Genomic DNA, 115,109 nt, shown 5'->3' on the forward strand with positions numbered 1-115,109 from the left:
GGCCCGCAGACGACGGTGAATACGTAGCCCGGCTAAGCGCAGCGCGAGCCGGGAAGAGGCCGAGCTGATACATCAGCCCCGGCACACTCCCCGGGTCGCGGCGTAAACGCCTTACCCGGGCTACGGGAGTTGCGGCATCGGGTAGCCCGGACAGGCGCAATGCGCCGCCTCCGGGAGAATGCGTTATCCGTTAGCAGCCACCTTGCGCAGATCGAACACGCGGCAGGCCTTACCCTCGGAGCGCGGAATGCTGCCGCAGTTAACAATGCTGATATCGGTCGAAATCCCCACCATCGACTTGATCCGGTGGCGCAGCTGGTGGCAAATCTGACAGCGCTGCTCGTGGTTCAGCGCCAGACCGCTCTCTTTTAGCTCCACGCGCACCGAAAGTGAATCAAGATGGCCCCGGCGGTTGACTTCCAGCTGATAGTGCGGCGCCAGATGTTCGAACTTGAGGATCTCCTCTTCCAGCTGCGACGGGAAGACGTTCACGCCGCGGATAATCAGCATATCGTCGCTGCGCCCGCTGATGCGATCCATCCGGCGCATGGTGCGGGCGGTGCCCGGCAGCAGTCGCGTCAGGTCGCGGGTGCGGTAGCGGATCACCGGCAGCGCTTCTTTGGTCAGGGTGGTGAACAGCAGCTCGCCGTGTTCGCCGTCCGCCAGCGGCGTACCGGTGTCCGGATTCACCACTTCAGGGTAGAAGTGATCCTCCCAGATCGTCGGACCGTCGGCGGTTTCCAGACACTCCATCGCCACCCCCGGCCCCATCACCTCCGACAGGCCATAGATATCCAGCGCCGAAATCCCCAGACGACGTTCGATTTCCGCCCGCATCGCATGGGTCCACGGCTCCGCGCCGAACACGCCCACCCGCAGGGAGCAGCCGCTGGCGTCGCCGCCCATCTGGCGCTCCAGCTCTTCAATCAGGTTCAGACAGTAGGACGGCGTCACCATAATCATATCCGGCTTAAAATCGCGGATCAGCTGCGCCTGTTTTTCAGTCTGCCCGCCGGACATCGGTATCACCGTCGCGCCTAAACGCTCCGCGCCGTAGTGGGCGCCTAGCCCGCCGGTAAACAGACCATAGCCGTAGGCAACATGAATCTTGTCTTTTGCCGTCCCGCCCGCCGCGCGCAGGGAGCGGGCGACAATATTGGCCCAGTTGTCAATATCGTTTTGCGTATAGCCCACCACCGTCGGTTTGCCGGTGGTGCCCGAAGACGCGTGGATACGCACCACCTGCTCCATCGGCACCGCAAAGGTATCAAAGGGGTAGTTGTCGCGCAGATCCTGCTTGGTGGTGCAGGGAAACTTGCTCAGATCGCTCAGTTCGTGAAAATCGTCAGGATGAATGCCCGCCGCGTCAAATTTACGGCGATACATCGGCACGTTCTCATACGCATGCTTAAGGGTCCACTTCAGACGCTGGGTTTGCAGGGCCTGTAGCTCGTCGCGCGATGCGGTTTCAATCGGGTCTAATTGAGTTATCGTTGTCATTTTGTAGGGTACTCGCAGGTAGATTCGCTCACACTCGCTCAAGGATCATGGCAATGCCCTGACCCACGCCAATACACATCGTACACAGCGCATAGCGCCCGCCGCGGCGCTGCAGCTCCAGGCTGGCGCTTAATGCCAGCCGGGCGCCGCTCATTCCCAACGGATGGCCTAAGGCGATGGCGCCGCCGTTGGGGTTAACATGCGGGGCATCATCCTCCAGCCCCAGCTGTCTGAGCACGCCCAGCGCCTGGGCGGCGAAGGCTTCATTCAGCTCAATCAGATCCATATCGTTTATACTCAGCCCGGCGCGCTCCAGCGCTTTACGTACCGCCGGTACCGGTCCAAGCCCCATCAGCTTCGGCTCGACGCCCGCCGTCGCCATCGCCACAATACGCGCCCGCGGCGTCAGCCCCTGGACGATGGCCTGCTGCGAGCTGGCGATAATCAGCGCCGCGGCGCCGTCGTTGACGCCGGAGGCATTACCCGCGGTCACTACGCCACCCTGACGGAACGGCGTTTTTAGCCGCGAAAGCTGTTCAATGGTGGTGTCCGCCCGCGGATGCTCGTCGTCGCGCACGACGTTTACCGCTCCTTTCCTGTCGACAACGTTTACCGGTACGATCTCCTGCGCCAGAATGCCGTCGCGCTGGGCCTGAGCCGTCCGCTGCTGGCTGCGGAAAGCGAAAGCGTCCTGATCGGCGCGGCTGATATTTAACAATTCAGCTACATTCTCCGCCGTTTCCGGCATGCTGTCAGTGCCAAATCGCTGCTGCATGAGCGGGTTCACAAAACGCCAGCCGATGGTGGTATCAAACAGCTCGGCCTGGCGCTGCCAGGGGGCGCTGGCTTTGGCCATCACAAACGGTGCGCGCGACATGGACTCGACGCCGCCGGCGATCATCAGATCCGCCTCTCCGGCTTTGATGGCGCGTGCGGCGAAGCCGATAGCGTCGAGACCGGAGCCGCACAGACGGTTAATGGTGGTGCCGGGTACGGTGTGCGGATAGCCCGCCAGCAGCGTCGCCATATGGGCCACGTTGCGGTTGTCTTCGCCGGCCTGGTTGGCGCAGCCGAGAATCACATCATCAATCGATGCCGGATCGAACTTCGGGTTACGGCTCAGCAGTTCGCGCAGCGGGATGGCGGCGAGGTCGTCGGCGCGCACGCTGGCCAGCGCCCCGCCGTAGCGGCCAATCGGCGTGCGGATCCCGTCACAAATAAAGGCGTCGCGCATCAGACTTCTCCTGTGATTGTGCCGCCGATGCGGTGCGATTTACCGCGGAACAGAGCGACAACTTTTTGCTGTTGGTTAACAATTTCTATGTCATAGACCCCGGTCAGCTTGCCCTGATGCTTAACTCTCGCCGTCGCGGTCAGCAGCTCGCCGACAAAGGCCGGACGCAGAAAATCGATGCTCGCCGCCGACGCGACCGCCGCCAGCCCCTGGCTGTTGCAGGCGTAGGCGAATGCGGTATCGGCGAGCGAAAACAGCTGTCCGCCGTGGCAGGTATGGTGGCCGTTGAGCATGTTCGGGGTGATCGCCATGGTCATCTGCGCGTAGCCCTGGTCCATCTCGATAATTTCAATTCCCAGCGCTTTCGCACAGTTATCGTTCTCGTACATCGCGCGGGCGTTGTGCCAGGCTTCATTGCTCATGATGTCTCTCCATCAGCGCCTTCTGGCGCAGCAGGGAACAGGGGCGATAGCGCTCTTCGCCGTAGTGCTGCTGCAGGTTTTCCAGCAGCCGCAGCACCCGGCCCCAGCCAAGTGATTCACCCCACGCCAGCGGGCCGCGCGGGTAGTTGACGCCCAGACGCATGGCGGTATCGATATCCTCCGCGCTGGCGACGCCCTTCTGCAGCGCGTCCAGCGCTTCGTTAACCAGCATCGCCACCGTCCGCCACACCAGCAGGCCGGGATAGTCGGCGATCTGCAGCACCTTTTTGCCCTGCTGCTGAAAATAGAAAGTCGCTTTATCGATCGCCGCCTGAGAGGTGGTTTCCGCGCTGGCCAGCACCACCGTATCGCCTGCGCTATGGTCGTAGACCACCACCGGGCGGCCGTGCTGAAGGCTTAACGCCAGGGCGGTTTCACCGGTCGTTTCCAGCAGCAGCACCTCGTCCAGATCGGTGACAACGTCACGTTTTATGCGCTTTGCTGCGCGTTCTGCCGATACGGCGGCCAGGGCCAGCTCAGGCTGCGCTTCGCCAGGCCAGCAGTAGACCCCCTGCCCGCTCTTTTTACCCAGCCGTCCGGCCAGCGCCAGCTCCTGCTGCAGCAGCGACGGCAGATAGCGGCGGTCCTGCCAGAAGGCGTTAAATACCGAACAGGTCACCGCAAAGTTGACGTCCTGGCCAATCAGGTCGGTCAGCGCCAGCGGCCCCATGGGAAAACCGCCGCCGTCGCGCAAGGCGGCGTCAATCACCTCCGGCGCGGCGACCTGCTCCTCCAGCGCTCGCCACGCTTCGGCATAAAAAGGCCGCGCCACGCGGTTGACGATAAAGCCGGGCGTTGAGCGGCAGCGAACCGGCTGCTTTCCCCAGTCGCTGACCCGCTGGCAGAGCTGTGCGACGACTTCCGCCGAGGTGGCCAGGCCGCTGACCACTTCCACCAGCTTCATTACCGGGGCCGGGTTAAAGAAGTGCAGCCCGGCGACCCGGTCCGGGTGTTTTATTCCCGCGGCGATGGCGGTGATCGATATCGACGACGTGTTGCTGACCAGCAGCGCTGACGGGGAGCAGATTTCGGCCAGCTGTTTGAACAGCGCTTTTTTCACGTCCAGGCGCTCGGAGGCGGCTTCAATAACCAACTCCGCACGGGCTAAAGCGCTCAGATCCTCAGCCGGTGCCAGACGCGACAGCAGCGCCCCGGCCTTTTCCGCCGCCAGCTTGCCGCGGCTGACGCGGGAGGCCAGCCGCTGGCGAATCCCGTCGATGGCGCGAACCACCGCCTCAGGGGCGATGTCGTAAATCAGTACCGGATGCCCGGCGGCGGCGGCCACTTCGGCAATGCCGGCGCCCATGGTGCCGCTGCCTATCACCGCGACGGTAGGTAACGTTGTGCTCATCGGCTATTTCCCGCTGAAGTGAGGTGGACGCTTCGCCAGAAAAGCGCTGACGCCTTCGCGATAGTCGGCGCTGCGTCCGGCCAGGCGCTGGTAGTCGCGCTCCAGGTCAAGCTGCTGGTCCAGGGTCTGGGTTTCCGCCAGCCGCAGCGCGTTTTTAATCAGCCCGAGGCCATAGGTCGGCTGGGCGGCCAGGTGCCGGGCCAGCGCCAGGCTGGTGTCTTTCAGCTCGGCGTCATCCACCACCTGCCAGATCATCCCCCACTGCGCCGCCTGCTCCGCGCTCAGGCTATCGCCCAGCAGCGCCAGCCCCATCGCGCGCGCGCGCCCCGCCACGCGCGGCAGAAACCAGCTGCCGCCGCAGTCCGGCACCAGACCAAGCTTGCTGAACGCCATAACGAACTTCGCTGAACGCGCCGCCAGCACGATATCGCAGCCCATCGCCAGCGTAGCCCCCGCGCCCGCCGCGACGCCGTTCACCGCGCAAATCACCGGTTTCGGCAGCGCCGCCAGACGGCGCACCAGGGGGTTGTAGAAACGCTCAACCGAGAGCCCGAGATCCGGAGCCGGCCCGCTGGGGTCGACGTTACGGTCATTTAAATCCTGCCCGGCGCAAAAACCGCGCCCCGCGCCGGTCACCAGCAGGCAGCGTATGCTGTCGTCGCGTTCGGCCTGTTTCAGGCACGCCGCCAGCTGCTGGTGCATCAGGTCGTTAAAACTGTTCAGACGGTCCGGGCGATTAAGGGTAATCGTCATCACGCCCTGTTCCACTTCGCTGAGAATGAAAGCTTCCACGATTAGCGTCCTTTAAATTCCGCAGTACGTTTATGTAAAAAGGCGTCGATGCCTTCGCGGCGATCTTCGGTCGCGCTCAGCAAAGTAAACAGCTGGCGCTCCTGCTGAAGCCCGGCCTGCAGGCTCACCTCCTGCGACAGCCGCAAAGCCTGCTTAGCCGCGCGCAGCGCCAGCGGCGAGTGGCGAGCCACGGTTGCCGCCAGGCCGAGCGCGTATTCATCGGTGAGCGCTGGCGGATAAACCTCGCATACCAGCCCCGCCCGCTGCGCCTGATGGGCATCAATGCTTTCGCCGCTCAAGACCATCCGGCTGGCCAGCGCCTTACCGACGGAGCGGATCAGGCGCTGGGTCCCGCCCGCGCCCGGCATCATGCCGAGGGTGATTTCCGGCAGGCCGAAGCGGGCGTTATCGCCGGCGACAATCAGATCGCAGAGCAGCGCCAGCTCGCATCCGGCGCCGAGGGCATAGCCGTTAACCGAAGCGATCAGCGGTTTACTGAAGGCGTCGATACGCGCCCACAGCCGCGGGCGAATATCATCGAGCGTGGCGGGCAGATCTTTTTCCGCCATTTCGTTCAGGTCAGCCCCTGCGGCAAAGAAGCGTTCGTTACCGCTGATGACGCAGACGCCGACCGACGGGTCCAGCGCCGCCGCGTCGAGCACGTCGGCGATCTGCGTCAGCAGCGCGTTATTCAAAGCGTTGCGCGCCTGCGGGCGATTTAGCGTCAGCTGCAGTACGCGCGCGTGACGAGCAATGAACAGTTCGCTCATGCCATCCCCCGCGCGTCAAAGTCGACAACCACATCGTCGCTGGTGGGCAGCGCCTGACAGCTCAGCACGTAGCCCGCCGCCAGTTCGTCGGCTTCAAGGCTGTAGTTAGCGGCCATCGCCACCTCGCCGCGCAGCACTTTGCATTTACAGGTGGCGCAGACGCCCCCCTTGCAGGCAAACGGCAGGTCCGCCCCCTGGCGCAGCGCGGCGTCAAGAATGCTGTCATCCTCCGCGCTCAGGGCAATGATTCGGTCGCGGCCGTCCTGACGAATCGTGACCGCGCGGCCCTCCGCCTGGACGCCGGTAGCCCGCCTGGCGCGGCTGTCCGGGGTATTAAAACGTTCCAGATGAATCGCGTCCTCCGGTACGCCCAGCTCGCGCAGGGCGATCTCCGCTTCATCCATCATCGCCGCCGGGCCGCAGATAAAGGCGTGCTCGAAGCGGCTGAAGTCCAGCAGATGGGCGGCCAGTTCGCGCAGCTTGTCGCCGTTGATGCGCCCCTGCAGCAGATCGCTGTCCATCGACTCCTGGCTGAACAGGTGTACCACCTGCAGACGCTGCGGATAGCGGTCTTTCAGGTCGGCCAGCGCCTGACGGAACATCATGCTGTGGCTGCTGCGGTTGCCGTAAACCAGCGTGAAGCGGCTGTCGACTTCGGTGGCGAGGGTGGCGTCGATAATCGCCATCATCGGCGTAATGCCGGAGCCGGCGGCAATCGCCAGGTAGTCAGCGCAACGCCCGGCCTGCGGCTGGTAGCCGAAATGTCCCTGCGGCACCATCACGTCCAGCGCCATGCCTTGCTGAATGTCGCTCTGGGCATAGCGCGAGAAGCGCCCGCCGTCGATGGCCTTCACCGCCACGCTGATTTCACCCGGCGAGCGGCTGCGGCAAATGGAGTAGCAGCGCCTGAGCTCTTCCCCGCCAAGGCGCGCTTTCAGGGTCAGATGCTGGCCCGGACGGAAGGCGTATGCATTACGCAGCGCGTCGGGAATGGCAAAGGTGATGGTGACCGCATCGCGGGTTTCCGGCTCCACTTTCGCCACGGTAAGCGAATGAAATGTCGTCATCGCAACCTCAAATACATTTAAAGTAATCAAAGGGTTCCCGGCAGCTGTCGCAGCGATACAGCGCTTTGCAGGCCGTGGAACCGAATTCGCTAATCAGCGAGGTGTGGCGGCTGCCGCAGCGCGGGCAGACCACGTCCTCCGGCATGTGGGCATGGCAGGCATGGCCCTGCGGCGGACTGATGCCGTACTGGCGCAGGCGTTCACGCGCGTCCGGCCCCATCCAGTCGGTGGTCCACGGCGGGTCAAGCTGCAGCACGATATGCACCGGCGCGTAGCCGTTTTCCGTCATTGCCGCGCGGATTTCTCCCAGTAGATGTTCGGTGGCCGGGCAGCCCGAATAGGTTGGCGTGAAGCCAATCACCCAGCCATCGCCGCGGCGCTCCACGCTGCGCACCAGGCCGAGGTCGGTAATGGTCAGCACCGGCACTTCCGGATCGGCAATGGCGCCTAACAGATCCCAGACGGCGTGGACCTCCGGGGGCGCGATATCAACCAGACGTTGCATAATCCCCTCCTGCTACCACTGCTGGCCGGGATAGGCGCGCTGTAAATACTGCATCTCCGCCAGCAGCGGCCCGAGATGTTCGCTGTGCAGCCCCTGCTTACCGCCGCTGCGGAAAGCCGCTTCTTGCGGGATCTGCAAACCGGCGTCGATCAGCGCCGTGTGCACCGCGTTCTGCCATTCGGCCTGCAGTTCGCGGGGGTCGACGGCGATGCCCTGCGCACTCAGCTCAATTTCCAGCTCATCGGCCTGGAACAGCTCGCCGGTAAAGCGCCACAGGTTATCCACCGCGCTCTGCATTCTCTGGGCGGAAAGCGCCGTGCCGTTGCCCAGACGCTCCAGCCAGCCGCGGCTAAAGCGCTGGTGGTAGCGCACCTCTTTCAGCGCCCTGGCGGCGATGGCGGCAAGCTGCGCATCGCGACTGCCGACCAGGCGGCCGAACAGCGCCACATGCCAGACATCGATGAAAAACTGGCGAGCGAGGGTGTCGGCGAAGTTGCCGTTTGGCTGCTCCGCCAGCAGTAAATTGCAAAACTGGCGCTCGTCGCGGCCAAAGGCCAGGGTATCTTCATCGCCGCTGCCGGTCAGTTCGGCGGCGTAGCTGAGGAAATGGCGCGCCTGCCCCAGCAGGTCGAGGCCGATATTGGCCAGCGCCAGATCGATCTCCAGCTCCGGCGCGTGGCCGCACCACTCGCCCAGACGCTGGGCCAGCACCAGGCCGTTATCGCCGAGGCGCAGAGCATAAGCGGCAATGGGGTTATCGTTTTTCATCGTCGCCTCACATATGTTCCATGCCGTCGGGCACGGTGTAGAAGGTGGGATGACGATAGACTTTGCTCTCCGCCGGGTCGAAAAATGCGCCGCGCTCTTCGGGCTGCGAGGCGACGATTTCGCTGGCCTTCACCACCCAAATCGAACAGCCCTCACTGCGGCGGGTATAGGCATCGCGGGCGTTTTCCAGCGCCATCTGGTCATCGGCGGCGTGCAGGCTGCCGACGTGGCGGTGCGACAGTCCCTGTTTGCTGCGAACGAACACTTCATATAACGGCCAGTAGTTTTTGCTCATTTTCATTCTCCTTACGCGGCGTCGCGAGCCTGCTGTTTTTGCGCATGCGCCAGCGCGGCTTCCCGCACCCACGCGCCCTCTTCCCATGCCTTGCGTTTAGCGCCCAGGCGTTCGTGGTTGCAGATCCCGCGTCCGGCAATCACTTCGTTAAATTCGTGCCAGTCGATGGCGCCAAAGCGGTAGTGGCCGCTGGTTTCATCCAGCCGCAAATCCGGGTCGGGTACGGTCATGCCGAGGATTTCCACCTGCGGAATGGTGTTATCGACAAAGCGCTGGCGCAGTTCGTCGTTCGAGTGGAGCTTGATTTTCCACGCCATGCTGCGGGCGCTGTTTGGCGAGTTATCGTCGCCCGGGCCAAACATCATCAGCGCCGGCCACCAGAAACGGTTGATGGCGTCCTGCAGCATCTGCCGCTGCGCGTCGCTGCCCTGCGCCAGCGCCATGCAGGCTTCAAACCCCTGGCGCTGGTGAAAGCTCTCCTCTTTGCAGATCTTGACCATTGCCCGGGCGTAGGGTCCGTAGGAGGTGCGACACAGCGCCACCTGATTGACGATGGCCGCGCCGTCCACCAGCCAGCCAATCACGCCGATATCCGCCCAGCTCAGGGTCGGGTAGTTAAAAATGGAGGAGTACTTCATCTTGCCGTCGAGCATCTTCTGATACAGGTCTTCGCGGGCGCAGCCGAGGGTTTCCGCCGCGCTGTAGAGGTACAGGCCATGCCCGGCTTCATCCTGCACTTTCGCCAGCAGAATCGCTTTGCGCCTAAGGGTCGGCGCGCGAGTGATCCAGTTGCCTTCCGGCAACATGCCGACGATTTCCGAGTGCGCGTGCTGACCAATCTGGCGGATCAGCGTTTTGCGGTAGGCTTCCGGCATCCAGTCCTGCGGTTCGATGGCCGTCTCCTGCGCGATGCGCTGGTCAAAGCGTTGTTCTTCTGTCACGTCATCACCTTTATGATTCCAATAAATTCGATTAAAAATAATTTTCGAATCACTTTGTTTTATAAAAGTTACATTCAGGTTAAATAAAACCACAAATTTTGTTTGTTCTTTTTGTGATAGCGACCGCAAAAGCTTTTGTAAAAACCCTTATTAACAGGGTATTAAGTGAATAACGCAGAACATCACCGATCACAATGTTAATAAATTATTAAATGTGAGCTTGATTTTTATGATTCACCAAAGAACTATTTATAGATATTTCACGTAACACATCTGGAGATAAACCATGCAGCAGTTAGCCAGCTACTTGTCCGGCGCGTGGCAGACCGGCCGGGGCCACGCGCGTACCATCCATCACGCCATCAGCGGCGAAGCGCTATGGGAAGTCACCAGCGCGGGTCTGGATATGGCGCAGGCGCGACGCTTCGCGATTGAGCGCGGCGGCAAAGCGCTGGGGGCGATGAGCTTTATTGAGCGCAGCGCGATGCTGAAGGCGCTCGCCAGATATTTGCTGGAGCAGAAGGCAGAGCTGTACGCGATCTCCGCCGAAACCGGCGCCACCCGCACCGATAGCTGGGTAGATATCGAAGGGGGCATTGGCACCCTTTTCACCTACGCCGGTCTCGGCAGCCGCGAGCTGCCGGACGATATCCTGTGGCCGGAAGATGAGCCGATCCCGCTGTCAAAACAGGGAGGCTTCGCCGCCCGCCACGTGCTCACGTCAAAATCCGGCGTGGCGGTGCATATCAACGCCTTTAACTTCCCCTGCTGGGGCATGCTGGAAAAGCTGGCGCCCACCTGGCTTGCCGGTATGCCCGCCATCATCAAACCGGCTACCGCCACCGCGCAGCTGACGCAGGCGATGGTCAAAATGATTGTTGATAGTGGGCTGGTGCCGGAGGGGGCAATCAGCCTGATCTGCGGCGGCGCGGGCGATCTGCTCGACCATCTCGATAGCCAGGACGTTGTCACCTTTACCGGCTCGGCCCGTACCGGACAGCAGCTGCGGGTGCATCCCAACCTGGTCGCGAAGTCCATTCCCTTCACCATGGAAGCGGATTCGCTGAACTGCTGCGTACTCGGTGACGACGTCACGCCGGCGCAGCCGGAGTTCGCGCTATTTATTCGCGAAGTGGTACGAGAGATGACGGCGAAGGCCGGGCAAAAGTGCACCGCCATCCGGCGTATTATTGTGCCGCAGGAGCAGGTGAAAGCGGTGAGCGACGCGCTGATTGCGCGCCTGCAAAAAGTGGTGGTCGGCGACCCGGCGCAGGAAGGCGTGAAGATGGGCGCGCTGGTGAACCACGAACAGCGTCAGGACGTGCAGGATAACGTCAACCGTCTGGTGGGCGCTGGATGTGACGTGCTGCTGGGCGGCCAGGCCGATTTCAGCGCCGCCGGCGCCTTCTTCCCGCCAACGCTGCTGTACTGCCCGCAGCCGGACGAGACCCCGGCGGTACACGCTATTGAAGCGTTTGGTCCCGTCGCCACCCTGATGCCGTATCAGAACGTTGAGCACGCCATGACCCTGGCGCGGGCCGGCGAAGGTAGCCTGGCCGGAACCCTGGTGACCGCCAGCGGCGAACTGGCGCGGGCGTTTATTCTCGGCGCCGCCCGCGCCCACGGGCGTATTCAGATACTGAACGAAGAGTCTTCCGCAGAGTCCACCGGCCACGGCTCCCCGCTGCCGCAGCTGGTACACGGCGGCCCGGGGCGCGCCGGCGGCGGCGAAGAGCTGGGCGGCCTGCGGGCGGTGAAGCACTATATGCAGCGCACCGCGGTTCAGGGCAGCCCGACGATGCTCGCCGCCATTGGCCAGCAGTGGGTGCGCGGCGCGCAGGTGGTGGAAGACCGCATTCACCCGTTCCGTAAATATTTCGAGGAGATCCAGCCGGGCGACAGCCTGCTGACGCCGCGCCGCACCCTGACCGAGGCGGATATCGTCAACTTCGCCTGCCTGAGCGGCGATCACTTTTACGCTCATATGGATAAGATTGCCGCCGCGGAGTCGATTTTCGGCGAGCGCGTGGTGCACGGCTATTTCCTGATTTCCGCCGCTGCCGGGCTATTTGTTGACGCCGGGGTCGGCCCGGTGATCGCCAACTACGGAATGGAAAATCTGCGCTTTATCGAGCCGGTGAAGCCGGGCGATACCATCCAGGTACGCCTGACCTGCAAACGCAAAACGGTGAAACGCCAGCGCAGCGCGGAGGAGAAAGCGACCGGCGTCGTCGAGTGGGCGGTAGAGATTTTTAACCAGCATCAGCAGGCGGTCGCGCTCTACTCCATCCTGACCCTGGTGGCCCGCCAGCAGGGGGATTTTGCGGAGTAAATATTAGAAATTCGCCCATCTTTATCGCCCTCTTCATGCCTCTGCGGAGGCATTTTTTGTAACTGGCAAAACTGACAAACAACCTGGCAAAAGCAGGCAAACGCCTCAGCGCTGACCGCTGTTAGGTTAACGATACACAAGCCGACATTCGCAGCGGCACTGCACAACACAACAATAAGGTGAGGTCTCAATGGCGATTCTTTCTCCCCGCAAAACGGCTCTGGCGTTGGCTGTCGCTCTGTTTTGCGCCTGGCAAAGCCCGGCGTTCGCCCACGGCGGCGAAGCCCATATGGTCCCGATGGACAAAACCCTGCAGGATTTTGGCGCGGACGTTCAGTGGGATGACTACGCGCAAATGTTTACCCTGATTAAAGACGGCGCTTACGTAAAGGTAAAACCGGGGGCGAAAACGGCCATCGTCAATGGTAAAACCCTGGAGCTGCAGGTGCCGGTAGTGATGAAAGACGGCAAAGCGTGGGTTTCTGACACTTTTATCAACGACGTGTTTCAGTCCGGTCTTGACCAGACCTTCCAGGTGGAAAAACGCCCGCATCCGCTGAACTCGCTGTCAGCGGCGGAAATCAGCGCAGCGGTCGCTATCGTTAAAGCCGCGGCGGATTTCAAACCCAATACCCGATTCACCGAGATCTCCCTGCGCGAGCCGGATAAAAAAGCGGTGTGGGATTTTGCCCTCAACGGTACGCCGGTCAACGCCCCGCGCGCTGCCGACGTGATCATGCTCGACGGCAAACACGTTATTGAGGCGGTGGTGGATTTACAGAATAAAAAAGTGCTTTCATGGACGCCGATTAAAGACGCCCACGGCATGGTGCTGCTGGATGATTTCGCCAGCGTGCAGAACATCATCAACGCCAGCAGCGAATTTGCCGAAGTGTTAAAAAAGCACGGCATCGACGACCCGAGCAAGGTGATTACCACCCCGCTGACCGTCGGCTACTTCGACGGCAAAGATAGCCTCAAGCAGGACGCGCGGCTGCTGAAAGTGGTCAGCTATCTTGACGTTGGCGACGGTAACTACTGGGCGCACCCGATTGAAAACCTGGTAGCGGTGGTCGACCTTGAGCAGAAGAAGATCATCAAAATCGAAGAGGGGCCGACGATCCCGGTGCCGATGGCGGCCCGCCCCTATGACGGGCGCGACCGCGTTGCGCCAAAGATTAAACCGCTGGATATCATTGAGCCAGATGGGCAAAAACTACACCATTACCGGTGATATGATCCACTGGCAAAACTGGGATTTCCACCTGCGCATGAACTCCCGCGTTGGGCCGATTCTCTCCACCGTGACATATAACGATAACGGCAAGAAACGTCAGGTGATGTATGAAGGTTCGCTGGGCGGGATGATCGTGCCCTACGGCGACCCGGACGTGGGCTGGTATTTTAAAGCCTATCTGGACTCCGGCGACTACGGCATGGGCACCCTGACCTCGCCTATCGTGCGCGGCAAGGACGCGCCGTCCAACGCGGTCCTGCTGGATGAAACCATCGCCGACTATACCGGCACGCCCACGACCATCCCGCGCGCAATCGCCATCTTCGAACGCTACGCCGGGCCGGAGTATAAGCATCAGGAGATGGGCAAGCCGAACGTCAGTACCGAGCGCCGCGAGCTGGTGGTGCGCTGGATCAGCACCGTCGGCAACTACGACTATATTTTTGACTGGGTATTCCACGAAAACGGCACCATCGGCATTGATGCCGGGGCAACCGGCATCGAAGCGGTGAAAGGCGTGCAGGCGAAGACCATGCACGATCCGAGCGCCAAAGAGGACACCCGCTACGGCACGCTGATTGACCATAATATTGTCGGCACCACCCACCAGCATATTTACAACTTCCGCCTCGATCTTGACGTTGACGGCGAGAACAACACGCTGGTAGCCATGGACCCGGAAGTGAAGCCTAATACCGCCGGTGGCCCGCGTACCAGCACCATGCAGATCAATCAGTACACGATTGATAGCGAGCAGAAAGCGGCGCAGAAATTTGACCCGGGCACCATCCGTCTGCTGAGCAATACCACGAAAGAAAACCGGATGGGTAACCCGGTGTCGTATCAGATTATCCCCTACGCGGGCGGCACGCATCCGGTCGCCACCGGGGCAAAATTCGCGCCTGATGAGTGGATTTACCATCGTCTGAGCTTTATGGATAAGCAGCTGTGGGTCACCCGCTATCATCCCACCGAGCGCTTCCCGGAAGGCAAGTACCCTAACCGTTCGATTCACGACACCGGCCTCGGCCAGTACGCGAAAGATGACGAGTCGCTGGACAACCATGATGACGTGGTGTGGATCACCACCGGCACCACCCACGTGGCCCGCGCCGAGGAGTGGCCGATTATGCCGACCGAGTGGGCGCACGCGCTGCTGAAACCGTGGAATTTCTTTGACGAGACGCCGACGCTGGGCGAGAAGAAACAATAAGCACGTCACGGCCTCAGCGATGGGGCCGTTTTTATTTATCCGCGGGCAATGCACATGCAGCGGGCAGCAGGACCGGTATAGCCTGTTTTTCAACTTCTTTTGCCATATATGTTAGATGTCGGCGATTAACTTATATGGCATAAAAGCAGGCAACGAATATCAATGAGAATGGCTTTATGTCGCTTTACGATCTCAGAACCGAAGCGCAGGCATTGCCGGCGTCCTGGCGCTCCCGGATCTTAGGCCGCGTTGGGACAACGAATCTCAAAGTCCTGCGCATGGATGCCCACTCAGTCGCTGAGGAGGTGCATGAATATGACGAGGGATTACTGGTTATAGACGGACGTCTGGAACTGAGCGTGCAGGAGAAAAAAATCTCCGTCGCGCCCGGCCAGCTTTATATAGCCAAAGCGGGAATTCCTCATACGGTAGAAACAGGCAGCTTTGGCACCCTGGTGATTATAGATTTACCAGACAGCGGTTTCAGCGGCGCATCCCCTGCTGATTAAGTGAAATGTGCGGTAGACAGCGTTGTGCCAAAAGCGGATTTTTTTAGACAGCCATTCAATCTTTCAACGAGCTCAATTCTTCAGCGAGCCATTGTCTTAGAATGCTTATTTTAAATGAGTCCTGATTATCTGAACGGTAGACTAAATCGTACCCCCGCTCAGCCTTAAGCTTGAACTGTGGAAACGGAACAACAAGCCTTCCAGCAGCGACATCATCTGCAATCAGAACGCTGCGTCCCAGAGCAACGCCTTCGCCACGTATAGCCGCCTCAGTCGCCATGCTGCCAAGAGTCCATAAGGGCCCCTGCTGGCAGCTAAAATTTTTTTCTCCGGCCATCTCAAACCATGCCTTCCAGTTCGCCTGCATTCTGTACTCATGCAGAAGAACGCAATTTAAAAGTCCCTTAATCTCTGTCAGACCATTATGTTTCTCAAGAAAATCTGGGCTACAGACAGGAGTGACTGTTTCATCGAACATACGTTCAGACGAAACATCTCGATAATTGCCAAGGCCGTAACGAATGGCAGCATCTACCTGGCCATCATTAAGATCCACATTAACGTCAGTAACATCCAGCTCAATTTCAAATTCAGGATATCTCTGCCTGAACCGACTTAAACGCGGTGCTAACCACTTACTGGCAAATGAAACCGTTGTACTTATACGTAAACTTTTTATCAGGTTTCTTCCTCGCAGACGCTCGGACTCCCGCATTAAATCGCTCAAAAGACGGGTAACCAGTTGGTGAAATTCAGCCCCTTGCTCCGTCAGAATTATCTGCCGCGTCAGCCTGAAAAATAGCTTTAACCCCAGATGCTCTTCGAGCTTCCGGATTTGCCGGCTTATCGCGCCATGCGTAACGTGCAACTCCGCTGCCGCCAGCGTCATGCTTGAGAGGCGGGCTGTGGCTTCAAAAGCGCGCAGAGTTTGCAATGGGGGAAGGCGATCGAACATCATACGCGTGATAATAATTCACGCGTGTTGTGAGAACAAATGATTTGTCAGGCCAGAGTCCAAAAATCAAAATTAACAAAAAGAACATTATTATTTTCATAGCGATACCCGGAGGAATAATGGAAAGTTTGTTTGTTTACGGGACACTCGGACCTGGCCGGCCTAATGCTCATATTCTTGAAAATATCGGGGGAACATGGCAGGAAGGCCACGTTGGGGGTTCTTTATTAGAGAAAGGCTGGGGTGCAGAGATGGGTTATCCGGGAATTGTACTGGATGACTCAGGTCATCGTGTACCGGGTTTTCTTTTCAAGTCAGAGAATTTATATAATCACTGGCACCTACTCGATGAGTTCGAAGGTTCTGAGTATGAACGGGTTCCTGTAGAGGTAACCACATCGACCGGTCAGACAGTGCAATCATGTCTCTATATGCTCAAAGCATAAACTGTTAGCGGCTGGTCCTGGTTCAGGTCGAGATTTTTAACTGTGTCTGTTAACAAATAAAGGTGACTGTCAGCCGGTTACAGGTAATCTGACGATGTCAGCAAGCCAGTTCAGATATGGCTGATTGAACGACCAATGATGCTAAAACGCTCTGCAGGTTCTAATACAGAGAATAAATCATCCTTAATGCATCATGCACAAATCTTTAGCCCTAACTATGTCCGCTTCTCGCTCATAGCGGACCTTTGCACTTGTCCGTTTCGTGCCGTAGGCGGACGTTGCAGTATCTTCCACTTTCGGCTCGAATCAGTCTGAGGTAACGTAGCAGAAATTTTTTTCCGGACTCAACCACGATGCCTTCCATCGAAACGTTTATGACTTTCCTTCTCGCGCTGACGCTTCTGGAAATTTCTCCGGGGCCAGACATGATGCTGACCATCGCCAGAGGAGTCGGTCAGGGAAGACGTATTGCACTGCTTACGGTTCTGGGCAATGTCTTCGTCGCAGGTTTTGTGCAAGTTTCTTTTCTTGTTCTTGGGCTGGTGACCGTTGTGCATGCCTGGCCAGTTGCGCTGGATCTGCTAAGGTGGGCTGGTGCGGCTTATCTGATGTGGCTGGGCATAAAAATGATAGCGACTTCAGGCACAGATACTCGGCTGCGAAAAACCGCAATAATTTCTGACTGGAATGCGGTTAAGGAAGGTGCCCTGAACAGCCTGACGAACCCAAAATCCCTGCTGTTCATGTTTGCTTTTCTTCCTCAGTTTATCGATCCCGCCGCGGGTCCTGTCTGGCTGCAATTGCTTGTTCTGGGGAGTATCCAAAAGCTGGCAGGAATTGTTTCCCTGGGGTCAGTCGCAATGGCATCAGGGACATTTGGAAACTGGCTACGTAAACACCCAGGCTTTATCAAATGGCAGGAACGATTTACAGGCGTTGTCATGATAGGCCTTGGTATCCGCATGTTGTTTAGCGGGTCTGGTGTAGTCTCGAAATCTGCCCGGTAAGTTTTACCGAAACAGTAAACCCAGTGTCCGCCTCTCGCTCATAGCAGACCTCGCGACGCTTCAGATGGTCCGCTTTGTGCCGGGAGCGGACTGTGCAAGCCGAAGACGATATTGAGTGTCTTTGCCGGAAATGCCGCCTTTCACCGCTAAGCGTTATAAACGCTCAAAACCCTAAAATGTGATAAGTGAAGCCACTATTCTTCATCTACGAACTTATCTGCTTCAGGAGAATAATGCTGACAAACGCATGCCAGCTTATGCCCGTCAGGATCGCGCAGATAGGCAACATAAAAGTCGGGGCCGTATGCGGTTCGTGTCCCTGGCTCGCCTTCATTCTCCCCTCCCGCAAGGAGGCCTGCTGCATGAAACCGCCTGACAAGGTCAGCGCTGTCTGCATGGAATGCGAACATTGTCCCGTTTCCCGCCGTTGCGGGATGCCGGTCAAAAGGAGGACAAATACAGAAGTTGAATACCTCATGTGGGTTATTTTCATCCCCCCACATTGCCCAGCTTTCTGTCCAGGCTGGCAGTCGTGAGTAGCCAAGAACTTTAAAAATAGCCTCATAAAAGTCCACGGAGCGCTGAAAGTCATTTGTACCTATAGTGATATAAGCCAGCATCTTAGTGCATCCTCTTCGCCCTTTTTTGAACAGACATGATATCTCTCTGAGTCGCGATGAACTATTTCCCCGGATGCGCCTGTTGCCGCTTTGAAACCTGAGCACCGACGGTTACGGCATAGCATGCCCTGTTAATCTCTTCGACTATAAGAAAAATAGCCGGAAAGACATTATCCCTGGGGTTGACACTGGCTTGCCAGCCAGCGACCGACTTCAGGCCATATTTTTTCCGCACATCGGGTACGGAAAAAGCCCATGTGGCCGATGGCCGGGACACCACCATCCGCGTGCCGGATCTCGCGGCGTTCAATTTTTGCGTTTTCCACCGGCGCCATCAGGCGCGTAATCGCTGCAGAATTAGCCCAGGGATCGTCATCAAAACCGAGTACCAGAAGGGGTAACGTGACTTCGCTTGCCCGTCGGCGCGCATCCCAGGCGCGATCGTCATAAAAATAGTCGGGCATGGCACTCCAGCGCCCCCATTGCAGCATGACGGGCGCGGGTAAATCTTCCCCCAGCCCAAGGCGTCTGGCAGGCATATAGCCAAAGGTACGACACAGAACCGGCGCCAGAATACGTAATAAAAACCAGACTCTGAGCTTTTCCTGCGTTTGTTTAATTGTGCGGGTGACGCCAGCGTGCGAAGCAACAAGAACCGCCGCATGCAGCGACCGGGTGGCCGTCGAAAGCAGAATAGCGTGCCCGCCAACGCTGTGCCCTACCGCCATCAGCAGAAGACTGGGGAAACGCAGCTTTGCCCAGGCGGTGACGCAGCCTACATCCTGCTCGATCCAGTCAGACATTGAGACATGACAGTGTTGCAGCGTGCCTGACCTGGAATGACCTATCCCCCGATAGTCGTAGGTCAGAACATTGAATCCCATTGCGTAAAGATACTCAGCGAAGTCCTTGTAAAACGCCTGTGATACCGCGGTGGCAGGATGGAGGATCACCAGCGCTTTAGCATCGCTTCTCTCCCATACTGTGGCAGCCAGAACATCCCCCTGCTTTACAGGGATTGTTATCAGGTTCATAAAAGATATCCGCCCATGTGGTCATACCAGTTAAATAATCTTAACTGTAGCCGCCACGGGCAAATCTGGCGATGTTTTTATTCCTCTATTAACGTCCTCTTCTCGCGCTGCACAGGCTCAGCGGTCTTTTCCCCCAACCACCAGCGCCAGAAGCGGTTGGTACTGATAAGCCACTCAATCTCTTGCTTTTTTTCGACCTGTCGATCATGCTCATCTCGTGCAGATTAAGCGCTGCGGTTCGAATACGGGACAGGCAGATGCCCCTCGCGCGCTCATGACGCCCCTTTATTTAATAGCAGGAGATCACCATGCTTGAACTTCGCCCTAATTGTGAATGCTGTGATAACGATCTGCCGCCAGAATCAACAAGCGCGTACATCTGTTCATTCGAATGCACCTTTTGCGTTGACTGCGTGACTCAGCGGCTGCAAGGCCGGTGCCCGAACTGTGGGGGAGAGCTGGTGCGCCGCCCAATACGCCCCGAATCAGCCCTCCTTCGGCATCCCGCCTCCAGCCTGCGCCGATATAAACAATAAGCCGGTTTGTCACTTATCGCTGACGATCCGGTTCGCCGCGTGCCCGCTCATCCTCGTTTACGTAGCGCGTTAAGTAGCGCCTGTGTTGCGCCGGAAGACGTTCCGGATGACGAACAGACCAGCCGAAACTCACGGTGTATGGCAGGCGTCACTGGCACCACGCACAGATTGCGCAACGCCTCTGGCAGGGCTGATTCAGGCACAATGGCGACGCCCATCCCTTCCGCGACCAGCTTACAGGCGCTAATCCAGTCGCGTACCGTCACGCGTATATCAACAAGTTGCAGACCCGCCTTTTCCATCAGGCTTTTGCCATTAACGGCGCATCCGCCTGTCGCCAGAATAAAGGGCTGGTCTGCCAGCGCCTTTAGCGTTATGCCACACGTCCTGGCATGATGTGCCAGCCGATGAGTGGCTGGCAGTACCGCTACCCATGCATCCTGCCCTAATACAACGTCAGCACGGCCGGGTTCGGGATTCATGATTACCCCCAGCTCAACGGTATCTGCGGCCAGCCACTCCTCGACCTCCTCGTCCGAGCCTTCCAGGATGACGACGTCAATACCCGGATGCAGGCGCTTAAAGTCCCGCAGCAGTCCAGGCAACAAGGTGGACGTCACTGATGGAAAGCTGGCCAGGCGAATGCGCCCGCGATTTAAACCCCGGCTCTCATCGGCCAGTTCGCGGATGGCATTTAGCTGCGAAAGCATGTTTCTTGCGTGTTCAACAACCTGCCCGCCCAGCGCGGTCACGCCGATATATCGTCGCTCACGTATAAATACCGAAAATCCCAGTGAAGACTCTAGCTGGGCGATTGCCTGGCTGGCGCCGGACTGAGTCATTCCTATCTCCTCTGCGGCGCGCGAGATGTTGCCGGCATCCGCCACCGCCACCAGTAAGCGCCAATGTAAAAGGTTCATCATGATTATCAGTAGCTCAGCTAATAGTTGGTTTCTTTATCATTAATTTTACAGCGCATTACGCGTCAAATACAGTGGATTCAGGACGTCCCCCGACGGCTTTTCACCTTTAACGGAGACAAAATGAAACTCTATTACGCCCCGGATACCTGTTCGTTATCGCCGCACATTGTGCTGCGCGAACTGCAACTTGAGTTTGAACTGGTTAGAGTCAACAACAGAAGCAAGATCACCGCTGATGGTCGCGACTTCCGCGCCATTAACCCTAAAGGTTATGTCGCGGCCCTTGAGCTCGATGATGGTCAGATACTCGCTGAGGGCCCGGCCATCGTGCAGTACCTCGCCGATCTAAAACCAGAACACGGCCTGGCGCCGCGTGCGGACAGCTGGGCTCGGGTGCGTCTGCAGGAATGGCTTAACTTTATCACCAGTGAAATACATGCTGGCTCGGCACCGTTGTTCAACCCCGCGCTGCCCGAAGAGGTCAGAGCGATTTTTCGTGAGAAGCTGTTCCGACAGTTCGATTTCCTTCAGGCGACTCTCAACGAAAAAACCTATCTGACTGGCCCATCCTTCAGCGTGGCTGATGCCTACCTCTTCACTGTGCTGGGCTGGTGTAAATTCTTCTCAATCTCACTGGAGCGCTGGCCTGCGCTATTGGCGTACAGGGAAACGATCAATGCCCGTCCTGCGGTACAGGCCGCATTACTGGCCGAGGCGTCGCTTTAAGGTTGGTAATCGCTGATTGCGGGACACCGCTTTTGAGTATCTGCAAAATGGAAAGTCCGCTCCTCGTCCATGGCGGATTGCGCGTCCGATGGCCGTCTGCTGCGTGCCAGGAGCGGACATTGTCTTACCAGAAGACAGCATGCAGGAAAGCGCTTCACCTATGGGGTAAAATGCCTGAATGCATACCTGTTTACCACTTTGATTGTAAGGATTTCAAAGAAAGCTTTATGGATACGTTCAAGTTAAAACCCTGGCTAAGTCGCTGGAACCTCATTCCTGATGGCACTCCATTTATAACTCATACATCACAGTTGTATCCGGTCAAAACAGCAGCACATGGTATTAAAGCCATGCTAAAAGTTACGGATGACCTTGATGAACAAGCCGGTAATGCACTAATGGCATGGTGGGAAGGGAATGGTGCGGCACAGGTGATTGCACATGAAAATGAAGCAATTCTTCTCTCAAGAGCCACAGGTTCCTCCTCTTTATCAGCAATGTCCCGTGGAGATAAGGATGACGTAGCCTGTCATATTTTGTGTATGACTGCGAACCAACTTCATTCATGCGCAAAAAGACCGTTTCCCCAGCTTACGCCTTTACATGAATGGTTTAATCCTCTAAAACCAGCAGCCTTGAAATATGGCGGTATCCTGACACGTTGCGCAGAAATTTCAGAGGAATTGCTTTCTTCTCCTCGAGATGTGGTCGTATTGCATGGCGATTTACATCACGGAAATGTGCTTGATTTTGAAACATCTGGCTGGCTTGCCATTGACCCCAAAGGGCTAATAGGTGAACGGGGATTCGACTTTGCTAATATTTTTACTAATCCGGATCTTGGTAATCCAGTACCTCCTGTTGCGGCTGTACCGGAGACATTTAAACAGCGTCTAAGCATCGTCACCAGAATGGCTGACCTGGACAGAGAACGCCTGCTCAAATGGATAATTGCATGGTGTGGTCTTTCAACCGCCTGGTCCCTCTCAAGTAACGATACTGTTTCAACAACAATAAAAGTTGCCGAGTTGGCGATGACTGAACTGGAACGGTGAGTGGGAAGTCGACAATGGGGGTAATGGTTTCCTGTACGTCCGCTCCTCGCTCATAGCGGACCTTTAGCCCAGTTAGCCTGTCCGCCTCGTGCCAGATGCAACCCTGGAGCGTCTCTATATTGTTATACGAGGCATCTCGGTACGATCAATGCAGCCCAGGCCCTGTAATGTCGCATGGACAGCTTCATCAAGAGGGGTGTGAGGCTCGGCACCTAAAAAATTCACCAGTTTCGTATTGTCCAGGCGAACCGGCTGGCGCCACAGGTACCGCATCTCCAGAAGTTCGCGTAAGGTTGCGTTGAAAGGTGCTGCCAGGTACATCAACCACCACGGAAATGATTGTATTTTGGCCATGCCGCCATAGCGTGCCGCTGTGCGTTGAATCGCGCTGACCATTTCGCTGCCGTCGGCATCCCAGTGACCTTGCATATGAAAACGTGCAAAGGGCTCAAGCTCCTCGCGTCGAGCCAGCAGCGCAGCTATCGTTTCCGCGACATCAGGTAAGTAAGCCCACTGGTGACCGGTTGCAAACGAAGCTGGATTGGCAATGACGCCAGGCAGCTTGCCGGGCTTAATCAGACCTTGAGAAAACCAGTTATTACCGGCGCGCGGACCAAAAAAATCCCCCGCGCGGACGATCAATACCCGTCCGCCACGCTGGGAATAGGCCTCCAGTTCTTTCTCCATTTGTACCCTGATCGCTCCCTTCCTGGTGACCGGCGTCTGCTGAGCGTCTTCCCGTAATAGCGGAAAAGCGTCAGATCCATAGTTGTAAACGGTCCCGGGAAGCACGATCAAGGCGCCGGTTCGTTCTGCTGCGCCAATCGTGTTGCGCAGCATAGGCAGCACCAGATGCTTCCAGTTTCTGTAGCCGGGCGGATTGACGGCGTGAACGATCGCGCTACAGTCTGCTGCCGCAGCGGCGACCTGCTCCGGGTCGAGAGCGTCGCCCCCTACCCACTGGATGTCACCACGTCGTTCACTGCCATGAAGTCCTCGTTTTAGTGCACGAACGTCCCATTTTTTCTGAATGAGCCGGCGCGCCGTTTCACCACCGATTCCGCCGGTTGCGCCAAGTATCAGGACCTTGCCTCGGGTTTCCATATTGTCTGCCTCTTTGCTGATTTGACCTTGACAGCGTACGTACAGGCAGAGCTAAATGGAATTGCATATCTTTATAGGGCAGCTATACAAATTTGTATGAATACATCTATCCCATGGGAGTGGTACCGAACATTTCTGGCTGTGCTCAGGGAAGGCTCGCTTTCCGGCGCATCACGCAGGCTTTCGATTACGCAGCCTACGGCGGGACGGCATATCGCTGCGCTCGAGTCCGCTCTGGGCCAGGTGTTGTTCACGCGGTCGCAGACGGGCTTGCTGGCGACTGAAACGGCGCTGGCGCTGAGGGTGCATGCCGAAGCGATGGAGAGCACCGCGAATACGCTAGCGCGCACAGCCTCCAACTTTAGTCATAACAGCGCGTCCATTCATGGCGTCGTCCGCGTCTCCGCGAGTGACTTTATCGGCGTTGAAGTTCTGCCGCCGCTTATTGCCAGGCTCAGGGAGTCTCACCCACAAATAACGATTGAATTAGTTCTGTCGAACCGGGTTCAGGATTTACTGCATAGGGAAGCCGATATTGCTGTACGCATGACGACGCCAGTACAGGAACAGCTTATTGCGCGTCGCGTTGGCCGCATTGAACTCGGTCTCCACGCATCGACGTCCTATCTTGCACGACATGGCACGCCTGAAAATAGCGATGATCTGCTGAAACATGCGCTGGTTGGCTTTGATCAGGATACGCCTTTCATCCGTAAGGCCCTGGAAAAATTCCCTCAGCTAAGCCGGAATGCATTTTCCATGCGCACCGACAGCGATGTGGCTCAGCTGAATCTTATTCGCGCCGGTGCCGGCATTGGCATATGCCAGGTGCAGTTGGCCAATGGCTCTGTTCCACTGCGGAGATTACTGCCGAATTTCTTTTCTTTCTATCTTGATACCTGGATCGTCATGCACGAAGACCTGCGTAATAGTCTGTGCTGCAAATTGGTTTTCGATGTTCTGACAAAGGGATTAGAGGAATATATCGGCCAGAGACAGGCACAGTGAATCGCCATGGAGAAATGGTCCCTTTTAAGGTGCCTGTATACTCCGCGCGTTTTCTCTGGGAGGAATCCCGCTCCTCGGTCCTGCCGGCTGCTCCGTTTCGATGCAGAAATCGCGATGACCATGGTTCTGCATGAGCGCAACACACGATCCTGCGCATTATCATTATCTGTCTTTACTCTCACAGCCTTAACGCTATAGCTAAATGGGCATTGGTGGAGTTTGGTAGACAGCGTTGTGCCTGGAGCGGAAAGCGGGTCCAATTAATACAATCAGCGCAATGCTTTTGAGAAACACACGGCTTCTGTCCTACCGACATAGGGGCCGTAATTTTCAATACGAATATATCCATTTTTCTCGTAGAAATTTACTGCCCGATGGTTGATGTGTCGGGTTTCCAGTCTGAGTTCGCTATATCCCATATCTTTTGCAGATGTTTCCAGAAAAGTGAGTAAAGCTCCCCCAACTCCAGGCACGCTTCGGTCTGAAAACATTCTTTTAAGCTCGGCTATATTTTGCGTTATCGGCCGAATAGCGCCGCATCCTATTGCTTCGCCATGAGTATTCTTTGCCAATACCCATAAGGCTTTGTCATCATTCATTGCTTCAACGGTGAAATTGCTTTTGCCACTATCCCCCGTAATAGCGGCAAGTTCAGCTGATAGCATTTCGATTAAGCGATGGGACTCTGAAGAAAATGGATCGGATTTCTCTACAGTTATCATGGTCGTATTCTATAAATGAGAGTAACCAGCATAAAGTATCCTGCCTCAGAAAGCATGAACCGAAACTGATGCTGGAAGAGTATCCTTTCCCAAACTATCCCGGGGATGTTATGTCTGCTATTAGCTCATAGCGGAGATTCAACTCAGTTAGTTCGTCCGCTCCGTGCCAGGAGCGGACATTCCCATATTGAAAAGAAAACCGCTGAGCTGTATTCTGGCCGTTATAAAAATGAAAAAGGATTCTCAATAATGAACATATATGCAACTAAAACTGAAACTTTTAAGAGGTTCGTAGCTGGAGTCTTAAGTAGCTATAGTGCAACAATTTCTAACGAATCAAAACTTAATTTGCAAAATGGAACAACCTCCTCGGAAGAGGCCTTAATGTGGCTAATAAATAAAGCTTTTCAAAAAGAGTTTGAAGACGCTAACAAAGTTTTTAAGCATAATTACCCCGGCATAGATTATGTTGATGAGCACAATAAAATTGTGATGCAAGTAACGGCAACCGCAAGTAGCAAAAAATTCGGAGATAGCATAGACAAAACACCTGACTGGCTCAGAAAAAGCGGATATAAAGATTTTTACTTTTTCATCAACTCCACTAACAAACGAATAAAATATTCTCATCAATACTTTAACGTGAAAGTTTTTGATATTAATGACTTAATATCCTCTCTATGTACTTTAGAAACAGGAGAACGGCATAAAGTCGTTGCTTATCTTAAAGAGAATTTTTCCAATTGGATTCCTTTAAACTCTTCGGGATTATTCATACCACAAGTGACCAGTTTCAAAAGAAACCAATCTCTTTTTAATAAGTTCATTGAAATAAATAAATTAGGTCTAAATTGGAACTTAACTGACTCCCATAAAGAATGGTTGCGTGAGCAGTGTGAAAATGATTTGTATCATCTTCAAAAAAAATTATCAGAACTATCAATGTTGCAGCGTAATTTTATTTGTATGGTTTATCAGTATGGTTTTGTAAATGGCAGGAATAGGGAGGATGACGTTTCGCAAGAAATTCGATTTAACCTTGCGCAATATGCAACGCATTTTACTGAAGAAGAAGCCGAGCGATTTGATGATATATATTATGGGTTAAATAAGTGGGGAATTTGTGAGATCATAGAAGTTTTCGATACAGAACGCTACGTTCAAGATAGTGAGATTTTTCCGCATTACAAAGAATTAATCCTGAAATGGTCTAACTGGGATGTGAATTATAATTTATTTAGAGCTATTGGTAATTTTTACATGTCGAGATATGATGAAAAAGAATTGTACCGGGCAATTAGAAATAATGATTTTTTCCTGATTTACTAATACACCTCAGCAAACGTCTGCTGTTCGCTCACAGCGGACCTCCAGCTCAGTTATCTGGTCCGCTTCGTGCCAAGAGCGGACCTTACGAAATGGGGTTATTTCAATCAAAACGTAACGTCACAACCAGCCAACGCTCTCTCTCCACTTATAATTAGTAACTTTATCATTTTCGCTTATTTTTTTAGAGATAGAGCGAGGCTCTCTTCCTAGATACTCAGATATTTCTGTCGGGGACAAATCAAAATCGACAAGCATGACTCTAAGTTTTTCCATTTCCTTTAAAGTCCAAGGCTTGCCAAAATTTTCATAAAGAGAGACCTTATGCTCCCTGAGAGTTCGTTTTCTCTGAGTTTCACTTTCCCTCTGAAAAATCTCGCTTTTAAACTGTGAACGGAACTCTTTACAGAAATTGTCATCTGTTTTTTTATTATACAGATTGCTAAAGATAAGTTGGGATGCCGGGTCTAAATCAGGCGTATCAATAATAAAAACCTTAATCTTTTCCATATATGGATATTCAATCTTACCCAATATGCTTAGTTGTTTTAAATTAAAAAAACCTCTCAAATCAAAAGATTTAATGAGTTTTGATTGGATTACACTTTCAATCCTGCTTGCATTTGAATAACAGTAGCTTGCCATTGGAAGGGCCCATACTACCAGTTGAGGAATATATTTTTCTAATGCAATACTCTGCCAGTCAGTATCAAAGCTTTGGCTTTTTGCTAGCATGTTTTTCGGCAAATCAGAATATAACGTTGTAGATGCCCATATCTTATAATCCTTCGCTAAGGCTTGATAATATTTTGTATGGTTATGAATTTTATACGCTGACATGAAGCGATACACGTCGTCATCGTGACCCGCGTCGTAAATTGTTCGGTTTCCTCTCAGGTAACCGTCGTAATGTTCGTTTATCCTTCTACCTACATTACAACTTACCCCAACGTAAACCACACGATTGAAAAGTCCTTTATGGACAATAAGATAAACTCCGCTACAGCCAGATTTCCTAGCCTCTGATATTGAACCTAAAAATCTCCATTCCATAATTAAAATCCATTATTATTGCCACTTTTTTTGTTTATCATTATTTTCTCGAAACTTCAACAAGTTAATCCAAGAGCTAAGGGCAAAGACTTATATAAGTATACTTATCATCGTTAGCGATTATAAAGTGTAGTGGCGCAATGTACTTGAGGTGCATGTGGAGAAAATATATCGTTGTTGATTCACACAGAATGCTGTTAGCAACGTCTGCTCCTCGCTCATAGCAGACATTCGGTACTATTTTTCCAGTCCAGTTTGTGCGAGACCAGCCTCATCAGGCAACCCCATCCCGTCGACGTTACACCATCAGCGAGCGAGACGAGAGCGTCGCTGCGGTGGCAAAAATTTCCCCTTCCCCGTCTGTTCTGTTGACTTATTCTGTAAAAAGATTACTTTTCAGGACATGAAGAAGATACTTATTATTGTCCCGGATGGCGGCATGCTGTTTGAATCCGCCGGTATTGCCGACATTCTGACGCAGGCCAACCGTCTGCACCCGGAAGGCGCCGGGGGGCTTTGCTACCAGGTCCAGCTAGCGACCACCCAGCCGCATCAGGTGATCCATGGTCAGTCCGGTTTAAATCTGCTGGCCGATCATCGCCTGCATGAGATAGACCCTCGCGAGCCGCTCGATACCATCATGATTACCGGCAGAGGTCAAAACCCGCAGGAAGGGGTTGCGGTGGTTGACTGGCTGCGCCTTGCGGCTCCCCATGCCCGCCGCATTGCCTCCATATGCGGCGGAGCCCTGCTGCTGGCGCAAACCGGGCTGCTGGACGGCAGGCGAGCCACTACCCACTGGAAGCTACTGGATACCCTGCAGGCGGAATTTCCTCAGGTACGCGTCGAAGGCGGTCCGCTCTATATTCAGGACGAACACATCTGGACCTCTGGCGGGGTCAGTTCCGGCTTCGACCTCACCCTTGCGCTGGTTGAAGAGGACTACGGCTTTAGCCTGGCGCGCGATATTGCCCAGGATTTCGTCATGTACCTGCGTCGTCCCGGCGGTCAGCTGCAGTTTAGCCGCTACAACCTTCAGCAGACCAGCACCCTGGGCCCCATTAACGATCTGCTGGCGTGGTTGCTCGCAAACCTCACCGCCGATCTCAGCGTGGATAAACTGGCGGAAAGGGTCGCCATGAGTCCAAGGAATTTCACCCGCGTATTTACCCGGGAAACCGGTGCTTCGCCGGCGCGCTACATCGCCGAAGCCCGTCTGGCCGCCGCGCGGCAGCGTCTGGAGCAAACTAACGAGACGCTGGATCGTATCGCCGAACAAACGGGATTTGGCAGCAGCATTAACCTGCGACGGCTGTTTGAAAAACAGCTTCACCTCACACCCGGGGAATATCGCCAGCGATTTCACTGCCGCAAAATGGCGTAAAGTGATCCTTTTTTGTCATTTACGCCAAAGCCTGCCCGGCCTACTCTGACGCCAGAGACAATGGATAAGGAGTTAATCATGGTAAAGGTCGGTATTAACGGTTTTGGCCGTATCGGACGCAACGTACTGCGCGCTGCACTGGGTCATCCGGATATTCAGATTGTGGCGATCAACGATTTGACGGACAGCAAAACGCTGGCGCATCTGCTGAAATATGACTCGCTGCTCGGTAAGCTCGACGCGGACGTTACCGCCGGTGAAGGGCAGCTTGTGGTTGACGGTAAACCCATAACCGTATTCAGCGAACGCGACCCGGCCAATATCCCGTGGCATCAGCGTGAAGTCGATATCGTCATTGAAGCCACCGGGTTCTTCACCGATCGCGACAAGGCGGCGGTGCATATCCACAGCGGTGGCGCAAAGCGCGTGATTATCTCCGCCCCCGGCAAAAACGATGATTTAACCATCGTGATGGGCGTTAACGATAGCCTCTACTCCCCGGATAAACACTTCGTGGTCAGCAACGGTAGCTGCACCACCAACGGTCTGGCGCCTGCCGCGCAGGTTCTGCACCAGCATTTCGGTATTAAGCACGGCTTAATGAACACCACCCACGCCTACACCAACAGCCAGGCCCTGCACGATCAGCCGGAAAAAGATCTGCGTGGCGCTCGCGCCGCCGCGCTGTCGATAGTGCCTTACTCCAGCGGCGCAGCGAAGGCGCTGGGCAAAGTTATTCCTGAGCTGGATGGCCGCTTAACGGGATACTCGCTGCGCGTCCCGGTACCGGTGGTGTCTATTGTCGACCTGACCGTGACGCTGGCGCGAGAGGTGACGGCCGAAGAGGTGAACAATGCCTTTCGTGAAGCCGCCGCGGCGGGGCCGCTAAAAGGGATCCTCGGCTATAGCGATGAACCGCTTGTCTCCAGCGACTACCAGGGTGACCCGCGCTCGTCGATTATCGACGGTCTGTCAACGCTGGTGATTGGCGGCAATATGGTTAAAATTCTGGCGTGGTACGACAATGAATGGGGCTTCTCTAACCGCCTCGTTGACCTGGCGCTGATGATGGCAAGGCGTGAGCGTTAATTCACTGCGGGTGTTATTGCTAGTTGACATCACTCTGTCGCGGAGAGATTCCCTGATGACGCGCAGCAGGCTCCTCTGAGCGCCTGATAAAAAGCATAAATGCCCGCGAAGGGCATTTATGCTTTAGCGGTAATGTGCGAGGGTCAGTATTTTCTTAACCACTATTCCTGCGGGGCCGGAAAATAGTCAGTGCACAAATAGCGCGATTAAAATAATGATAGGGATTGGCACACCCAGAAAGAAAAGCAATATTGAACGCATAGGTTCCTCCCGTATAATGAGTATTAGACGTTATAAATCACGCTGACGGCCGCCATAGGTGGCACAGAGACTGGCAACAAAAGCGCCAATTAACAGAGAAATAAATGACCACAGAGTGACGTAGCTGGTAGTTTTTCTGGCGGCGTCTGCGGCCTGCTGCGCTTTATCTTTTGCCTCTTTCAAATTAGCCTGGGCTTTATCATAAACCGCCTGTACCCGCTGCTCGGCCTCTTGCTGACTGATGCCGGTATTCTGAGAAACCAGCTGCGCCACATAGGTCAGATCATCCTGGGGAAGCGCGCCAGAATAAATACTGTTAGCAAAAATGCCCGTCACCTCGGCTAATTGAGCGGGTGACTCCGCCTTTGGCGGCGCCGGCTGATTCATGGCCATAACATCATTGCCCGATGCGTTGCTGTTACCTGCCGGAGTGGAGCCGCTAGCCCTGAACAGCGAGCGGGTAAAATATTCCATCGATGACTTCGATAACATCGATGATCCCTCCCCCGCGTTATTCACGGCGGTTGCCGTCGCGCCCCCGGCAACGGAACCAATGACTTTTGCGCTGCCGCCGATGAGTGAACTGATGGTGGTGGTTAAAAGGACGGCTGATACCAGCAGCGCCACCGCCCATGTCAGAAAGCCATGCGCCGTATCGCGGAAATAGATTTCATTGGTATGCGTATCAACCCATTTAGTCCGAAGCCGTCCGGCCAGATATCCCCCCATTCCTGACGCCACAATTTGGGTAAACGTCAGCCAGGCGATGGCGGCAATACCGACGGTACCCGCCGCAAGACCTTGATTTTCCCAGGGAGAGATTGAGGTGAGGCCTAATCCGGCGCCAAGCATGAGCAGCATAAGCGCCAGCGAGGCGGCAGCGGCGGCGCCTGCAAATATCGCCCCCCATGAAACCGCGCTCGCGCTGTTTACAGCAGCCGCAGGCAAGTGCCTGGCCGCTTCCTGACTGCTTATATTGGTAGAGTCGTAGATATTCGTCATTTACGTTGTCCTTTGAAATAACTCAATTAGCCCGGTGTCGTTTTACACAAACGTCCAGAGCAGGAATTTACCTGCCAGACCCAGGGCAATATCGAGCGGGATAATTATCGTCAGCAGCCATCACTCGCTGCTTAAATTTTGGGCATTCGACACAGAGCCAATTATCTAAATTAATACGAACGAGCAGTGTATGAATTTAATCAACAATTTGATTTTAGTAGATGATTTTATTTTAACCATTTTTTATCGCCAAAAATATTGCCGCATAGCTGTAACTACTTGTTAGCAATGAATTTCCAGGCGCAGGGAATTGCGTGGCGAAAATATGTACTACGGATACGGATTGGCCAGCTCAGATAGAATTATCTTATTTTTGTAGTGGTAATTAACTGAATAGCCTTGTTTATTAAAAGTGGCGTTAGTTTTTTATTTGCATTATCTGCTATTTCATATACCGGCCGGCAACGTAAATAATCGCCCGCTGCTGATATCGCAGCAGATGAACAGATTGAGAGGGGCACGGGGAAGCGGTCACTCCCGCCTTATAGCGATCGCGATGGCTCCCCCGGCATCCCTGCTTCGTGCCCGTTCCGCCCCGGACTCATTGGCCCTTTTGATTAATTAGCGGGCAGACAACGCAAAGCGCTGCTCAAGTACATGCGCAATTTCATCGTCTTCCAGCCGCTGCTTTTCTACCCGATCCGCGGTAATGCTCTTGAGCATATTGCCCAGCAGAATAAAGCGCCCCTCGGGCTGATGCTGTATAACCAGCAGCTTTTGTACAAAGACCGCGTCGGGGTGCGTGGAGTTAAGGAAATTGGCCGGAGCAAAATCAATCCATTCCTGAGGTGACAGGTCAAAACCGTATTGATTGGCCCAGCTTCCCTCAACTTTTGCCTGCAACAGATAGTCGCCGTGCGCATCGCGGCTAAGCCGGAACGTATCGAAATCCTGGATAATGTCCGTATCAAGTTCATCCAGGGCCAGCGGCGCGCGAATACCGTAGCTCCCAAAGCCAAGGTCGCAAAGCCACCGACGGCCCTCGACTTCCGCGACGACCGCCATATGGGTTTTAGGCCTGCGCGCGGGATAGAACATGGGCCGCGCCGCGACAAACCGCCAGGCAATGCCCAGCGCTTCCAGCGCCATGGTAAACAGCCCGTTGAGTTCATAGCAGTAGCCGCCCCGTCTCTGCCGTAAGAGCTTGTTGGCAATATCATCGGGCGCCATCGACACGATTTTACCTGCCTGTACGTCCAGATTTTCGAAGGGGATGGCAAAGAGCTGGTGACGCATGAGCGCGTGTAGCGTTGCGGTATCCGCTGCCGCAGGCCCGCTATAGCCTATGCGGCGGAAGTAAAGTGAAAGGTCAAAACTGTCGCTGTGCATGTGATTTCCCCGGCTGGTTGGTGTGGAACACACTATAGATGGCGCCCCGCTTCGCCTGTATAGTCAGATTTATCAAAAAGCAGACTATACAGATGACGATGTCCGAAATATCCCCGCCGACGCCCCACTACCGCCGTATAGCCGATATGCTGCGGCTGACGCTTGCTTCAGGCGCTTTACGGGCAGGAGATCGCATTATCTCCGCGCGTAAACTGGCCGAGCGCGAGCAGGTCAGCCTCCCCACGGCCCTGGAAGCGCTGCGTTATCTTGAGGCGGAGGGTCTGATTATCTCGCGACCGCGTTCAGGCTATTTTGTCCGCCAGCCAGCCGCCTCCGGAAACGAACAGCGCGCTGCCTCTTTGCCCGGTCCGGTGCCGGTGACTATGTCCGCCATTGCCCGGTCGCTGTTCGGTAGCGCTGAAGCGCGTCTGGTACCGCTTGGCGCCGCGCTACCCGATCCCGCCTGGCTTCCCGTGGATGCACTACAGCGGGCGCTGCACACCGCCGGTCGTCGGCTTGATGCGCGCGGGCAGAGCTACAGCCTGCCCCCGGGAAGAGCGGACCTGCGCAGAAAGATTGCCGCACGCGCTGCGCAGTGGGGCGCTCTTTTTGGCGCGGATGACCTTATCATTACGGCAGGCGCAACCCAGGCGCTACGTTTGGCGCTTCGCGCGGTATGCCAGCCGGGCGATGCTGTCGCGATTGAGCAGCCCGCCTACTTCGGCACGCTTCTGCTGCTGGAAGATCTGGGTCTGAAAGCGTTACAGATCCCCACAGACCCGATTGAAGGCTTATTGTTGGCGCCCCTTGAAGAGGCTATCCAGCGCCACCGCCCTGCGGCCGTGCTCGCCTCACCCACGGTGCAAAATCCGCTGGGTGCCAGCATGCCCGTGGCGCGCAAACAGGCGCTGGTGGCGCTGCTTGCCGATCAGGGCATCCCTTTAATTGAAGACGATGTATACGGCGATCTGGCCGGTGGCGCCCAGCGTCCGCCCGCGTGTAAAGCCTTCGACAGGGACGGAAATGTGATTTATTGCAGTTCGCTGTCGAAAACCCTGGCGCCGGGCTGGCGAATTGGCTGGATTGCTGCCGGACGCTATCACTCCGCGGTATTGCAGGCCCGCATGGCCGGAGAATGGGCAGGCGCGCCGCTGATTGAAGCCGCGGCAAACGAGATCCTCGCCAGCGGCGATTACGACAGGCACCTGCGGCATCTGAAGCTGCGGATTGCGGAAGGTATGCGCGCTATTATCACCCGAGTTGAAGCTTGCTTCCCACCGGGCACGCGCGTCGCGGCTCCGGAAGCCGGCTTTTTGATTTGGGTACAACTCCCCTCCAGGATAGATGCGCTAGAGGTACATCGTCGCGCACTCGCCCTGGGCATTGGCGTCAGTCCGGGGCCGCTGTTTTCCCCGGGCGCGGCGGAACTGCAAAACTACCTGCGCCTGAACGGTGCGAATGAACCCACCCCCGCGCTTTTGCATGCCGTTGAACAGCTCGGTATCGTATGCCACGAATTGGCCAGGGAACATTGACAGCGGCTATTGCCCGGGGCCGGTCAATTGGAGATAAAACCAGGATAGGGTAACCAATCGGGACGGGCAACGTGTCGGCCGCCTCCTCGGGGTGAACCGCGCGCTTTTTTCAAGCGCGCGGACACAGGCAGACTGAACCAGCTCTTCGACAACCAGAACCAGCCCATAGCGCCACAGGCGTGTCAGATATGCAGCAAGATGCTGACGGACGCCGCTGGTCGTAATTTTTTTATCCTCATACTCTTATTCAGGACTCAGGATGACCGTCGATCGCTGCCTGAAGATCCCGGTACTCCTCGCAGCTATGGCCGCACAGCGTGGCGATAGTTTTCAATTGCTCTTTTGCCAGGTCAGGACGGCCTTTCGCCAGCCATGCTTCACCAAGGTATTCACGTACTTTGGCATAGGTCGGATCGAGCGCGATTGAACGCTGATAGTAGCCGATGCCCTCATCGGTACGGCCCAGCTTACGCGTGGCATAGCCCCGGTAATTCCAGGCTTCCGCGGTATCGCCATTTTTCAGGGTGTTGAGCAGGTCCAGGGCCGCCTGGTACTCCCCTTTTTTGGCCAGATGATAGGCATAACGCGTTTTGTCTTCATCGCTGAGCTGGCTTGTTTTTTCAGGGACGCACTGTTTTTTCGTGCTGTCATACACCTGACCGCTGGGGCAGTCCGGCGTTTTGCTATTGGTACTATTGTCACCTGCGGCCAAAACCGGCGTGGTCAGCAGAGCAAACACCACGGGCAGCAGCAGACGTTGATTAATGGCGGAATGTAAAAACGACAACGTGTTCATAGTGAACTCCGGGTTAACGAAAAGAACGGCAAGGCAGCATACGACGCAGTATGCTGTCCCGTAGCAGATAGTGAGGGAAAAGCGCGCAGCAAATATCACCGGCCCACCGCCTTTTTTTCAGGGGCGTTCCCCGCTCCAGCGGCTCCCGGATATGTGCGCTTGCAAACAGGAAAATGACATTGGCTGCGGTGACCCAATGCCGTGCCAGGGTAAAACTATCGCGGCACTGTTGTGTTAGCGGTTGCGTTGTTGCAGTCATAAATGATGACTCCATCAGTACGTTGATGATGAGTTAACGCCACAACCTTTTAATCTATTCGATAAAAAATACGTTTTTTCGTTTTTTATCGCCGGGCTCAGGTACGATCCTTCTTCGCGCCCTCGTATGAGTATATATCCCCGTTTATTCCTTCACATTTCTGGCGACGCAGCGAAGAGGAGTATCTGGTCACCAAATATCAGTGATAGCCGGGAGCGGGTGTTGCTTTCCAGCGATTATTGCCCTAAGAGTGAATGACCGAAGGTTATGAGGACAAACACTATGCCCCTGGAGACGCTTAAAGTACTCGAATGTTCTCTTCATGGCGACAAGCGCAAAGAGCGGGAATGGCTTGAGCAGATACTTCATGAGGAATTTAGAGAAATAACACGATCGGGTGTACTAGTTGATCGTGCAGGAACAATAGAGGCACTTTCTACTGAAGGAAATATTCCGCCCCTTCTCAGTTGCGATTTCAGACTTATCAGCGTTAGAGATAATTTCGCAATATTACATTACAGGACTTTTTATCAAGATGGCAGCTGTGCCTCTCTTCGTTCCTCATGCTGGGAAATGTCAGAGAATGGCCAATGGAAAATGGTATTCCATCAGGGTACTCCGGCGTCAAATGGCAAGAAGCGGACACTATCGTTGGATAACGGATCTCAAATACGATGAAAGTGATATGGGTGAGGCATGCAGAAACCGAGTGGAATCATAGAGGGATTATTCAGGGGCATCGCGACAGCTTCGTAACCCACCGCGGTATGCAAGAAACAGCGGCGTTACTGACAGCGCTGACGAAAGAGGCATATCCGATAGAATGTGTTTACAGCTCCCCGCTTGGGCGCGCCTTGCACATGGGGCTGAAGCTGTCTGAAGGTCTTGGCTGCCCGTTAAAAGTTGAAGAATCTCTTAAGGAACAGTCGTTTGGTTGCTTTGAAGGGATATCTTTTGAGCACTTCAGGCGAGACAATCCGCGTGATGCAGATGCGTTGCTCGCCCTTGATGCAGCCTATTGTCCCCCGGAGGGAGAGTCGTTAGCCCAGGCGACTCGACGCGTGATAAATTTCTTACAACACCTGCAAAATACCAATGAACATCAGATCGTCGGTGTTGTTTCTCACGGGCATGTCAGTCAGGGCGTGCTGGCGTTACTTAAAGAGGGGACTCTCGATAACTTCTCTCGCTATGCGCACCCCAATGCGAGTTACTCTGTTTTCGATTTTACGGACGGCAAATGCGCCGCGCTCAGATGGGGGATGGCTACCCATCTCATTCAACTTCAACGATAAACGCCCATTAAGACCCCGGGGGTTCTGTGCGCCCGAGCGGGTATTAAATGCTGATACCTTTTTCATCAGTGCCTCACGCCATGGCGTGAGGCATCGGCTGGCCCCGCTCTCACTCACGCTTTTTTACCTGGCGGGAAAAGCGCAGATTGCTTCAAAAAAATTACCGTATTTGGTATATTGTTGTTTATTGCTTACTCACCTCTGCGGTGCCAAAAAGAACAAGATTCACCGCTACCCAGGATAAGAAAATGTTAGATTACCGCTTCCCGACAGCTTTGCAGATGGTTCTCAGCGTAGCAATGGCGGAGCAGTTGGGTGAACGTTCGACGAGCGCGATTCTGGCCTACGGCCTGGAAGCGAACCCGAGCTTTATCCGCAAACTCATGGTTCCTCTCACGCGTGACGGCATTATTGTCTCAACGCTTGGCCGCAACGGCTCTATTCATCTTGGCCGCCCGGCGGAAGAGATCACCCTGCGCGATATCTACGTCTCCGTTATCGAAGATAAAAAACTGTGGGCGTCGCGCCCTGACGTCCCCGCCCGCTGCGTGGTCAGCGCGAACGCGTGCTGGTACTTCAAATCTATCGCCGATGAAGCGGAGCAGGCTTCGCTACAGGTACTGGCACGCCACACCGTGGCAAGCGCGCTGGAAGAAGTGAAAAAAGCCGATACCAGCGGGTGCGATCCGGTGCCTGAACTTATCGCCAAATATAAAGAAGCCCATTAATTTTCCTTGAGCGCCAAAAAACCGCCTTCACAGTGAAGGCGGTTTTTTGTTATCTGCCGCACCCTACGCCGGCGAAACGTCCTCGACTGGTTTACCGCGCGTCACGAATTTACGCAGCGTCACGTAAAACACCGGGGTCAGGAACAGACCAAACAGCGTCACCCCCAGCATCCCGGAGAACACCGTGATCCCGGTAACGCCGCGCACTTCCGCGCCCGCGCCGTGACCGAGGATCAGCGGGATGGTCCCGGCAATAAAGGCGATAGAGGTCATCACAATCGGGCGTAAACGCAGGCGACACGCCTCCAGCGCCGCTTCCATGATCCCTTTCCCCTGGATTTCCAGCTCGCGGGCAAACTCCACGATCAGAATCGCGTTTTTACAGGCCAGCCCCATCAGCACCACCAGCCCCACCTGTACGAACACGTTGTTATCGCCCCCGGTCAGCCAGACGCCAAACAGCGCGGAGAGCATCGTCATCGGCACGATAAGGATTACCGCCAGCGGCAGCGTCCAGCTTTCATACAGCGCCGCCAGCACCAGGAACGCCAGCAGCACCGCCACCGGGAAGACGATCAGCGCCGTATTGCCCTGCGTGGCCTGCTGGAAGCTCAGATCCGTCCATTCGATATTCATCCCGTTCGGCAATATCTGGCCGGACATCTTCTCCAGCTGCGTCATCGCCTGCGAGGAAGAGAGTACGCGCGGATCGGCATCGCCAATCAAATCCGCCGCCGGATAGCCATTGTAGCGAATCACCGGGTCCGGCCCGTAGGTGGTGCTGATATTCACCATACTGCCGATTGGCACCATTTCGCCCTGATTATTCCGCGTGCGCAAATTGGCAATATCCTCCACGCTTTCGCGGAACGGGCCGTCAGCCTGCGCCATCACGCGCCAGGTCCGCCCGAACTGGTTAAAATCATTGACGTAAGACGATCCCAGATAGGTTTGCAGCGTACCAAACAGATCGGTGAGCGACACGCCCTGCGCTTTCGCCTTATCACGATCGACCTGGACATCCAGCTGCGGCACGTTCGCCTGGTAGGTGGAGATCGGGAAGTGCATCCCCGGCGTCTGCATAATGGTACCGGACATCGCGTTTACCGCGCTTTGCAGCGCACCATAGCCAAGACCTGCCCGGTCCTGAATATAGAGCGAATAGCCGGAACCCTGGCCGAGCCCTAAAATCGGCGGAGGCAAAATAGAGAAGCCAAAGCCCTGCTGGATTTGCGCGATTTTCGCGTTGATCTCAGCGTTAATTTCCGCCGCCGAATGTTTACGCTGGTCGAACGGCTTCAGGCCAAAGAAGACCGTTCCGGTATTCGGCGTATTGGTGAACTGCAGCGCGTTAAGCCCCGGAAACGCGACCGCGTAATCCACGCCTTCGGTATTCATCCCGATTTCGCTCATTTTGCGGATCACCGCATCGGTGCGCGCCAGCGAAGAACCTTCCGGCATTTTCACGCCGCCGATTAAATACAGTTTATCCTGCGTCGGTATAAATCCGCCGGGTACCGCTTTAAACATGACGCCCGCCGCGCAGAGCAGCAGCACATAGACCACAAACACCGCCCCGCGTCGTCCGAGCGTTTTTCCCACCAGCCCCTGATAGCCGTTCGAGCTGCGGTGGAAAAAGCGGTTAAACGGACGGAAAATCCAGCCGAAAAGACGGTCGATAAGCCGGGTCGGGAAGTCTTTCGGCGCGCCGTGCGGTTTTAGCAGCAGCGCGGCCAGCGCCGGAGAGAGCGTCAGCGAGTTGATGGCGGAGATCACCGTGGAGATGGCGATCGTCACCGCAAACTGCTTGTAGAACTGGCCGGTTACGCCCGAGAGAAACGCCATCGGCACAAACACCGCGCACAGCACCAGCGCAATGGCGATAATCGGGCCGGACACCTCACGCATCGCCTGATGCGCCGCGGCGAGCGGAGCCAGCCCTTCCTCGATATTTCGCTCGACGTTTTCCACCACCACGATGGCGTCATCCACCACGATGCCGATGGCCAGCACCAGCCCGAACAAGCTCAGGGTATTCAGCGAGAAGCCCAGCAGGTAGAGAATGCTGAAGGTACCCACAACCGAAACCGGCACCGCGATCAGCGGAATAATCGACGCGCGCCAGGTTTGCAGGAACAGGATCACCACCAGCACAACCAGCACCACCGCTTCCAGCAGCGTTTGCACCACCGCGCGAATGGAATCGCGAACAAATACCGTCGGATCGTAAGGCGCCGCCCATTTCATATCCTGCGGGAAACGCTTCGACAGCTCGTCCATTTTGGCGCGCACCGCGTTAGACAAATCGATGGCGTTCGCCCCCGGCGACTGGAAGATACCAATCCCGACCGCGTCTTTATTGTTCAGCTGGGAACGCAGCGCATAGCTGCCGGAGCCCATTTCGATACGCGCCACGTCGCGCAGGCGGACGACCGTACCGTCCTGCGTTGTTTTCAGGACAATATTGCCAAACTCTTCTTCGGTATGCAGGCGCCCCTGGGCGTTAATGGAGATCAGGAAGTCGCTCTCTTTCGGCAGCGGCTCGGCGCCAAGCTGCCCGGCGGAAACCTGGACGTTCTGCTCCTGCATCGCCGTGACCACATCCGACGCGGTTAATCCGCGCGCCGCCACCTTGTTGGGATCGAGCCAGACGCGCATCGCGTATTCGCCCGAGCCAAAAATCTGAATTTGGCCGACGCCGGGCAGGCGCGCCAGTTCATCCTTCACCTTCAGCGTGGCGTAGTTACGCATATACAGGGAATCGTATTTACCGCCGGGCGAAAACAGATGCACCACCAGCGTCAGCGTCGGCGACTGCTTCTGGGTGGTGATCCCCAAACGCCGCACATCTTCCGGCAGACGCGCTTCGGCCTGCGATACCCGGTTTTGCACCTGAACCTGCGCCTGATCGGGATCGGTACCCGGACGGAAGGTTACGGTGGTCACCAGTACGCCGTCAGAACCGGCGACGGATTTCATGTACATCATATTTTCAACGCCGTTGATCGCCTCTTCCAGCGGCGTCGCCACGGTCTCGGCAATCACTTTCGGGTTGGCGCCCGGATACTCCGCGCGCACCTGCACGCTGGGCGGCACGACGTCAGGATATTCGCTCACCGGCAGCAGCGGGATGGCGATTAATCCGGTGATAAAAATCAGAATCGACAGAACGGCGGCAAAAATCGGCCTGTCGATGAAAAAACGGGAAAAGTCCATGGGTTGGATTCTCAGGTCAAGGGATCAGTTGAGGGCGGTGCTGGCGGTCATGGCCACGGTTTTCGCGTTAACCGGCATGCCCGGCATAAACACTTTCTGTAGACCATCGACGATGACTCTGTCGCCCGGCTTCAGCCCCTGCTGCACGATGCGCAAACCGTCGGCCAGACGGCCCGGCGTAATATCACGGCGCTGCGCTTTACCCTCTTTATCAACGACATAAACATATTTGCGATCCTGATCGGTCAACACCGCTTTATCATCGATAAGCGTGGCGTTGAATTCCGCGCTGCCCGGCAGGCGGACGCGGGCAAAGAGACCCGGCGTGAACTGACGCTGCGCGTTATCCAGCAGCGCGCGCATCCGGATCGTGCCGGTGCTCGGCGTTAACTGATTATCCAGAAAATCCACTTTGCCCTGATGGGGGTAGCCCTCTTCGCCAACCAGGCCAATCTCCACCGGCAGCGCCAGGTGATTGCTGGACGCGCCCTGCCCGCTGCGGGCGAGATTTTGATAATGGAGGTAGGTCGACTCGTCCACGTCAAAGTAGACGTAAACCGTCTTCTGCGACACCAGCGTGGTGAGCACGCTGGCGCTGTCGCCGGCGGTGACGAGGTTACCGCTGGTGATCAACGCCCGGCTGGCGCGGCCATCGATAGGCGCGGTCACTTTGGTGAAGTCCAGGTTAAGCTGCGCGGCGTCGACTGCCGCCTGGGCGGCGCGAATGTCGGCCTGCGCCTGGGTGGCCGCGGCGCGACGCTGCTCCCACTCTTCGCGGGAGACCAGGTTGGTATTGACTAATTTATCGGTACGGTTAGCCTCGCTTCGCGCCAGGCTGGCCTGCGTTTTGGCTCGCGCCAGCGTCGCCTGCGCCTGTTCCAGCGCGGCGCGATAGGTTCTGTCATCGATAGTGAACAGCACCTCCCCCTTTCTCACCTCCTGGCCGTCGGTGTAATTCACTTTGTCAATGTAGCCGGAGACGCGGGGTCGCAGCTGGACGCTTTCCACCGCTTCAATCCGACCGTTAAAGCTGTCCCACTGACTAATGGATTTGACGACCACATCAGCGGCGCTGACGGCGGGCGCCTGCGGCGCGGCGTTTTGCGCGACGCCCTCATCGCATCCAACGAGGAGCGCGGAGAGCAGCATCACGCCCGGCACAGTCAGATGAAAGTTACCCCAGTATTTTTGCAGGCTCATTATTTTTATTCCGGTATTGGTAGCCGCCGGGCAAGACGCTGCGGGAGACGCCGCGCCACTTCCTTTGTCCGGTAGCTGGCTTAAGGCCATTTGTGTCGTTCATCGCCACAAAACTGTAACAGTTGCGAATACACTATCGCGGCGATTGTAGGAAGGCGCTAAATTTAGTGCAAGAATAATTGTTGCACTTTATGTGCTATTCCTGGCGCCTAAAAATGGCGCGTTTCCGGCATGGATTTAAATGCAACAATAAAACTTGCAATTAGTGCAAAAACGGGCCACCTTTAAATGCAACAGATAAAGATGCTTTTTTAGACGCTGCGTAGAGGTACATCAGATGAACACTGGCGCATTCATTCACGATTTACTCGACTGGATCGACAACAATCTTGATAGCCGTCTGGATATTGGCACCGTCGCCAGGCGAGCAGGCTATTCGAAATGGCATCTGCAGCGGCTATTTAAGGAGCATACCGGTTATCCTCTCGCCGAGTATATTCGCGCGCAAAAGCTACAAAAATCGGTCGAGCGCTTAGCCCACAGCGACGAACCGATTTTGAACGTGGCGATCGCCCTGGGCTTTGACTCCCAGCAGTCCTTCAACCGCAGCTTCAAGCGTCAGTTCGGCCAGGCCCCCGGCGCATGGCGCCGCAGCATCGGCAACCCGGATACGACGGGATTACGCCAGCCGCCTCCGCCCTTCTCTGACTAAATTTTGCGCTCGCCGCGGCGCTGTGGCCGCGGCGGATATTAAGCGCCTCACTCCGCATCCAGCCTGCGCGCCGCTCAGGGATCTGCCGTTCTTCGACCGGCAAAGTAGTGCGCGGGGGTGCTCCCCATCGTTTTTCTGAACATGGTGATAAACGCGTTGACCGACTCATACCCCAGATTAGCCGCCACGTTTTGCACCGATACCCCGCTTGCCAGCTCCCGCAGGGCAATAATCAAATGCAGCTGCTGACGCCATCGCCCGAAGGTCAGACCGGTTTCGCGCAGCATCAGGCGTGCTAATGAGCGCTCGCTGAGCGCCAGCCGTTTCGCCCAAACTTTAAAGGTGCTGCGATCCTCCGGGTGGCTGACCAGCGCATCCGCCATGGCGCGGATCTTAGGATGCGCCGAAACCGGCAGACTCAGCTTCTGCTGCGGCATGGTGGCCAGCTCATCGAGCGTCACTCTGGTCAGCCTGCCGACATGGCTCTCCGCGGCGTAATCGACGTCCGCATTCGTTAAGCGGTCAACTAACGCTTTAATCAGCGGCGAAATCGCCAGCGTGCAGCATTTCTCCGGCAGCGCGGCGGCGCCGGGTTCAATAAACAAATAGTTGAGATGCGCATTCCAGGTCGCTTTGGCGCTGTGCGGGATCCCACCGGGGATCCACACCGCGCAGTCTGGCGGCACTATCCAGATATCGTTTTCCGCACGACAAATCACCGCCCCATAGAGGGCAACGATCAGTTGTCCCTTGCGGTGGGTATGAACCGGCACTTCTGCCGCGTAATCAACGAAATCAATATGCCGCGCGACGGCAGGGCTCGGCGTGCTATCGGGATCAAACAGGGTATGGGCAAGTCTGGATGGCATCTCATTGGCAACATTTAGGTATTTTTTGACAGAATAGAGTATTTAAGGAGACGCGCAAAGCGGGAATAATTCCCGGCATGAGCACATTAACTTCCCATCACAGCCGTTTTTTACACGCGATAAGCCGTTGGTCAGGCCGCATAGCCTCTCCCTCGCTGCTGAGCGACGCCCATGCCCTGCTCTATTCCGTCAGGAGTTTTGCCGCCGCGATGCTCGCCTATTACGTTGCCCTGGCGATTGGCCTTGAACGGCCCTCATGGGCCATCATCACCGTCTACATCGTGTCGCAAACCTCGGTGGGCGCGTCCCTGAGCAGAAGCCTTTATCGCCTGGCCGGTACCGTGGCCGGCGCGGGGGCCACGGTATTGATTGTGCCGACGTTTGTGAATACGCCAATTCTATGTAGCGTGATTCTGGCAGGCTGGATCACCTTCTGCCTCTATTTATCCCTGCTTGAACGCACGCCCCGCGCCTATGCCTTTGTGCTGGCCGGTTATACCGCAAGCCTGATTGGTTTTCCCGCCGTCGCCGATCCCGGCACGGTGTTTAACATCGCCCTCATCCGGGTACAGGAAATCGCGATCGGTATCGTCTGCGCCGCGCTGATTCACCGCTACATTTTACCTGCCCGGATATCAGGGCTGTTCAACAGCAAATTAGCCCAGACGCTGCACGCCGCGCGCCAGCGGATTGCCGACACCCTGGCAGGCAAGGCCGACGCGCAGTCAGAGCCGCTGCATCTGGCGCTGGCGCTACAGTTTCTGCAGGGTATCAGCCACCATATCCCGTATGATTTTGCCCTTTCGGTTCCGGCCCGCCAGGCCAGGAAAGCGCTCCATGACAGGCTGGCGCGGTTAGTGATTGTCAACGGCGAAGTGCGCGATCGTTTGCAGATCATCGCCGAGATGCCCGCCGCGATGCAGGCTCTACTCAATGACGTGCAGGTCTGGCTGACCTGCGACGATACCGGCCAACGCAAAAACGCCGCAGAAGCGCTGCACCAGCGCAGCGCGCAGTTAGCGCAGCGGCTCGCGGCGCAGGCGCTGACCTTTGAAGATGCGCTGCGGGTAAATTTCTTACGCTACATCGCTGAGTTGATTACCCTACTGCAACAGTGTGAGCGGCTTTCGGAGGCCATTCATCACGCCAGGCCTGCGCCAGCGCAGGCGGAAGATCGTGCGGCGACCGGATACGTTTTCCATCGCGATCCCCTCAGCGCCGCCCGCACGGCGTTGGGCGCTTTTGTCATCATTCTGAGCGGCTGTCTGCTATGGATTTACTCTGCCTGGCCCGATGGCGGCACGGCGGTGTCAATTCTTGGTGTTTGCTGCACGCTGTTTGGCAGTTTCGACACGCCGGCCCCGCATATTGTGAAATATATTATCGGCTCTGTCTGGGGCGTAGTGATAAGCCTTATCTATAGCTTCGCCCTGCTTCCTCCGCTCAGCGATTTCCCCGTGCTGGTGGCGGTGCTTGCCCCGGTCTATCTGCTTGCCGGATCGCTGCAGGCGCGGCCCCCCACGACCTTTATGGCCATGGGGATCACCCTGACGCTGCCGGTACTGTGCGAGCTGGGCGCGCGCTACAGCGGCGACTTCGCCGACGCGGCCAACACCGCGATCGCCCTGTTTTTCGCGACCGGCTTTGCGGTTATCGGCATGAGTCTGCTGCAAACCGTACAGGCGGACGCGGCGATAAAGCGTCTGCTGAAACTGTGCCAACGCGATATTCGCCGCAGCGTGAGCGGCGTATTTAAAGGCGATGAAACGCACTGGACCAATCTGATGATCGACCGGGCCGCCCTGCTGCTACCACGCTTGCCGCGCAGCGGGCAGTCCTCCGCCCGGGCGCTCGATCGCCTGGTGCACTTTCTGCGCATAGGCCTCTGCGTGATGCGCCTGCGCCGTTGCGAAACGCCCGCCGGCAGCGATATCCACGAGGTGCTTTCTCGTCTTACCCACACAACGGAGACCGAAGCCTTACGCGAGCGCATTGCCGCCATGGCGAACCGCTGCTTGCCCGCGAGGGAGGAACAATCATGCCAGTTTGTCGACCGACTGGTCGATCTGCACTGCGCGTTACGGACGCAGAACGAGGAACCCACCCATGATAAATGACATCAATATCGGGGGCGTTTTTATCCCCGGACTGCTGCTGACCGCGCTCATTGCCCTGGTCTGTACGCTGCTACTCGTACCGCTTTTCTCCTGCAGCAGGCTTTACCGCCGCTTGCCCTTACGCCCGCTGCTTGATGTTTCAACCTATATCGTGACCTTTTTCCTGCTTTTGCAGGGCCTGACCACACTGGGGTTATTCGCATGAAATCTTTTTTCTCTTTGCTGGGCCGTTACGCGCTGACGTTAATCGCAGTAGCGGTAGCGGCCTGCGTGGCGTTTATTTTCTGGAAACAGTATGCGCAGACGCCCTGGACGCGCGATGGCCGGGTTCGGGCAGATGTGGTGCAGATTGCGCCGGATGTTTCCGGGCCGGTGAGCAGCGTGGCAGTGCGGGATAATCAGTGGGTTAACCGCGGCGATGTGCTTTATGCCATCGACCCGCGCTGGCTGAAGCTGGCGGTGCTCAGCGCGCAGGCCGACGTCGAAGCAAAACGTCATGAAATGCTGATGCGCCAGGATGCCGCCCGGCGACGCGCGCTCATCAAAGGGGTCATTTCCGGCGAGGATATCCAGCAAACAGGCAGCGCAGCGCGCGTCGCGGCGGCCAATTATCAGGGGGCGCTGGCTGCGCTGGAACTGGCGCAGCTGAATTTATCCCATGCAACGGTGCGCGCCCCGGTTACCGGCTACGTGACGCATCTTCGGCTCCGCCCCGGCGACTACGCCGCGGCGGGAGAGACAAAGATCGCCGTGATCGATGCGCACAGTTTCTGGGTGGTGGGCTATTTTGAAGAGACTAAGCTGCGTCATATTCGCGTCGGAAGCGCCGCACACATTTCTCTGATGGGGTTTGACCCGCTCATCACCGGGCACGTGGAGAGTATCGGCCGGGGGATCGATGATAGCAATGACGAGACGGGCGGACTGGGGCTGCCGGATGTCAATCCCACCTTCAGCTGGGTGCGACTTGCGCAGCGAGTCCCCGTTCGTATTCAGTTAGATAAGATACCGGAAGGGATTGAACTGGTGGCGGGACTATCCGCCAGCGTTTCCATCCTGCCTGAAAACCCTGACGGCGGGCGTAGCGGAGGATCGGGCTACGTGGCTCAGGCTATCCACCCATAGTGGACCCGAGACTCAATGAGGAAACGACGCTTCCTGCAAAAATATCTGGCCCGAATATACCGAACTCGATATTCTGTAATGCTTTGTATTTTTTGTGAACAGGAAAAAGTATGCTTAGTACGTTACCCGATTTACACAGAAGTTTTGCAGAGCAACTCAAGCTTAACGTTCAGTCTGACGCCCGGATTCACTCCCTGCTCGGGGGCGGATCGCTTATTCATGGCGGATTTGATAAATACTCCGATTTGGATTTTGTCGTTGTGGTAGACCCTCTCTACTACGATGAAATCATGGAGCAGCGTGTGGCGTTCGCCGGAACAGCAGGCAACCTGCTGCATGCGTTCACAGGGGAACATGTCGGAGAGCCTCGCCTGCTGATATGCCTGTATGGCCCTGAACTCCTCCATGTCGATCTGAAATTTGTCACCCTGGACATGCTCACTCAACGCGTTGAGGAGCCGGTAGTGTTATTTTCTCGCGATCGCCATGCCCTGGAGCGACATCTGGCACAATTTCGGGCCCAGTGGCCTGACATGACGCCGGAGTGGTTTGAGTCCCGAGCCTGGATCTGGCTTCATTATGCGGTGGTTAAACTGGGAAGGGGCGAACTTTTCGAAGCGATGGGTATGCTGTCATTCTTCCGGGAGCAAGTGCTGGGACCGATGCTGTACCGCCGCGCCAATCTACCGCAGCGTGGGGTTCGCCGCATTGAATGCCACAATATCGATCCTGAGGGCCTGCTGACCTCCACGCTGGCCACGCACGATCGTGACTCCGTCAGCATCGCCATCAGCAAGGCGGTTGACGCTTATATCAATCTCCGCGCTGATGCGCTGCCTGAAAATATCGCGGACGATGCGGCACGACGGGCGCTCCTTGCCATGCTGAAAGCGTATTCTGAACGGGTTTAAACGATACTTCCGGCCGCTTAAGTGGCCGGAATGTAAAAGAGAGTCTGATACACATCATTGAAGGCCCGCTCCTCCTCATTGCAAACCCTGGCTTTGTTGAGTCTGGCAGCTATATGCCAGAAGCGGATGTCTTAAGCCTGTTCTTTCCTTTAAACGCGAATACCGCAGGATATCGACCTGAATATTATTGATTTCATATCAAATACTTGCAATGGATTTTTAGCTATGGAAGAGATAAAAATCGCTGATGCTATATGAAACATTTTAATAATGACGGAATCGGATGTTGTTCGTAATGACCTTTAATTTGGAATGAGATATAACGTGCCTCGAAGAAAATTAACATTCTCATAACGTAATTAGGGTTAAGCAAATGAAGCAGGTTGGCATTGTTGGTTGGCGAGGAATGGTCGGTTCTGTTTTGCTACAGCGAATGATCGAAGAGAACGACTTCGACAATATATCGGCGCATTTTTTCAGCACCTCCAGTGCAGGAGCCGCCGGTCCTGTCATTGATGGCGTCAGCTACACACTTAAAGATGCTAATTCCGTAAGTGCGCTGGCCGAAATGGACATCATCATAACCTGCCAGGGCGGGGATTATACCAAAGCAATATACCCTGCTTTGCTTAACCATGGCTGGGAAGGCTACTGGATTGACGCGGCCTCAGCGCTACGGATGGATGAGAAAGCCTGCATTATTCTCGACCCCGTCAACCGCAACAATATCGATCGTGCAATTAAAGAAGGTATTAAACTTTTTGTCGGCGGCAACTGTTCCATTACGCTGAGTCTTATGGGGCTGGCTGGGTTGATAAAGGCTGACTTGATCGAATGGATGAGTGTGATGACCTACCAGTCCGCATCGGGTGCTGGTGCACAGTATGTACGGGAACTCATTGCGCAAAGTGCCTACATAAGCCGCCATTTATCTCCGGATGAGCTGGCATCCTCAGGTTCAGTGCTTCCGTTAGTTAATAAGGTCAGTGAATTGATTAACAGCGCTGATATGCCGACCCAAAACTTCGGTGCACCTTTGATGGGCAGCATCATTCCCTGGATTGACAGCGATTTAGGCGATGGCAATAGCCGTGAAGAATGGAAAGGTGAGGCGGAAACCAACAAAATTTTAGGCCTGTCTCCCGGTACGATCCCGGTAAACGGCTTATGCATACGCGTCGGCGTGATCCGCTGCCACAGCGCTGCTATAACCCTTAAGCTCAAGCGTGAAGTCAACGAAGAGGAATTTGCCGAATTAGTGATGAATTCCCACCCCTGGGTTAACTATGTGCCCAATAACAAGGAAGAGAGTGTCAGTACCCTGACACCGGCCTGTATCAGCGGTTCGCTTAAGGTTGGTATTGGCCGTTACAAGAAAATGTCGCTAAACAATGAACCTATCTACTCGGTCCTGACGGTTGGCGATCAGCTATTGTGGGGAGCAGCGGAACCATTGCGCCGCATGTTGAATATTTTGGCTGGAAAAGCTTGAATCATATTATGTGGACAAAACACCTCCCCCTAAACTCAACGGCATAAATATAAGCTGTATACGGAGCACTTGATGGTCACCACACATGTTTTTATCGCGGTCAGTCTTGATGGTTATATCGCCCGACAGGATGGCGATATCGACTGGCTGTTGCAGCGCGATGACCCAACAGAAGATCATGGCTATGCCGCATTCATCGCGGACAAAGATTGGATCGTTATGGGCCGGGGGAGCTATGAGAAAGCGCTGACTTTTGACCAATGGCCTTACGATCGACCCGTGCTGGTTCTCTCCCGACAGCTAACCGATACCGCCATTCCCGAGGCGCTGAAGGGCAAAGTGCAGCTCTCAAGCCGCACGCCGGGGGAAGTGCTTGCTGACCTGGCGGCGCAAAACGCGCATCGCGTCTATCTGGATGGCGGGCAGGTAATACAGTCGTTCCTGCGTGAAGGTCTGGTCGCCGATATCGTTATCACGACCGTTCCTGTCCTGCTCGGTTCGGGAAAACCATTGTTCGGATCCCTGACCAGGGATATCGATTTGACGCTGTTATCAAGCCGCAGCTTCCCTTCGGGACTGGTGCAGTCGCACTATCGGCTGACGTCATAAACGGCATATAAACCTGACGGCGGCCTACGCTAAAGCAACAGTACCGCCCTGCCAGCGGTACTGAATGTTACTGATATAATCACAAAATAGATAAAAGAGGTGACGCATGGGTACTGACAAAATAGCTACGCTGTTTAGATACAAACGCTGGATAGATATTGAAACGCTACAAGCGATTAAAAAAATTGATGCGTCTGCGAATGCAGAAAAACGCCATCTGACGCTCAGATTAATGAATCACATACATGTGGTTGATATGATCTTCCGCGCTAACATTACCGGCCAGAAGCACTCCTACACCGCACTGAACACGCCAGAGACGCCCTCTGCCGATGAACTTCTGAGAACGATGACTGAATGTACAGACTGGTATATTCAATACGTCAATGCTATGTCCCCCGTTGACCTTGCTGAAACCATTAAATTCCAGTTTGTCGATGGCGGACCTGGTGAGATGAAGGCGGTCGATATGCTCAATCATGTGCTGTTTCACGGAACATATCATCGCGGCGCTGTAGGTTGGCTACTTTCAGAAAGTGGTGTAACCCCACCCAAGGACGTACTGACCGTCTTTCTAAGAGATCATAACCACGAGTAACCGAGTCATATCAATTTCCTCCCTTAGCCCTTAAAGCAAAAAATTAAGGAGCTTCAATCCCCTCAGTCAGTGAGTGAAAACCTTTCGCTGCAAGATGGGCGGGGCCTCGCCCGCCCTGCCGCCGCTACCGCGGCCAGACCTGCGGAAACTCATCGGCGACAAGCTGTTCTCCGTCGCGAAGCTTAAGCCCCGGAAACGGCGGCGACGTCACGCCGCCGCGGTCGGCGAATGTCGCATCATCCCCTACCCAACGGGCGGAAAATACCCGCCGCGCGCGGGCGGTTGAATTGCCCTTTGCCCCATGCAGCGTGCGGAAATGAAAAGCGACCGCATCGCCCGGCTCCAGCGCCCAGCTGACGATATCGTAATCCTCCTGATGGGCATCAATGTCCGGCAGCTCTTTAAAGCGCGAATGGGAATAGAGCTTTGAACCGTTAAACCGCGTTGGGCTGAACTCATCGTCCCAGCGATGGGAACCGCGAATACAGCGCAGCGAAATCGCCTCCGCTACCGGATCGAGCGGGATCCACAGACTGACATTCTGCCGCCCCTCCACGCAGTAATAGGGCTGATCGTGGTGCCATGGCGTTACCGTACTGCCGCCGGGCTGTTTCACCAGCGTGTGCTCGTGGAAAAACTTCGCCGTCTGCGACCCCATCAGCGCCGCGGCGATCTCCGCCGCCGGCGACTGAAAAACAAAATCGCGAAATTCCGGGATTCGTTGCCAGTTGCAATAGTCCTGAAAAAACGGCGCCGAGCCGTCCTCGGGGATCACCGTTCGCGCGTGACCGTACTCGCTGGGGTTCGCCATCAGCGCGGCGACGCCGCGCGACAGGCTCTCGATCCACGGCGTGAACACGCCTTTAAGTAGCACGACGCCGTCGGCCTGCCAGCGGTCGATGGTCTGTTGATCAATAAGCGGGGAGTTCGGGTTTTGCATAGTCGCCATCCTGTGTTGATAAATCAGCGAAGAGAATCGGAGGGATCGGCGCGCATCCAGGCGCAAAGGTTTTCCAGCATCGCCATACAGCGTTCGGTCTGGGGGATACTGATATATTCGTCCGCCTTGTGGCCCTGCGCCATGCTGCCCGGCCCACAGATCAGCGTCGCGACCCCCGCCTCGTCAAACAGGCCGCCTTCGGTACCATAGGCGACGGTGGTGAAATCATCGCTGCCGCACCACTGCGCCAGCCAGCGGGCGAACTCTGACTGCGGGTCACTCAGCAGCCCCGGATAGTGGCTCAGCGTCTGGAAATGAATATCGCTGCGCTGCGCCACCTTGCGCATCGCCGGAAGCAGCTGCTCGCGGGCATAATCGCCCAGGGCGTCGGTCACGGCCTGCGGGCGCGTGCCGGGTAAATAGCGAATTTCAAAGTCGAACCAGCAGGATTGCGGAACGATATTCAGCGCCGCGCCGCCGTGAATCGTCCCCACCTGCAGCGTGCCCGAGGGCGGCGAAAACCGGCTATCCTGCTGCTGCGCAAGGCTTTCACCCAGCACGTCCAGCCGGGAAATCAGCCTTGCCGCGTAGCTGATCGCGTTAACCCCTTCCGGGGCGTAGGCCGAGTGGCAGGCGTGCCCTTCCACGCGGCAGCGCACCGCGAGCTTACCTTTATGGCCGTAGACCGGGCGCATGTCGGTCGGCTCGCCGATAATGCACAGCGCCGGTTTCCCGGCGGAGGCGCGGAGAAAATCCACCAGGCTGCGCACGCCCAGGCAGCCAACCTCCTCATCATAAGAGAATCCCAGGTGCAGCGGCATCCGCAGCGGCGCGGCAAGAAACGCCTCCAGCGACGCCAGCACGCAGGCGATAAACCCTTTCATATCCGCGCTGCCGCGACCGTAGTAGCGCCCGTCACGTTCGGTAAGGGCGAACGGCGGCACCGTCCACGCCTGACCATCCACCGGCACCACGTCGGTATGGCCGGAGAGCATCACCCCGCCGGGGCCGGTTGGCCCAAGGCGGGCATAGAGGTTTGCCTTGCGCCCTTCGTCGTCATAAAACAGCTGCGACGTCACGCCGCGCGCGCGCAGAAAGTCGCCGATCCAGGCAATCAGCGCCAGATTCGACTCGCGGCTGGTGGTATCAAACGCCAGCAGCGCGCCGAGGATCTCACGCACGCGGTTATTCATCGCCCGGCACCCCGTAGGTCGGCGCTTCGCGCGGGTCAAGCGCGCGGGTGATGTACGCTTCCATCTGCGGCTCGTAGGCCAGCCACAGCGCTTCCAGCGCCGCTACCGGGCGTTCTTCCGCCCAGTCGACGCGTAAATCCACCACCGGCCAGGCGTAATCCTCCACGACTTTAAGCGCCGCCGAGTGCTCCGGCCCGGCTTCGCCGCCCGCATCGATACCCGCCTGCAGAGCCGCAATCAGGCGGCTGGCCAGTTCGCCGCTGGCGGCTTCGAACGCCGCCGTCATGGCGGTAATCACCTGCGGGTTGGCCAGCATATTCCCCGCCGCCACGCAGTTCTCGCCCTGCGCCAGCTGCCAGATGCCGAGCGTATGTTCGCCGCTGAACACGGCGCTCTCGCCGCTGGCGTCGATGACCGCCACCTGGCGGTAATCGCTAAACCGGTCTTCGCCCAGCGCCTGCGTCAGGGCCTGCTGCGGCGTGAGCCCCGCCTCAAGCCCGGCAAGAATCTGCGGTCCGAGCGCGGGCAGCGTGATGTTCTGGCTGGACACCGCGCCAACGCCCGCCAGCAGCCACGGGCAGCGGGCGCCAACGGCAATGCTGGATGAGCTAATCGCAATGCCCAGTTGACCTGACTCCGGGCACAGGGCGGAAATAGAGAGGGTCATGGTGCCTCCTGCGCATGCCAGTCGTCAGGGATCACCGCCGTGACGTCAATTTCCATCAGCCACTGCGGTTGGGCGAGAGCCGACACTACCACGCCGGTCGAAATAGGAAACACGCCTTTAAGCCATTTCCCCACTTCCTGGTACACCGGTTCGCGGTAGCGCGGGTCGATCAGATAGGTCGTCGTTTTCACAATATGCGTCAGATCGCTGCCGGCCTCTTCCAGCAGCTGTTTAACGTTCTTCATCGCCTGTTCCGCCTGGGCGCGCGCGTCGCCCAGCCCAATCAGATTGCCGTCAAAATCGGTACCCACCTGGCCGCGAACGTACACGGTGTTTCCCGCGCGCACCGCCTGGCACAGATCGTTATTGAGCGTCTGATTGGGATAGGTTTCTTTGGTGTTAAACATCCGAATACGGGTATGGGTTGGCATAGGTTGCGTCCTCAAATCAGGCATTAGCAGGAAGGTTGATAGCGTTGATACTGGCGCTGAATGGCAATCTGATCGGCGATATATTTCGCATCGTGCCAGACGCCCCAGATAAAGGTTGAGCCACGGCGGGAGAGCCACGGCAGACCGAGGAAATAGACGCCCGGTTCGCTGGAAACGCCGCGATGATGCTGCGGGCGCTGCTGTTCATTAAAGGCGTTGACCTTCAGCCAGCGGTAATCGGTGGTATAGCCGGTAGCCCAGATAATGCAGCTCACCCCCGCGGCTGCCAGGTCGAGCTCGGTGAGGGGCTGGGTCAGGCAATCGGGGTCGGGCAGGAAAAAGCGCGCTTCCGGCTCTTCCGGCAGCGACAGCCCGTTGCGAGCGATATACTCATCCGCGGCGTCGAGCAGCGCCAGATAGGAGGCGTCGCCGAGACGAATGTTGTCCGCCAGATCGGCACGGAAAACGGCTTTGCCCTCGGTAAAGCCGTGCGTCTGTCCGACCAGGGTAATTCCCTGGTGCGCCAGCTGGCGAAAATCAACGGTATGACCGCCGCGCGCGCCGCTGACCGCAATCGTCACGTGCTCTTTGCCGGGCTGATTGGCCGCCGCATCCCACAGCCCTAACACCCCCAGCCACCAGCAAAAATCGCGCTGGCGGTAGCGGCGCGGCGGGCGATCGTGCGCGCCGACGGAGAGCCATACCGCGCGCCCCGCCCGGCGGAGCTCATCGGCGATTTGCACGCCGGACGACCCCGCGCCAACCACCAGCACGCCGCCTTCCGGAAGCTGCTGCGGGTTGAAATAGTGCGCAGAATGAATCTGCTGTACAGCGCTATCCTGCGGCGCGATGGCCGGTATCACCGGGCGCTGGAACGGCCCGGTAGCGGCGACGATACGCTGCGCCTCAATCACGCCCAGTGACGTTTCCACGCGAAACCCCGGACGGCCGTTTAAGCGCTCGGCGCTAAAGACCTCAACGCCGGTTTTGATCGGTGCATTAAAGGTTTTGGCATACGCGGCGAAGTAGTCGGCGATCTGCTCTTTGGCGACAAAGCTGTCGGCGTCGCAGTCGGGAAAGGTCATGCCGGGAAACCGATCGTGCCAGGCCGGGCCGTTGGCCACCAGCGAATCCCAGCGGCCGCTGCGCCAGGCCTCAGCGATGCGCTTTTTTTCCAGCACCAGATGCGGAATGCCGTGATGCGTCAGATGCTCGCTCATGGCGACGCCAGCCTGCCCCGCGCCTACCACCAGGGTATCGATCTCTGTAATCTGCTCTGTCATATCTGTGTCCTTCAAGCACGGTTGTCCGGCTTATCCGCCGGGATTGACAGAACTCAGGTTAAGTAAGTGTGATGAAATGGTAAATTATTATAAAACGATCGTCTGAATAGAAATTTACGAGGCTGAATAACGCGACAAGAAAATAACGCTTGCGGCCGCGTTAATTAAATTACGCGTGCTGATGCGGCGTTAATTCTATGCTGCGGCAATAATCCATAAATAGCTGCGTCGGACGCGTGGGTTCATTATTGGCAAGATGCGCCATAATTAATGTCGATGCGGGCATTTCGTCGGCAATATCCAGCTGCACCAGCTTTTCGCCGTCATAGGTCATATCGCACAGCGGACGGGTAACCAGTACCGAAAAGCCTAATCCCTGCCCGACCATACAACGCACCATTTCTATGGACGGCGAACTGTAGGCCACTTCCGGGTGATAACCTTTCTCTTTAAATATCGAGACAAAATAGTTTTTGCTGGGGACCGCATCGAGCAAAATCATCGGTTCCCGGCTTAATTCCTGAAGCGTGACGCATTTTTTCTGCGCCAGCGGATGAGAAGCGGGCAGCAAAGCATAGGGTTTATGCGGGGCGTTCAGCAGCTCTTTATTAATGGAGTGACCCAGCTCAAGGTCGTAGACCAGCGCCAGATCGAAGCGCCCGCGGTGCAGACCGTGCATCAGTTCATGCTGTTCGCCGTCGTAGAGCTGGAGAGTGATTTCGGGATACATTTTTTTAAACCCCGCCACCAGTTTTGGCATATACAGCGGCGCGACGGATTCAAAGCAGCCGACGGAAATAGTCCCGGATACCAGCTCTTTATCCGCCCGCGAGTTCTGCTCAAACTCATAGGACAGCCGCAGCAGCTCTTTGGCTTTATCGTAGAAGCGCCGCCCGCTTGAGGTCAGGGATACGCCCTGCGCATGGTGACGAATAAACAGCTGCTGGTCGAAGGTACTTTCGAGGTTTTTAATCGCAATAGAGATCGACGGCTGGGCAATGTGCAGCTGACGGGAAGCCTCAGCGATACTCTCCGTTTCCACCACCGTCACGAAATATTTAAGCTGTTTGAGGGTAAATCGGTTCATCGCTTCACCATTGATAAAATATTGTCTTATTACGAACGGGCTTAGTTTTACGATAAGCAGCCTGCAATCATCGTGCCATGCCGTTTGCGCTTTACCTCGTCGGCAAATAGCCGTCGTTTCTATTTAATAACCCGCCCTCTTTTTTGCCTGATTTCGCGTATTGCACCATAAAGCATCGCCCTGCACCTTATTCGCCCGCGGCGCGCCCCAATATTGCACAAATTGTCATTTTACGAAAAATCAGGTTTAAAAATAAGGGTGATTGTTTTTAAGTTGTTTCAATGCTGTTTCTCATTAATTGCGTTAAATTCCCTGAGGTTAATATAGCTGTATAGTTTTTTTAAACTTAAAGGCCAAAAATTTACTAATTGCCACCGGTCGAAGAGTGCCAGCATAGTGTCATGGCAAGATGAACGCCGGCGGCTCCCCATTTTAGAACAGGAGAATCGCCTTAATTTCCGTTAATTATGGCGAGTGAAATAGCCCATGACGTTTAACTGGAACTATATGTTAAGCCTGCTCAGCGATGTCGATTTCTGGCAGGCCACCTGGACCGTCATCAAATTAAGTTTGCTGACCTGGGCTTTCAGTATTGTGCTGGGGTTTATTCTGGCGCTGGCCAAACAGTCGCCGCGCAAGCTGTTTAACGCGCCTGCCCGCCTCTATATCTGGCTGTTTCGCAGCATGCCGCTGCTGGTGCTGCTGATTTTTGTTTACAACATGCCGCAGGCGCTGCCCGCCTTCGCCCCGGTGCTGAACGACCCGTTCTGGGCCGGACTGCTGGCGATGGTGCTGAGCGAAGCCGCCTATATTGCTGAAATTCATCGCGGCGGACTGCTGTCGATTCCGAAAGGACAGAGCGAAGCCGCCCGCGCGCTCGGGCTGCGCTATGCCGGCACCCAGTGGCGTGTGGTGATCCCGCAGGCGCTGCGCGTCGCCCTGCCGGCGCTGGCTAATGAGTATATCGCCATCGTCAAGCTCAGCTCGCTGGTGTCGGTTATCTCCCTGACCGAGATCTTAATGGTCGGCCAGCGGCTCTATTCGCAGAATTTCCTCGTCATGGAGACCATGGCGGCGGTGGCGTTTTACTACATCCTGATCGTCACGGTGTTTGATTTCCTGCTTAAGCGCCTCGAGACCTGGCTCGACGTCACCCAGCGTAAGACCACGCGACCGGTGGATGAAGAAATGCAGCAGTTGGCCACCGCGCGGCGTCCGGCAACGGCCCGCAGCGTTAGCGTCGCGCAGGAACCGGCGCTACAGGCGTCAAAGCTGCATAAAGCCTATAACAATGTCGAAGTGCTGGGCGCCGTCAGCCTGCAAATTCAGCCCGGCGAAGTGGTCTCCGTCATCGGCCCGTCCGGCTCCGGTAAAACCACGCTGATCCGCCTGCTGAACGGCCTTGAGCAGATTGATAACGGCGAGATCAAAATCAACGGCCAGCCCTTTATTCACCTTGACCGCCAGGGGCAGCAGAAGCCGCGTTTTATGGAGAACAGCGAGCATCGCCAGAATATCGGCATGGTCTTCCAGAGCTTCAACCTGTTCCCCCACCTGACCGTACTCGGCAACCTGCTGCTGGCGCCTCGCTATCACCATCTGGCCAGCGAAAGCGAGCTGAAGCAGCACGCCTGCGAACTGCTGCATAAAGTCGGCATGCTGGAACACGCGTGGAAATATCCGCATCAGCTTTCCGGCGGCCAGCAGCAGCGGGTAGCGATTGCCCGCGCCCTGATGATGCGCCCACAAATTATGCTGTTCGATGAGCCCACCTCGGCGCTGGATCCGGAAAAAGTTAACGAGGTTCTGCAGGTTATCGAATCGCTGGCCCATGAAGGCATCACCATGGTGATCGTCACCCATGAAATGAACTTCGCCTTTAAGGTTTCCGATCGAATTGTGTTTATGGAAAAAGGACGCGTGGTCTGCGACGACACGCCTCAGGCAATGCGCGACGGCCAGCATCCGCGCGTGGACGCCTTCCTGAAAGATGTCTCTTTGGCTTAACGCCTCCGTTCCCGAAAGGAGAAAAATATGATCGCGCAGTGGCAAATCGAACAGTTTCATCAGCAGGGTTTTCTGGTTGTCGAAGAGGTGTTTTCCGCCGAGGAAGTCGCGCTGCTGCAGGCCGATTTCGACGCCTGGGTCGAAGAGAGCCGACAGCATAGCGAAGTGTGGGGCGAAACCCTGGACGGTCGGCCGCGTTTCGATCTCGAAAGCGACCACGCGCCCCATCATCCGTCGCTGCGCCGGGTGAGTTCCCCCACGGAGATTTCCGCCGCCTACCGCCAGGCCGCGCTTGATTCGAGAATGGCGGCGATTGCCGGCCAGCTGATCGGCGGCAGCGGGACCCGCTTCCATCACAGCAAAATCAACTCCAAGCTGCCGCACACCGCCACGCAGGTGAAGTGGCACCAGGATTTTCTGTTTACCCCCCACAGCAACGACGACATCATCACCGCCCTGCTGATGGTCAGCGAAGTGACGCCGGAGAACGGTCCGCTCAACGTGGTGCCGGGAAGCCATCGGGGACCGCTGTGGTCCCACTGGCAAAACGATCGTTTTACCGGCGCCGTGGATCGGGAGGTTGAAGCGACCCACTGCCAGCAGCCGCAGGCCTGTTTTGGCCCGGCGGGATCGGTGTGCTTTATGCATACTCGTCTGCTCCACGCCTCCAGCCCCAATGAAACCGACCTGCCGCGGACGCTGTTTATCAGCGTCTACGCGGCGGAAGATGCCCTGCCGTACGGCGAAAATCCGCTGCCCAGCGCGCACGCCGGGCAGATGGTTGCCGGGGAAGAGAGCGGCCTGGTGCGCAGTACCGTGAATCATTTACGCCTGCCGCAAAAACCGCGCGGCGCATCCTTTTTCGTCCAGCAGGCCGGTACCGATCGCGCCAGCATGTAATTTGCCCACTCTCTGGAGGTTGTATGAAACGTTTTAAAGCTTTCCGCCCTGCTGCCCTGCTCCTTTGCACCGCCGGCGCCCTGTCGTCCTTTAGCGCTCAGGCCTTCCAGCAGCCGGGGAAAATCACCGCCGGTTCGGATATGACCTTTTTCCCGTATGAATATATGGAAAACAACAAGCCCGCCGGGTTCGATATCGAGTTTCTTGCCGGGCTGGCGAAAGCCATGGGCCGCGAGGCGGTGAATATTGATACCCGGTTTCCGAATTTGATTCCGGGCTTGCAGGGCGGACGCTTCGATATCACCAACTCGTCAATGTACATCACCGCCGAGCGTCTGAAGGTTATCGATATGGTGCCCTATCTGAAAAGCGGCGAAGCGATCCTCGCGCTGAAAGGCAGCGACTATCAGCCGAAAACGCCGGAAGCGTTTTGCGGCCACAAAATTGGTTCAATGGGGGCGACGTCATGGCTGGCGCAGCTGCAAAAGCTCTCCGCTGACTACTGCGTGAAAAAGGGCCTGAAGCCGATAGCGCTCAGTGAATACACCACCGACCCGCAAACCACCCAGGCGCTGCTCTCGCGGGCGGTTGAGGCGCAAATCACCGATGCGGCGGTGGCGCGCGGCGTGATCGACAAGCTTGGCGATCGGGTGACCATCTCTTCCGAAACCTTGATCTATCCGGTGCTCAACGGCTTTGGGGTGAAAAAAGGCAATAGCGAAGTGAAAACCGCGCTGGAGGAAGGGCTGAAGAAATACAGCGCGACGCCGGAATACGCCGCGCTGCTGAAGAAATATAACTTCCAGGCGCCGACGCCAGAGGATCTGCAGACTTTGATGCCGAAAGCGGAGTAATCATATGGCCCGCTCTTATGAAGAACAGACGCGTATCGACCTGGCAGCGACCTTTCGCATCATCGCCCATCTCGGGATGCACGAAGCGGTGGCCAACCACTTTAGCGCGGCCATCTCGGCGGACGGCAAAAAATTCCTGCTGAATCCGAAGTGGAAACACTTTTCGCGCATCCGCGCCAGCGACCTGCTGCTGCTGGACGCCGATGATGAAGCCTGCGCCCGGCGAGCGGACGTGGACGCCACGGCGTGGGCGATTCACGGGCAGATCCACCAGCGCCTGCCGGAGGTGCGGGTGGTACTGCACCTGCATCCGGTGTATACCACCAGCGTTGCTTGCCTCGAGACGCCGCATATCCCGCCGATCGATCAGAACACGGCGCGCTATTTCAATCGGGTAGCCGTCGATAGGTTGTACGGCGGCATGGCGGACACCACGGCGGAAGGCGCGCGTCTGGCGTCGCTGCTGGCCGACAAGCGCCGGCTGCTGATGGGCAACCACGGCGTACTGGTGACCGCACCGTCGATTGGCGAGGCTTTCGATGATATCTGGACTCTGGAGCGCGCCTGCCAGATTCTGGTGACCGCCTGGTCAACGGGGCAGCCGCTGAAAGTGCTCTCCGCTGCGGTGGCGGAGAAAACCGCGCAGGACTGGGAGGGGATCGCCGACTTTTCACGCCAGCATTTTGCAGAGATGAAGCAGATGATGATCGACGCCGACCCGTCCTTGCTGGAGTGACGGTTTACTCCCGGAGAAAGGCGCCACCGGGCATACGGAGATAAGCCGGATTTGAGGTATCGAGGCGCGGATTTTGCCGCAGGACTGGCGACAGAATCCGCAAGTTACGCGCTTGTAGCCCCGGTAAGGCGCCAGCCGCCACCGGGGAAAAGGCGGCTAGTAGCGCACGCAGACCGACTTTGTTTCGCACCAGTCATCCAGCCAGTCGGGGCCGAAATCGCGGCCGGTACCGGACTGCTTCATGCCGCCGAACGGCAGGTTGGCGTCGATCAGCGTATGGCTGTTGACCCACACCGTCCCCGCCTGCAGGCGATCGGTATAGCTCAGCGCCTGGCTCAGGTCGCGGGTCCAGACGCTGGCGGTCAGGCCAAAATCGCTGTCGTTGGCCAGGCGCAGCGCCTCTTCCCCGTCGGCCACGCGTACCAGGTTCACCACCGGACCGAAAACCTCTTCCCGGCTAAGGCGCAGCCCGGCGTCGGGATTAATCACCAGCGTTGGCGCAATATAGTAGCCCTGCGCATTCGGCCCCACGTTACCGCTAATCAGCTCTGCCTTCTGCTGACGGGCTTCATCAAGATAGGCCGCCACTTTTGCGCAATGCACCTGCGATACCACCGGGTTAATCTGGCTGCTCTCGAGCATACCGGGCCCGACCTGTAGCGACTTCACCGCCTGCTCGAAGCCGCTCACCAGCGTATCGAACAGCGGCGCTTCGATATAAATTCGCGAACTGGCGGCGCACACCTGCCCCTGATTCAGAAAGCTACCGGTCATTAATCCCTCAATAACCCACTGCGGATCGGCATCTTTCAGCACGATGGCTGGGTTCTTGCCGCCCAGCTCCAGCGTGACCCGGGTCAGTCGGTCTGCGGCCACGCGGGCAATCTGTTTACCGGTAGCGGTCGATCCGGTAAAGCTCACCTTGGCGACCTGAAGATGCGAGGTCAGCGCCGCGCCGCACCCGGCGCCGCTGCCGGTCACCACGTTAAAAACGCCGTCCGGTACGCCGGCCTCGGTTGCCAGTTCCGCTACCCGCAGCAGGGTCAGCGGCGTGGTTTCCGACGGCTTAATGACGATCGAGCAGCCAGCCGCCAGCGCGGGCATCACTTTCCACATGCCGATCATCAACGGGAAATTCCACGGCACGATCCCGGCCACCACGCCCACCGGCTCTTTTTTGGTCCACGCCTGATAGCGTGCGCCCTGCGGGAAGGGGATCGATACGTCGAGGGTGCGGCCGCTGATTTTAGTGGTCAGTCCGGCGGTATAGCGCATCCAGTTCAGCGTGCAGCCCACTTCAAAGGCGCGGGAAATGTTAATCGATTTCCCCTGTTCAAGGGTCTCCAGCTGCGCCAGCTCCTCGCCGTGCTGCTCCACCAGATCGGCGAAACGCAGCAGGATCCGTTCGCGGTCGGCGGGCGTACGCCCTGCCCAACTGCGGGAAACGAAAGCGCGCCAGGCGGACATCACCGCCCGATCGACATCCGCGGCGTTAGCATCCGCGGTGCTGGCGATAGCCTGACCGGTGGCCGGATCCCAGACGGTTAAGCGCTTTTCGCTCTCTGCCGCCTGCTGCGCACCGTCAAGATACAACCCATGCTGTCTGTCTAAAAACTGCTGCACGCTGGCGAGTAGCGCGACCTGTGATGTGGACATACCCCTTCCTTATTGTTCACGGATAGTGGTTTCAGTTTATGCCGGGGTCGCGATTCACGCTTTTTTCTCTGTGACATTCGCTGTTGCCGCTGTGACAGGCGCCGCAATTAAGTTGATGAGGCGGACAGAAAATGTGCAGCAGGTAATAGTTCTTTCATATACTCCGCCGTTGACCCTTGCCTCCGGCATCATAAGTGCAACAATGCAAAAACATTATTATTACAAGGGATGCGCGATGAGTACGGCAAATCGTGGGCAGAACTACCAGCATTGGTTAGCAAAAATCAATCAGGTCTGCGGGCAGTTTGCCGCCCGTCCGCTGGCTGATAATTTCCACGGTGAGATCGACGCCAGCTATGCCGGCGACCTGAAAGTCAGCACGGTGACCGCCTGCGGCATTAATCTTTACCGCACCCGACAAGAGATCCAGCGCGATAACGACGCCTGGTTTTATACCGTCTTCCAGCTCGCGGGCCAGGCAACGATCGAGCAGGATGGCCGCCAGGCGATGCTGGAAAGCGGCGATATCACCCTGATTGACGCGTCTCGTCCCTGTTCAATTATCTGGCAGCAAACCTCGCGTCAGGCCTCCCTGCTGCTGCCAAGATCGCTGCTGGAGCAACAGCTGCGCGGCAGTGAAATCAGCATCGCTACCCGGCTGGCGAAAAGCCTGCCGATGGTCCAGCTCAGCCAGCGCCTGCTGCATGAAAGCATGAACAGCCCTGAACTCTCGGCCAGCGAAAGCAAAGCGGCGCTGGAGGCCATCGTCTGCCTGCTGCGCCCGATGCTGCATCATCAGGAGGCCCAGCCGTCCCGGCGCGATAAGCAGTTTCAGAAAATCATGGCGTTAATCGATGAGTCGATTCAGGCGGAACATCTGCGCCCGGAGTGGCTGGCCAGCGAAACCGGCATGTCGGTGCGCAGCCTCTATCGGCTGTTTGCGGAAAAGGGGCTGGTGGTGGCGCAATATATCAAAAATCGTCGGCTCGATTTGTGCGCCCGCGCGCTGCAAAGCGCCCATGATGACGAAAAGCTGGCGGGGATCGGCTACAACTGGGGCTTCAGCGATCATAGCCATTTTTCCACCGCCTTTAAGCAGCGCTTCGGCGTCTCGCCGGGGGAGTATCGCAAGCGCTGCCGATAGCTATTTTTTCAGCCATTTGCCGTTAAGGCCCTTCACGTACTCGCCCGGCTGCGCCCTGGCGACCAGCTTCTGACCGGCCATTTTCGCCACCTGATCCACCGGTAGATTATTGTCATCCGCCAGCTGCTGATAGCTGTCGCTGCGGGCGGCGTTGATCTGCTTCACCAGCTCAAGGGTTTCTTTATCCTGACGCAGCGGTTCAAGATAGCCGTTGAGGGTTTCGCCGACCCGCCCCTGCTGGCGAGCCTCATTCAGGGTCAGGGCCTGCGCCTGAGCGCTGAACAGCACCAGCGCCAGCGCGGCGGTTATCAGTCGTATTCTCATCATCGCCTCAGAACAGATCGCTACGCGATTTGAGCAGATTCTCAACGTCTTTATCCAGCTTGATATGAATTTCATGCTCAATTTTGACGTTCATATTGATGGTGATCGGCTCTTTCGATGCCGCGATTTCAATACGCGGCGTACAGCCCGCCAGCAGCGCGGTGGCCAGAAAGGCGGCGAATAGTTTGATCATTATTGTTGTTCCTTACAGGTATGACTGTCCTGACAGCGCGGCGCGGGCAGCCTGGCGTTCTGCTCCAGCCACGCCTGCAGATTGTCGCCGAAACGCAAGCTGCGCCACAGGTCAAAAATATTCTCTTCATGGGAGTAGTTTAAGTGCACCGTATTGCTTTTGCCTTCTACCCGGCTGGTGCCGCTAATCGTCGCCTTCAGCGTCAGTACGCCGAGGTTATCGAGGTTGATCCGCGTCCACGAGGTGGCCACTTCCATATAGCGCAGCCAGTTAATGGCCGCCCCAGCGGAGACGTTGTCGGCCACCAGCGCGTCAGCGGTGTCTTTATCAAGACGCATCGTCATCGGCCCCGGATTGCTGAACCAGCCGTCCTTGATAATCCATTTATCGTTATCCAGCCACAGCGGCAGCGCGCCGTTAAACGGGCCGGACACGGCGAACTGCTTCACTTTAATCGCGCTAATTAACTCGCTGCTGGAGATGTTTTGCAGACGCAGCAGCGCCGGATCGTGCTGCGGCATCCGCAGCTGCTGCATGGTCAGCTTGCCGCCGAGAATATCGACGCTGACGTTGCTTAACTGTAAAGGTGCGTCTTCACTCCAGGGCCAGGCGCCCTGGAGATCCGCCGTCAGATTGCGCGCGGTGAACTGGTTGACGACTTCGCCGATGCGCAGCGATACCGGATGGCGGGTGCCAAGCTGCCAGGTGCCGCCGCTAAAGCGGAACGGCAGCACAAAATCGACGCCGTTGATCTGGTTATCCGGCATCCAGGCGCTGCCGTCTTTGAGCACACCGTGACCGCCCGCCTCGAAGCCCTGCCCGGCGGCGGCGGAGAATGCCACCTGCGCGTAGAGCGTTCCCTCACGCAGGTTCATCTTCCACTCCGGCGGCACCAACGGCTGGAAAACGGTCAGCGACTGTTTTGGCCACCACGCCTCGCCGCGCAGACGTTCGCCGTCCCAGCGCCCGGTCACGCGCACGGGGCCAATTTTTTGCGCATGCAGGGAGCCGCTGAACCGGAACCAGGTCGGATCGCGGCCATCAATGTTGAACTTAAGCGTTGACGGCGGCAGTTCGCTGCCGCCGCTGAAGGTGGTTTTCCCGGCATCCAGCGACAGCGCGCCGGTCAGTTTGGGATGCTGCTCATCGCGCAGCCAGTGGATCGGTTTTTCCAGCGTCAGGCGCGGGGTACTCACCAGCATGGATCCATACTGCAACTTATCGAAACCGGTCGACAGGCTGTTGAGCACAATGGCGCTATCAACCCATTCGCCCGCGCCTTTAACATCCCAGCGCGCCTGCATCGGGGTGAAATGGCCATCGCCCCAGTAGCGCCACTGCCAGCGGCCGCGGTCGGGCATAAAGTTGTCGGCCTGGCCATCAAGATGCAGGATAAAATCCCCCATCTCCTGCTCATGGGCCCGTAGAATAGCCTGCAGGCGACCATCAACCCCCTGTTGCGTCACTTTAACGCCCGCCAGCGGCCAGCGGATTTCATCGATATTCAACGAATCGATGACCCGCCCGCGCGAACGCAGCAGCGCGCCGGGGTGAAAATTGAGCACCGGCGCGGTAAGCGGCCCGCTCAGCTGCGCGGGCAGTCGGGCATAAAAAATCAGATCGCCGAGCTTGGCCTCGCCGGTCAGCTGTAGCGGCATGTCGCTGCTGTCCATGCTCAGCTTACCGGGACCGATATTCAGCACGGCGTTGCCCTTCCCGGCCTGGCCCTGAGTGAGCACGTTAAGACGCCCGCTGACCTGCATCTGCTCGGTGCCCTGCTGCCAGTTGCCCAGCGAAAGCGCAACCCGGCCGCTCAACGCGTTGCCCGCGTATTCGGTGTGCCAGCGGCCATCGCTGATGACGATACGATCCGGGGTGATTTCCCACGGCAGGTCAAGCATCGGCTCCACTTCACCGCGCGGCGTGACCAGCAGCTGCCCGCGGTTCTTCTGCCACTCCAGCTCGGCATCGACAAGACCGGGAGTTTGTGGAAATTCAAAGGTGCTGAACAGGTGGCCGTCGACCGGCAAACCGTCCGGCACCAGCGGCATCTGAAACTCGCCCACCAGCTTCACCGGCGCCTGGTCTTCCACCAGACGCGCGGAAAAATCGCTGACCGTCAGCGCCTGGCCGCGCAGCCGCGCCTGGAGGGTAACCTCTTTACCGGCATAGCCGATATCCTGCTGCTGCGGCGTTAGCGACATCACCAGCCGCCCCTGCCATTTCTCCCACGGCGACAGGCGCAGATTGTCAATCGTCAGCCAGCTGTAAGGGAGCATTGATTGCCATTCGGCGAGGGTTTTCGGCGCCCCCGGCGCGGCTTCGCTTTCCGGGAGCTTGTTCAGGCAGGCGCTGTTTATATCCAGCTCGCTGATATGTAAACGCCAGCGGCTGGGACGCGAGAGCGAGGCATTGGCGACGCGTGCGATTTCGCAGTCGCCGACCAGGTAGCGCAGATCCGGAATACGCAGCGCGGAGCGCGTCAGTCGCGGGCTTTCATTGAGTGAGATTCGGGTTCCCGCCGGTAGCCAGATACCTGCCAGCGTGGGCACCCAGTGGGTGAGCGTTAATAGCAAAGCCAGCGGTAGCAGCACGAGGGCTAATAATAGCGCGATGGCGGCTTTATATTTACCCTTCATGGGCAGCTAATATCCTGATTCGAAATAAGTAAAAGCCGAGAGGCCGCTATTGTGGCACGTTCGACCTGTGAGTTAAAGTTTCCATCCCGTTTAAGCGTAGTCGCCGCTATGTGATTCACCAGCCGGCTATTTAACCGGGGTTTAGTTTTCGCCTGCGACACTGGTTCACACCTGCGAACGTAAACGGATGGTGCTGTGGACTTAATTATCTCGCTGATGGAATACGCTCAGAGCCGCTATTCATTGGTATTGCTGATGGTTTTCCTGCTGACGTTCACGAAATCTTGCGCCGTTATCTCGCTGCTGATCCCCGGCACCTCCGGACTGCTGCTGTTCGGCACCCTGGCATCGGCCAGCGTCGGCCATTTTTTGTTAATGTGGATGAGCGCCAGCCTCGGCGCCATCGGCGGATTCTGGCTCTCGTGGCTGACGGGCTACCGCTACCGGCACCATCTGCATCGTATCCGCTGGCTTAATGCCGAACGCCTCGCTCGCGGCCAGCTGTTCCTGCGCCGCCACGGCGCGTGGGCGGTCTTTTTTAGCCGCTTTCTCTCTCCGCTGCGCGCCACCGTGCCGCTGGTCACCGGCGCCAGCGGGACCTCTCTCTGGCAGTTTCAGCTCGCTAACGTCAGTTCAGGTTTACTCTGGCCGCTGGTCCTGCTGGCGCCAGGGGCGCTGAGCCTCAACTTTTAATGAAACGTATTGTCTTTTAAAGAGATTTCTTAACTCTACGATATGCTCTAGAATTAATACTATAACCTGCTGATTAAACTAGTTTTTAACATTTGTAAGATTATTTTAATTATGCTACCGTGACGGTATTATCACTGGAGAAAAGTCTTATGAAAATCGCTGTATACAGTACGAAACAGTACGACAAGAAGTATCTGCAGCACGTCAATGATGCATACGGCTTTGAACTGGAATTTTTTGACTTCCTGCTAACCGAAAAAACCGCCAAAACCGCCAACGGCTGTGAAGCGGTGTGCATCTTCGTAAACGATGACGGAAGCCGCCCGGTACTAGAAGAACTGAAAGCCCACGGCGTGAAGTACATCGCGCTGCGCTGCGCGGGGTTCAACAACGTTGATCTCGATGCCGCGAAAGAGCTGGGCCTGCGCGTGGTGCGCGTCCCGGCCTACTCGCCGGAAGCGGTCGCAGAGCACGCGATCGGCATGATGATGTCGCTGAACCGCCGTATTCATCGCGCCTATCAGCGCACCCGCGATGCAAACTTCTCCCTTGAAGGACTAACCGGTTTCACCATGCACGGTAAAACCGCCGGCGTTATCGGTACCGGTAAAATCGGCGTCGCCGCGCTGCGCATTCTGAAAGGCTTCGGTATGCGTCTGCTGGCATTTGATCCCTACCCAAGCGCCGCCGCGCTGGATATGGGCGTGGAGTATGTCGATCTTGAAACCCTGTACCGGGAGTCTGACGTTATTTCCCTGCACTGCCCGCTGACCGATGAAAACTACCATTTGTTGAACCATGCCGCGTTCGATCGTATGAAAGACGGGGTGATGATCATCAACACCAGCCGCGGCGCGCTCATCGATTCGCAGGCAGCGATCGACGCCCTGAAGCATCAGAAAATTGGCGCGCTGGGGATGGACGTGTATGAGAACGAACGCGATCTGTTCTTTGAAGATAAGTCTAATGACGTGATTCAGGATGATGTGTTCCGCCGTCTCTCCGCCTGCCATAATGTCCTGTTTACCGGTCACCAGGCGTTTCTGACCGCGGAAGCGCTGATCAGCATTTCACAAACCACCCTCGACAACCTGCGTCTGGTGGATGCTGGCGAAACCTGCCCTAACGCGCTGGTCTGATATTCCTTTCCCTTTTGTGCTCCTCCTCTGCGGGGGGCACATTCAGATAATCCCCACAGTAATCGCCTGCGATAAAGTTACAATTCCCTTCATTTATTAATACGATAAATATTTATGGAGACTAAATGAACAAGTTTGCTGCGCTGCTGGCGGCGGGAATGTTGCTATCGGGCTGCGTTTATAACAGCAAGGTGTCAACCAGAGCGGAACAGCTTCAGCATCACCGTTTTGTGCTGACCAGCGTTAACGGGCAGCCGCTGAATGCCGCGGATAAGCCGCAGGAGCTGAGCTTCGGCGAAAAAATGCCCATTACGGGCAAGATGTCTGTTTCAGGTAATATGTGCAACCGCTTCAGCGGCACGGGCAAAGTCTCGGACGGCGAGCTGAAGGTTGAAGAGCTGGCGATGACCCGCATGCTCTGCACGGACTCGCAGCTGAATGCGCTGGACGCCACGCTGAGCAAAATGCTGCGCGAAGGCGCGCAGGTCGACCTGACGGAAACGCAGCTAACGCTGGCGACCGCCGACCAGACGCTGGTGTATAAGCTCGCCGACCTAATGAATTAATAGTTACCGCAGCTTCCGCCTGCCAGCGCCTGCTCGCTGCAGCGCTTGCCGTTCGGCAATGCGCACATGCCGATAGCGGAGCCATCAAGCTGGCGGGCGACCGATAACGAGCCGCCAACCATGGCGCAGTTTGCCTGGCCGGAGCTGCTCATCGCGGCACGCATTCCCGGCGACACGTGCGCCGCCGTTGCCTGCTGAACAGGTTCATCATTGCTACTACACGCCGACAGTAACAGCGCAGCACATCCCACTAAAAACGCAGCTCGCATCTTCTCTCCCCTCAGATACATCTTAAAATGAACAAGCCTAAGGATAATAGGCAGCTCAGCGCGCCGCGTCGAGAGGCGAAGTACGTATTTATGCGCTGTATTAACATTTATTAGCAAATTTTTTGGTCGCTTTTATTCATCCTCAGTTTCAGAACGCAAAGCGCCCTCACTATGTCATCCATGATGAGGGCGCCGTTTCGGTTTGTATTTCAGGCTATTAAATTTAACTCACTGCGCAATCCGTGGTCTGGTAAATCACCACCTTAGAACAGAGCTTAGCCTTTTAATCACTTGAAACGCCTCGAATAATATTTGAATTACGCATAACAAACGCGTGAAAACGTGACAAGATTACGCCCGTCATACCACCATTTCTGTCCAGATAGTACCCATAACGCACAACAGTCTGGCCGGTACCTGGCGGAACGATGAAATCCATTGACTGAATTTCCATACTCTCATTTTCCTGCTTATATAAAACGCCATCAATAGAGAGCGCACAGGTCATGGGGCCACCACCCGAAGTAGCGCCGGTACCCAGCATGAGAATACAGTACCCTAGTTTACCCATACTCAACGAGCCACCTTCATAACTCTTGTACTCCATACCTGCCGTTAATTTACCTCCACCCGTAATATTAATTGAGTCGTCCTGGCGAAGCGCGCCTAAAAGCTGCACTCGTTGCTCGAACGGCTGGCGATCAACAGCAAGCAAATCGAACCAGGCCCATTGTGCTTTCGCAATTCGACGGGAGCGGTGCTGAGCAATATTGATTGCCCACGAGCCAACGTCTCCAATAATCTTGTTAGCCCTTACGGTGCCCAGGATATTACAACTCTCATTAATAACTACATTATTTAAAGTACCTGTATCAGCCTGTATTTCACCGCGAACAACAACGTTATTGAATTCACTACTTCCGCTCTTGGTAATACTCCAGCCTCTCCATCCGGCCACATAATTAGTAGAGGAAAGTCGATCTGTGATTTTGGCAATATCAATCGTGCCGTTTTTAATTCGCGCCGAATCAATATACAACTCGTTACCTTCCGCAATCATCACCGGCACGGCGGTTTTGCTGATGGCATTAAAAATAGAGAAACGATCAGCATTAAAAATGATGTCACTTGTCGAACCATCACTGGCTAATACCATCCCTGCGCCAACTCTCTTATCACCTTTTGTCTCAACTTTAATTGAGTACATCGAGTTAATTTTGCCTTCCGAATCCGCTATCGTCTCTCCCTGGGTCTTAACTTTACCCTTCAGTTCTCCGACCGTTATATCCAGGCCATCTACCTTCTCTACGCTAGCCTTTAATGTACCGTCGATTTCCTGCACATTGGCGTTCAGATCGCTCACTGCACTGGCCGTCGCTTTGGTCCCTAAATCAGCTTTCAGGCTTTTAAGCTCCCGGGTATTAGCCTCAATATTTCCTCCGTCAATTTTGACCTGTGTATTCAGGGCAGTAAGTGCCGAAGCGTTCGCTGTATTTGCCACTTGATCGCTGACATCAATGCAAAATACATCATCTGCATACAGATAACCGGCCGACAGGCTGGAACGCAGGGAAATAGTCAGTGCAGCATCGGAGGACGGTTTATAGTCCCCAAAGATCTCCGTCCAGCCGGTTCCGATGCTGGTTGTTATCGGAATATCTTTCAGCGGCCCTGAGCTATTACGGATGCTGATTTTAGTATTACTGGCATTGCTGACCGCAAAGTCACCCGACTTGCGCACCCACGCGCCAATGCGGTATGTATGCCCCGCAATCAGGTTTACGTTCTGATCGCAGGCCGTAGAGCCGCTGGATGTCTTTGTCGCCTGGATAATGTACTTTCCGGACTTAGGGTTCTGCGCCGCCAGTATGCTCCAGCCTGAGTTCACCCATCCGTCAAAACTGCGCTCGAATGAGTTATTCGCCAGCATATTTCCCGGAATCGCTTTTGCTGCGTCGGCATCAGACTGAGTGGCCGCAATACTGTTATTCAGCGACGTGACGCTGCTGCTCTGGCTCTCCAGCTTTCCTTCAGCACTCGTCACCCGGTTGGTCAGAGCAGCCAACGCGGCGGCATCCGCTTTGTGATTAACGTTGTTAATGGTGGTAGTCAGGTCGTTCGTCAACTCCGTGATACTGCTACCCTGGCTAGTCAGCTTCCCTTCAGCGCTCGTCACACGCGTGGTCAGGCTACTGATGGCCCCGGCATTGGCTGCGATATTTACTTCATCTGTAACATCAACAAAATAGAAGTCGTCAAAATACTGCGCGCCAGACTTCAGGGAGGAGTAGATCGCCACATCGACCATCCCGTCTACCGTCGCCTTCCATGTTCCGGTCAATTCAATCCATGATGAACTGGTTGGAAGGTTCGCGGTGTTGAACTGGCGATCGTACAACAGGGACGACTGACCAATACGCAGTTTGTTATTACCCTGGTCACTCATGACCGAACCGCCCTGCGCACGGGCAAACACACCGATTTTATATGTGTTGCCTTTGACGACCGGTACTTTCTGAGAGATCCCGGCCAGGCCCACACCACACATCGCTATTTTGCTGCCGTAGTTGGGCGATTGTGCACTGATAACGGACCCGACGCTTCCCCATCCTGTGAAAGCCTCCTGGCCGCGTTCAAATGAACCGTTGGAAATCAGGTTGCCGGGAATTTTACCATCAGCAGCCAGGCTGGCCGTGGCATCATTCAGGGAGTTATTCAACTGCGTCAGGCTGCTACCCTGACTGGCCATCGTTTTGCCCTGTTCCGTCACGGTATTCTGGAGCGTCTGCAGAGCGGTAGCATCGGCTTTTTTGTTGACGTTGCCGTTTGTCGTATTCAGCCCGTTTTCCAGCATGGTGGTCCGGCTTCCGACACTCGTCAGGATATCACCCTGCTGAGAGACTTGTGTCGTCAGGGAATCAACAGCTGAGGCGGTCGCGTCTGCCGTGCTCTGCGCATTGTAAGCGTCGGTTACATCTGTAATAACCATGTCGTCGATAAACAGATTATAACCCGGCGTGTTGCTGCCGTTCGCCCCGCGCGTAGAGATCCAAACAACGGCACGGGTTGCACCTTTCGCGGTGGCTTTTGCATACCCGGAAAATTTAACCCATTTGTCACGACCGGCCAGCGCTGTTTCGCTGACATTAGCAGCTCCCAGCCATGAGTTTGCGCCCGCATCATTTTGCACGTTGAGGCCGACCACGGTGACCCAGCCGCCTGAGGGGGTTTCACCGGATGGCATCATCGCCCAGAACTCAACCCTGAATACTGCCGCGTCGCGAATGGCAAGGCGTGAACCGATTAGGTCGTCGCTGTTACCGGTAGTGTTCGGTGCACGCGTCACGCGCATGCATTTGCCGCCCGAGTAGCTGACTCCGCTAATAACTCGCGCAGACCCACCCAGGTTCTGATTAACGTCATAAGTTTCAAACGTTCCGTCCAGCCACGGGTTTGAGCCTTTGCGGGCGTTAATATTCAGCGTGCTGTTCAGGCTGGTAATGCTGTCAGCCTGGCTGTTGATATCCTTTTCAGTCTGCGTTACACGATTAGATAACGCGTTTAATGCAGTAGCATCAGCCTTCTTATTAACATTCGCATTGGTGGTTGACAGATCATTCTGCAGCTTTGTAATAGCCGCTCCCTGAGAGGTCATTCCCGCCTCAGCACTGGTCACCCGTGTTGTCAAATCACTGATTGCGCTGGCATTGGCCGAACCCACGGTTTCATCGGTAACGTCATAAACGGCAATGCTGTCGACGGCAACAACTGTCGCGGACGGATATACATAAAAAGCAATCCTTGCGTCTGTGGTGGTGGCCGGCAACGCGGGTATATCTACCGTCAGCGTTTCAAAACCATCTTTTCTGGTTACAACAGCCTGCGTCTGGGTGTAAGTACCAGCGGTCTTCGAATTAAAGATGCGGCATAAAATCCCACCTGAACCTGAGATTAATTTTGCACGTACCTTAAAACGGAACCGGCGTGATGAACTTACCGGGAACCATTTAGCGTTATTCGACATTAATCCAGGATTACTTGCGTCACCCGTATGCGTGATTATCACACCGGGAGCACCCTCCCCGTTTGATGCTCCCCACACAATGCGCCCGGCATTCTGCAGATTCCACGCATTTAATTGGTTTCTGAAATCATAGTTTTCAACCAGATTCTCACCGGTATCGCGAGCGCTATCGAGTGAAGCTTCTAGCTGGGTAATACTGTTACTTTGACTCGTCAGCTTCTCTTCAGCTTCAGTAACCCGGTTGCCTAACGAAGCGACGGCTGAAGCATCGGCTTTTTTCTCGATGTTCTGGTCGGCAGTGGCAAGTCCGTTTTGCAGTTTTGTGATGGACTGACTCTGGCTCTCAAGCTTTCCTTCAGCGCTACTGGCCCGGTTTGTCAGGTTGCTGATGGCGGTGGCGCTGACCGCAATATTGGTTTCATCAGTCACATCTACCAGATAGAAATCATCAAAATACTGCTCTCCCGTCGCCAGCAGCACCATGAGCGAGACGTCAAGGACTGCGGTTTTCGTGGCTTTCCATGTGCCCGAAATTTCCTGCCAGACAGAACTCGTGGGCAGCGTCGCGGGGTTAAACTGAACCTCCTTCAGTGGCCCGTCAGAATCACCAATACGCAGCTTATTGTTGCCAGCGGTGCCTGACGGCATTGTTGTTCCACCTGAAACACGCGTGAAGATACCTATTTTGTAGGTGCGATCTTTGGTAAACGAAATCTTCTGAAGCAACGAGACGACACTGCTGCCTGGAACCACTTTAAGAATTTGGGTGCCACTATGCGGCGAAGAAGCTGTGAGTATTGACGTCGCTGATTGCCAGCCGCTGTAACCATCTTTACCTCGTTCAAAAGACGGATTTGTTAACAGATTTCCGACTATCGCCCGGGAAGCATCGGCATCAGCTTTTGTGGCATCAACAGCCGCGACAGTTTCCTTCAGGCTGTTATCCAGCTTCGTCAGACTGCTGCCCTGGCTGGTCAGCGTCTTGCCCTGTTCGGTGACTGTGTTCTGCAACAATTGCAGCGCGCTCGCATCCGCTTTTTTACTGACGCTGGCATTCGTCGTTGACAGACCGTTTTCCAGCGCCGTGGTCCGGCTACCGATGCTGCTCAGCGTATCGCCCTGCACAGAGACTGTTGTCGTCAGGGAGTCCACCGCTTTTGCTGTTGCATCAGCGGTTTTCTGTGCACTCTGCGCTGCAGTAACGTTGCGCAGATGCCAGTCTGCCGCATACCAGACCGTACCAAAGGGTGAACTCTGATTAACCTGCAGGAAGGGACGCATAAAATTCGTATCGGCCGGCACCGTAAAGCGCCATGTCACGCGTTTCCACGCTGCGGTGACTTTGGTATTCCCGCCGGAAAGTCTCGCTTTGATACCACCTGTCGCTGAAGTGGCATTAGCGATATAGAGATTAAAATCCGCCTGTCCGGTTCCGCAAGCAACCACCGCCGACATCTCGAAAACATCACCCGGAGTCACCGCAACATTGTTGATTTTAGGTACATGGTCGCGACCGGCCAGGCGAACCACATACGCAAACGGGCAATCTACAGGTACACCCGCAGCAGTGGCTGAAACGACGTCATAACCCATGCGGTCGTAGGAAGGTTCAAGCGCCGGGTTAGGAATATAATCATCCCCTGCAGCTTTTGCAGCACCAATCGCGCTGGTCAGGGAAGTAATATTACCATTCGCTGCAGTCAGGCCGCTTTCCGTCTTCTCCACTCGTCCGGTCAGTGACGTCAGGGCGCTTTGATCCGCCTTTTTACTTACGGTGGCGTTGGTCGTTGTCAGATCATTCTGTAGCTTTGCGATCGCCTGGCTCTGGCTGACCAGTTTCCCTTCCGCCGAGTCGACCCGGCTGGTCAGGTCTGTTACCGCCGATGCATTCGCTTTCTTTGACACCCCGGTCGATGAAAAGACGTCGACTTTACGGATATACAGACGTGCACTGTTTGACGGTGTCCAGCCCCCGGCGGCAAATCGCAGATAAACGTAACGCCCGGTAAAATTGGCCGGAATGGTCAGTTCCACGGTTTTCGTCTGCCAGTTGGTCGTTACCCCACTCAGCCACGGTGATATAGACGATAACCAGGCGATCGGATTGCCTAAATCCGCTATCACACCGACGGTGTCAGACGATACGCTGTTAACCGTTTCCGAAGTCCGGTACTCAAAAGAGACCGTGAGAGTCAGTCCGGCCTCAACGGGGATACGCGTGACGTTGGCGACGCGAATGGAGCCAGTCGTGGTTTTCAGGGCTTTTTCACCCGAATCATAAGTGAACGCCGAACCGGTACCGGAGTTTTCCCAGAAGGATAAATCAACATTCATTCCGCCATTGCTGACCAGGCTCCCCTCAGCCAGGGAGTTTTTCAGCATTGTCAATTGGCCAGACTGCGTGGCCAGGTTTCCTTCCGTCCCGGTCACACGATTGGTTAAGGCAGTGACCGCACTGGCATCAGCCTTTTTACTGACGCTGGCATTCGTCGTGGTCAGGTCGTTCTGCAACTTTGCGATGGCGCTGCTCTGGCTGGTCAGCGTTTTATCCTGCTGGCTGACGCTGGACTGCAGGCCCGTAATGGCATTGCTGTTTGCGGCCACGCCCGATTCCGTTTTCCCGACGCGGTTAGACAGCGAGGTCAGCGTATTTCCCTGGCTGGTTAACGTGGTGCCCTGCTGTTCGACCTTTTGCGTCAGCGTCTGGAGCGCGGTTGCGTCGGCTTTTTTACCCAGACTGGTTTCCAGACCGCTAATTTTGCTGGCCTGCGCGCTCTGCGCTGTCGTCAGGGAGCTCAGTTCCTCCGCCACCGAGGATTTATTGTCGTTGAACTGCGCCTGCAGCGATTCTCTGGCCGTCACCTCTGCTTTATCGGCGGTGATACGCGCGTTCATCTCCTGATACAGCAGGCCGGAGCGCAGGTCTGCAAGGCTGTTACTGTCAGAGGTTCCCCTGATCTGAGCCGCCAGCGTGGAACGTTTCAGCGCCTCTACCTCATCCGCTTGCGTCCGCGCCATCTCCTCATTACGCAGAGCTGCCGTACTTGCTGCCGGCGCCGGGCGCCCAACGGATATCCAGTGGATCAGAAAATAGTTGTCGGCATTCTGCCCCTGGGCCAGATCGAGACGAAAACGGCGAACCGTGCCGGACGCGTTCCAGTTCACGTCGGAAATGGCCACCACGCTGATACCCTCGCCATCAAACTCCTGCTCGGCGATAGTCACCGAGCGGGCATCACTCCAGCCGGTTTCCTCTGTACCAATCCAGTAAAGCCGCCCTTTCCATGCCGGATTACCCACGCGCTTAATACGCAGCATGACGGTGCGATAGGAGGAACCCGGGATTTTTTGCCCGTTTGGCGAACGGCAGGAGGCCGTGCTGTTCGATGCTTTCAGCCAGCCTTCGTCCGTGATTTGCATCGGCACCTGACCGCCATCGTCCTCGGTCCACCCTTCATTGTCTTTATCGAAGTACCAGATACTGAATGAATCAAACTGCTGCCCACTACCGGCAGAGATTTCAGCGATCTGACGCGCCAGTGACTCGTCCCCATCCTGAATAATTGTCTGCAGATTATCGATGGCGGCCACCCGCTCATTTTTTTCATTGAGCAGCTGGTCTGCCGCCTGCGCCGCTTTCGCGTTGACGTCCGCAATGCGGTCAGCGGTCTCATGTTTTACCGCTTTATCCCAGCCCGTATTTGCCTGAGCAATGGACTGTTTCAGGCCGTTTTCAACCGTCTGCAGCTGGGATTTTAACGCCGAGTCCCCCGCAGTCAGGGCTTTATTGACATCTGCTATCTGCTGGTCGACGGAAGTATTAATATCACTCACAGCATCGTTGATGCTTTTGTTTACTGTCGAGATGGCGTCATTGAGGGTCTGATTAACGAGGTCAATATTCTCTGTCATCGACTTATTGACCGTCGCTATCTGCCCATCAACCTGCTTACGGATCCCCCCGGCGGTCTCATTAATGCTCTGGTTTATTTCGTTAACCTGCTGCTCGACCTCTTCACGGATGGCATCAGCGGTTTCCGTCAGCGTTTTGTGGGTTTCCTCCATATCCCGCTGAGATTCTTGCCAGGCTTCGGTGTCCTTAATTGCATCGGTCAGCTTGTCGTAATACTCCCCGATATCGTCGCTGGCCATCCCCTGCACCCAGACGGTCCACGGACTTTCGTTACCAAGGCGATCGACAATGCGTGCCCGGTACCAGAACGTCGCCGCAATCTGCAGGCCCATCTGCTGATACGAGTTTCCCGGATACGTTACGTCAGAAAGCGCCATCGCGCCGTTGCCGGTTGGATTTGGGCTGTACTGCAGCTCGGTTTTTTGCGTATCGCCACTTCCCTCCGGGAACGCCCAGTTTAGTTGAACGCCATGCAGAAGGGATGTTGTGGTCAGCGAAACAGGTGCCGAAGGCAGGCCGATTTTGCCGGTCAGCGTTTTCTCTTGCGAATATGCCCAGCCGCTCGACACTTCCGCGGCATTGATAGCGCGCACCCTTACGATGTATCGGCCGGCATAAATTCCGCTGACATCAAACGAGGCAACGGAACTCCGGGGCACGTTTATCCAGTTGCCTTCATTGCGGCGCCACTGGGCTTCATAAGCAATGGCATTCTGTACTGCCGTCCAGTGAACCTGCAGCGTTTCAACGCTAATCCCCTGATTAACCACGGAATAAGACTCAACAACGATATTAGCTGGCGCGCTTTGCTTCCCTGGAGGAATAACGCTGATTGGCCGACTATCAATAATCGCACCGGAATCAATCCTGGCGTATTTATCCGGATCGTGAGCGGCTGCGGAAATTGTAAAGGTGCTATCGTTATTATCTTTAACACCCACAACACGATATTGCTGGACCCTCAGAGAGTCAGACTCAATGGCCCATACGCATTCCGGTTCTGGTCTTTCGGCATATTCAGCGGTGACGGTGACGACGTGTCCATCGACGCTCTCAATGGTTCGGCCTTGCGTCCCCCCCGATGGCAGGTTCAATAACAGACGGTCCCCGGCTTTCGCTTCCGTTTTACGATCGAGCGTAATAACGCAGCCATCCACTTCGCGGGTACGGCCACCGTTGACTTTTCCCGCCAGCATTTCGTCCGCCACCGCAATGATATAGCCGGGTTGTGGAATATTACCGTCCAGTCCGACTGAAAAAGTCACTACGCGATCTTTATTGTTGGTCAGAATTCCCCAACGCCCTTTACGGTTGGCCTCCGACTGACGGGTACAGCCAATCGCCGTAAGTTCTAGCTGATTAAATCCATAGCGGGCGACCAACGGCTGCTCAAAAACCGGCTCCATCGCATCCGCATACTCATTCTCTGGATCAGACCATGAGACGAGCGCGTTGGTATAGCGCGTTTTGCTACTGCTGCTGGCATAGTGAAAACGACCATTGATGACGTTAGCCCTGGTGTAGGTGTAATCAATATCACGAGGCATATCCGCCAGAGCAATCACCCGATCGCCACTCCAGCAGGTCATGCCACGGAAAATGGCCGCAAAATCGCGTAACACCGTATAGGCATCGTTGCGATCCTGAACATAGACGTTACATAAATAGCGCGGCTCGGTACCCTCCCCACCTTTACCATCGGGGACGGGTTCATCGCAATATCGTGCTACCTGATACAACGTCCATTTATCAATATTTTCTGAGGTAAGACGATTCCCCAGGCCAAAACGATCGCTGACGATCAGATCGTAAAAAATCCAGGCCGGGTTATCCGTCCACGCCCATTTGAATGCTCCGGTCCAGATGCCTGAATATTGGCGGGTCTCCGGGTCATAGTTATCAGGAACGCGGATCACCCGCCCGCGAGGACTGCAGGCAATTTTTGGAATAGAGCCATTAAACTGACGAGAGTCAAATTCAACGTAAAGCAGGGCCGTGTTGGGATAGCGTAGTTTTGCATCAAGCACCTCAGCATAACTTTGCAGCATCATAACATCGCCAGTTTTTGAGGTATTTGCGTCTTCCGTGACCTTACGCAGGCGCAAAACCCAACCCGTCGTCGCCCGGGGGAGATCAATGCGGTGGCATCGTTCATAGCCGGAAGTGGTCTTTCCGCTTACCGCACTCTCCAGCACCGTCTGCCAGCTACCACCATCGGTTTGCAAATCAACGGCATAGCTGACGGCGTTCCCTACCAGATCGCCATTATCTTCCTGTTTCAGTAAAGATGGCCATTTTAAGCGCAGGCGGACGGCGGAAAGCTGGGTATTACTAAAAGAGCGGGACCAGGCCGTTTTGCTGGAGACTTCCACTCCTACGTTAATTTCATTTTCTGAACCGGGGATCCCCTGGATGTAATTCTGTGCCTGAGTTCCCGGTCGAAACTCCCAGGCGACACCGCTAAAATTTTGCGAGCCGTCGGAATTTTCCAGTGGCGTACCATCAAGGTAAATATCTTTTGCGGTAAGCGCACCGGCAAATTCACCCTCGCCCAGCGCAATGAGAATTTTTGCTTTCGCAACAGACTGTAAATCATCAGGCTGTTCCGTTGGGGTACGCGGGCTTGAACTCCCGCCCTTACAACCTTTAATGAGATGCTGTGTCATAGATATTTTGTCCATAAAAAAACCACCTCAAAGGTGGTCTGAAATGAGAGAAGCCGGATATTTTACTGCTGGTCTTCTACATAAATTCCCGCTGAAATAATTGCCCCGCCGATAAGCCGCTTGCCGTATAACAACGGTACCGGATATCCCTGCGCGGTGGTGTTCGTGACCCCGCCAAATGCGTAAGAGGCTTTATTTTCAGGAGATTGTTGACTGGCTAAACCTGGAACCTGAGGAGAGAGCATCTGAAGAACGCCGCCAAGTACCATTGAGGCCCCCAGCATTGCGGCACTTCCCCACCCGGAGCCGGCAGCAATCGCGGCGAATATCCCTCCAGTGCCCATAGTGGCGATTGAAGCGACCGCGATCAATGCAACACCTAATATCGTCTGTAGCACGCCAGCTTTTTTACTACCAATAACGACAGGAACAATTCGTATTACTTTATCGTTGATGGGGAAAGGAATATCATCCTCGCTAATATTTTTCTTTCCTTTAAAAACAGCATAGGTTAATCCCATAGCTTTGCTGTTGTTCATGAATTTTTCAAATCCATTGATAGTACAACATAAAGCCCTTATCGCTTCAGATGCCGTTGCCACCATCCGACAATGAGATTTGCCAAATTTCTTACCAAGAATACCGCCCAACTCTATTCTGACCATATGTTCTTGCATAAATACTCCATCTGCAGCAGACATTATGAATAAATCATAAGCATCTGTTCCGCCATTGATAATATCGCACGCTGAGTTGACTCGAGAGCAGGTCCAGCCCTCTGATGTTGAATCATATTCACTTGCCAACGCATTTCATATCGGGTGATTTAAAATCCCAACGTCTTTCAGATTTTTTCATTATTCAACGCATTATCATTAATATGATAGCGCAACACTTTCACCGTTCTTTCCTGCCAGTATCCCCCATACGGCACTCGCTGGCTTAAATGACCATACAGGTGATGCAGCAGCATATTTCCCTCAAGGAGAATACCCGCATGATTCCACTTATTTGCCTGTACCTGCATGATAATCATATCTCCCGGCTGCGGCGGGCCATCAAACTCGCGAAAGCCACATTCATACCAACAATCATGATAAAAGTTATCAGGGTAGCCATCTTCCCACCACGGATAATCCACACGATAATCCGTCAACTCAACATTATGCTGCTGGCGAAAATAGCTCATTACCAGTCCCCAGCAATCATAATGGCCAAGCACGAACGGGCGTTCCAGCAGCGGCAATTCTCCTCGCGGATAAATGGTACGAAAGTCGCCTTCCGGCCAGCTGAAAATATGCCAGGGTAACAACATCGCGTCACACTGAGCCTTATCCAGTTCGCTTGGCTGGGTCGTCGCGTCGGGGTGACTGTGGACGATCCCCGTTACGGTGCCCCAATCCTCTACCCGTGCATAATCCTCCGGCGCAAGAACAAAATGCTCCTGGGGGGCATCGGCAATATTACGACAGGGGAAATAGCGCTCTACCCGCCCCCTTTGGGCAATCGCACCGCAGCATTCTCGAGGATATTGCTCCTGAGCATGCACCTGAATAGTCCTGATAACTTTCTGGCGCATGTTAACTCCGAATTAAAGACGTGCCGGGGAAACCACCAAAAGGCAGCTCATTGTCTTCGCCAAAGCGTAATTTACAGGCCGACAAAGTGCCGTTACAAACATCCAGCGCCGGATCGGTAACAGGTGTATTATTGTTATCAAAATATCGCTGGCCTGTATAATCACAACCATCGCCGCTGCGGTATTTATTCCTGATACACCAGGTACAGATAGAATGCAGCTGACGCGTTGGGATCAGTATTCCTTGCAAATCCATTGGACTGGCAAGAGTGAACTCAATCGCTTCATTGGTCTCCTCACTTTTGGCATCAATAAAGAAGACTTTTCGTTTTTCCTGCGTGGGGTCGGCTCTCGCATTACCTTCAGGGAAATTACGTGCGTCGAGATATTTTGCCAGCGTATCGTGAATGGTGACTTTCGCCTGAACCAGGTCATCGTAATACAAGCACAGCGCGGTAATCGAAGCATCAATATTTGCCACCTTCAGCGATGGTTGCGCGTCCCGACCGCTGGTAGAAGATTCAATCCCGTCAATAATACAAGGCCATGGCATATATTCATTGCCCTGCCACCAAATGGATTTTGCAGGCAAACGCGTTTCGTCCCCTCCAGCAGCCTGGATTTCAGCTTCGCTATGGGCGATACTGTGCCCGTGGAAATATAAGACATCATCCATGCCAAAGACGCTGCCATCAATTTCCAGTAAACGTATTTCACTCCCGGGTTCAAGTTTTTGATAATCAGCTGTAATCATGGTGCATACGCCTGGTTAAATGTAGCGGTTACCGTCATTACCTGACTCGATAATGGCGAAAGTTTTAGTGAATCGGCGCTAACACGATAAAGCCCGGATTCCCCCGCAGGGGTATCCCAGATAAACGACTTCGTGACATGACGCCGCATAAATTCAAGCACGGCCAATATCTCTTCCTTTTCTCCGGTCAAGGTCACTGGCCAGCTTTGTTTTTCAAAATGTAGACCATCGCCGACGATCTGCTGATATCCGTCGCCAAAACGAGCCTCGCGAACGGTGAAATTAAAATCCCCCTGCAAACCCGCTTGTATTTGCGTTCGCCAGGTAAAGGTTTCTATTGCCATATCTTCTCCGGGAATCAAAAAATTAACGTGCGTGGTTTGCATTCCAGATAAGGCCACCAGGCCTCAATTCATTTGCCACGCCAGCGCGAACGGAACGGTCTATCGTCTGCTGCCAGGCACGATTTAACGCGCCGTTATTGTCGGCCGCCTGCGGTTCTGAGCCCTGATTCTGAATAAGTACTGAGGTCTGAATGGTCAGTGGCCCTGCGCCTGAAGAACCCAGTCCCTGCATTGATGCCGTTCCCACATAGCCGCCGCCCGCATACCCCTGCGCGCCGCGCATCATGGCGTAAAGGTTGCCAATCCCTATCGCCGAGGTCGCCTCTTTGGTAAAAACAAATTCGCCGCCATGAACAATCCCTCTCGGCTCATATTTACCCCCGTCTCCGGTATAGCCGCCGTCGGAGTGGCCCGTGAAAACTTTACCGATGGATGCTACCCAGCCAATGCCGGAATTCGACATCGCGTTAAAGGAAGCCTGCATGGCTTTTACCAACAATAATTGGCTAAGCATCTTGAGCGTCCCTTTCAGAAAGGTCATCAGGAAATCACTAAAATTCGCCTTTCCTGTGGTTATATATTCCACCAGCGAGTTTCCCATTGAGCTGAAGGCGTCTTTAGCTAAATCCTTAAGCTTGCCATGAACGTTTTCTCCATCCTTAAGAAATTTATCCCACGCCTCTTTGGCTCCTGCCATTAAACCGCCGAGCCAATCGCTCTTCCCCCCTTTTTCCGTATCATCGTCAGAACGCTCTTCCATATTTGCGCCTGGGCGAAAAACTTTTGGCGTATTACCCAGTTCCTCTTTTGGAGGACTACCCATTCCTGCCAGTGAATCCCAGTAACTTTTAGGGCCTGACGTTATATTGTAGGTCTCATCCTCAGATTTCTTTACCATATCCTGAAGTATGGGCCCCATTCTGGCTGGAGGAAGGGGCAACGTCTGCATTAACCTTTTCAGGCCATCCGTATGCTTTTTCTGGATATCTGTTGCGGCACGAAAAGTCTTATTAAACTCTTCACTTTTACGGCTGGCGACAGTTACTTTCTGTTGATATTTATCCAGAAGCTGATTGCTTTTTTCCAGTTCACTGTTATTCATGCGCAGTGTTATTGTTGTATCACCCGCCATTGATTATCTCCTGAAAGAATAAACCAACTACTTATCTGGTTTACATTGATTAATAATGTGAACATACTTCCGCTAAAACCCTGGCTAGTTCTGTAGTTTATTCAGGATATTCAAGGCCACCCGTTCCATTACCTGAATATCGTTTATTGCGGTTACCTCATCAGCTATATCATAAACCCTCATGAGCCATGCGAGGACACTGTAGTCCAGCCCGATAACCCCTCCTGGACTGGTGCGCCACTGCGTGCTGGCCGCGCGAAAGACCACAAACGCAGGCCAGATATCGGGCCAGACGTTGATGACAACATCGTCATAGTCTTCGGCTGTCAGACCGAATGCGCTTAGCTCATCCGCTGATGGTTCAGGCGTATAGAATGCAGAGGCAACCGCAATCAGTTTTTTTCGCGATTTCCCGTGAGCTCCTGATAATAAGTAGCCATTATTGCTTTAACGGCCCCCGGATAGTTATCTACCAGCACGCCCATATTTTCTCGCGTACAGGGTTCAGATAATGCCCAGCCGTCGACGATCTCCAGTAAGAAATCACAGACCGTTTTTTCGTCAATATCTTCTAGCTCTGCCAGTTCTTTTATTGGCCGATGCTTAAACGTAAAATTCAGCACTCCGTCTTCTTCACCGGCACGAGGAATAGCAACATCAGCTTTAAAAACAGGGTTAGGTTGTAATTTGAAAATAGCGCTCATAAATACCCTTAAAAAAGGCTCCCGCAGGAGCCCAGTTGAATTTAATTTATGTTCCACAGATAAGGAGAACGATTAATCTTCCGATTTGTAGAAAGTAATATCCCGAGAGTGAATGGAGAACGCGACTTGTACGGTTTCAACGCTATTCACCGCGGTCACTGGTTGCGGATCAAATGACGGAACGCCAGACCAATAGCGATACTCCTTCGCATTAGGCACAAACATGCGTAGCGGTAACACCTGGCCGTAGCGATCCGCCATGCCCAATACTTTATAGATCGGTAAAGAAGCATCATGCGCTAAGGTAAAGGTTTGGTTTTTAGCCGCCTTAAAGGTGCCAATATTACGCTGGCGATCGTCTGCCAGAAACTGTACCTGTGCATACTGCTGTTCACCACCCGACTGCGCGACTTCCGTAATCTGTGGAATCTCAGTCCACTCCGTGATTTTCTGTAATTTCCCGCCACCGGCATTAGCCGGGAAAAAATTCCGGTCGCTGGAGTTAATGACCGAAATGGTTACGCTATTTGTTGTTTGTGCGGTGATTCTGGCAACTAAACCATCGATTACACCCCAACCCGAAGAAATCAGCACGACATCATCAACCTTAAGGTTATGATTTTCAGCAACGGTAAATACCGCACCTTCAGCATTGGAAACCGTACTCACAGATACGGGAGAACCAAGACCGGAACCAACAAAAACGGTTGAGCCATTAGGCAGAGCAAAACCCATGATAATATCTCCATTATTGATATTTAAATATTTGAATGCATTTTATCAATGCGAATAGCTTGTTTAATTATGACTTATTGTTGCGCCATAGTGATTACGCTTTAACACCACATCACTTTTCAGGAATTTGTGTGACTGCCGTTCTGTAATACGCTATCAGGGATACGTTTTGCCACCGGCTCATTTTCAAAAATTTTCATACCATACTGGCCGATCCAGGTTGCATTTTGGTTAACATTACTCAAAATAAAATCCATAACTTCAATCATTAACTCTTCAATGAGAGCCGCAGAATTATCACGCCACCAGGTTTCGATAGCGGCGAGAAGAGAGTCGGAGCCATTAGCAATAAACTGCTCGCCAATACTATAGCGTTTCGCTTTATTTTCATCAGTAATACAGTGCAACTTACTGATTTGTAAAATTTCCGCTGATGGCCCCATGGTTTGAACGGTGAGCGTTGCGACTTTATTACCAGTTTCCTCAGCAATGGCAGATGAGTAAAACATTGAGAGGGTTAAATCATTAGATGTATACATATTCACTTTCTCCAGATTTCAGTTACTGAACGAATTAGATTAATAAAACAGAAAATTACATAGCTATCCGAGCCCTTAACCAACCATATATAAATGATTTATTAGCCTCACTTTTTTCTGCTAACTCCAGATAATACTGCCCTTGGCTACAGTTTAATGCCCGGAGCAGTACAAGCTCCCCTTCACTGCCTCTTCGAATAACATAATGGCTCAAGGCATTTAAGGTCCTGGGGCCAATAACACCATCGGTTATAAGATCCGGATAAAGTACCCCACGATGATTAAAAGCATTTAACCAGCGTTGAAGCCACTTACCCGGCAGAACAGGCCCCATATTGACCCCGGCGTCACACAGTTTTTCAGCGATCGCGGTAGATATTTCAGCAACATGATCGAACCGGGGCGCAATCCAGTAGTCAGCGTTGAGAATATCCAGCGCCTGTTGGCGCGTCAGTTTTTGCATATCGCCATCATAACCATGAGCCCGTGCGGTGACTTGAGTAATCCCCCAGTTTGTCGGACCTCCTTTATCATCAGGATGATTTACATAACCGCCCTCCTTTTCCAGAATGGCATTAAAAATCTCATCTTTATTCATTTATTCCTCATTTATCGATTAAATGCGCAATATTCCCCCTCACCAGGAACACGGCAATAAAGACAAAAAAATTCACGGTAACAACCAACCAGTGGGTCGACGTATACAAGCCGAAGAGATAACGAAACGGTATGCTGGCATAGGTGATTACTAGTAAATAAGCCGTATACGATATCCATGGTCGATACCTTCTGTACCGGGCGCGCCGATAAAACATTAAGGTTAGGGTGATCAAAGCGCAGAGAACGGCATTAAGCAGCGCGGGAAGTTCATTTCCCATTCGGGCGCCCACTATTGTTGCGGGTTAGTATTTTGTAGAGGTCGGTTAGTTCTTGATTATTCAGGAACGTAAGTATCTTAATAATCAGCGCGGATATCAGCACGGCGCCTAACGCGTCTAAAGGTCGTTCATTGTATCCGGTCCAGATAGCCAGCTTCGTACCAATTAACCCGGAACCCAAAACGCCGACAATAAAAGAAGTCATAAAATAGGCGACGAGTCTAAAGCGCGTGATATTAACCGCCGTCGCAACATAAAATACCGCGCCAGCAAAAGCCCCAAAAACAACGCCATAATCAATACCTGTCACCAGGCCAAACATACCAGCGCCCATTAATCCACCAGCAACAATTATCGACGTACCGGAAACAGGATCGGACATATACCCTCCCTTCTTTCACTATGAGTTATGATGGTAAATAACGAAGCGCAGGGTCATTTTTCCTGGCACTAAGGCGTTACCTCGCCGTTACTTTCTTTCTTTTTTGCAAACCAAGCGCATAAATTGCCCTCTGGAAGAGCCAGGTTCCTGGCTGCGCATACTGGTGTGCAAATTCTTGCTGATAAATGATGGTCGCTCGCTCAATTTGCCGTTTATATTCCTCGCGCTGCCAAAAAATATCCTGTGCCACAAATTTAATCGGCAATGCGTCCTCAATACGTTCAGGCGTATGGTGCTTCCCTTTTGCCTGAATCTGAGCGCGGGACGGAGTGGGCCGATGGATAAGATCTGAACTGAGCGTTTGCGGATTTTGTAAGTGGGAGCGCTGCGCGCGACGTCGGCCCGCAGCGGAGCCATTAAACGCGGTTTTACGGGACATTGCGGTCTCCTTTAATGGGCTTTGGCGGAATGCCTTCGGCAATCGGATCCTTGCCAATGGCTTCACCCCAAAGCGCACTGCGCCATGGCGCTGGCTTTTCAGCCACGTAGATTCAGTTATGAATCGTTGTATTTCATCATCCGGATAGTGCTGTCTATCAAGCTGATGACAAAAGAATACCTCAGGGTTATTTAAAAATAAATACCCATAGGTATACTTTATGGAAAAAACAAATTAACCAATTGAAAATATTGAAAATATTTTTGAAAAAATAGTGGCCTGACGCGTAAAAACAGCTGAAAAGGTCCGAGGCGGGTAGTGTTGAACAGCGGGTCACAGGATTGGGGGGTGAGAAGCCGCAGGTATGCCCGGCGTACAGGTGGCATACCCGGGTAATGCTTATGGCTGAGCTCAGGGTTTATGACAGAAACAGGATGGCGAAGCTGCGTGGCAATGAACGCCTTTAAACAAAGCGTTTAACGCTGTGGCTATAAATCACGCGACCAATGATCTTCAGATACTGTTCATGGCTTTCGCCAATCGTCCAGTCCGCATATTTGCTGTTATCCGAGTGAACGAGCAGCCCATCCGCCGTGAACTGAAGACGTTTCACCAGCACCGCGCCTTTAAAAGAAAAGACATAAATGCCGTCACCTTCAAAGTAGTCTTTCGAGACATCGACAAAAATGTAGTCACCGGTCTCAATGGTGCCGGACATGCTATCGCCGGAGACCGTGATCACCTTGATATGCTCTGCGGGCCGGTTACCAAAAAGCCGCAGCGCGCCGGCAGAGTCATAGGTGATGCTATTCACCGTTTCATCAACCTCACTGGAGACAATGCAGCCCGGCCCTGCGCTGGCCTGGGCATCCAGAACCTCAATGACATATGGCATCTGCGGCGAATCCTCTACCGGTTCTCGCTCGATATCAACATTACCGGTGATACCGTCCATCCATCCACGGGGCAGATTGAACGAAGATTCAATAAGTTCGACCATCTCGTCAGCTATCCTTTTCTTTTGCTTTTTGCCTTCGGGGTAGAGCATCCTTGAGACGTAAGAAGGCTCCCGTCCAAGGGTTCGGGCCACATCAACAGCCTTACCGCCGCATAAATTATCACGGATATAGAGCAAGCGCTGTCGTCTGATTTCGTATTTATCCATCGCAATGATTCTAACGCCATTTACCATCAGGTATCTAAAATATAGCAAAACTCGAATAAATTACCTACAGGTAATTAAGGCAGTATTGTCGGTCAGGAGGCTTTGACTGGCGAAATTCGCCACACTGCTACTTATGGAAAAATGACGCCACTGATTTTGGTGTAGGGTGTCGTTCATACGTAGGCACCTATGTAATACCTTGAATTAATTTATCTGAACTATGGATTTTGTCGCTACTGGAGATCAAAAAATCATGTTCCTCTGGGGTCTATACTTAAACAGTGATTCACAAACCCGGTCACCCTGCCCGTAGCGATGCAGGTAACGCAACCCCGTTACCAGGCAGGTGAGATACGAACTTATCCGCTACCGGTGGAATCGCGCCGATAGCGGTTTCGCAGAAGAGCTCAGCGAGTGCTCAGCGTGTATCAATGGGCATAAAAACTTTTTTATCAAAAATTTAGCAATGTGAGTATTGATATGATCACTATCGACGGTAATGGCGCGGTTGCTTCAGTCGCGTTTCGCACCAGTGAAGTTATCGCCATCTACCCGATCACGCCCAGCTCCACGATGGCGGAGCAGGCGGACGCCTGGGCGGGCAACGGGCTGAAAAACGTCTGGGGCGATGTCCCCCGCGTCGTCGAAATGCAGTCGGAAGCCGGGGCAATCGGCGCCGTACACGGCGCGCTGCAAACCGGCGCCCTCTCGACCTCTTTTACTTCATCGCAGGGTTTACTGCTGATGATCCCGACGCTGTACAAACTGGCCGGCCAGCTGATGCCGTTTGTTCTGCACGTCGCCGCCCGCACCGTGGCAACCCACGCGCTCTCCATATTCGGCGATCACTCGGACGTCATGGCCGTGCGTCAGACCGGCTGCGCGATGCTCTGCGCCAGCAGCGTCCAGGAAGCCCAGGACTTTGCGCTGATTTCGCATATCGCCACGCTGCAAAGCCGGGTGCCATTTATTCATTTCTTTGATGGTTTCCGCACCTCGCACGAAATCAACAAAATCGCCCCGCTGGCGGACGATACCCTTCTCAGCCTGCTGCCGCAGGATAAAATCGATGAACATCGCCAGCGCGCCCTGAACCCCGAACATCCGGTAATCCGCGGCACCTCAGCGAATCCGGATACCTACTTCCAGTCACGTGAAGCAACTAACCCGTGGTACGACGCGGTTTACGCGCACGTTGAAACGGCGATGAACGATTTTGCCGCCGCCACCGGGCGTCAGTACAAACCGTTTGAGTTCTACGGCCATCCACAAGCCGAGCGCGTTATCGTGATTATGGGCTCCGCAATCGGCACCTGTGAGGAAGTGGTTGATGAACTGCTGAGCCGCGGTGAAAAAGTCGGTGTACTGAAAGTTCGTCTTTACCGCCCCTTCTCCGCAGCCCACCTGCTGGAAGCGCTGCCGGTAAGCGCCCGCGCCGTAGCGGTGCTTGACCGCACCAAGGAACCGGGCGCCCAGGCTGAGCCGCTGTATCTCGACGTGATGACCGCGCTGGCGGAAGCCTTCAACCGCGGCGAGCGAGAAACCCTGCCGCGTACCATTGGCGGCCGCTACGGTCTCTCTTCAAAAGAGTTCGGGCCGGAGTGCGTCCTGGCGATATTCAACGAACTGAGCGCCGCTAAACCCAAGCCGCGCTTTACCGTCGGCATCTACGATGACGTCACCAATCTTTCGCTGCCGCTGGTAGAAAACACGCTGCCGTCGGAGGCGAAGCTGGAAGCCCTGTTTTACGGGCTCGGCAGCGACGGTAGCGTCTCGGCCACCAAAAACAATATCAAGATTATCGGTAACTCGACGCCGTGGTTCTCGCAGGGCTATTTCGTCTATGATTCGAAAAAGGCCGGCGGCCTGACGGTTTCCCATCTGCGCGTTAGCGAGAAGCCGATTCGTTCTTCCTATCTGATTTCACAGGCGGATTTCGTCGGCTGCCACCAGCTGCAGTTTATCGACAAGTATCAGATGGTTGAACGCCTGAAGCCCGGCGGTATTTTCCTGCTCAACACGCCTTACGGCGCCGAAGAGGTCTGGTCGCGTCTGCCGCAGGAAGTCCAGGCTACGCTGAATCAGAAAAAAGCGCGGTTTTATATCGTTAACGCGGCAAAAATCGCCCGCGAGTGTAGCCTTGGAGCGCGTATCAACACCGTCATGCAGATGGCCTTTTTCCATCTGACGCAGATCCTGCCGGGCGATAGCGCGCTGTCGGAGCTGCAGGGGGCGATTGCTAAAAGCTACAGCAGCAAAGGTCAGGAGCTGGTCGAACGCAACTGGCAGGCGCTGGCCCTGGCCCGCGAGTCGCTGGCGGAAGTGCCGCTGCAGCAGGTCGACGCCAACAGCCCGAACCGCCCGCCGGTCGTCTCCGACGCCGCGCCGGATTTCGTCAAAACCGTGACCGCCGCCATGCTGGCCGGGCTCGGCGATGCGCTTCCGGTCTCCGCCCTGCCGCCGGACGGTACCTGGCCGATGGGCACCACCCGCTGGGAAAAACGCAATATCGCCGAAGAGATCCCTATCTGGAAGGAAGAACTTTGCACCCAGTGTAACCACTGCGTGGCCGCCTGCCCGCACTCGGCAATCCGCGCGAAAGTGGTCTCCCCGGACGCGATGGAAAATGCCCCGGCCAGCCTGCATTCTCTGGACGTTAAATCCCGCGATATGCGCGGCCAGAAGTACGTTCTGCAGGTCGCGCCTGAAGATTGCACCGGCTGTAATCTCTGCGTCGAGGTTTGTCCGGCCAAAGACAGGCAGAACCCGGAAATCAAGGCCATCAATATGATGTCGCGCCTTGAACATGTTGAAGAAGAGAAAGTGAATTATGACTACTTCCTCAATCTGCCGGAAATGGACCGCAGCAAGCTGGAGCGTATCGATATCCGCACCTCGCAGCTGATCAGCCCGCTGTTCGAATACTCCGGCGCCTGCTCCGGCTGCGGCGAAACGCCGTATATCAAGCTGCTGACTCAGCTCTACGGCGACCGGATGCTGATTGCCAACGCCACCGGTTGTTCATCGATTTACGGCGGCAACCTGCCTTCCACGCCCTACACCACCGATGCCAACGGCCGCGGGCCGGCGTGGGCTAACTCGCTGTTCGAGGATAACGCCGAGTTTGGTCTCGGTTTCCGCCTCACCGTCGATCAGCACCGTCAGCGCGTAATGCGTCTGCTGTCGCAGTTCGCCGATAAACTTCCGCCCGCGCTTAACGACGCGCTGCACGCGGAAGCAACGCCTGAAGTACGCCGCGAACAGGTGGCCGAGCTGCGTAAGGTTCTGGCAAATGAAGCCGACGCGAAAGAGCTGCTAACCGACGCCGACGCGCTGGTCGAGAAATCGATCTGGCTAATCGGTGGCGATGGCTGGGCCTACGATATCGGCTTCGGCGGTCTTGACCACGTGCTGAGCCTGACCGAAAACGTCAATATTCTGGTGCTCGATACCCAATGCTATTCCAACACCGGCGGCCAGGCATCAAAAGCCACCCCGCTGGGGGCGGTCACCAAGTTTGGCGAACACGGTAAGCGCAAGGCGCGCAAAGACCTCGGCGTCAGCATGATGATGTACGGCCACGTTTACGTCGCGCAGATTTCCCTTGGCGCGCAGCTGAACCAGACGGTAAAAGCGATTCAGGAAGCGGAAGCGTATCCGGGCCCGTCGCTGATTATTGCCTACAGCCCTTGCGAAGAACACGGTTACGATCTGGCGCTGAGCCACGATCAGATGCGTCAGCTGACCGCGACCGGATTCTGGCCGCTGTATCGCTTTGACCCACGTCGCGCCGATGAAGGTAAACTTCCGCTGGCGCTGGACTCCCGTCCGCCGTCAGACGCGCTGGCAGAAACGCTCCTGAACGAGCAGCGCTTCCGCCGCCTTAACGCGCAGCAGCCGGAAGTCGCGGAACAGCTGTGGAAGGATGCGACGGCGGATTTACAAAAACGCTATGACTTCCTTGCCCAGCTGGCCGGTAAGGTGGAAAAACCGGCAACCGAAAGCTAATTTACTGACGCTTTTTTAGCCACCCATAAAAAAAGCCCGAATATTCATTCGGGCTTGTCATTTTACCGCTCAATAAAAACCATTCTCAGGAACGGAGGGCAACATAAATTCTTAGATGACAATAAAAGGCATATAACGGGCGGATAATACGATATTAAAATCACCGTGTATAATTTTTATTTTGTATGTATTTCACAAAATCATTCATTATAATTATCACCATTTCAGTTGAATTATTTATTTTAGATTTTACTCATATCGTAACAATTGATATTTACCATATCTTAATTTGCTCATTTAGCATGAGTTCACTTCCCAGGAGGAAGCTAAAACAAAAACCGTTAAAGGATTGTCTAAATGAAAAGAAAAGTACTGGCCCTCGTTATCCCGGCATTGTTAGCTGCTGGCGCTGCTCACTCTGCTGAGATTTATAATAAAGACGGAAATAAACTGGACCTCTATGGCAAGGTAGATGGTCTGCATTATTTCTCCGATGATTCATCTAAAGATGGCGATCAATCCTACGTCCGTCTTGGCTTCAAAGGCGAAACTCAGATTAACGATCAGCTGACCGGCTACGGTCAGTGGGAATATAACGTTCAGGCGAACAACACCGAAGGCGCCGACAACCAGTCCTGGACCCGTCTGGCGTTTGCGGGTCTGAAATTCGCTAACTACGGTTCATTCGACTATGGCCGTAACTACGGCGTACTGTACGACGTAGAAGGCTGGACCGATATGCTGCCAGAGTTCGGCGGCGACTCCTACACCCAGGCCGACAACTTTATGACCGGCCGCGCTAACGGCGTAGCGACCTACCGTAACAATGACTTCTTCGGTCTGGTTAACGGCCTGAACTTCGCCCTGCAGTATCAGGGTAAAAATGAAAACGCCGGCAGCGGCGAAGGCACCAACAACGGCGATCGCAGCGTACGTAACGCCAACGGCGACGGTTTTGGTCTGTCAACTTCTTATGATTTCGGTATGGGTATCAGCGCTGCCGCCGCCTACACCTCTTCTGACCGTACCAACGATCAGATGACCCAAACTACCGCACAGGGCGATAAAGCGGAAGCCTGGACTACCGGCCTGAAATACGATGCCAACAATATTTACCTGGCAACCATGTATTCCGAAACCCGCAACATGACGCCATACGGTAACGGCAACGGCGTCGCCAATAAAACCCAGAACTTTGAAGTAACTGCGCAGTATCAGTTCGACTTTGGTCTGCGTCCGGCGGTCTCTTTCCTGATGTCTAAAGGTAAAGATTTGAGCAAAACCGATGGCGACAAAGATCTGGTTAAATATGCTGACATTGGTGCGACTTATTACTTCAACCGTAATATGTCCACCTACGTTGATTACAAAATCAACCTGCTGGACGAAGACGATAGCTTCTATTCCAACAACGGCATCTCTACCGATGACGTGGTTGCTTTAGGCCTGGTTTACCAGTTCTAATCAGCGGGCCCGCTGGCAACGGCGGGCTTTCTCTTCCCCTCCCGGCCATCGACTGCATTCAAAGCAAAACAATATATCAATTGCTTTAAAATAATCGACCGATGAATGTTATATTGCTACCAGGAACCGCCGTAGCCGTAGAGGACGCCCGCCATGTACCATCATCCCGTGAAATCATCCCGTATCCATTCCATCGCCTACGATGAGTCCTCCGGTATTCTTGAAATTCGTTTTCGCGATAACAAAACCCTACAGTATCTCGGCGTCCCGCCGCGCATTTTCCGCGACTTTCTCCAGGTGGTTTCTAAAGGCCGTTTTTACGACGGCGTGATCAAAGGAAAATTTACTGAACGCCGCCGTGCCTGATGGCGAAAGTGTGATTGCGCTCAATGTACAATAATCAACTGGATGGCCTACACTTTAAGTGGTTACTTAAACAGGAGGTTTTATGAACAGAATGATTCTTGTGCCCATCGATATTTCCGATACAGAATTAACCGATCGCGTTATCAAGCATGTTGAAGCTGAAGCCAGAATCGATGATGCCGAGGTGCATTTCCTGACCGTCATTCCCTCCCTTCCCTATTACGCTTCGCTGGGAATGGCTTACACCGCAGAGCTGCCGGCGATGGATGACCTCAAAGCCGAATCGGAATCGCGGCTGAAAGAGATTGTGAAAAAGTTTACTATTCCCGAAGACCGTATCCATTTTCACGTTTCGGAAGGCTCGCCAAAAGATAAAATCCTTGCTATGGCGAAGTCTCTCCCCGCGGATCTGGTGATTATCTCTTCGCACCGTCCCGATATCACCACCTATCTGCTGGGCTCTAACGCCGCCGCCGTTGTCCGCCATGCGGAATGTTCGGTGCTGGTCGTGCGGTAAACCTACTCTGCCCGCCGCTGTGCGGGCTTTTTTTCCGCAATCTGAGCACTGGGCCGTACCCGCAGCATCGCAGATAGGGGAATCATTTACCTGGTACTATAAAAATTAGTACGTTGTGTCTTTTTCATTTTGCTGTATAAAACCTTTGCCCGAACATGGGTATGTTTTACAACAATTATAGGGATGAAATGAAAAAGTTAATTATGGTAGTTTTCGCCGCAGCCGCTATTTCTGGTTGCGCCCAGCAGAGCTTCTCGGTAAATCCTGGCGTCACCGTTCAACCTCAGCAGGTCACCACTCACCACTTCTTTGTCAGCGGCATTGGCCAGTCGAAGCAAATTGATGCTGCCAAAGTCTGCGGCGGCGCCGACAAAGTAGTCCGTACTGAAGTGCAGCAGACTTTTGTCAACGGCCTGCTGGGTTTTGTCACCCTGGGTATTTATACTCCGCGTGAAGCGCGCGTCTATTGCGCTAAATAATTGCCGGCGGCAGGCATCATCATTGCCTGCCCATTTCCCTTTCGGTTCAATTGCCTTCTCTTTGCCCGGACAAACTCATCTTTTCGCGCCCCTACCTGAAGGTTACCTGATGCATTCGTGAATCGTATCTTTGTTCGTGGCAGATTTTGCGCCACAGGTAGAGCATACGAGGAGATAAATGAAATGCCGGCACACGAGGATAAGCGCCTTGCATTTACCTTCGGTTTTTAGCAATTCCTGGGCGATCCCTTTGCGCTTGCCACAATCCATCCTCTGAAGCATTCGGGTGATATGGCCGTGGATAATGGAGTGCCCTCAGAGCGGGAGACACTCCATACTGATTGTCGCGCGCTCCGGGATTAGCGAGTTTTGCTTGCTATATCCACGGGCGGTAATGATTTAGAATCGATATTGAAGTCCGGCTGTGATGGTATAGTTTTTATTTGCAATGCCGGCAGCATCTCCTCCAATTGAAGCTGATTCACCGCTATAGGTATCAATAATCTGAGTGCCTCCCTTACCCTCTTCATATTTACTATAGGTGAATTCAGTAAAAACCTTGGCATGAGGCGTGATGTAATACCCGGCATCAACCGATGTACCATAATAACGCGAATTAGTTGATTTCTCGCGAAAGGTCAACTCACGCATATAGTGTTCGTCGTTATCATGAGCTCTGACCCAATCACTGAATTTAAACAAGGCATTAAACTCAAAGTCATTGATACGATATTGACCCGCGAGACCGATATAGGGCATGGAGAATCTCTGGCTGTATCCTATCCCACGCTCACCGGTCGGAAAATTGCCAGTCGTCGCACCGTTATCATAATTGTAAGAACCTCCGGTAGCCGTCCAGCTGAAACGCGTTTCCTGATAACCCGCAATTACGCCCGCTTTATAATTGTCGTCCTGGAAAAGCCAGCCCTGCACGCTGAGATCGTATTCATTGGCATAATTGACATTGGTGCTGGGATGAGATGAATGATCTGTCCAACCGGACTGGTTATCGTTCATCCAGTCATAGTCATCCATATGTCCTGAACCTGAAGCCAACGACGTCCAGCCGCGGGCGGTCAGCGTCAAAAAGGAGTAGGCATCCCATGAGATATCACCTTTCACAATGGCGACATTCTTTATTTTCCAGTCAAGTTGACTGACCTTTCGCCCCGTATCCGCGTCATAAACTCTCTCCTGTGATTTCCCACTCAGCATCCCTGCAGACGTCGATACAGTAAAACTTTCCGCAGAAAAATTTGGGCTTAACTGCATTGACTCGGCATAAGCTGATCCTGAAAGAGTCGCTATCATCATTACTGCAACGGTACTTTTTTTCATTTTTATTCCCATAATCAAAGTTAATCCATAAGTTGCAGTGAAAGTTTAAATCTCATAAAAATATCAGGCAACTGTCAATTTTTGTAATTGCCTTATTCATAATCCGAGAAATACGAATGTGGGCTGGATAAGCGCTTCGTTTTGCAAGGAAAAACCCCATTGAGCAGGCACATATTCAGATTATTATCAGGAAAAAATCTAACTGCTCTGGCGTTGTAGGGAATCAGTGTGCATCAGGTTATTTTTACTCAAACTTTACCGCTGTTATTCACCTGCGCCAAATACCTTCGCTGTGTAATTATCAGGATGCAAATAATTATATCGCGATCCTGGCGGATTATGGCAAAAGCAGGAACAAGGCCCCTGCTTTAAAAAAAGCGAGGTACCTTGCCAACGCTTTTTGATTATCGCGAACAATAAATTCTCGCACCCTTTTACCAGATACACTCCATCACCGGGCGTGTGACGCTGGCGAGCCTGAAAACGACGTTTGTCTTTCTGCCCGGAGGGGGGATTGAGGCCAAAACTCGCCGCACTATCGTTAGCAGATGGAAAGCCGCCGTAAAACGCGCTGGCATTCGTCGTCGGAATCCGTACCATACGCGACATACTTTTGCCTGCTGGCTGCTGTAAGCCGGTGCTAACCATTGTTAACCAGATGGGGCATGAAAACGCAATAAATGGTGTTCAAAGTCGACAGTACAGGGATGGATGAAATGAACGGCGATCGGCTATCAATGCCTGACGCCGGGCTTGCACCGTGAAGTTAACTTTGCCCCTTACATGCCTTTTCGTTTCAGAGAACGTTTATAATGCTTGATAATCAGCAAGTTACAAAGAAAGAAAAATACAATATCGACAAATTGCAGAAGCGCCTGCGCCGTAACGTCGGCGAGGCGATCGCTGATTTTAATATGATTGAAGAAGGCGACCGCATCATGGTTTGCCTCTCCGGCGGTAAAGACAGCTACACCATGCTGGAGATTTTGCGCAACTTGCAGAAAAGCGCGCCAATTTCCTTCTCCCTGGTGGCGGTCAACCTCGATCAAAAACAGCCGGGCTTCCCCGAACATATCCTGCCGGAATATCTTGAGCAGTTGGGCGTTGAATACAAGATTGTTGAAGAAAATACCTACGGCATTGTTAAAGAAAAAATCCCGGAAGGTAAAACCACCTGTTCGCTCTGCTCACGTCTGCGCCGCGGCATTCTTTACCGCACCGCTTCTGAGCTGGGCGCGACCAAAATCGCCCTCGGCCACCACCGCGACGACATCCTGCAGACTCTGTTTCTGAATATGTTCTACGGCGGGAAGATGAAAGGGATGCCGCCGAAGCTGATGAGCGATGACGGTAAACATATCGTGATTCGCCCGCTGGCCTACTGCAGGGAAAAAGATATTGAGCGTTTCTCCCAGGCGAAAGGTTTTCCGATTATTCCGTGCAACCTGTGCGGCTCGCAGCCCAACCTCCAGCGCCAGGTCATTGCCGACATGCTGCGTGACTGGGACAAACGCTATCCAGGGCGCATCGAAACGATGTTTAGCGCGATGCAGAACGTGGTGCCTTCCCATCTCAGCGACGTCAACCTGTTCGACTTTAAAGGCATTCAGCACGGCTCTGCGGTCGTTGACGGCGGCGATCTGGCGTTCGATCGTGAAGAGATTCCGATGCAGCCGGCCGGCTGGCAGCCGGATGAAGATGACGCGCAGCTGGATGAGCTGCGCCTGAACGTTGTGGAAGTAAAATAACGTCTTTGCGTCTCAGGCACGCGCCTGAGACGCCTTTTCCGCGCTTATTTCAGCAAACGAACCCGGCAGGCTTTACCTTTAATTTTCCCGTTTTGTAGCTGCTTAAACGCTTTATGCGCGACGCCCTGACGCACGGCAACGTAGACATGCGCCGGATGAACGGCGATCTTACCGATATCTGCGCCCTCAAGACCGATATCACCGGTCAACGCCCCCAGCACATCGCCCGCGCGCATCTTCGCTTTTTTGCCGCCATCAATGCATAGCGTGGCCATCTCTGCCTGCAGTGGCACAACGTTGCTATTCGTCGGCCCACTCATCCAGTTGAGCTTCATTTGCAGCATTTCGGCAAGGATATTTGCACGCTGCGCCTCTTCCGGCGCGCAGAGGCTAATCGCCAGGCCGCTTTCACCGGCGCGGGCGGTACGACCAATGCGGTGTACGTGAACCTCCGGATCCCAGGCCAGTTCATAGTTCACCACCAGCTCAAGCGACTTGATATCTAACCCGCGCGCAGCAACATCGGTCGCCACCAGCACGCGCGCGCTCCCGTTAGCAAAGCGCACCAGCGTCTGGTCGCGATCGCGCTGTTCAAGGTCACCATGCAGCGACAGCGCGCTTTGCCCGGCGGCGTTTAGCGAGTCGCAGACGGCCTGACAATCTTTTTTGGTGTTGCAGAACACCACGCAGGAGGCGGGCTGATGCTGGCTCAACAGCTTTTGCAGCAGCGCGATTTTGCCGTGTTGCGAGGTTTCAAAAAACTGCTGCTCGATAGCCGGCAGTGCATCAACGGCGTCAATTTCAATAGTCTGCGGGTTGTTTTGTACGCGGCCGCTGATTGCCGCTATCGCTTCCGGCCATGTAGCGGAAAACAGCAGCGTCTGGCGCGAAGCCGGCGCAAAGCGGATCACTTCATCAATGGCATCGCTAAAGCCCATATCCAGCATGCGGTCCGCTTCGTCCATCACCAGCGTTTGTAGGGCATCTAACGATACGGTACCCTTTTGCAGGTGATCGAGCAACCGCCCCGGCGTGGCGACGATAATATGCGGCGCATGCTGTAGCGAGTCGCGCTGGGCGCCAAAGGGCTGGCCGCCGCAGAGGGTTAAAATTTTGATATTCGCCATGAAGCGCGCCAGCCGACGCAGCTCGCCGGCGACCTGATCCGCCAGCTCGCGGGTCGGGCACAGCACCAGCGACTGCGTCTGGAACAGCGAGGCGTCAACGTGCTGAAGTAGCCCGAGGCCGAATGCCGCCGTTTTACCGCTGCCGGTTTTTGCCTGCACGCGGACATCTTTACCCGCAAGAATCGCCGGCAAAGCCGCGGCCTGAACCGGGGTCATCGAAAGATACCCCAGTTCATTCAGGTTAGTTAGCTGGGCGGCGGGCAAAACATTCAGAGTTGAAAAAGCGGTCACAATTATTTCTCGCATTACATTTAGGGGCGGACAATCTGCTGGCGCGTATCGTCGCAGATCTCCGCTCCCGATGCGACAATTTAATCGGCTCATCGTCAGGCGGCGGGTCGGGTAACGGGCGTGGGCGAGGTTTGGGATCGTGGACCGGTACCGGATCGTTGGGTTCCGGCGGAATGGGAATTGAGTTCAGCTGTTTATTACGCATATTGACTCCCGGTTGTGGGCGGGTACACCCGTTAAGCGTAGAAGCTGAGAAACAGAGCGCAAAAAAAAGCCGACTCATTAAAGTCGGCGTCGTACGAATCAATTGTGCTATGCAGTAATTCAAAAAAGGAAGTAAGACAATATGGAGCGCAACGCCCATCGCTTGACGTTGCATTCACCTGCGAGAGAGATATTGCCCTGAATGGGTAGATGGTTTATTGATTTCGCTCAAACATTGCCGGGTTTTCACCATCATCATCGCGACAAAAGACGATTCTTTACAGCCATTTACTACGATGCAACCACCATGTAACACCCCCAATGAGAACGACTAACATTAGGCAGAAAATGGCAAAACCCATATGCCAGCTATTGCCGGGAATGCCGCCGAGGTTGACGCCAAAGAGACCGGTTAAAAAGGTACTGGGCAGAAAAACCATGGCCATCAACGACATCGTATAGGTTCTTCGCGATAGCGACTCCTGCATAATCTGCGCGATCTCATCGCTCATAATCGCCGTGCGGGCGATGCAGCTATCAATCTCATCCAGACCTCGCCCCAGACGTTCGGCAATGTCCTGCATCCGGCGCCGATGATCGTCCGTCATCCACGGCAGACGCTCGCTGGCTAATCTGGCATACACATCGCGCTGCGGCGCCATATAGCGGCGCATGACGATAAGCTGTTTACGCAACAGCGCCAGGAAACCGCGCGGCGGAACCTGCTGATCCAATAAATCATCTTCCAGATCGATAATCCGGTCGTGAAGCTGCTCGATAAACTCGCTGGCGTGATCGGTCAGCGCATCGCAGACCTCCACCAGCCAGCCGCCGCCGTCAACCGGACCGTTGCCCTCGCGCAAATCGCCGAGTACATCGTCGAGCGCCAGGACTTTGCGCTGCCGGGTGGAGACAATCAAGCGCTCATCCATATAAAGACGCATCGCGACCAGCTGGTCCGGGCGCTCATCGGTACTGCCATTGATGCAGCGCAGCGTGATTAACGCCCCATCGCCAATCCTCGTCACTCGCGGACGAGTGCTCTCCCCGGCCAACGCGTCACGCACGTTATTGGGCAGCAGCGGCGTCGATGCCAGCCATTCCGCGCTATCCACATGGGTATAGTTGAGATGCAGCCAACAAGGATGCTCTTTATCAATGGTGTCACTGTCGACCAACGGCTTTACGCCGCCCTGCCCGTCGAACACCCAGGCAAAAACGGCATCCGGCACGTTCAGTTCCGATCCCTTAATGGCGTCCACTGGACCTCCGTTAACTCATGCACATTTCCGTAGTCTAGCCTTACGCGACGGTTACGCAAGAGCTAATCAGGGCATGCTGCTGAATTCACTGGCGAAAAGCGGGAGGGCTGAAAAAAAGAACCCGCCGGCGGCGGGTTGCTGATGAACTTTGCAATACGGTGTCTAGCCTGCATTATCACCTGCCGCCAGACGCTGGGCTGACGGGAAGGCAGGCTAGCAGGAGCCGTTCATTTTTTCTCTTCTGCGTATTGACGAGCGTTGTCATGCAAATTAGTACACATTGCTTTTTCCTCCATTTTAGTAAACAAAATAAGAATAGAGCGATCTTGCCGGTTTGCAAGTTTAAGAATTATCTTTCGCAACCCAGCGTGCGTTATCCAGATGACGCAGCAATAGTACGAGGTCTAAATCATTGCGTAGATCGAATTTAGACATAATAAGACGCTTGTGGGCAAAAACCGTTTTATTGCAAAGCGATAGCTTTCTGGCAATCGTGTTCACCGTTAACCCCTGATAAATTGCCGCCGCGATGATTCTCTGCTGCGGGGAAAGCGTCCTCTGCGGGCAACTATCGCACCGGAGCGCCAGCTTTTCTTTTGCTGACGGAGGCGTCAGAACCCATGAAAGTTTAATTTTCGCAATAACCTGAGAGAGCTTCTCATCGCGCCCAACAAAAACTATCTCCTTCAAGCAGAGCGGCAAAGCGCCTCTCCCTCGATGATTTAGCCTGGCAACCACGCCGATCAGCAATCCCGGTTTACGGTTTAACAACTCTGGATGACATACGAACTCTTCTCCGCGGCATAAATCCAGTACGACGACGTCTGCATCACGCACGAGCCGTTCGTTAAGCGATGCGGAGACCTGTGTAGAGAACGAGTATTCCGGGAAGAGCGCTTGCAATAAAAAATGAAATCCCAAATTAAAGAACTGGTTATTATTTTTAATAACAATATTCAACATCGATTTAGCCTGCTGACGAAAGTAAATCAAGTATTATCCAGATAGCTAACGATACGCACAGTACAGCTATCGTCGTTTTAAAAAACACGATATAAATAAACATTATTTTTTGACCTGAGAACGGGCACTCAACGAACTTTAAGTAAAATAGCTATCTGGCGTGACGGGCATTCCCCTCACCAATTAACTTCGAGGTGCCCATCCGGGATTAATATTTTCAGCATTCAATCCAAACGGAAATAGTGAGAAAACGTCATGCCATCCATATGCATTATATTTCTGCCAACCGGACCGTCGCCAGCAAGTCCAGCTCACGACGAAGCGCTAGCAAAAACCAGCGCTATCGCTGCTGATAGTGAATTTTGATATAAACACACTCATTAACTCAAGTTATTTCTCGGTATCATTTTAGACTATTCATCTCTTGTCTTTTTCTGCAATCCCGACTTATCGCCTCGACGTCACGTGGATTCAAACGGTGATTTCAGCCCTTGATCTAGCCATCCCGTATAAAAGTCTTCATTAACTCATCCCCGCGGCCGCGCGTTGTGAAGATTTCTTTTTCCGCAAAATGCTGTATTATGCAAGTTATTGCAGCATTTTGCGGGTTCAAACGATGCATAAAACGGCCAGGCAAAAATATCTCATTGAGATCCTTAGTGAAAAAGGCCAGATCACGATCAGTGAGCTGGTAGACAGACTGCAGGTTTCTGCAGATACGCTGCGCCGGGATCTTAGCGACCTCGAAAAACAGGGGCTCGCCCAGAAAAACCACGGCGGCGCTATCGCGCTCAATCTCTCCGCCATGAATCGGCAGAACAGGAACACCCTGCTACCGGATACCAAGAAGCGCTTAGGTAAAATGGTGGCGGAGAAGATCCCCGGCGGATCCACGCTGTTTCTTGACGCCGGGAGCACCGTGCTGGCCGTCGCCACCCAGATACAGGGTCCAATGACGGTCATCACCCCCTCTTTAGATATTGCCCAGCACTTCAGCACCCGTGCGGATATTCAGCTTATTTTGCTGGGAGGGAAATGGGATATGCAGCAGCGCCTGTTTGCCGGTAGCGCTACGGTTTCGCTGCTGGAACGCTATCGGGCGGATATCGCTGTTCTCGGCACCTGCGCGCTCCACGCCGACCTCGGCCTCAGCGCCAGTCAGGAGGCGGATGCTGAAGTCAAGCGCGCCATGCTGGCGGCCAGCGCGGAACATTGGCTGGTGGCCGATCATATGAAACTAAATCACTGCGAGCCCTGGCTGGTTGCCGGACTCGCCGACATCCATCAGCTCTTCCTCGATCGCCCCTGGGACGAACTGAAGGATAACGACTCAATACAGCTCCATATCGCTGATGCTTAATAACGCGGAGATGCTTATGACTACCGGTAAGAACATTAATATTGCCCTGATTGGCTACGGCTTCGTCGGCAAAACTTTTCACGCCCCGCTGATCCAGTCCGTCGACGGCCTGAATCTGGCGATTGTCGCCTCGCGTGATGAAGAGAAAGTGAAACGTGACCTGCCAGACGTCACCGTCATCGCATCGCCTGAAGAGGCCATCCAGCATCCGGATGTCGATCTGGTGGTTATCGCCTCTCCTAATGCAACCCATGCTCCGCTTGCCCGTCTGGCTTTACACGCCGGCAAGCACGTCGTCGTCGACAAACCCTTTACCCTCGATATGCAGGAGGCTCGCGAACTAATTGCCCTCGCGGAAGAGAAACAGCGGGTGCTGTCGGTATTCCATAACCGCCGCTGGGACAGCGATTATCTGGGCGTGAAGCAGGTTATCGAACAGGGGCTCATCGGCAAAGTTAAACATTTTGAATCCCATTTCGACCGATTCCGCCCGGAAGTACGCGTCCGCTGGCGGGAGCAGAACGTACCGGGCAGCGGCCTGTGGTTTGATTTAGGTCCGCATCTGATCGACCAGACGCTGCAGCTGTTCGGCCTGCCGCAGTCGGTGCAGGGGAATATCGCCACCCTGCGTGAAGGCGCGGAAATCAACGACTGGGCGCACGTGGTGCTGAACTATCCGCAGCACAAAGTGGTTCTGCACTGCAGCATGCTGGTCGCGGGCGGCGTATCCCGCTTTACCGTCCATGGTGATAAAGGTAGCGTCGTCAAACAACGCGCTGACCAGCAGGAGAGCCAGCTGCTGGCGGGCGTGGTCCCGGGCAGCGAAAGCTGGGGCGAAGATGACGATAGCCTGGTGGTGTTTGATGCCAACCTGCGCGCCAGTGAAATCAGCGCGCCACGAGGCGATCAGCGGCAGTACTATATTCACGTCCGCGATGCGCTGACCGGCAAAATCAGCAACCCGGTATCGCCCTTAGAAGCGCTCGCCGTCATGGCGGTACTGGAAGCCGCAGCGCAGTCTGCCGAAAGCGGGACAACGCAAACTTTAGCGCTGACCGCCGATGAACTGGCGGGCCTGAAATAAGCGCTGCGCGATATGTTTGACGGTTTGTCGTCCGGAGCGCTGCTCCGGATAACCACTCCCTTTCATACCAGCCTACAATTTCACCCGCAGCAAATCGCTGAATCGGGTGGTGTAGGCTGGCGACAGCATATGCCGTTTCATCTCCCAGCTGCGCTCGATTCCCTGCCCGGCAAACCAGAGCTGGCCTTTTTCACGTCGGTTCACTAAATCAAGCACCGTCATCAGCTGTTCGCTATTCGCTCGCGGCTGATAGTCGTCAAACAGGCCTAACTGCGCCACTCCCTGGCTAAAGAAATCGCCCAGCATCACGCCACACTTTTGATATCGGCATCCCTCCCGCCAGATAGTATCCAGGCATTTTAGCGCCGCAGCGACGATATCCCGGCTATCCTGCGTCGGGATGTGGATTTTCGTGCCGGCGTCTTTGCTGTAATAGACTTCATGACCCGCAAACGGACTGGTCTTCACAAAGACCGAAACATAGCGGCAGTACTGGTGCTCCGCGCGCAGCTTCTCGGCGGCGCGGACCGCATGGCTGCAGACGGCTTCGCGCATCGCCCCGTATTCAATCACCTTCTGACTAAAGGAACGCGAGCAGATAATTTGCTGTTTAGTCGGCATATACTCTTCCAGTTCAAGACACGGCTCGCCTCTCAGCTCCCGCACGGTGCGCTCCATTACAACGCTGAAATGTTTTCTGATCAGCGGAGCGGGCGTCTCGGCCAGCTGAAGAGCCGTCGTAATCCCCATGTCATTGAGCTTTTTCGCAATGCGTCGCCCCACTCCCCAGATTTCACCGACGGCAACCTTCTCCAGCAGTTTTCTCTGCCTGGCCGGCAATGAGAGATCGACAACGCCCTCGAATTTTGGCCACCTTTTGGCCGCATAATTCGCCAGCTTGGCCAGGGTTTTCGTCGGCCCGATCCCGACCCCTACCGTCAAGCCGGTACTCTGGAGTAATGTACTACGCACGTGGCGACCAAACGCCTCAAGCTCCTCAGAACGATGGATCCCGGTCAAATTTACAAACGCTTCATCAATGGAATATTGATACACCGCGGGCGCCAGTTCTTCGAGAATCGTCATGACGCGATGGGACATATCGCCATAAAGGGCATAGTTGCTGCTAAACACCGCTACCTGATGACGTTCAAACTGTGATTTCACTTTGAAATACGGCGCGCCCATTGGAATTTCCAGCAGTTTCGCCTCGTGGTTTCTGGCGATGACGCAGCCATCGTTATTGCTTAACACCACCACCGGACGCCCGCGTAAGTCAGGGCGAAAGGCTATTTCACAGCTGGCGTAAAATGAATTCACATCGACCAGGGCAAACATCAGCGGAGCCTGTTGATGCTGAAAGTGACAACGCCAAAAATCTCCAGCGCTTCACCGTCGTTGCGCAGCACAATTGGCGGAAAATCCGGGTTCATCGGCAAGAGCTGCATGATGGGGTGCGTACAAAGACGCTTAACCGTGTATTCACCGTCGACTGAGGCAATGATGATATCCCCATGCTTCGCTTTCAGGCCGCGATCCACCACCAGCAGCGTACCTTCATAAATACCGGCATCCACCATTGAGGTGCCTGTCGCCATGACAAAATAGGTTGCCGCGGGATGGCTGATACAAAGCTCATTGAGATCGATTCCCTTCTCAATATAATCCTGCGCAGGGCTGGGAAAACCGCATGGGACAAGGTCACTAAACAGCGGAATCGACACGATCTGACGCAACTCAACCGGTTTATAGAACAACATAATAGATTCACCCGTTATAATACTGTGTTTTTATACAGTATCGATAGTTCATCTGAGTTTTTCAAGTCGCCTGTCGGAGATTGGCGTGAAGCCGTTGAAGTTGCGCTGAATTTTGCGTAAGGCGTTGCATAGCACGGGGCTGGAGAATGCCTCTCCCTACGTATTCCAGATGGTTTTGTACGGCATGCTGGAAATTTCCGCAAATTGGGAGGAGGATAGAATCCGTTGATGCGTGCTTTGCTCATCGCTTGTTGTTGTCCACCCGACATACTGAACCGGAGATTCATATGTATTACACGTTAGGAGACAAAACTCTCCACTTTTATCGTTATCAGTGCCGTTTTTATGTCGCTCATTGGGACGGAGGTCATGTGATGACGGAGAAGTTCAAACCGTTTATTGCCTCAATCACCGAGAAAACGGGCATTGAGGCAAAGAACGTTGAGGCGGCGGCGCGGGACTACTTCAATAACGTCGACTGAGATTGAACCCCGGACCATCGCTATCGGCTTATCCATAGCGATGGCAACGGCTGGCGAACGGCAGAAAGCGCAAATAATAAGCCGTGTCACGCGATCGTAAAACAAAGCCTGTAGGATAGCCCCCGGACGCCACCAGCGCTAAAACGAGGTGAAGAGATGGGAACAGTAAAAGCCAGCAATCTGGAACAGGCAAAGCAGCTTCTGCAGTCCGGCGACGCCATTAAACTCGAACTGGATTTCGAGCTCGACTCTGATGAGTTTTTTAATTTTGCTATCGAGTACTGTACAAATGGAACGAAGCTCACGCGAGCCGGCGATCGCTTCCTGATTTCACGTAAAAAAAGGTAGCCTGAGAGTCATCCCTGCCATTCACAGCATCACAGAGGCATACGTTTTTCGCATCTGTGATGCTCTCCATCATAATAAAAATATCCGCAGAAATTAACCTCAAATATTGATACATCGCGCATTTTCGTGAGTAAAGGAGGAATAGTGTAGCTTCGCTATCTCACCGAGGGTTAAATCGTGAAAAAACTATTAATATGCTGTCTGTTTGGCGAAACGGCAGGGATTATTGCCCGCAAAATGCAAAAAATTGCTGACGATCGGCAATTAGATTTATTAATCAGCGCCGTTGGGGTTGAAAATTTCTTTAGCGTCGCGCCTGCCTATGATGGCGTACTGGTTGCGCCGCATATCCAGTATAAGGTTGAACAATTTATTAGCGCACTGCATTTACCACAAGAAATTGCCGTGATTGAAAGCTTGCCCTATGCCTCATTTGATGGCGAGAAGATCCTCAACTTCGCGCTGAATACAATGCCTTCATCTCTGTCCTGATCTCTACGTCCCGCCCCACACAACCCGCGAGATCGCGGGCTCTGTGGGGATTAATTATCTGAACGGCGCGTCAAGAGGCACTTCAGCGTCCGGTTCGTGGGTGATGCGGTTGCGAAGATCGCGACGAATCATCTCAATGGCCCAGAACCAAAAAATATGCCCCACCAGTTCCGAAATATATTCATCGGCAGGAATATTCAATAAAGAGGGGGTCAGGCCCAGTAACGGAAAGGAAATCCAGTGTACGGCGATGGTTGCGACAATCCCGGCCCATACCCCCTGCCATAATTTAACTTTCGGAAAGACCTCCGCGACGACACAATAGCCAACGGCAAATACCAATGAGAATATAATATGCGTAACCATCACCGGATTGATGATGTGTTCGGAAAAAGTATAAACCGTATGCGTCGGGTCAATGCCCAGATAGTCGCGTAAGAAAAGATAAGGTGGGTTAAATTCATCTCTGCCACCGGAGAAAGTACGCGGCGGTAAAGGAACTTCAGCGCCCCATTTAACAAATGCCGACATAATCCCTGCCACTACCCCGACAAATAATGCTACGCCATAACGACGGCGTCCAGGTGTGGTCTGTTTAAAAAAATCCTTAATTGCCATAAAATCACCATTAATATATTACATTTATTTTCCCTGTATCATATTTAAAGGCATTGGCGATTATCAATGTTGATCACGATCACACTTTATCGGGTCCTGTGGCTACCAGTTCTATACTGTAATTATGACCATAGGTATACCATTAGCAGATAAAGAGCCCCTTTTATTCAAAGGAGACTCTTCCCGTACGATGCGTTTATTGCCCAAAGCGGTAGCTAATGCCGGCCATCACGGAGCTCACATCGCTGCTCACGCCAATTTGGTTTTCGTTACCCACATTGTTGACCCACTGGTACTCCAGGCGCCCCGACCATCTGTCATTAAAGGCATATTCGGTACCGAAAGCCAGCACCGGACGCACGCCCGTATCAAATCGATTTTTTCCATTCACATCGGATTCCGCACGGTAGCCCATCAGGCCGGCCCGGCCGTACAGATCCCAGTCGCTGGTCAGGCTGTAGCTGGCCTTCAACGAAAGCTGTAGCCCCTGACTTTTCATTTGCGAACCGGCTGCGCCATGGCGACCATTGATGCCCATATTCCCTAAATAGTCATATCCACCTTCAATCGCCAGCCAGGGGTTAATCTGATAGCCGGTAAACACACCGCCGCCGACGTTATCACGGTCAACATCGACTTGCCGATCGGTGCTGGAGTCGCCGTAGTGCGACCAGCCAAATTTAGACCCCGCGTACCAGGTTCCAGTCTCCGCAGCAGCAAAAGCGGCAGTCGCCGTAAAAGTATGAGCAATAATTAACGTAATAAGCGTCTTCTTCATAATCATCCCATTGTCGACCCGTTGTCGAATAAATGTCATCGTCAAAAGTTAAGTGGGCCTACAATAGAATATTAGCATCGCGCTGATAATCGTTTTATTATTTAATTTTGGACAAACTGCCAGCGCTAAAAACGCTCGGGTAATTTATTCACCCCCGTCAAATACCCTCCCCGTTTAAAAGCAATATAATTACCACTTTTTAACGCCGACAACACGTTTAATACACTGCTGCGTGATAAGTGCGTACGTTCCTGGATATAATCCAGGATAGAGACCCGCATCCGGGTCTCTTCGGGTAGCTGGCCCATTTCCTGCAAATGATTGCGGATAACGGCGTAGGTTCGCTGCTGTACGACGAGCGCGTCGCGATAAAAAAGATAAGCCGTGTGGTACGACAACAGTGAGGCGACGTCTTCCCAAACGCCGTGCTGGCGAAAGGCTTCCATCGCTTTTTGCGCATCAACGCGCAGTATTGTCGATTCGGTTTCCGCACGCAGCTGATGGCCGCGTACCGGCTGGATCATCTCGGCAATACCAAACAGGTGTGGGTGGTAAACCGTGACAATCAACAGACCGTCCGAGGCCCGGAGTATGGAGAGCTCGCCGTCAAGGAAAAGGAACAACTGCGGTTGATTTTTATGCGTCCAGGTCATGCGTTTCCGCGGCACAACGACCATTTTTTCAGCAATTGGCGTCAGGAGCGCCGTTAAGCGCTGGATACTCTCTTCCGGGCGGACGGGCGGTAGGATATGCATAGAAATACCTGATTAGTTCTGGTTTAAGAATTATAGAACGCAACAAGATTTCCGTAAGAATTGCGTAGCTGCGCATTGACGCACATCGGCAAAGAGAAGAAAAGTACGGCGTGATTTAAATTTAAACAAACTAAAAAGCTGCCCGCAGGCAGCCCGATCAAAATGGTAATAATGCTTACTATACCCGTCATACTTCAAGCGGCTTATGTGTTTACTCGGTTCATCCATGAGCCTCGCCCTTACGGGCCGCCGGGATAAGGCGTTATCTATGCTTCTTGAAGCTCACGCCCTGGCCGCCTTTAAGCAACTCGAATTATTTAGGGTATTTGCAGATATCAAAGGCCCTTTTCGGGGCCTTTTCTTACTTCCGTAACGCCAGCGATGCCGAGTTTCTGGAAATATGCGGTGCGATGTTATCAAATGTAATCATTGCGGATTTACAAAAAATGCATTTCGCGCCAAACGGATTTTTTTCAGAAACATCGTAGGTGGATGTTCTGTACTGTGACCCATGACAGCATGGGCATCTGAAATGAATGTGGTCAATCATGATGTTAGCCTCTTTTTGCTACAACATTCTCTACCGCAGGGACATTTAGCCATATTTCACAGAAAACGCCTTCCCGGCTTTTCTGTCACAGCGTAAAAACGCTGCTCTGAATGGTTGAGAATAACAATGACATCATTGTCATTACTTCTTATAGAAACATCTGAAGCGCACTTCAGACTGAACTCTATTACTGCACCAGCGATTTTTTAATGTTGTTAATTTCTTAGTTTGCCCGAGGGCACGTAATGTTCGGTAGATTTCAATAAAATAATCGTGTGCTTTGGGATAACGCTATCTCTTATGCACTTTTCACGCTAAACGGGAGATACAAGGACTTTCCTTCACTATCACCGTTTGCGCCAGCTTCTGAGCCTGTCTACTCGGGTTTAGACCGTCATCGTTGTCGCAGGTTCAAAAAACTTTAACATTATTCGCGTCACAGAGCTTAATTAATCACGATAAGGAGAGTCTAAAGAAGGATTATCTATGGATAACGCTTGAGATGAGAACTGCTTCGCTAAACCGTTTATTACCGCATCTGTGTAGTAAATCAACTTGCTATTGATCACACAGATGGCGATTGATAGCAAGCTTTATTTTCACGCCACGATGTTCGCCAGCTAGCGAGCTGGTAACGCGAATGAATCCAGGGCCCAGGCTGGAGAGGCCGCCCAGGGATGACCCGATGACCCCGGGAAGGTGTACAGCCGCCTCTCATTTGGCGTGATTTGCCACAATTGTGGCGCTTTATGAATGTTACCGCCAGGATTGAAACGTTATGCTCTTCTCCGGGAAAAGATTCGCTCCCTGACAACACTCATCCTGCGGAAACCTGACAATGGCACATAACCGTACTTTCTCTCTCAATATCGGCTGGAAAGCGCTGCTAAAAGATGCGGGTTTAGAGCCTCAACATCTACTACGCAAAGCAGGATTGCCCGACGACACGTTTTCGAGGACAGAGCGCGGCCTTAATATCGAGGAGTATATTCGTTTCTGGCGCGCCCTTGAGGTAGAAACAAACGATCCTGCTTTTCCCTTACCACTGGTAGAAAGAGTCTCTGCTGAAATCTTTGATCCCCCGCTTTTCGCCGCACTATGCAGCACCAACATGATGCAGGCAGTTCAGCGACTGGCCAGATATAAGCAACTCATTGCCCCAATGGTTCTGGAAATAGTTGTAGAACACAGCGGCATCCTTACCGTTTCACCGCGCTGGCTGTCAGCGACAAACATTCCTCCGTCCCTGCAGATAGCAGAACTTGCTTTCTTACTGCGGCTGCTAAAACTTGCCACTCGCGAACCGGTCACAGCAGTGAAAGTCACGCTCCCTCAGCTTCCCGCCAGAATACAGGACGGCCACCTTACCCGCTTTTTCGGTACCGCCGTAGCGTATGGAGCAAAACCGGCCATCAGCTTTTCCGCCGCTGATGCCCTCCGCCCGTTTTTAACGGTGAACGAAGGAATGTGGCAAATATTTGAACCAGAGCTGCGCCGCCGTCTCAGCACGTTAGATGAAACGGCCTCAACAACTGAACGCGTACAGGCGGTACTTCTTGAGCTTCTTCCCGGTAACGAAGCCACTATTGAGAAAACGGCGGAGCGTCTCGGTATGAGCAAACGTACGCTTCAGCGCAGACTTGAAAGTGAGGGAGGAAATTTTCGTACATTGGTCAATATTTGCCGGGAGAACCTGGCGCGGCACTATCTGAGTCATACCCATCTCTCCGGCTATGAGATTGCATTCCTGCTTGGCTTTGAAGATCCAAACTCCTTCTATCGCGCATTTATGGCCTGGACCGGACAGACGCCGGAAACCGTCAGAGGGAGCATGCGTCTTAATGGAAAGAACTCCTCAGGTTAAACAAACGAGATGACGCGGTTGTTAAGCACCGACTTGCCATAAGAATCGCGTTACCTCCTGTCGTTTCCACAGAAGGCGGCTTCCTTTCTGATCTGAAGCGAATGGCGCCGTTAGCAAGCGTACTGGCGCATAAGGCCAGATGAAAAGAGCCTGTCTGCAGGCAAACTGTAGCCAGTCCATGAAACGAGGTCCTTATGTTCGCTCCGGAAAAGAAAACCGCGCTGGTCACCGGCGCATCGTCAGGGATGGGCAAAGCTATTGCCCGTCGCCTGATTCAGGATGGTTACCAGGTATATGTTGCCGCCCGTAGCATCGATAAAATGGCCGATCTGGCCGAACTTGGCGCACAGCCGTTACGGATGGATATAGCCAGGGATGAGGAGATTGTCTCCTGTGTAAACGCCATTCTGTCGCAAACCGGGGGAGTGGATGTCCTGATCAATAATGCAGGCTTTGGCCTGTATGGACCCGTAGAAGAGATCGGTATTGATGAAGCACGCTATCAATTTGAGGTTAACCTCTTTGGTGCCGCACGGCTGACGCAGCTACTGCTCCCTGCAATGCGGGCCAGACGTAGCGGGCATATTGTCAACATCTCCTCGATGGGAGGGAAGATGTACAGCATCCTTGGTGCCTGGTACCACGCCACAAAACACGCGCTCGAAGGATGGTCAGACTGCCTGCGCCTGGAGGTCGCCGGATTTGGGATTAAGGTCACGATCGTCGAGCCGGGGGTGATAGAGACAGGCTTCGGTGATGCTGCCAGCGAAAGCATCGTCAAACGTTCACACAGTGGCCCCTATGGCCAACTGGTGAAAATGGTGGCCGCGTCGATCAAAAAAACTTACGGGCACGGGACAGGCAGCGATCCGAAGGTTATCGCGGATGTCGTTTCAAGCGCCATTAACAGTAAGAACCCACGTACGCGCTATGCCGCGGGTAGGTTTGCAAAAATGCTTATCTGTCTGCGCGTCTGGCTGGGCGACCGTATATTCGACCGTATTATTCTCAGTCAGACACGCTAACAAGCGGATGATTTAGCTGAACGGCCTGCGTCTCTTGGGGAGCACTAACTCACGGTTAACGCGTCGACCACTTCCGCTACGCTTTTGACGCTGCGGATGCTGCCGATACCCGTGCCGAGCGCGATATAGCCCTCATCGGCATTGCCTTCCAGCATGCCGACGCGCAGGCCGCGTAACCCCCCCATTGCTTCACCGAGCGCCTCGTTGCTGGCGCCGGCTTTATCCATCGCCACCAGTTTTTCGGCCAGTCTGCCCGGCAGAGAGCGATAGTAATGGGGCAGCGTGCGGAAAAGCAGCAAATCCAGGCCACTGGCGGCAATAATTTTATTTTTGACCGACCGCGGCACTCTGCTTTCTTCCGTCGCGATAAAAACCGAACCGGCAAATATCCCTTCAGCGCCGAGCGCGTGCGCCGCTCTGGCGGTGCGCTTGTCGGTAATACCGCCCGCGGCCATCACCGGAACACGCTTCACCGCATCGGCGATCAGCGGCACGATAGAAAAGGTTCCCAGCGCGGTCCCCGGCAATGTTCCTCCCTCATCAAAGCCGGTCGCGACGATGATATCGGCGCCCGCTTCTTCAGCAAGGCGGGTATTTTCAGGCGTCGGGTTAATATCGCGATAGATGATAGCAATGCCCGCCTCTTTTAATTCGTTGAACAGCGCCGGTATGAGCGCTCCTTCACCGTAGCCGGTATACACCACGGCCCTGACACCCTCTTCTTTTATCACCTGCAAAATAGGCGGGGTCCAGATATCGTTTTCAGCCGCGGGGATCAGGTTCACGCCGAAAGGTTTTTCGGTCAGCCGTTTGGTTTTGCGGATCTCTTCACGCATTTTTTCGGCGGTTTCTTCCGGCGTGGACACCGCGGTCTCAGCGGTTAAACCGGCATTCGGCCCCAGCACACCAAGCCCGCCGGCATTGCTGACAGCGGCGACTAAACGGGCATCGGTCAACCACGATAACGGCCCCTGAATAACAGGTTTTTCTATATTCAGGATCTGGCAGATTCGGTTATTTTTCATGGAGTAATATCCTTCACAATAGCGCTATGGAGCGGTTCAGTTTCATGATGGAAGGAGTGTAGGACGTTATATTATTTAGAAAAATAGCCAAAAAAGTGCATCACTATTATAAAATCAGTAACAATGTGATATCCCGATCCCGGCAAAAGAAGCCCGCTATGCAAATAAACCTCTTTGAATCGATTCGCATTTTTATTGAAATTGTCGAGTCCGGTAGCTTTACTCAGGCAGCGGAGAACCTGCAGATTCATCGTCCTGCCGTCACTAAGGCATTGCAGCTGCTTGAGCAGCACTGCGGCACGCGTTTGATGCAGCGAACAACGCGGCGCATCAACCTGACGCCTGACGGCGAAGCGTTTTATCGGCAGAGTAAACCTTTACTGGCCCAGGCAGATGCGCTGCTGGAGTCGTTTGGGAGCGATAGCATATTACACGGCCAGCTTCACGTGGATATGCCCGTCGCTTTTGCGACGTTATTGGTCGTCCCCCATCTGCCTGATTTTTATCGCCAGCACCCTGGCGTCGAAATCATCCTCAGTAGCTCAGACCTCCGCCGGGATATGCTGCGCGATGGTCTTGATTGCTTACTGCGGGTGGGGGAACTGGACGACGGGGACTATATCGCCCGTAAGTTAGGCAATATTAAAATGACGACCTGCGCCAGCCCGTCCTATATTGCCAGCCACGGTGTGCCGCAAACGCTGGAGGATCTACAGCAGCATCAGGCCATCAACTGGATTAACAGCAGCAGCCGACAAATTATGCCGTGGACGTTTTCTACGCCAGAAGGAACTGTTGAAATGACGCTTCCCGGCAAGCTGGTCATCGATAACTCTGAAACCTATTTATCGGCAGGCCTGGCAGGGCTGGGATTAGTCCAGGGAATGAACGTTTTTTTACAGCCTTATCTCGATCGCGGCCTGTTAGTGGAAGTCTTACCTGACAACCCTACCCCCGATCGCAAATTGTCACTTCTGTATCCGCACCGCCATCTCTCACGCAAAGTGCGGGTGTTTACCGAGTGGTTAGAAAGCTTATTGGAAAAACGGGATTAAGGCACTCATCCCCGTGAAAAACCACAATGATTGATAAATGCTTGCGGTTACTGCCTTAAACCCAGTCAACGAT

Annotated in this window: 107 protein-coding genes and 4 pseudogenes; 46 read left to right on the forward strand and 65 right to left on the reverse strand. The window is 54.5% G+C overall.

The annotated features are described in order from the left end of the window. Positions 1-183 precede the first annotated feature (183 nt). From paaK to paaA, 11 genes are read right to left on the reverse strand one after another with little or no spacing between them, the layout of a single operon-like run. Positions 184-1,500: a phenylacetate--CoA ligase PaaK gene (gene paaK / locus ABLU87_RS09755; protein WP_004850513.1), complete on the reverse strand. Its 1,317-nt coding sequence runs from the start codon at positions 1,498-1,500 to the stop codon at positions 184-186. 28 nt (positions 1,501-1,528) lie between these two features. After that, positions 1,529-2,734: a 3-oxoadipyl-CoA thiolase gene (pcaF, locus tag ABLU87_RS09760; RefSeq protein WP_048263577.1), complete on the reverse strand. Its 1,206-nt coding sequence runs from the start codon at positions 2,732-2,734 to the stop codon at positions 1,529-1,531. Further along, entirely contained in the window at positions 2,734-3,156 is a 423-nt protein-coding gene (gene paaI / locus ABLU87_RS09765) for a hydroxyphenylacetyl-CoA thioesterase PaaI (protein WP_025107920.1), read from the reverse strand. The genes pcaF and paaI overlap by 1 nt, the downstream gene beginning before the upstream one ends. Next, positions 3,146-4,567, reverse strand: a complete 1,422-nt coding sequence (locus tag ABLU87_RS09770) for a 3-hydroxyacyl-CoA dehydrogenase (protein ID WP_064407382.1) — start codon at positions 4,565-4,567, stop codon at positions 3,146-3,148. The genes paaI and ABLU87_RS09770 overlap by 11 nt, the downstream gene beginning before the upstream one ends. 3 nt (positions 4,568-4,570) lie before the next feature. Then, positions 4,571-5,359 carry a 2-(1,2-epoxy-1,2-dihydrophenyl)acetyl-CoA isomerase PaaG gene (paaG, locus tag ABLU87_RS09775; protein WP_025107922.1) on the reverse strand — a complete coding sequence of 263 codons (789 nt, stop codon included), beginning with the start codon at positions 5,357-5,359 and terminating at the stop codon, positions 4,571-4,573. Between the two features lie 2 nt (positions 5,360-5,361). After that, positions 5,362-6,129, reverse strand: a complete 768-nt coding sequence (paaF, locus tag ABLU87_RS09780) for a 2,3-dehydroadipyl-CoA hydratase PaaF (protein ID WP_025107923.1) — start codon at positions 6,127-6,129, stop codon at positions 5,362-5,364. Further along, complete coding sequence (gene paaE, locus ABLU87_RS09785) at positions 6,126-7,196, reverse strand: 1,2-phenylacetyl-CoA epoxidase subunit PaaE (RefSeq protein ID WP_046877271.1); 1,071 nt, start codon at positions 7,194-7,196, stop codon at positions 6,126-6,128. Before paaE ends, paaF begins: the two co-directional genes overlap by 4 nt. A 7-nt stretch (positions 7,197-7,203) precedes the next feature. Beyond that, positions 7,204-7,701: a 1,2-phenylacetyl-CoA epoxidase subunit PaaD gene (gene paaD / locus ABLU87_RS09790; protein WP_014229182.1), complete on the reverse strand. Its 498-nt coding sequence runs from the start codon at positions 7,699-7,701 to the stop codon at positions 7,204-7,206. A 12-nt stretch (positions 7,702-7,713) separates the two neighbouring features. Next, on the reverse strand, positions 7,714-8,469 hold the full coding sequence (gene paaC / locus ABLU87_RS09795) for a 1,2-phenylacetyl-CoA epoxidase subunit PaaC (RefSeq protein WP_122117824.1): 756 nt from the start codon (positions 8,467-8,469) through the stop codon (positions 7,714-7,716). Between the two features lie 7 nt (positions 8,470-8,476). Next, positions 8,477-8,764, reverse strand: coding sequence for a 1,2-phenylacetyl-CoA epoxidase subunit PaaB (gene paaB / locus ABLU87_RS09800; RefSeq protein ID WP_004850493.1), 288 nt, complete (start codon positions 8,762-8,764; stop codon positions 8,477-8,479). A gap of 11 nt (positions 8,765-8,775) precedes the next feature. Then, positions 8,776-9,705 (reverse strand): 1,2-phenylacetyl-CoA epoxidase subunit PaaA, encoded by a 930-nt coding sequence (gene paaA, locus ABLU87_RS09805; RefSeq protein WP_025107926.1) that lies wholly within the window; start codon positions 9,703-9,705, stop codon positions 8,776-8,778. A gap of 286 nt (positions 9,706-9,991) precedes the next feature. On the opposite strand from paaA, the gene paaZ reads away from it, so the two are divergent. From paaZ to ABLU87_RS09820, 3 genes and pseudogenes are all read left to right on the forward strand, one after another. Continuing rightward, on the forward strand, positions 9,992-12,037 hold the full coding sequence (paaZ, locus tag ABLU87_RS09810; protein ID WP_122117652.1) for a phenylacetic acid degradation bifunctional protein PaaZ: 2,046 nt from the start codon (positions 9,992-9,994) through the stop codon (positions 12,035-12,037). Positions 12,038-12,227: 190 nt separating this feature from the next. Next, a pseudogene (gene tynA / locus ABLU87_RS09815) lies at positions 12,228-14,487 on the forward strand (primary-amine oxidase). Positions 14,488-14,663: 176 nt separating this feature from the next. After that, entirely contained in the window at positions 14,664-14,996 is a 333-nt protein-coding gene (locus ABLU87_RS09820) for a cupin domain-containing protein (RefSeq protein ID WP_122117653.1), read from the forward strand. Positions 14,997-15,051: 55 nt separating this feature from the next. Here the strand turns inward: ABLU87_RS09820 and gcvA are convergent, their stop codons facing one another. Continuing rightward, a complete protein-coding gene (gcvA, locus tag ABLU87_RS09825) occupies positions 15,052-15,954 on the reverse strand; it encodes a transcriptional regulator GcvA (protein ID WP_224225651.1) in 903 nt (300 codons plus the stop codon). Between the two features lie 116 nt (positions 15,955-16,070). Here gcvA and ABLU87_RS09830 point away from each other — a divergent pair, with 116 nt between their 5' ends. Both ABLU87_RS09830 and ABLU87_RS09835 read left to right on the forward strand, forming a co-directional pair. Then, positions 16,071-16,397 (forward strand): gamma-glutamylcyclotransferase family protein, encoded by a 327-nt coding sequence (locus ABLU87_RS09830; RefSeq protein ID WP_122117654.1) that lies wholly within the window; start codon positions 16,071-16,073, stop codon positions 16,395-16,397. Between the two features lie 353 nt (positions 16,398-16,750). Beyond that, positions 16,751-17,404, forward strand: coding sequence for a LysE family translocator (locus tag ABLU87_RS09835; RefSeq protein WP_046877265.1), 654 nt, complete (start codon positions 16,751-16,753; stop codon positions 17,402-17,404). Positions 17,405-17,598: 194 nt separating this feature from the next. Here the strand turns inward: ABLU87_RS09835 and ABLU87_RS09840 are convergent, their stop codons facing one another. Both ABLU87_RS09840 and ABLU87_RS09845 read right to left on the reverse strand, forming a co-directional pair. Next, positions 17,599-18,024, reverse strand: coding sequence for a VOC family protein (locus tag ABLU87_RS09840; protein WP_025107933.1), 426 nt, complete (start codon positions 18,022-18,024; stop codon positions 17,599-17,601). 170 nt (positions 18,025-18,194) lie between these two features. Then, on the reverse strand, positions 18,195-19,058 hold the full coding sequence (locus ABLU87_RS09845; protein ID WP_122117655.1) for an alpha/beta fold hydrolase: 864 nt from the start codon (positions 19,056-19,058) through the stop codon (positions 18,195-18,197). Positions 19,059-19,366: 308 nt separating this feature from the next. Here ABLU87_RS09845 and ABLU87_RS09850 point away from each other — a divergent pair, with 308 nt between their 5' ends. Beyond that, positions 19,367-19,594: a DUF1272 domain-containing protein gene (locus ABLU87_RS09850; RefSeq protein ID WP_071846104.1), complete on the forward strand. Its 228-nt coding sequence runs from the start codon at positions 19,367-19,369 to the stop codon at positions 19,592-19,594. A 47-nt stretch (positions 19,595-19,641) separates the two neighbouring features. On the opposite strand, the gene ABLU87_RS09855 is transcribed toward ABLU87_RS09850, so the two are convergent. Beyond that, complete coding sequence (locus ABLU87_RS09855) at positions 19,642-20,517, reverse strand: LysR family transcriptional regulator (protein ID WP_048263567.1); 876 nt, start codon at positions 20,515-20,517, stop codon at positions 19,642-19,644. A gap of 120 nt (positions 20,518-20,637) precedes the next feature. Here ABLU87_RS09855 and gstA point away from each other — a divergent pair, with 120 nt between their 5' ends. Beyond that, positions 20,638-21,243 (forward strand): glutathione transferase GstA, encoded by a 606-nt coding sequence (gene gstA / locus ABLU87_RS09860; protein ID WP_122117656.1) that lies wholly within the window; start codon positions 20,638-20,640, stop codon positions 21,241-21,243. Between the two features lie 227 nt (positions 21,244-21,470). Beyond that, a complete protein-coding gene (locus ABLU87_RS09865) occupies positions 21,471-22,298 on the forward strand; it encodes an aminoglycoside phosphotransferase family protein (RefSeq protein ID WP_049082513.1) in 828 nt (275 codons plus the stop codon). 114 nt (positions 22,299-22,412) lie between these two features. On the opposite strand, the gene ABLU87_RS09870 is transcribed toward ABLU87_RS09865, so the two are convergent. Continuing rightward, entirely contained in the window at positions 22,413-23,402 is a 990-nt protein-coding gene (locus tag ABLU87_RS09870; RefSeq protein ID WP_122117657.1) for an NAD-dependent epimerase/dehydratase family protein, read from the reverse strand. 96 nt (positions 23,403-23,498) lie between these two features. On the opposite strand from ABLU87_RS09870, the gene ABLU87_RS09875 reads away from it, so the two are divergent. After that, positions 23,499-24,410 carry a LysR family transcriptional regulator gene (locus ABLU87_RS09875; protein WP_348865957.1) on the forward strand — a complete coding sequence of 304 codons (912 nt, stop codon included), beginning with the start codon at positions 23,499-23,501 and terminating at the stop codon, positions 24,408-24,410. A gap of 269 nt (positions 24,411-24,679) precedes the next feature. On the opposite strand, the gene ABLU87_RS09880 is transcribed toward ABLU87_RS09875, so the two are convergent. Beyond that, a complete protein-coding gene (locus ABLU87_RS09880; protein WP_014229171.1) occupies positions 24,680-25,132 on the reverse strand; it encodes a GNAT family N-acetyltransferase in 453 nt (150 codons plus the stop codon). Between the two features lie 249 nt (positions 25,133-25,381). Here ABLU87_RS09880 and ABLU87_RS09885 point away from each other — a divergent pair, with 249 nt between their 5' ends. Beyond that, complete coding sequence (locus tag ABLU87_RS09885; RefSeq protein WP_064375888.1) at positions 25,382-26,461, forward strand: SMEK domain-containing protein; 1,080 nt, start codon at positions 25,382-25,384, stop codon at positions 26,459-26,461. 117 nt (positions 26,462-26,578) lie between these two features. Here ABLU87_RS09885 and ABLU87_RS09890 read toward each other — a convergent pair whose 3' ends face one another. Further along, positions 26,579-27,511: a GIY-YIG nuclease family protein gene (locus tag ABLU87_RS09890; RefSeq protein ID WP_014838344.1), complete on the reverse strand. Its 933-nt coding sequence runs from the start codon at positions 27,509-27,511 to the stop codon at positions 26,579-26,581. Positions 27,512-27,914: 403 nt separating this feature from the next. Between ABLU87_RS09890 and ABLU87_RS09895 the strand changes: the two genes are divergently transcribed. Both ABLU87_RS09895 and gap read left to right on the forward strand, forming a co-directional pair. Beyond that, entirely contained in the window at positions 27,915-28,895 is a 981-nt protein-coding gene (locus ABLU87_RS09895) for a helix-turn-helix domain-containing protein (RefSeq protein WP_122117280.1), read from the forward strand. Positions 28,896-28,973: 78 nt separating this feature from the next. Next, complete coding sequence (gene gap / locus ABLU87_RS09900) at positions 28,974-29,984, forward strand: type I glyceraldehyde-3-phosphate dehydrogenase (RefSeq protein WP_122117281.1); 1,011 nt, start codon at positions 28,974-28,976, stop codon at positions 29,982-29,984. Between the two features lie 291 nt (positions 29,985-30,275). Here gap and ABLU87_RS09905 read toward each other — a convergent pair whose 3' ends face one another. Then, the gene (locus ABLU87_RS09905) at positions 30,276-31,247 is read right to left on the reverse strand and encodes a hypothetical protein (RefSeq protein WP_042945071.1); all 972 of its coding nucleotides are present in this window, start codon (positions 31,245-31,247) and stop codon (positions 30,276-30,278) included. Positions 31,248-31,868: 621 nt separating this feature from the next. Further along, positions 31,869-32,636, reverse strand: a complete 768-nt coding sequence (locus ABLU87_RS09910; protein WP_122117282.1) for an arylamine N-acetyltransferase — start codon at positions 32,634-32,636, stop codon at positions 31,869-31,871. A 38-nt stretch (positions 32,637-32,674) separates the two neighbouring features. Between ABLU87_RS09910 and ABLU87_RS09915 the strand changes: the two genes are divergently transcribed. After that, a complete protein-coding gene (locus ABLU87_RS09915) occupies positions 32,675-34,171 on the forward strand; it encodes a PLP-dependent aminotransferase family protein (protein WP_122117283.1) in 1,497 nt (498 codons plus the stop codon). Positions 34,172-34,258: 87 nt separating this feature from the next. On the opposite strand, the pseudogene ABLU87_RS09920 reads toward ABLU87_RS09915, so the two are convergent. The 3 genes and pseudogenes from ABLU87_RS09920 to ABLU87_RS09930 all read right to left on the reverse strand — a co-directional run. Next, positions 34,259-34,396, reverse strand: a pseudogene (locus ABLU87_RS09920) (RNA polymerase sigma factor); the annotation flags it as partial. Between the two features lie 22 nt (positions 34,397-34,418). Then, complete coding sequence (locus tag ABLU87_RS09925; protein WP_014838337.1) at positions 34,419-34,967, reverse strand: tetratricopeptide repeat protein; 549 nt, start codon at positions 34,965-34,967, stop codon at positions 34,419-34,421. Positions 34,968-35,079: 112 nt separating this feature from the next. Then, positions 35,080-35,226: pseudogene (locus ABLU87_RS09930) on the reverse strand (cytochrome b); the annotation flags it as partial. A 282-nt stretch (positions 35,227-35,508) separates the two neighbouring features. Here ABLU87_RS09930 and ABLU87_RS09935 point away from each other — a divergent pair. The 3 genes from ABLU87_RS09935 to ABLU87_RS09945 all read left to right on the forward strand — a co-directional run bounded on the left by ABLU87_RS09935 (position 35,509) and on the right by ABLU87_RS09945 (position 37,249). After that, positions 35,509-35,904, forward strand: coding sequence for a DUF4440 domain-containing protein (locus tag ABLU87_RS09935; protein ID WP_122117284.1), 396 nt, complete (start codon positions 35,509-35,511; stop codon positions 35,902-35,904). Next, entirely contained in the window at positions 35,901-36,521 is a 621-nt protein-coding gene (locus tag ABLU87_RS09940; protein WP_032749305.1) for a histidine phosphatase family protein, read from the forward strand. Before ABLU87_RS09935 ends, ABLU87_RS09940 begins: the two co-directional genes overlap by 4 nt. Before the next feature lie 248 nt (positions 36,522-36,769). After that, a complete protein-coding gene (locus tag ABLU87_RS09945; RefSeq protein ID WP_004121015.1) occupies positions 36,770-37,249 on the forward strand; it encodes an Rrf2 family transcriptional regulator in 480 nt (159 codons plus the stop codon). Between the two features lie 63 nt (positions 37,250-37,312). On the opposite strand, the gene oqxB is transcribed toward ABLU87_RS09945, so the two are convergent. Next, complete coding sequence (gene oqxB / locus ABLU87_RS09950; RefSeq protein WP_049082234.1) at positions 37,313-40,465, reverse strand: multidrug efflux RND transporter permease subunit OqxB; 3,153 nt, start codon at positions 40,463-40,465, stop codon at positions 37,313-37,315. Positions 40,466-40,489: 24 nt separating this feature from the next. Continuing rightward, entirely contained in the window at positions 40,490-41,665 is a 1,176-nt protein-coding gene (locus ABLU87_RS09955) for an efflux RND transporter periplasmic adaptor subunit (RefSeq protein ID WP_046877252.1), read from the reverse strand. A gap of 337 nt (positions 41,666-42,002) precedes the next feature. Between ABLU87_RS09955 and ABLU87_RS09960 the strand changes: the two genes are divergently transcribed. Beyond that, positions 42,003-42,377 (forward strand): helix-turn-helix domain-containing protein, encoded by a 375-nt coding sequence (locus ABLU87_RS09960; protein ID WP_025107948.1) that lies wholly within the window; start codon positions 42,003-42,005, stop codon positions 42,375-42,377. Positions 42,378-42,451: 74 nt separating this feature from the next. On the opposite strand, the gene ABLU87_RS09965 is transcribed toward ABLU87_RS09960, so the two are convergent. After that, positions 42,452-43,246: a helix-turn-helix transcriptional regulator gene (locus tag ABLU87_RS09965; protein WP_009653008.1), complete on the reverse strand. Its 795-nt coding sequence runs from the start codon at positions 43,244-43,246 to the stop codon at positions 42,452-42,454. A 77-nt stretch (positions 43,247-43,323) separates the two neighbouring features. Here ABLU87_RS09965 and ABLU87_RS09970 point away from each other — a divergent pair, with 77 nt between their 5' ends. The 7 genes from ABLU87_RS09970 to ABLU87_RS10000 all read left to right on the forward strand — a co-directional run bounded on the left by ABLU87_RS09970 (position 43,324) and on the right by ABLU87_RS10000 (position 50,098). Continuing rightward, the gene (locus tag ABLU87_RS09970) at positions 43,324-45,363 is read left to right on the forward strand and encodes an FUSC family protein (RefSeq protein WP_064375770.1); all 2,040 of its coding nucleotides are present in this window, start codon (positions 43,324-43,326) and stop codon (positions 45,361-45,363) included. Then, entirely contained in the window at positions 45,353-45,568 is a 216-nt protein-coding gene (locus ABLU87_RS09975) for a DUF1656 domain-containing protein (protein ID WP_014229155.1), read from the forward strand. Before ABLU87_RS09970 ends, ABLU87_RS09975 begins: the two co-directional genes overlap by 11 nt. Beyond that, positions 45,565-46,488 (forward strand): HlyD family secretion protein, encoded by a 924-nt coding sequence (locus ABLU87_RS09980; protein WP_046877249.1) that lies wholly within the window; start codon positions 45,565-45,567, stop codon positions 46,486-46,488. The genes ABLU87_RS09975 and ABLU87_RS09980 overlap by 4 nt, the downstream gene beginning before the upstream one ends. Positions 46,489-46,598: 110 nt before the next feature. Further along, positions 46,599-47,399, forward strand: a complete 801-nt coding sequence (locus ABLU87_RS09985; protein WP_025107952.1) for a hypothetical protein — start codon at positions 46,599-46,601, stop codon at positions 47,397-47,399. A gap of 373 nt (positions 47,400-47,772) precedes the next feature. Continuing rightward, the gene (asd, locus tag ABLU87_RS09990; protein ID WP_014838326.1) at positions 47,773-48,891 is read left to right on the forward strand and encodes an aspartate-semialdehyde dehydrogenase; all 1,119 of its coding nucleotides are present in this window, start codon (positions 47,773-47,775) and stop codon (positions 48,889-48,891) included. A 72-nt stretch (positions 48,892-48,963) separates the two neighbouring features. Continuing rightward, a complete protein-coding gene (locus tag ABLU87_RS09995; protein WP_009652973.1) occupies positions 48,964-49,500 on the forward strand; it encodes a dihydrofolate reductase family protein in 537 nt (178 codons plus the stop codon). Positions 49,501-49,606: 106 nt separating this feature from the next. Further along, positions 49,607-50,098 (forward strand): DinB family protein, encoded by a 492-nt coding sequence (locus ABLU87_RS10000; RefSeq protein WP_014229147.1) that lies wholly within the window; start codon positions 49,607-49,609, stop codon positions 50,096-50,098. 124 nt (positions 50,099-50,222) lie between these two features. On the opposite strand, the gene ABLU87_RS10005 is transcribed toward ABLU87_RS10000, so the two are convergent. The 6 genes from ABLU87_RS10005 to ABLU87_RS10030 form a co-directional block, all read right to left on the reverse strand. Continuing rightward, on the reverse strand, positions 50,223-51,038 hold the full coding sequence (locus ABLU87_RS10005) for a phytanoyl-CoA dioxygenase family protein (protein ID WP_049102542.1): 816 nt from the start codon (positions 51,036-51,038) through the stop codon (positions 50,223-50,225). A gap of 23 nt (positions 51,039-51,061) precedes the next feature. After that, the gene (gene argE, locus ABLU87_RS10010) at positions 51,062-52,231 is read right to left on the reverse strand and encodes an acetylornithine deacetylase (protein ID WP_122117285.1); all 1,170 of its coding nucleotides are present in this window, start codon (positions 52,229-52,231) and stop codon (positions 51,062-51,064) included. Further along, positions 52,224-52,898 carry a DUF1028 domain-containing protein gene (locus ABLU87_RS10015; protein WP_014229145.1) on the reverse strand — a complete coding sequence of 225 codons (675 nt, stop codon included), beginning with the start codon at positions 52,896-52,898 and terminating at the stop codon, positions 52,224-52,226. The genes argE and ABLU87_RS10015 overlap by 8 nt, the downstream gene beginning before the upstream one ends. After that, a complete protein-coding gene (locus ABLU87_RS10020; RefSeq protein ID WP_014838322.1) occupies positions 52,895-53,329 on the reverse strand; it encodes a RidA family protein in 435 nt (144 codons plus the stop codon). The genes ABLU87_RS10015 and ABLU87_RS10020 overlap by 4 nt, the downstream gene beginning before the upstream one ends. Before the next feature lie 23 nt (positions 53,330-53,352). Further along, complete coding sequence (locus ABLU87_RS10025; protein WP_004850405.1) at positions 53,353-54,612, reverse strand: NAD(P)/FAD-dependent oxidoreductase; 1,260 nt, start codon at positions 54,610-54,612, stop codon at positions 53,353-53,355. Between the two features lie 169 nt (positions 54,613-54,781). Beyond that, positions 54,782-55,699, reverse strand: a complete 918-nt coding sequence (locus ABLU87_RS10030; RefSeq protein WP_122117286.1) for a LysR substrate-binding domain-containing protein — start codon at positions 55,697-55,699, stop codon at positions 54,782-54,784. A 486-nt stretch (positions 55,700-56,185) separates the two neighbouring features. On the opposite strand from ABLU87_RS10030, the gene ABLU87_RS10035 reads away from it, so the two are divergent. The 4 genes from ABLU87_RS10035 to ABLU87_RS10050 are packed head-to-tail and all read left to right on the forward strand — an operon-like array spanning position 56,186 to position 60,196. Beyond that, the gene (locus ABLU87_RS10035; protein ID WP_014838321.1) at positions 56,186-57,706 is read left to right on the forward strand and encodes an amino acid ABC transporter permease/ATP-binding protein; all 1,521 of its coding nucleotides are present in this window, start codon (positions 56,186-56,188) and stop codon (positions 57,704-57,706) included. Positions 57,707-57,733: 27 nt separating this feature from the next. Further along, positions 57,734-58,606, forward strand: a complete 873-nt coding sequence (locus ABLU87_RS10040; protein ID WP_122117999.1) for a phytanoyl-CoA dioxygenase family protein — start codon at positions 57,734-57,736, stop codon at positions 58,604-58,606. A gap of 23 nt (positions 58,607-58,629) precedes the next feature. After that, positions 58,630-59,460, forward strand: coding sequence for an ABC transporter substrate-binding protein (locus ABLU87_RS10045; protein ID WP_014229141.1), 831 nt, complete (start codon positions 58,630-58,632; stop codon positions 59,458-59,460). Positions 59,461-59,464: 4 nt separating this feature from the next. Beyond that, positions 59,465-60,196, forward strand: coding sequence for a class II aldolase and adducin N-terminal domain-containing protein (locus tag ABLU87_RS10050; protein WP_025107959.1), 732 nt, complete (start codon positions 59,465-59,467; stop codon positions 60,194-60,196). Positions 60,197-60,352: 156 nt separating this feature from the next. Here ABLU87_RS10050 and ABLU87_RS10055 read toward each other — a convergent pair whose 3' ends face one another. Continuing rightward, positions 60,353-61,852, reverse strand: a complete 1,500-nt coding sequence (locus ABLU87_RS10055) for an aldehyde dehydrogenase family protein (protein ID WP_122117315.1) — start codon at positions 61,850-61,852, stop codon at positions 60,353-60,355. A 235-nt stretch (positions 61,853-62,087) separates the two neighbouring features. Between ABLU87_RS10055 and feaR the strand changes: the two genes are divergently transcribed. Beyond that, positions 62,088-62,996: a transcriptional regulator FeaR gene (gene feaR / locus ABLU87_RS10060; RefSeq protein WP_122117316.1), complete on the forward strand. Its 909-nt coding sequence runs from the start codon at positions 62,088-62,090 to the stop codon at positions 62,994-62,996. Here the strand turns inward: feaR and ABLU87_RS10065 are convergent, their stop codons facing one another. From ABLU87_RS10065 to ABLU87_RS10075, 3 genes are read right to left on the reverse strand one after another with little or no spacing between them, the layout of a single operon-like run. Beyond that, entirely contained in the window at positions 62,997-63,320 is a 324-nt protein-coding gene (locus tag ABLU87_RS10065) for a YdbL family protein (RefSeq protein WP_014838317.1), read from the reverse strand. It abuts the gene before it with no gap. A 7-nt stretch (positions 63,321-63,327) separates the two neighbouring features. Continuing rightward, positions 63,328-63,513, reverse strand: a complete 186-nt coding sequence (locus ABLU87_RS10070; RefSeq protein ID WP_004121063.1) for a YnbE family lipoprotein — start codon at positions 63,511-63,513, stop codon at positions 63,328-63,330. Beyond that, the gene (locus ABLU87_RS10075; RefSeq protein ID WP_122117317.1) at positions 63,513-66,152 is read right to left on the reverse strand and encodes a YdbH family protein; all 2,640 of its coding nucleotides are present in this window, start codon (positions 66,150-66,152) and stop codon (positions 63,513-63,515) included. The genes ABLU87_RS10070 and ABLU87_RS10075 overlap by 1 nt, the downstream gene beginning before the upstream one ends. 195 nt (positions 66,153-66,347) lie before the next feature. Here ABLU87_RS10075 and ABLU87_RS10080 point away from each other — a divergent pair, with 195 nt between their 5' ends. The 3 genes from ABLU87_RS10080 to hslJ all read left to right on the forward strand — a co-directional run bounded on the left by ABLU87_RS10080 (position 66,348) and on the right by hslJ (position 68,550). Then, complete coding sequence (locus ABLU87_RS10080; RefSeq protein WP_004850371.1) at positions 66,348-66,845, forward strand: DedA family protein; 498 nt, start codon at positions 66,348-66,350, stop codon at positions 66,843-66,845. A gap of 149 nt (positions 66,846-66,994) precedes the next feature. Beyond that, the gene (locus ABLU87_RS10085) at positions 66,995-67,984 is read left to right on the forward strand and encodes a 2-hydroxyacid dehydrogenase (RefSeq protein WP_009653064.1); all 990 of its coding nucleotides are present in this window, start codon (positions 66,995-66,997) and stop codon (positions 67,982-67,984) included. A gap of 125 nt (positions 67,985-68,109) precedes the next feature. Beyond that, positions 68,110-68,550, forward strand: coding sequence for a heat shock protein HslJ (gene hslJ, locus ABLU87_RS10090; RefSeq protein ID WP_014229134.1), 441 nt, complete (start codon positions 68,110-68,112; stop codon positions 68,548-68,550). On the opposite strand, the gene ABLU87_RS10095 is transcribed toward hslJ, so the two are convergent. From ABLU87_RS10095 to ABLU87_RS10170, 16 genes are all read right to left on the reverse strand, one after another. Further along, positions 68,547-68,819 carry a DUF333 domain-containing protein gene (locus tag ABLU87_RS10095; protein WP_004101621.1) on the reverse strand — a complete coding sequence of 91 codons (273 nt, stop codon included), beginning with the start codon at positions 68,817-68,819 and terminating at the stop codon, positions 68,547-68,549. The genes hslJ and ABLU87_RS10095 overlap by 4 nt on opposite strands. A gap of 283 nt (positions 68,820-69,102) precedes the next feature. Beyond that, positions 69,103-79,437, reverse strand: a complete 10,335-nt coding sequence (locus ABLU87_RS10100; protein WP_122117318.1) for a carbohydrate binding domain-containing protein — start codon at positions 79,435-79,437, stop codon at positions 69,103-69,105. Between the two features lie 47 nt (positions 79,438-79,484). After that, on the reverse strand, positions 79,485-80,099 hold the full coding sequence (locus tag ABLU87_RS10105; RefSeq protein WP_004850357.1) for a tail assembly protein: 615 nt from the start codon (positions 80,097-80,099) through the stop codon (positions 79,485-79,487). A gap of 167 nt (positions 80,100-80,266) precedes the next feature. Beyond that, positions 80,267-81,001 (reverse strand): C40 family peptidase, encoded by a 735-nt coding sequence (locus ABLU87_RS10110; RefSeq protein ID WP_122117320.1) that lies wholly within the window; start codon positions 80,999-81,001, stop codon positions 80,267-80,269. 1 nt (position 81,002) lies between these two features. Continuing rightward, entirely contained in the window at positions 81,003-81,755 is a 753-nt protein-coding gene (locus ABLU87_RS10115; RefSeq protein ID WP_122117321.1) for a phage minor tail protein L, read from the reverse strand. Further along, entirely contained in the window at positions 81,752-82,099 is a 348-nt protein-coding gene (locus ABLU87_RS10120) for a phage tail protein (protein WP_004850349.1), read from the reverse strand. Before ABLU87_RS10120 ends, ABLU87_RS10115 begins: the two co-directional genes overlap by 4 nt. Before the next feature lie 22 nt (positions 82,100-82,121). After that, positions 82,122-83,231 (reverse strand): phage tail tape measure protein, encoded by a 1,110-nt coding sequence (locus tag ABLU87_RS10125; protein WP_122117322.1) that lies wholly within the window; start codon positions 83,229-83,231, stop codon positions 82,122-82,124. 84 nt (positions 83,232-83,315) lie between these two features. After that, positions 83,316-83,627 carry a DUF1799 domain-containing protein gene (locus ABLU87_RS10130; protein ID WP_223227011.1) on the reverse strand — a complete coding sequence of 104 codons (312 nt, stop codon included), beginning with the start codon at positions 83,625-83,627 and terminating at the stop codon, positions 83,316-83,318. Next, positions 83,624-83,935 carry a phage tail assembly chaperone gene (locus ABLU87_RS10135; protein WP_004850345.1) on the reverse strand — a complete coding sequence of 104 codons (312 nt, stop codon included), beginning with the start codon at positions 83,933-83,935 and terminating at the stop codon, positions 83,624-83,626. The genes ABLU87_RS10130 and ABLU87_RS10135 overlap by 4 nt, the downstream gene beginning before the upstream one ends. Before the next feature lie 72 nt (positions 83,936-84,007). Next, complete coding sequence (locus tag ABLU87_RS10140) at positions 84,008-84,670, reverse strand: phage tail protein (protein ID WP_122117323.1); 663 nt, start codon at positions 84,668-84,670, stop codon at positions 84,008-84,010. Between the two features lie 119 nt (positions 84,671-84,789). Continuing rightward, complete coding sequence (locus ABLU87_RS10145) at positions 84,790-85,209, reverse strand: hypothetical protein (RefSeq protein ID WP_004850340.1); 420 nt, start codon at positions 85,207-85,209, stop codon at positions 84,790-84,792. 55 nt (positions 85,210-85,264) lie between these two features. Then, positions 85,265-85,807 (reverse strand): glycosyl hydrolase 108 family protein, encoded by a 543-nt coding sequence (locus ABLU87_RS10150; protein ID WP_004850338.1) that lies wholly within the window; start codon positions 85,805-85,807, stop codon positions 85,265-85,267. Positions 85,808-85,814: 7 nt separating this feature from the next. Next, on the reverse strand, positions 85,815-86,087 hold the full coding sequence (locus ABLU87_RS10155; RefSeq protein WP_032749344.1) for a phage holin family protein: 273 nt from the start codon (positions 86,085-86,087) through the stop codon (positions 85,815-85,817). Then, positions 86,077-86,469 carry a phage holin family protein gene (locus ABLU87_RS10160; protein ID WP_025107970.1) on the reverse strand — a complete coding sequence of 131 codons (393 nt, stop codon included), beginning with the start codon at positions 86,467-86,469 and terminating at the stop codon, positions 86,077-86,079. The genes ABLU87_RS10155 and ABLU87_RS10160 overlap by 11 nt, the downstream gene beginning before the upstream one ends. 76 nt (positions 86,470-86,545) lie before the next feature. Beyond that, the gene (locus ABLU87_RS10165; protein WP_014229124.1) at positions 86,546-86,908 is read right to left on the reverse strand and encodes a hypothetical protein; all 363 of its coding nucleotides are present in this window, start codon (positions 86,906-86,908) and stop codon (positions 86,546-86,548) included. A gap of 463 nt (positions 86,909-87,371) precedes the next feature. Then, on the reverse strand, positions 87,372-88,073 hold the full coding sequence (locus tag ABLU87_RS10170; protein WP_183129365.1) for a S24 family peptidase: 702 nt from the start codon (positions 88,071-88,073) through the stop codon (positions 87,372-87,374). Positions 88,074-88,553: 480 nt separating this feature from the next. On the opposite strand from ABLU87_RS10170, the gene nifJ reads away from it, so the two are divergent. The 5 genes from nifJ (at position 88,554) to ABLU87_RS10195 (ending at position 94,907) form a co-directional block, all read left to right on the forward strand. Beyond that, the gene (gene nifJ, locus ABLU87_RS10175; protein WP_025107972.1) at positions 88,554-92,081 is read left to right on the forward strand and encodes a pyruvate:ferredoxin (flavodoxin) oxidoreductase; all 3,528 of its coding nucleotides are present in this window, start codon (positions 88,554-88,556) and stop codon (positions 92,079-92,081) included. A 357-nt stretch (positions 92,082-92,438) separates the two neighbouring features. Next, positions 92,439-93,545 carry a porin OmpC gene (gene ompC, locus ABLU87_RS10180; RefSeq protein WP_025107973.1) on the forward strand — a complete coding sequence of 369 codons (1,107 nt, stop codon included), beginning with the start codon at positions 92,439-92,441 and terminating at the stop codon, positions 93,543-93,545. 153 nt (positions 93,546-93,698) lie between these two features. Then, positions 93,699-93,911, forward strand: coding sequence for a KTSC domain-containing protein (locus ABLU87_RS10185; RefSeq protein WP_025107974.1), 213 nt, complete (start codon positions 93,699-93,701; stop codon positions 93,909-93,911). An 82-nt stretch (positions 93,912-93,993) separates the two neighbouring features. Beyond that, positions 93,994-94,428: a universal stress protein UspF gene (uspF, locus tag ABLU87_RS10190; RefSeq protein WP_025107975.1), complete on the forward strand. Its 435-nt coding sequence runs from the start codon at positions 93,994-93,996 to the stop codon at positions 94,426-94,428. A gap of 188 nt (positions 94,429-94,616) precedes the next feature. Next, entirely contained in the window at positions 94,617-94,907 is a 291-nt protein-coding gene (locus tag ABLU87_RS10195) for a Bor family protein (protein WP_014229121.1), read from the forward strand. A 399-nt stretch (positions 94,908-95,306) separates the two neighbouring features. Here ABLU87_RS10195 and ABLU87_RS10200 read toward each other — a convergent pair whose 3' ends face one another. Both ABLU87_RS10200 and ABLU87_RS10205 read right to left on the reverse strand, forming a co-directional pair. Further along, positions 95,307-96,245 carry an omptin family outer membrane protease gene (locus ABLU87_RS10200; protein ID WP_025107976.1) on the reverse strand — a complete coding sequence of 313 codons (939 nt, stop codon included), beginning with the start codon at positions 96,243-96,245 and terminating at the stop codon, positions 95,307-95,309. Positions 96,246-96,509: 264 nt separating this feature from the next. Further along, the gene (locus tag ABLU87_RS10205) at positions 96,510-96,854 is read right to left on the reverse strand and encodes a hypothetical protein (protein WP_129896955.1); all 345 of its coding nucleotides are present in this window, start codon (positions 96,852-96,854) and stop codon (positions 96,510-96,512) included. Between the two features lie 203 nt (positions 96,855-97,057). Between ABLU87_RS10205 and ttcA the strand changes: the two genes are divergently transcribed. Continuing rightward, positions 97,058-97,993: a tRNA 2-thiocytidine(32) synthetase TtcA gene (ttcA, locus tag ABLU87_RS10210; RefSeq protein ID WP_025107977.1), complete on the forward strand. Its 936-nt coding sequence runs from the start codon at positions 97,058-97,060 to the stop codon at positions 97,991-97,993. A gap of 44 nt (positions 97,994-98,037) precedes the next feature. On the opposite strand, the gene dbpA is transcribed toward ttcA, so the two are convergent. From dbpA to ABLU87_RS10230, 4 genes and pseudogenes are all read right to left on the reverse strand, one after another. Continuing rightward, positions 98,038-99,411 carry an ATP-dependent RNA helicase DbpA gene (gene dbpA, locus ABLU87_RS10215; RefSeq protein WP_032749350.1) on the reverse strand — a complete coding sequence of 458 codons (1,374 nt, stop codon included), beginning with the start codon at positions 99,409-99,411 and terminating at the stop codon, positions 98,038-98,040. Between the two features lie 40 nt (positions 99,412-99,451). Beyond that, positions 99,452-99,616: pseudogene (locus ABLU87_RS10220) on the reverse strand (hypothetical protein); the annotation flags it as partial. Between the two features lie 277 nt (positions 99,617-99,893). Then, entirely contained in the window at positions 99,894-100,877 is a 984-nt protein-coding gene (gene zntB / locus ABLU87_RS10225) for a zinc transporter ZntB (protein ID WP_004850311.1), read from the reverse strand. 342 nt (positions 100,878-101,219) lie between these two features. Further along, entirely contained in the window at positions 101,220-101,840 is a 621-nt protein-coding gene (locus ABLU87_RS10230; protein WP_049082088.1) for a LuxR C-terminal-related transcriptional regulator, read from the reverse strand. A 616-nt stretch (positions 101,841-102,456) separates the two neighbouring features. Here ABLU87_RS10230 and ABLU87_RS10235 point away from each other — a divergent pair. Beyond that, positions 102,457-103,200, forward strand: a complete 744-nt coding sequence (locus tag ABLU87_RS10235) for a DeoR/GlpR family DNA-binding transcription regulator (protein WP_025107980.1) — start codon at positions 102,457-102,459, stop codon at positions 103,198-103,200. Beyond that, positions 103,193-104,284 carry an oxidoreductase gene (locus ABLU87_RS10240; protein ID WP_181919032.1) on the forward strand — a complete coding sequence of 364 codons (1,092 nt, stop codon included), beginning with the start codon at positions 103,193-103,195 and terminating at the stop codon, positions 104,282-104,284. The genes ABLU87_RS10235 and ABLU87_RS10240 overlap by 8 nt, the downstream gene beginning before the upstream one ends. A 72-nt stretch (positions 104,285-104,356) precedes the next feature. Here ABLU87_RS10240 and umuC read toward each other — a convergent pair whose 3' ends face one another. Both umuC and umuD read right to left on the reverse strand, forming a co-directional pair. Further along, positions 104,357-105,622, reverse strand: a complete 1,266-nt coding sequence (gene umuC, locus ABLU87_RS10245; protein WP_080528764.1) for a translesion error-prone DNA polymerase V subunit UmuC — start codon at positions 105,620-105,622, stop codon at positions 104,357-104,359. Continuing rightward, on the reverse strand, positions 105,622-106,044 hold the full coding sequence (umuD, locus tag ABLU87_RS10250) for a translesion error-prone DNA polymerase V autoproteolytic subunit (protein ID WP_004850301.1): 423 nt from the start codon (positions 106,042-106,044) through the stop codon (positions 105,622-105,624). The genes umuC and umuD overlap by 1 nt, the downstream gene beginning before the upstream one ends. Before the next feature lie 287 nt (positions 106,045-106,331). Between umuD and ABLU87_RS10255 the strand changes: the two genes are divergently transcribed. The 3 genes from ABLU87_RS10255 to ABLU87_RS10265 all read left to right on the forward strand — a co-directional run bounded on the left by ABLU87_RS10255 (position 106,332) and on the right by ABLU87_RS10265 (position 107,366). Beyond that, positions 106,332-106,526: a hypothetical protein gene (locus ABLU87_RS10255; protein ID WP_014229113.1), complete on the forward strand. Its 195-nt coding sequence runs from the start codon at positions 106,332-106,334 to the stop codon at positions 106,524-106,526. 156 nt (positions 106,527-106,682) lie between these two features. Further along, positions 106,683-106,874, forward strand: a complete 192-nt coding sequence (locus tag ABLU87_RS10260) for a hypothetical protein (protein ID WP_004850297.1) — start codon at positions 106,683-106,685, stop codon at positions 106,872-106,874. 177 nt (positions 106,875-107,051) lie between these two features. Further along, positions 107,052-107,366: a PTS cellobiose transporter subunit IIB gene (locus ABLU87_RS10265; protein WP_004850294.1), complete on the forward strand. Its 315-nt coding sequence runs from the start codon at positions 107,052-107,054 to the stop codon at positions 107,364-107,366. Positions 107,367-107,420: 54 nt separating this feature from the next. Here the strand turns inward: ABLU87_RS10265 and ABLU87_RS10270 are convergent, their stop codons facing one another. The 4 genes from ABLU87_RS10270 to ABLU87_RS10285 all read right to left on the reverse strand — a co-directional run bounded on the left by ABLU87_RS10270 (position 107,421) and on the right by ABLU87_RS10285 (position 110,067). Then, the gene (locus tag ABLU87_RS10270; protein ID WP_014229112.1) at positions 107,421-107,984 is read right to left on the reverse strand and encodes a DUF1440 domain-containing protein; all 564 of its coding nucleotides are present in this window, start codon (positions 107,982-107,984) and stop codon (positions 107,421-107,423) included. A 196-nt stretch (positions 107,985-108,180) separates the two neighbouring features. Next, the gene (locus tag ABLU87_RS10275; protein ID WP_025107984.1) at positions 108,181-108,762 is read right to left on the reverse strand and encodes an outer membrane beta-barrel protein; all 582 of its coding nucleotides are present in this window, start codon (positions 108,760-108,762) and stop codon (positions 108,181-108,183) included. Positions 108,763-108,887: 125 nt separating this feature from the next. Further along, the gene (locus ABLU87_RS10280; protein WP_014838304.1) at positions 108,888-109,517 is read right to left on the reverse strand and encodes a winged helix-turn-helix transcriptional regulator; all 630 of its coding nucleotides are present in this window, start codon (positions 109,515-109,517) and stop codon (positions 108,888-108,890) included. Between the two features lie 361 nt (positions 109,518-109,878). After that, positions 109,879-110,067, reverse strand: coding sequence for a cold-shock protein (locus tag ABLU87_RS10285; protein ID WP_071532263.1), 189 nt, complete (start codon positions 110,065-110,067; stop codon positions 109,879-109,881). An 838-nt stretch (positions 110,068-110,905) separates the two neighbouring features. Between ABLU87_RS10285 and ABLU87_RS10290 the strand changes: the two genes are divergently transcribed. Then, positions 110,906-111,931 carry an AraC family transcriptional regulator gene (locus ABLU87_RS10290; RefSeq protein WP_109241345.1) on the forward strand — a complete coding sequence of 342 codons (1,026 nt, stop codon included), beginning with the start codon at positions 110,906-110,908 and terminating at the stop codon, positions 111,929-111,931. Between the two features lie 194 nt (positions 111,932-112,125). After that, positions 112,126-112,956 carry an oxidoreductase gene (locus ABLU87_RS10295; protein WP_025107987.1) on the forward strand — a complete coding sequence of 277 codons (831 nt, stop codon included), beginning with the start codon at positions 112,126-112,128 and terminating at the stop codon, positions 112,954-112,956. 44 nt (positions 112,957-113,000) lie between these two features. On the opposite strand, the gene ABLU87_RS10300 is transcribed toward ABLU87_RS10295, so the two are convergent. After that, entirely contained in the window at positions 113,001-113,981 is a 981-nt protein-coding gene (locus tag ABLU87_RS10300; protein WP_014229106.1) for a nitronate monooxygenase, read from the reverse strand. A gap of 158 nt (positions 113,982-114,139) precedes the next feature. Between ABLU87_RS10300 and ABLU87_RS10305 the strand changes: the two genes are divergently transcribed. After that, a complete protein-coding gene (locus ABLU87_RS10305) occupies positions 114,140-115,036 on the forward strand; it encodes a LysR family transcriptional regulator (protein ID WP_109241334.1) in 897 nt (298 codons plus the stop codon). Positions 115,037-115,109 lie beyond the last annotated feature (73 nt).

Origin of the sequence: Klebsiella sp. CB_Kp196, assembly GCF_040061575.1 — a bacterium.
Lineage (GTDB): Bacteria > Pseudomonadota > Gammaproteobacteria > Enterobacterales > Enterobacteriaceae > Klebsiella > Klebsiella michiganensis.

Coding starts and splice junctions, on each gene's coding strand:
- ABLU87_RS10000 (WP_014229147.1), top strand. CDS start 49,607: ATGGGTACTGACAAAATAGCTACGCTGTTTAGATACAAACGCTGGATA.
- ABLU87_RS10135 (WP_004850345.1), bottom strand. CDS start 83,935: ATGAGCGCTATTTTCAAATTACAACCTAACCCTGTTTTTAAAGCTGAT.
- ABLU87_RS10030 (WP_122117286.1), bottom strand. CDS start 55,699: ATGAACCGATTTACCCTCAAACAGCTTAAATATTTCGTGACGGTGGTG.
- ABLU87_RS10025 (WP_004850405.1), bottom strand. CDS start 54,612: ATGACAGAGCAGATTACAGAGATCGATACCCTGGTGGTAGGCGCGGGG.
- paaI (WP_025107920.1), bottom strand. CDS start 3,156: ATGAGCAATGAAGCCTGGCACAACGCCCGCGCGATGTACGAGAACGAT.
- ABLU87_RS09945 (WP_004121015.1), top strand. CDS start 36,770: ATGTTAGATTACCGCTTCCCGACAGCTTTGCAGATGGTTCTCAGCGTA.
- ABLU87_RS09870 (WP_122117657.1), bottom strand. CDS start 23,402: ATGGAAACCCGAGGCAAGGTCCTGATACTTGGCGCAACCGGCGGAATC.
- paaF (WP_025107923.1), bottom strand. CDS start 6,129: ATGAGCGAACTGTTCATTGCTCGTCACGCGCGCGTACTGCAGCTGACG.
- ABLU87_RS09890 (WP_014838344.1), bottom strand. CDS start 27,511: ATGGAATGGAGATTTTTAGGTTCAATATCAGAGGCTAGGAAATCTGGC.
- argE (WP_122117285.1), bottom strand. CDS start 52,231: ATGAATAACCGCGTGCGTGAGATCCTCGGCGCGCTGCTGGCGTTTGAT.
- asd (WP_014838326.1), top strand. CDS start 47,773: ATGAAGCAGGTTGGCATTGTTGGTTGGCGAGGAATGGTCGGTTCTGTT.
- ABLU87_RS10200 (WP_025107976.1), bottom strand. CDS start 96,245: ATGAAAAAAAGTACCGTTGCAGTAATGATGATAGCGACTCTTTCAGGA.
- paaC (WP_122117824.1), bottom strand. CDS start 8,469: ATGAAAAACGATAACCCCATTGCCGCTTATGCTCTGCGCCTCGGCGAT.
- ABLU87_RS10275 (WP_025107984.1), bottom strand. CDS start 108,762: ATGAAGAAGACGCTTATTACGTTAATTATTGCTCATACTTTTACGGCG.
- gstA (WP_122117656.1), top strand. CDS start 20,638: ATGAAACTCTATTACGCCCCGGATACCTGTTCGTTATCGCCGCACATT.
- ABLU87_RS10155 (WP_032749344.1), bottom strand. CDS start 86,087: ATGGGAAATGAACTTCCCGCGCTGCTTAATGCCGTTCTCTGCGCTTTG.
- ABLU87_RS10140 (WP_122117323.1), bottom strand. CDS start 84,670: ATGGGTTTTGCTCTGCCTAATGGCTCAACCGTTTTTGTTGGTTCCGGT.
- ABLU87_RS10300 (WP_014229106.1), bottom strand. CDS start 113,981: ATGAAAAATAACCGAATCTGCCAGATCCTGAATATAGAAAAACCTGTT.
- ABLU87_RS10100 (WP_122117318.1), bottom strand. CDS start 79,437: ATGGACAAAATATCTATGACACAGCATCTCATTAAAGGTTGTAAGGGC.
- ABLU87_RS10065 (WP_014838317.1), bottom strand. CDS start 63,320: ATGAGAATACGACTGATAACCGCCGCGCTGGCGCTGGTGCTGTTCAGC.
- ABLU87_RS10150 (WP_004850338.1), bottom strand. CDS start 85,807: ATGAATAAAGATGAGATTTTTAATGCCATTCTGGAAAAGGAGGGCGGT.
- ABLU87_RS10305 (WP_109241334.1), top strand. CDS start 114,140: ATGCAAATAAACCTCTTTGAATCGATTCGCATTTTTATTGAAATTGTC.
- ABLU87_RS09875 (WP_348865957.1), top strand. CDS start 23,499: ATGAATACATCTATCCCATGGGAGTGGTACCGAACATTTCTGGCTGTG.
- ttcA (WP_025107977.1), top strand. CDS start 97,058: ATGCTTGATAATCAGCAAGTTACAAAGAAAGAAAAATACAATATCGAC.
- ABLU87_RS10280 (WP_014838304.1), bottom strand. CDS start 109,517: ATGCATATCCTACCGCCCGTCCGCCCGGAAGAGAGTATCCAGCGCTTA.
- umuD (WP_004850301.1), bottom strand. CDS start 106,044: ATGTTGTTCTATAAACCGGTTGAGTTGCGTCAGATCGTGTCGATTCCG.
- ABLU87_RS09770 (WP_064407382.1), bottom strand. CDS start 4,567: ATGAGCACAACGTTACCTACCGTCGCGGTGATAGGCAGCGGCACCATG.
- gcvA (WP_224225651.1), bottom strand. CDS start 15,954: ATGATGTTCGATCGCCTTCCCCCATTGCAAACTCTGCGCGCTTTTGAA.
- paaZ (WP_122117652.1), top strand. CDS start 9,992: ATGCAGCAGTTAGCCAGCTACTTGTCCGGCGCGTGGCAGACCGGCCGG.
- ABLU87_RS10085 (WP_009653064.1), top strand. CDS start 66,995: ATGAAAATCGCTGTATACAGTACGAAACAGTACGACAAGAAGTATCTG.
- ABLU87_RS09905 (WP_042945071.1), bottom strand. CDS start 31,247: ATGACGAATATCTACGACTCTACCAATATAAGCAGTCAGGAAGCGGCC.
- uspF (WP_025107975.1), top strand. CDS start 93,994: ATGAACAGAATGATTCTTGTGCCCATCGATATTTCCGATACAGAATTA.
- ABLU87_RS09935 (WP_122117284.1), top strand. CDS start 35,509: ATGCCCCTGGAGACGCTTAAAGTACTCGAATGTTCTCTTCATGGCGAC.
- ABLU87_RS10105 (WP_004850357.1), bottom strand. CDS start 80,099: ATGCAAGAACATATGGTCAGAATAGAGTTGGGCGGTATTCTTGGTAAG.
- ABLU87_RS09820 (WP_122117653.1), top strand. CDS start 14,664: ATGTCGCTTTACGATCTCAGAACCGAAGCGCAGGCATTGCCGGCGTCC.
- ABLU87_RS09925 (WP_014838337.1), bottom strand. CDS start 34,967: ATGAACACGTTGTCGTTTTTACATTCCGCCATTAATCAACGTCTGCTG.
- paaE (WP_046877271.1), bottom strand. CDS start 7,196: ATGACGACATTTCATTCGCTTACCGTGGCGAAAGTGGAGCCGGAAACC.
- ABLU87_RS10195 (WP_014229121.1), top strand. CDS start 94,617: ATGAAAAAGTTAATTATGGTAGTTTTCGCCGCAGCCGCTATTTCTGGT.
- ABLU87_RS09965 (WP_009653008.1), bottom strand. CDS start 43,246: ATGCCATCCAGACTTGCCCATACCCTGTTTGATCCCGATAGCACGCCG.
- feaR (WP_122117316.1), top strand. CDS start 62,088: ATGAGTACGGCAAATCGTGGGCAGAACTACCAGCATTGGTTAGCAAAA.
- ABLU87_RS09850 (WP_071846104.1), top strand. CDS start 19,367: ATGCTTGAACTTCGCCCTAATTGTGAATGCTGTGATAACGATCTGCCG.
- ABLU87_RS09855 (WP_048263567.1), bottom strand. CDS start 20,517: ATGATGAACCTTTTACATTGGCGCTTACTGGTGGCGGTGGCGGATGCC.
- ABLU87_RS09980 (WP_046877249.1), top strand. CDS start 45,565: ATGAAATCTTTTTTCTCTTTGCTGGGCCGTTACGCGCTGACGTTAATC.
- ABLU87_RS10205 (WP_129896955.1), bottom strand. CDS start 96,854: ATGTCGCGTATGGTACGGATTCCGACGACGAATGCCAGCGCGTTTTAC.
- ABLU87_RS10005 (WP_049102542.1), bottom strand. CDS start 51,038: ATGCAAAACCCGAACTCCCCGCTTATTGATCAACAGACCATCGACCGC.
- umuC (WP_080528764.1), bottom strand. CDS start 105,622: ATGTTTGCCCTGGTCGATGTGAATTCATTTTACGCCAGCTGTGAAATA.
- ABLU87_RS10015 (WP_014229145.1), bottom strand. CDS start 52,898: ATGACCCTCTCTATTTCCGCCCTGTGCCCGGAGTCAGGTCAACTGGGC.
- ABLU87_RS10285 (WP_071532263.1), bottom strand. CDS start 110,067: ATGATTGACCACATTCATTTCAGATGCCCATGCTGTCATGGGTCACAG.
- ABLU87_RS10230 (WP_049082088.1), bottom strand. CDS start 101,840: ATGTTGAATATTGTTATTAAAAATAATAACCAGTTCTTTAATTTGGGA.
- ABLU87_RS10125 (WP_122117322.1), bottom strand. CDS start 83,231: ATGGCGGGTGATACAACAATAACACTGCGCATGAATAACAGTGAACTG.
- hslJ (WP_014229134.1), top strand. CDS start 68,110: ATGAACAAGTTTGCTGCGCTGCTGGCGGCGGGAATGTTGCTATCGGGC.
- ABLU87_RS09970 (WP_064375770.1), top strand. CDS start 43,324: ATGAGCACATTAACTTCCCATCACAGCCGTTTTTTACACGCGATAAGC.
- ABLU87_RS10170 (WP_183129365.1), bottom strand. CDS start 88,073: ATGGATAAATACGAAATCAGACGACAGCGCTTGCTCTATATCCGTGAT.
- paaD (WP_014229182.1), bottom strand. CDS start 7,701: ATGCAACGTCTGGTTGATATCGCGCCCCCGGAGGTCCACGCCGTCTGG.
- ABLU87_RS10040 (WP_122117999.1), top strand. CDS start 57,734: ATGATCGCGCAGTGGCAAATCGAACAGTTTCATCAGCAGGGTTTTCTG.
- nifJ (WP_025107972.1), top strand. CDS start 88,554: ATGATCACTATCGACGGTAATGGCGCGGTTGCTTCAGTCGCGTTTCGC.
- ABLU87_RS09885 (WP_064375888.1), top strand. CDS start 25,382: ATGAACATATATGCAACTAAAACTGAAACTTTTAAGAGGTTCGTAGCT.
- ABLU87_RS10045 (WP_014229141.1), top strand. CDS start 58,630: ATGAAACGTTTTAAAGCTTTCCGCCCTGCTGCCCTGCTCCTTTGCACC.
- paaK (WP_004850513.1), bottom strand. CDS start 1,500: ATGACAACGATAACTCAATTAGACCCGATTGAAACCGCATCGCGCGAC.
- ABLU87_RS09985 (WP_025107952.1), top strand. CDS start 46,599: ATGCTTAGTACGTTACCCGATTTACACAGAAGTTTTGCAGAGCAACTC.
- ABLU87_RS10270 (WP_014229112.1), bottom strand. CDS start 107,984: ATGGCAATTAAGGATTTTTTTAAACAGACCACACCTGGACGCCGTCGT.
- ABLU87_RS10095 (WP_004101621.1), bottom strand. CDS start 68,819: ATGCGAGCTGCGTTTTTAGTGGGATGTGCTGCGCTGTTACTGTCGGCG.
- ABLU87_RS10035 (WP_014838321.1), top strand. CDS start 56,186: ATGACGTTTAACTGGAACTATATGTTAAGCCTGCTCAGCGATGTCGAT.
- paaB (WP_004850493.1), bottom strand. CDS start 8,764: ATGAGCAAAAACTACTGGCCGTTATATGAAGTGTTCGTTCGCAGCAAA.
- ABLU87_RS09975 (WP_014229155.1), top strand. CDS start 45,353: ATGATAAATGACATCAATATCGGGGGCGTTTTTATCCCCGGACTGCTG.
- ABLU87_RS10240 (WP_181919032.1), top strand. CDS start 103,193: ATGCTTAATAACGCGGAGATGCTTATGACTACCGGTAAGAACATTAAT.
- ABLU87_RS09995 (WP_009652973.1), top strand. CDS start 48,964: ATGGTCACCACACATGTTTTTATCGCGGTCAGTCTTGATGGTTATATC.
- ABLU87_RS09830 (WP_122117654.1), top strand. CDS start 16,071: ATGGAAAGTTTGTTTGTTTACGGGACACTCGGACCTGGCCGGCCTAAT.
- pcaF (WP_048263577.1), bottom strand. CDS start 2,734: ATGCGCGACGCCTTTATTTGTGACGGGATCCGCACGCCGATTGGCCGC.
- ABLU87_RS10110 (WP_122117320.1), bottom strand. CDS start 81,001: ATGCGCCAGAAAGTTATCAGGACTATTCAGGTGCATGCTCAGGAGCAA.
- ABLU87_RS09960 (WP_025107948.1), top strand. CDS start 42,003: ATGAACACTGGCGCATTCATTCACGATTTACTCGACTGGATCGACAAC.
- ABLU87_RS10070 (WP_004121063.1), bottom strand. CDS start 63,513: ATGATCAAACTATTCGCCGCCTTTCTGGCCACCGCGCTGCTGGCGGGC.
- ABLU87_RS10290 (WP_109241345.1), top strand. CDS start 110,906: ATGGCACATAACCGTACTTTCTCTCTCAATATCGGCTGGAAAGCGCTG.
- ABLU87_RS10235 (WP_025107980.1), top strand. CDS start 102,457: ATGCATAAAACGGCCAGGCAAAAATATCTCATTGAGATCCTTAGTGAA.
- ABLU87_RS10255 (WP_014229113.1), top strand. CDS start 106,332: ATGTATTACACGTTAGGAGACAAAACTCTCCACTTTTATCGTTATCAG.
- ABLU87_RS10055 (WP_122117315.1), bottom strand. CDS start 61,852: ATGTCCACATCACAGGTCGCGCTACTCGCCAGCGTGCAGCAGTTTTTA.
- ABLU87_RS09940 (WP_032749305.1), top strand. CDS start 35,901: ATGAAAGTGATATGGGTGAGGCATGCAGAAACCGAGTGGAATCATAGA.
- ABLU87_RS10185 (WP_025107974.1), top strand. CDS start 93,699: ATGTACCATCATCCCGTGAAATCATCCCGTATCCATTCCATCGCCTAC.
- ABLU87_RS09895 (WP_122117280.1), top strand. CDS start 27,915: ATGAAGAAGATACTTATTATTGTCCCGGATGGCGGCATGCTGTTTGAA.
- oqxB (WP_049082234.1), bottom strand. CDS start 40,465: ATGGACTTTTCCCGTTTTTTCATCGACAGGCCGATTTTTGCCGCCGTT.
- ABLU87_RS10295 (WP_025107987.1), top strand. CDS start 112,126: ATGTTCGCTCCGGAAAAGAAAACCGCGCTGGTCACCGGCGCATCGTCA.
- ABLU87_RS09845 (WP_122117655.1), bottom strand. CDS start 19,058: ATGAACCTGATAACAATCCCTGTAAAGCAGGGGGATGTTCTGGCTGCC.
- ABLU87_RS09915 (WP_122117283.1), top strand. CDS start 32,675: ATGGCGCCCCGCTTCGCCTGTATAGTCAGATTTATCAAAAAGCAGACT.
- ABLU87_RS10075 (WP_122117317.1), bottom strand. CDS start 66,152: ATGAAGGGTAAATATAAAGCCGCCATCGCGCTATTATTAGCCCTCGTG.
- ABLU87_RS10120 (WP_004850349.1), bottom strand. CDS start 82,099: ATGGCAATAGAAACCTTTACCTGGCGAACGCAAATACAAGCGGGTTTG.
- gap (WP_122117281.1), top strand. CDS start 28,974: ATGGTAAAGGTCGGTATTAACGGTTTTGGCCGTATCGGACGCAACGTA.
- ABLU87_RS09865 (WP_049082513.1), top strand. CDS start 21,471: ATGGATACGTTCAAGTTAAAACCCTGGCTAAGTCGCTGGAACCTCATT.
- ABLU87_RS09880 (WP_014229171.1), bottom strand. CDS start 25,132: ATGATAACTGTAGAGAAATCCGATCCATTTTCTTCAGAGTCCCATCGC.
- ABLU87_RS10050 (WP_025107959.1), top strand. CDS start 59,465: ATGGCCCGCTCTTATGAAGAACAGACGCGTATCGACCTGGCAGCGACC.
- ABLU87_RS10165 (WP_014229124.1), bottom strand. CDS start 86,908: ATGTCCCGTAAAACCGCGTTTAATGGCTCCGCTGCGGGCCGACGTCGC.
- ABLU87_RS10160 (WP_025107970.1), bottom strand. CDS start 86,469: ATGTCCGATCCTGTTTCCGGTACGTCGATAATTGTTGCTGGTGGATTA.
- ABLU87_RS10145 (WP_004850340.1), bottom strand. CDS start 85,209: ATGTATACATCTAATGATTTAACCCTCTCAATGTTTTACTCATCTGCC.
- ompC (WP_025107973.1), top strand. CDS start 92,439: ATGAAAAGAAAAGTACTGGCCCTCGTTATCCCGGCATTGTTAGCTGCT.
- ABLU87_RS10115 (WP_122117321.1), bottom strand. CDS start 81,755: ATGATTACAGCTGATTATCAAAAACTTGAACCCGGGAGTGAAATACGT.
- ABLU87_RS09910 (WP_122117282.1), bottom strand. CDS start 32,636: ATGCACAGCGACAGTTTTGACCTTTCACTTTACTTCCGCCGCATAGGC.
- ABLU87_RS10020 (WP_014838322.1), bottom strand. CDS start 53,329: ATGCCAACCCATACCCGTATTCGGATGTTTAACACCAAAGAAACCTAT.
- ABLU87_RS10260 (WP_004850297.1), top strand. CDS start 106,683: ATGGGAACAGTAAAAGCCAGCAATCTGGAACAGGCAAAGCAGCTTCTG.
- ABLU87_RS09955 (WP_046877252.1), bottom strand. CDS start 41,665: ATGAGCCTGCAAAAATACTGGGGTAACTTTCATCTGACTGTGCCGGGC.
- ABLU87_RS09835 (WP_046877265.1), top strand. CDS start 16,751: ATGCCTTCCATCGAAACGTTTATGACTTTCCTTCTCGCGCTGACGCTT.
- ABLU87_RS09840 (WP_025107933.1), bottom strand. CDS start 18,024: ATGCTGGCTTATATCACTATAGGTACAAATGACTTTCAGCGCTCCGTG.